We start from the raw sequence: 114062 nt of genomic DNA on the forward strand, positions 1-114062 counted from the left end.
GCACTGGTGACGGTGTGGGAGAGTAGGACGCAGCCGGACACACATTGGTTGAGCGCCCCAGACGGAACTTCATTGATCCGACTGGGGCGCTCCCTTTTTTGTGCCCAGGAAGTGGCGCCGGCGCGGCCGGCGCGGAAGGATGACGACATGAGCGACCAGTACGGCGACGACGACCGACGACGCTCCCACGACCGCGGTTCCGACGACCGCCGGGGCGACCGCCGTGACGGCCCGCGACGCTCCGACGGCGACCGAGGCGGTCGAACCGGTGGAGACCGTCGCGACGACCGACGCAGCGACCGACCCTCCCACGGCGGTGACCGCCGCCGTGACGGCGACCGGCCCTCCTACGGCGGAAACCGTGGCGACGACCGCCGCAGCGACCGCCCCGCCTCCGGCGGCGACCGCCGCCGTGATGGCGACCGGCCCTCCTACGGCGCAAACCGTGGCGACGACCGCCGCAGCGACCGCCCCGCCTCCGGCGGCGACCGCCGCCGTGATGGCGACCGGCCCTCCTACGGCGCAAACCGTGGCGACGACCGCCGCAGCGACCGCCCCGCCTCCGGCGGCGACCGCCGCCGTGATGGCGACCGGCCCTCCTACGGCGCAAACCGTGGCGACGACCGCCGCAGCGACCGCCCCTCCTACGGCGGCGACCGCCGCCGGGATGGTGACCGTCCCTCCTACGGCGGAAACCGTGGCGACGACCGCCGCAGCGACCGCCCCTCCTACGGCGGNCGACGGAGACCGCCCCTCCTACGGTGGCGACCGCCGCCGCGACGGAGACCGCCCCTCCTACGGCGGTGACCGCCGCCGCGACGGAGACCGCCCCTCCTACGGTGGCGACCGCCGCCGCGACGGAGACCGCCCCTCCTACGGCGGTGACCGCCGCCGCGACGGAGACCGCCCCTCCTACGGTGGCGACCGCCGCCGCGACGGAGACCGCCCCTCCTACGGCGGTGACCGCCGCCGCGACGGAGACCGCCCCTCCTACGGTGGCGACCGCCGCCGCGACGGAGACCGCCCCTCCTACGGCGGTGACCGCCGCCGCGACGGAGACCGCCCCTCCTACGGTGGCGACCGCCGCCGCGACGGAGACCGCCCCTCCTACGGCGGCGACCGCCGCCGCGATGGCGACCGTCCTCCCTACGGCGGAAACCGTGGCGACGACCGCCGCAGCGACCGCCCGTCCTCGTACGGCAAGGATCGCGACCGGGACCGCTCGGGTGGCCGGCCGCGTCGTGACGACCGTGACCGCGCTCCGGAGCAGCGCGGTGGTTCGCGCCTGACGCCGAAGTCCCCGCGCNGTCCTCGTACGGCAAGGATCGCGACCGGGACCGCTCGGGTGGCCGGCCGCGTCGTGACGACCGTGACCGCGCTCCGGAGCAGCGCGGTGGTTCGCGCCTGACGCCGAAGTCCCCGCGCAGGCCGGAGCCGGCCATCCCCGAGGGCGTGACGGGCTTCGAGCTCGACCGCGGCGTCAAGAACCAGCTGCGCACCCTGTCCAAGGAGAACGCCGAGGGCGTGGCACAGCACCTCGTCATGGTGGCTGAGCTGCTCGACGTCGACGTCGAGGCTGCCCTCGCCCACGCGGAGACGGCCGTGCGCCGCGCCGGTCGCGTGCCGGCCGCCCGCGAGGCGCTCGGCCTCGTCGCCTACCGCATGGGTGACTGGGCCCGGGCGCTCGGTGAGTTCCGCACGGTCCGCCGCCTGTCCGGTTCGAGCCACCTGCTGCCGCTCATGGTCGACTGCGAGCGTGGCCTGGGCCGACTCTCCAAGGCCCTCGAGCTCGCCCAGACCCCGGAGGCCCAGAACCTCGCTGTCGACGACCGCGTCGAGCTCGCGATCGTCGTCTCCGGCATCCGCCGCGACCTTGGCCAGCTCGACGCCGCGGCCGCGGGCCTGTCCGACCTGGTCAAGCGGGTCAACCCCAACCGGCCGCTCGCAGCACGCCTCTACTACGCGTACGCCGACGCCCTCCTCGGCGCCGGCAACGCCGACGGTGCGCGCGAGTGGTTCGCCCGCGCCGCCGACGCCGACCACGACCTGACGACCGACGCGGCCGAGCGCCTCGAGGAGCTCGACGGGATCGACCTCACCGACCTGCTCGAGGGTGAGGACGACGAGGACGAGTCCGGCTCCGACGCCGAGACGGACGACCCGCGCGAGCGTGACTGACCGGGCCTTCGTCGACGGCTACACGGGAGTCGTCTGCGACCTCGACGGCGTCGTCTACCGCGGTGACGATGCCGTCGACGGTGCGCCGAAAGCCTTGCAGGACATCGTCGCCCGCGGCATCGCCGTCGTCTACGCGACGAACAACGCCTCACGCGTACCCTCGGATGTCGCCGACCAGCTGGCTGGTCTCGGCGCCCCCGGGGGCGCGGACGACGTCGTCACCAGTGCCCAGGCCGGGGCCGAACGGCTCGCGTCCACGCTCGACCCCGGCTCGCGGGTGCTCGCCCTCGGCGGCCCCGGCGTCGCCGAGGCGCTGGAGCGTGCCGGCCTGTGCCCCGTCACTCCGCAGGAGCTCGGCGAGGCGCCGGACGTCCCATGCACGGCTGTCCTGCAAGGCTTCGGCCGCGGCCTGACCGTGCTCGACTTCGAGCGGGCTGCGCGGCTGCTCGGCTCGGGCATCCCGTGGGTGGCGACGAACGACGACGCGACCCTGCCCCTCCCGTGGGGTGACGCGCCCGGCAACGGCGCCTACGTCGACCTGCTCGCATCCGCCGTCGGCCGCCGGCCGGACGTCGTCGGCAAGCCGCACGCGCCGCTCTACCAGCTGGCGACCGCCCGGCTCGGGGCCGAACCCTCGCAGGTGCTCGCCGTGGGCGACCGGCTCGACACCGACATCGCCGGCGCTCGTGCCGCCGGCACCGACTCGGCGTGGGTGCTCACGGGCGTCGGTCGCCCCAGCGACTTGCTCGACACCGACCTGCGCCCGACGGTCGTCGTGCGCTGCCTCTCCGACCTCCTAGCGCCCCTCGAGCTGCCGAGCCGGCAGCAAGACGGCTGGTCATGTGGTGCCAGCCGGGTCCGCGTGCGCGACGACGACTTCGAGGTGGTGGAGGCCGGTGCCGACAGCGGCGACCTGCTACGCGCCGGGCTGGCGGCGCTCGTGGAGCGTCGCGACGCCGGACCGGCCGGCGCGCGGCTCGCCGCCGCGGGCAGCCGCCTCGACCGACTCGCGGCCGGGCACCCGCTAGCCTGACCCGAGCGGAACCCACGACGACGGAGGACGACATGTTCGGCGACGAACCCCGACAGGCCGACGCGGACGCAGCCACGCCCGAGCTCGACCACGACGGGAGCGACGATGCGTCCTTCGAGCTGGCGAACGAGGTCGACCCGGTGGACGCCGACGACGCCGACGACACTGGGGACATCGGGGCCGACAACACCGGCGACGTCTGGGACGACACCTACGACTCCGGCACTGACGACCCCGGCGACGCGGACGACGACACCGAAGCCGACACCGATGACGACGCCGAGGTGCCCTTCGAGCCGGCCTTCGACGACCGCCCGGTGCCCGAGGCTCCGGCCACCGGCGACACCGCCATCGACGAGGCGATGACCGAGCTCGCTGTGGCACAGGCGGGTTCGTTCGAGGCGCGCATCGAGGCGGGGGAGCGCGCCCACCGGCTCCTGCAGGGCCGGCTGGGCGGCCTCGGCGAGGCGTGAGCGCCCGCAGGCTCGACGCCGAGCTCGTGCGTCGAGGGCTGGCCCGGTCCCGGGCCCAGGCCCGTGAGCTCGTCGACGCCGCGAGCGTCCTCGTCGACGGCCGCCCGGCCGCCAAGGCGTCCGCTCCGGTCGACGACGACACGACGATCACCCTGACGCGCGAGCCCGACCACTGGGTCGGCCGGGCCGCGCTCAAGCTGCTCCACGCGCTCGACACCTGGCCGGTGCGGGTCGAGGGCCGCCGCTGCCTCGACGTCGGCGCGAGCACAGGAGGCTTCACCCAGGTGCTCCTCGAGCACGGCGCCGCGCACGTGACGGCCCTCGACGTCGGGCACGGCCAGCTCGTCGCGTCCCTGGCGGAGGACCCGCGCGTGCGCGACCTGCCCGGCACCAACATCCGCGACGTCGACGTGGCCGGCCTCGGCGGGGCGTTCGACCTCGTCGTCTCCGACCTGTCCTTCATCTCGCTGGCCATCGCGCTGCCGGCCATGCGCCCGCTCGTCACCGACGACGGCGACCTCGTCGTCCTCGTCAAGCCGCAGTTCGAGGTCGGGCGGGAGCGGCTCGGCCGCAAGGGCGTCGTGACCTCGGTGCACGAGCACCGACGCGTGCTTCGCGAGGTCGCGGCCGTGGCCGCGCAGCTCGGGCTGCACCTGCACGGTGCCGCGGCGAGCCCCATCACCGGCACCGACGGCAACCGCGAGTTCCTCTTCTGGCTCGCACCGAGGCCCGTACCCGGCACCGACCCCGGGGCCGGAACGGACGGCGTCGATGACATGCTGGAGGCCCTCGACCCGGAAGGAGCGCCGTGACGCGTCGGATCCTGCTCGTGGCCCATCCGCGCCGACCCGAGGCGCTGGCGGTCGCCAAGGGGGTTGTCGAACGCCTGACCCACCTCGGCATCGACGTGTCGCTGCAGACCGAGGAGGCGCAGGCCCTCGACCTCAAGGACAGCGCCCGCGTCCACGTCGCCTCCAGGGAGGAGCAGGTCGCCGAGGGGTGCGACCTCGTCGTCGTCCTCGGCGGCGACGGCACGATCCTGCGCGGGGCCGAGTTCGCCCGGCGCGTCGACGTGCCGCTGCTCGGCGTCAACCTCGGGCACGTCGGCTTCCTCGCCGAGGCCGAGCGCGACGACCTCGACGCCACCGTCGAGCACATCGCCACGAACAACTACGCCGTCGAGGAGCGCATGACGCTGCACGTCGACGCCAAGCTGCACGGCGAGCTCATCGCCAGCAGCTGGGCGCTCAACGAGGTCAGTGTCGAGAAGGCCGCCCGCGAGCGGATGCTCGAGGCGACGATCGAGGTCGACGGCCGACCGCTGCAGAGCTGGGGGTGCGACGGCGTCATCGTCTCCACGCCGACCGGCTCGACCGCGTACGCCTTCTCCGCCGGGGGCCCGGTCATCTGGCCCCAGGTCGAGGCGATGCTGCTCGTGCCGAGCGCCGCGCACGCGCTCTTCGCCCGTCCGCTCGTGCTCGGCCCCGACTCCCACCTCGCGATCGAGATCAAGGCGGCCACCGAGGGCTCCGGGGTCATGTGGTGCGACGGCCGCCGCCACGTCGCCCTGCCCCCGGGGGCCCGGATCGAGGTGCGCAAGGGCATCCGCCCGGTCCGCCTCGCCCGGCTGAGCAGGGCCCCGTTCACCGACCGGCTCGTGGCCAAGTTCGACCTCTCCGTCGAGGGCTGGCGGGGCAACGGCGACGCCGTGCAGCCCGGTCAGATCGACGCGTCGGGCCTGTCGGGGGACAAGCCCCCGGCCGTTGGGGGTGCCCGGCCCTAAGGTGGGTCCCGTGTTCAGCCAGATGCGGATCCGCGGCGTCGGGGTCATCGACGAGGCCGTCCTCGACCTCAGTCCCGGTCTCAACGTGCTCACCGGTGAGACCGGTGCCGGCAAGACGATGGTGGTGTCCGGCCTCGGGCTCCTGCTCGGCGAGCGCGCCGACTCCGGGCTCGTGCGCGCCGGCGCCGACTCCGCCTTCGTCGAGGGCGTCGTCCAGCTGCCGCCCGACCACCCGGCCCTCGCGCGCGCCGACGACGCCGGCGCCGAGCACGACGACGGCGAGCTCGTCATCGCCCGCACCATCGCGGCCACCGGTCGCAGCCGCGCCCACGTCGGGGGCCGCACCGCCCCGGTCGGGGTGCTCGCCGAGCTCGGCGAGCTGCTCGTGGCCGTGCACGGCCAGGCCGACCAGTGGCGGCTCAAGCAGGGCGACGCGCACCGTGAGGTCCTCGACGACTTCGGTGGCCCGCCCCTGCACGAGCTGCGCGAGCGCGTCGGCGCCCTGCACGACCGCTGGCGCGACACGCGTCGGGAGCACGAGCGGCTCGTGGGCGAGGCGCGTGAGCGGGCCCGCGAGATCGACGGGTTGACCGCCTCCCTCGAGGAGATCGAGGCCGTCGACCCCCAGCCGGGGGAGGACCTCACGCTGCGTGCCGAGGACGAGCGGCTGGCCCACGCCGACACGCTGCGCCTCGCGGCCGGGCAGGCCCTCGCCGACCTCAGCGGCGACGAGATCGCCGCCGAGTCGGCGCCCAACGTCCGCGAGCTGCTCTCCGGCGCCCGTTCGGCACTGGCTCCGGCCACCGACCACGACGAGGCCCTGCGCGGCCTCGACGAGCGGCTCCACGAGGTCGGCACGCTCGTCACCGAGCTCTCGGCCGACCTCGCCGCCTACCTCGACGACGTCGAGCTCGACCCCGAGCGGCTCTCCTTCGTCCAGCAGCGACGCGCGTCGCTCGGCGCGCTGACCCGCAAGTACGGCGAGACCGTCGACGAAGTGCTCGCCTGGGGGCAGCGCTCGGCCGCGCGCCTCGACGAGCTCGTCCGCGCCGACGACCGGGTCGCCGGCCTGGCCACCGAGCTCGACGCGCTCGAGGCCGAGCTGGTCGCGGCGTCGGTCGCGCTGTCCGACGCCCGTCGCGCCGCCGCGCAGGAGTTCGCGACCCGTGTGTCCGACGAGCTCGCGCACCTGTCCATGGGCAAGGCGGTGCTGGCCGTCGACGTCCGCCACCGCATCGACCCCGAGGGCACGGCGTTGCCGGGTGGAGACCGGGTGCGCCTGTCCCGCACGGGGATCGACGACATCGAGATCCTCCTCGCCGCCAACGCCGGCGCCCAGCCGAGGAGCGTCGCCCGAGCCGCCAGCGGTGGAGAGCTGTCCCGCGTCATGCTCGCGCTCGAGGTGGTCGGCGCGCACACGGCGACGTCCGGACCGCCGACCTTCGTCTTTGACGAGGTCGACGCCGGCGTCGGTGGTCGTGCGGCCCTCGACGTCGGCGCCCGGCTGGCGGCCCTGGCCGAGCAGGCGCAGGTCATCGTCGTCACCCACCTGGCCCAGGTCGCGGCCTTCGCCGACCGGCACCTCGTCGTGCACAAGGCGGACGACGGACGCGTCACCACGAGCAGCGTCAGCACCGTCGAGGGCCCGGACCGGCTCCGTGAGCTCTCGCGGATGATGGGCGGCGACCCCGACTCCGAGGCGGGCCTGGCCCACGCCGAGGACCTCCTCGAGCAGACGGCGTCGGCCCGCGCCGAGGCCACCCGGAAGCCGGCACGCGGCCGTGCGGCGTCGACCACCGGCAAGCGGCGCGCGGCGGGCCGGTCGAAGGAGCGGAGCAAGGCGTCCTGACGCGCCCCGTCCCACCGCCGACGAGCCGTGACGGCGGGTTCGGGCCGACGTGGAAGGATTGGCCTGCCATGTCGATCTCCATCCGCCGCCGCGGCCACGTCCCCGACTCCGGTCCGGGCGTGGTCGGTCCTGCGCGCGTCGACCGCCGCACCAAGAACCTCACGAAGCGGCTGCAGCCCGGCGACATCGCCGTCATCGACCACACCGACCTCGACAAGGTCAGCGCCGACGCGCTCGTGACGGCCCGCCCGGCCGCGGTCGTCAACGCCGCGGCGTCGATCAGCGGGCGCTACCCCAACCTGGGCCCGCAGATCCTCGTCGAGGCCGGCATCCCGCTGCTCGACGCGGCGGGCCATGACGTCATGGACCTCGAGGACGGTGCGTCGCTGCGCCTCGACGGCGACGACCTGTGGGCCGGGGAGCGCAGGGTCGCGACCGGACGGCTCCTCGACGCCGAGGCCGTGGCGGCCGACATGCACGAGGCGCGAGCCGGTCTCGCGGTGCAGATCGAGGCCTTCGCGACGAACACCATGGAGTTCATCCGCAAGGAGCGCGACCTGCTCCTCGACGGCATCGGCATCCCGCCGATCACCACCGAGATCGACGGCCGGCACTGCCTCATCGTCGTCCGCGGCTACCACTACCGCGAGGACCTCGAGACGCTGCGGCCCTACATCCGCGAGTACCGCCCCGTCCTCATCGGCGTCGACGGCGGCGCCGACGCGATCCTCGAGGCGGGGCACAAGCCCGACCTCATCGTCGGCGACATGGACTCGGTGTCCGACCAGGCGCTGACCTGCGGCGCCGAGGTCGTCGTGCACGCCTACCGCGACGGTCGCGCCCCCGGCCTGGCCCGGGTGCAGGCCCTCGGCATCGAGCCGGTCGTCTTCCCGGCCGCAGGCACGAGCGAGGACGTCGCCATGCTGCTCGCCGACGACGCCGGCGCCGAGCTCATCGTCGCCGTGGGCACGCACGTCACCCTCGTCGAGTTCCTCGACAAGGGCCGCGACGGGCAGGCCTCGACCTTCCTGACCCGCCTGCGCGTCGGCGGCAAGCTCGTCGACGCCAAGGGGGTCAGCCGCCTCTACCGGGCCCGCATCCCCGGACGGCTGCTCGTCGCCATGTGCATCGCCGGCCTGCTCGCCCTGTTCGCCGCCCTCGCGGCGACGCCCGGCGGGGAGGCGTGGCTGCAGGTCGTCGCCGCACGCTGGGACGACCTCTGGAACGCCATCGTTGGGATCTTCACGTGATCGACTTCCGCTACCACCTCGTCTCCATCATCTCGATCTTCCTCGCGCTCGCCGTCGGCATCGTCCTCGGCGCCGGGCCGCTGCAGTCGACGATCGGGGACACCCTCGGCGACCAGGTCATCGCGCTCCGCTCGGAGAAGCAGACCCTCAACGACAAGCTGACGACGAGCGAGAAGCTCGTCGAGGCCTCCGACGAGTACGAGACAGCCGTCCAGCCGCGCGTCGTGCAGGGGCGTCTGACCGGCCACCGGGTCGTCACCGTCGTGCTCCCGTCGGCCGACGGGTCACTCGCCGACAGCCTCGAGAACGTCGTCCCCCAGAGCGGGGCGACGAGCACCGGGACCGTCACCGTGAGCCAGGACTGGTTCGACCCGTCCCAGGCCGCCGACCGCGAGCAGGCGGCCAAGGCGTCGGCGGCCGCCCTCGGGCTGCACACCAACGCGTCGGGGGACGCCCTGCTCGACGAGGTGTTGACGCACCTGCTCGTGTCCCGCAGCGAGACGACGTCCTCGGCCCAGCGCACGGCCGCGCTCAAGGTGCTCACCGACGCCGGCCTCGTCGACAGCAGCGCCGACGACCTCGCGCCCGCCGACCTCGCGGTCGTGGTCTCGGGCGACTTCGCGGGCACGCAGGCCGCCGTCGACACCCGCAGCGACAACATCCGATCCATCGTCTCCGGGCTCGCGTCGGGCTCCAACGGCACCGTCGTCGCGGGCGGCGAGCCGGTGGCGGCCGCCGGTCAGCCGGCGTCGTCGGACGCCGTGGCGGCCGTCCGCTCCAAGTCGGAGACCGCCGACGTCGTCGCCACGGTCGACCACGCCCGCGCGGGCAACGGCCCCGCCGTCGTCGTGCTCGCCGTCGAGGGCCTGCTCGACGACCGGGTGGGCCACTACGGCATCTCGTCCGGAGCGACGGCGACCGTGCCGAGGGTCCTGCCGTGACGGTCCGGCGACGTGGCGGGCCCCTCCTCGCCGTCGCCGCCTCCGCTGCCGCCGCGTGGGCCACGAGCCGGTCGGCTCGCCGCCTCTCGCGGCCGCTCGCGCAGCCCTGGGAACGGACCAACCACGCCGGCCGCAGCGTCACCCTCCTCGAGGGTCCGGCGTTCGTCGTGGGCGCGCTCGCCGGCGCGGCGCTGGCCCCGGCGGTGCGGCCGATGCGCCCGGCGCACCGCGCCGCCGTCGCCGTCGCGGCCGCCGCGGCGGGTGCCCTCGGCGCCCTCGACGACCTCGCCGGCGGGACGGCCGACAAGGGGCTGCGCGGCCACCTCGGCGCCCTGCGCCGCGGCGAGGTGACGACCGGCGCCGTCAAGGTCGTCGGCCTCGCCGCCACCGGCCTCGTCGCGGCCGCCCTGTCCGACCTGTCAGAACCTGACCGCCGTCCGCGCGGGGGAGCCCTCGCGACGCTCGTCGGGGGCGCGGTCGTGGCGGGGGCTGCCAACGCCGTCAACCTCTTCGACCTGCGCCCGGGCCGGGCCCTCAAGGTCACCGTCGTCGCCGCGGCGCCGCTCGTCGGCACGACCTCCGGCGCAGCCGCCCTCGGCGCGTCCCTCGGAGTCGTCGGTGACGACCTCGCCGCGCGTTCGATGCTCGGCGACACCGGCGCGAACGCCGCGGGAGCCCTCGTCGGGCTCGCGGTCGTCGAACGCTTCGGGCTCGCCGGTCGGGTGGTCGCCCTGGCCGGGCTCACCGCCCTGACGCTCGCCTCCGAACGCGTCAGCTTCACCCGCGTCATCGAGGGCAACCGGGTGCTGCGCGCCGTCGACGAGTGGGGCAGGAGCCCGCGGTGAGCGCACCGGCCACGGGCGGACCCGCCGGGCGGCGCCTCCCCGGCGCCGGCATGTTCGCCGCAGCCGGAACCATCGCCGTCATCACCTTGGTGGCCCGCGTCGTCGGCTTCGGCCGGTGGTTCGTCTTCTCGCACTCGGTGGGTGCGACGTGCGTCGGCAGCGTCTACCAGTCGGTCAACGCGGTGCCCAACGTCCTGTTCGAGATCGCCGCGGGAGGCGTGCTCGCCGCCGTCGCCGTACCGCTCGTCGCCGGGGCGCTGGCCCGCGGTGCCCGGCACGATGCCGACACCACGGCGTCGGCGCTGCTCACCTGGGTCGTGCTCGTCCTCGTGCCCCTCGGGCTGCTCGTCGCGCTCGCGGCCCGCCCGATCGCGTCGGCGCTGCTCGGCACCGGCTGCGCGGCCGAGGTCGACCTCGGCGCCGAGCTGCTCGTCGTCTTCGCCGCCCAGGTGCCCCTCTACGGCCTCGCCATCGTCCTGGCCGGCGTGCTCCAGGCCCATCGGCGCTTCGTCGGCCCGGCGCTCGCCCCGCTGCTGTCGAGCCTCGTCGTCATCGCCACCTACCTGCTCTACCGGGCGCTCGTGGCCGACCCGGCGGCCGAGATCCCCGCCGTGCCCGGCGGCGCGATCGCGGTGCTGGCCGGTGGCACGACGCTCGGCGTGCTGGCCCTCGGCGTGCCGCTGCTGGTGCCGGTGCGCCGTGCGGGCATCCGGCTGCGGCCCCGGCTCCGGTTCCCGTCCGGGGTCGGCGCTCGGGTGCGGACCCTCGCCGTCGCCGGCCTGCTCGCCGTCGCCGGCCAGCAGGTGGCCACCCTCGTCGTGATCCGGCTGGCCAACGACCGCGGCGGCGCCGGAACGCTCAACGTCTACACGTACGCGCAGGCCGTGATGCTCCTGCCGTACGCCGTGCTCGCCGTCCCGCTCGCCACCGCGGCGTTCCCGTCGCTCGCCGGGGCCGCCGGCGCGGCGAGGCCTGCCGCCGGTGCCGAGGCCGTCGCGACGCTGCGCCGGGCCTGGCTCGCGACCCTCGTCGTCGGGGTCGCCGGCGTCGCCGGGCTCGTGGCCGTGGCCCGTCCCGTCGGCTGGTTCTTCGCGAACCTCGACGCCGGAGCCCAGGACGACTCGACGATCGACACCCTGGTCTCCATGGGGGACGCCGTGACCCTGTTCGCTCCGTCGGTCCTCGGCCTCGCGGTCATCGGCCTGCTGACCCGCGCGTCCTACGTGCGCGGCTCGGCCGTGCTCGCCGGCGCCCTCGCGGCCGGCGGCTGGCTCGCCTCCGCGGTGATCGCCCTGCTGGTGCTCGACCCCGCCGGCGCGGGCGGCCCGACCACGCTGCGGGTGCTCGCGGCGTCGACGAGCGCCGGACTGCTCCTCGGAGCGGTCGCCCTCGCCGTCCTCGTCGCCGCCTCGTGGGGAGGGCGGGCGCTGGCCGTGCCGTTCCGGCCGCTGCTCGCCACGACCGTCGGCGCAGTCGTGGCCGGCCTCGCGGGTCGTGGCGTCTCGGGGCTGCTCGAGATCCACGGCTTCGGCCGGTCGCTCGGCGGCAGCCTCGTCCTCGGGCTCGCCGTCGGCGCGCTCGCCATCGTCCTCATGGCGGGTCTGGCTCTTGCCGTGGATCCGTCGCTCCTGCGCCGGCTGCGCCGGGACCGGGTCGGCTCCGGCGCCGGGACAGCGGACCCTGCCCCCGCGAGCGCCGGCTCCACGGTCGTCGACGGTCAGGACGCCCCGTGAGGGTCCTCATGGTGCTGGGCCACTCCACCGGCGGCATCGGCGCCCACGTCGGCGACCTCGTCGCCGGGCTCCGCGACACCGGCCACGAGGTCGTGGTCGTCACGGCGGCCTCGACCGCCGAGGCGCTCGGCTGGACCGACGCGCGGCGGCTGTGGCCGGTCCACCGCGGGCTGCGTGCCCCGCGTGGCCTGTTCGACTGGCACCGGATCATGCGGCTGGCCTCCGGGGCCGACGTCGTCCACGCCCACGGCCACCAGGCCGCGGTCGTCGCGGCCGTCGCGGTCGCCAGGGCCCGTCCCCGCCCGCGTCTCGTCGTCTCGCTGCACAACGACCTGCCGCCCGGCGCACGGCGACGGGCTCGCGACCTCGTGGGGTGGGCCCTGCGACGGGCCGACCTCGTCACGGGAGCCAGCCCCGATCTCGTCGACCTCGCCCGCGCCCTCGGCGCCCGACGCGTGGAGGCGGCCGACGTCCCCTCGCCGCGCACCGCGTCGCTGCTCACGGCCGACGCCCTCGGTGACCGCGAGCGGACCGAGCTGCTGGCGTCGGCCGGCGTCCCGCCCGATCGGCCGGTCGTGCTCACCGTGTCCCGCATCGCGCCCCAGAAGCAGCTCGACACCCTCGTCGAGGCCGCCGCAGTGTCCGCGGAGCCGGCCACGTGGGTCGTCGTCGGCGACGGCGACGCCGGTCTGCGCGCCGGGCTCGCAGCCCGCGCAGCCAGTGCCGCCGCCCCCGTGCACCTCGTCGGCGCCCGCAGCGACGTCGAGCTCTGGCTGCGAGCCGCCGACGTGTTCGTCCTCGCGAGCCGCTGGGAGGCCCGCGCGCTCGTCGTCCAGGAGGCGATGGCGGCCGCGCTGCCGGTCGTCGTGCCCCGCACCGGGGGGCTGCCCGGTCTGGTCCGCGACGCCGGCGTTCTCGTGCCCGTCGGTGACGCCGACGCCCTCGCGGAGCAGGTGGACCGCCTGCTCGCCGACCCCGGGTCACGCCACGCGCTGGGCCTCGCGGCACGCGTCGAGGCGGGCGGCTGGGCCACTCCGGAGGACGAGGCGCGCCGGTGGGGCGAGCGCTACACCGAGCTGCTCCGCGGATGACGTAGACTTAAAGCCCGTGGTGGAAACGACGAAGCACATCTTTGTGACCGGGGGCGTGGCCTCTTCGCTCGGCAAGGGCCTCACGGCATCCAGCCTCGGACGACTTCTCCGTTCGCGCGGTCTGCGCGTGACGATGCAGAAGCTCGATCCCTATCTCAACGTCGACCCAGGGACGATGAACCCGTTCCAGCACGGCGAGGTCTTCGTGACCGACGACGGCGCGGAGACCGACCTCGACATCGGTCACTACGAGCGCTTCCTCGACGTCAACCTCGTCGGCAGCGCGAACGTCACGACCGGACAGGTCTACAACAACGTCATCGCCAAGGAACGCCGCGGCGAGTACCTCGGCGACACCGTCCAGGTCATCCCGCACATCACGAACGAGATCGTGTCGCGGATGCGGGCGCTCGCGACCGGCGGCCCCGACGCCCCGGACGTCATCATCACCGAGATCGGCGGCACGGTCGGCGACATCGAGTCGCTGCCCTTCCTCGAGGCCGCCCGCCAGGTGCGCCACCTCATCGGCCGCGACAACAGCTTCTTCCTCCACGTCTCGCTCGTGCCGTACCTGGCCCCGAGCGGCGAGCTGAAGACGAAGCCGACGCAGCACTCGGTGGCGGCGCTGCGCCAGGTCGGTATCCAGCCCGACGGCCTCGTGCTGCGTGCCGACCGCGAGATCCCGGAGCCGATCAAGCGCAAGATCTCGCTCATGTGCGACGTCGACGTCGACGCGGTCGCCGCGGCCGTCGACGCCCCGAGCATCTACGACATCCCGAAGGTCCTGCACCGCGAGCGCCTCGACGCCTACGTCATCCGCCGCCTGGGCCTCAACTTCCGCGACGTCGACTGGACCGAGTGGGACCAGCTGCTCCAGCGCGTCCACGACCCCGAGCACGAGGTCGAGGTCGCGCTCGTCGGCAAGTACATCGACCTGCCCGACGCGTACCTGTCGGTCACCGAGGCCCTGCGCGCCGGCGGCTTCCACCACGACGCCAAGGTCAACATCCGCTGGGTCGCGAGCGACGAGTGCCAGACGCCGGCCGGTGCCCAGCGCGCCCTCGGCGGCGTCGACGCGATCCTCGTGCCCGGCGGCTTCGGGGTGCGCGGCATCGAGGGCAAGCTCGGCGCGCTGTCGTGGGCCCGCGAGAAGCAGGTGCCGACCCTCGGCATCTGCCTCGGCCTCCAGTGCATGGTCATCGAGTTCGCCCGCACCGAGCTCGGCGTCGCCGACGCGAGCTCGACGGAGTTCGACCCGCAGACCCAGCACCCGGTCATCGCGACGATGGAGGAGCAGAAGGCGTTCGTCGAGGGCGCCGGCGACCTCGGCGGCACGATGCGCCTCGGCCTCTACCCGGCGGCCCTCAAGGAGGGCAGCGTCGTGCGCGAGGCCTACGGCCAGGCCGAGGTCAAGGAGCGCCACCGGCACCGCTACGAGGTCAACAACGCCTACCGCGCTGACCTCGAGAAGGCCGGCCTCGTGTTCTCGGGCACCTCGCCCGACGGCACGCTCGTCGAGTTCGTCGAGCTGCCCCGAGACGTGCACCCGTACTACGTGTCGACGCAGGCCCACCCGGAGTTCCTGTCGCGCCCGAACCGCGCCCACCCGCTCTTCGCCGGCCTCATCGGCGCGGCGCTCGAGCGCCAGCGCGGTGAGCGGCTCGTCGAGGTGGAGCGTCGTCGCTCGGAGGCCGCTACGGAGGCCACGGACGCCGCGCATGACCTCGAGCCGGCCGTCGAGCCCGACGCGTCGCCCGTACCGGTCGCCGTCTCCGCCGACCACGACTGACGCGTGAGCCCCTCCGACATGGCGGGCCGCTCCGGCCTGTCCGCGCCGATCGGCTCGGGCGAGGACGTCGTCGAGGAGTGGCGCAGCCACCCGGTCCTCGACTCCCGGCTCGTCTTCGAGGGGCTCATCTTCGACGTCCGACGTGACCGGGTCGACCTCGGCGACGGCGGCGTCGTGACCCGCGACTACATCGAGCACCCGGGCGCCGTCGCCGTCCTCGCCCTGCGCGAGGTCGGCGGCGCCCCGCACGTGCTGCTCATCCAGCAGTACCGGCACGCCTCGACCGGCTTCGTCTGGGAGCTGCCGGCCGGGCTGCTCGACGTCGCGGGGGAGCCGCCGTGGCAGGCCGCCTCCCGCGAGCTCGCCGAGGAGGTCGACCTGCTCGCCGACGACTGGCACGTCCTCGCCGACGACGTCACCTCGCCCGGCGCGTTCGGCGAGACGGTCCGGGTGTTCCTGGCTCGTGGGCTGCACGACGTGCCCGACGCCGACCGCCACGAGCGCACCGCCGAGGAGATGACCCTGCGCCCGCTGTGGGTGCCCCTCGACGACGCCGTCGAGGCGGCGCTCGCGGGGCGCATCAGCAACTCGGCGACGCTCGTCGGGCTGCTCGCCGCGCACGCCTCCCGAAGCGGCGGCTGGGCCTCGCTGCGTCCGCGCGACGCCGCCTGGCCGGCGCGCGAGGCCCAGGCCGCGCGACGTTGAGAGCGAGCGGTCGGTGCACGAGGTGACGGGTTCGACCGGGGCACAGGCGTGCCCGTGCGGCAACGGCCTCGACCTCGCGCGGTGCTGCGGCCCCGTCGTCGACGGTGGACGTCTCGCCGAGACGGCCGAGGAGCTGATGCGATCGCGCTACACCGCCTTCGCCACCGGCGCGGCCGACCACCTCTTCCGCACGTGGCACCCGCGGACGCGTCCGGGCACCGTAGACCTCGACCCGTCGACGCGGTGGACCGGCCTCACGGTCCTGCGCACCGTGGACGGTGGGCCCGAGGACGACCACGGCGTCGTCGAGTTCGTCGCGTCGTGGGACGGCCGCGGGGTCCGGTCAGCCGGCCCCGGCGGCGCGGGTCGGGGCGAGCTGCACGAGGTCAGCCGGTTCTCCCGCAGGGGCGGGCGCTGGCTCTACGTCGACGGCGACCACGACTGAGGCGTCCGCGGTGGTCGCGCGCCGGGCGCTTGTCCGACGCCGCAGCACCGCCACGCCGACGCCGCCGAGGAGCAGGACGCCCCCTGTCAGCTCGAGCGGGTGCGGGCGCTCGGCGTAGACGAGCCCGGCGGCCGCCATCCCGAAGACCGGCACGAGCATCGCGAACGGCGTGACGCGCGCGACGGGGTAGCGCGCGAGCAGCGTGCTCCAGATGCCGTAGCCGACGAGCGAGGACAGGTAGGCGGTGTACGCCGTCGAGACCAGCGCCGGCCACTGGACGTGCGTCAGGGCGTGGCCGATGGAGTCCGGGCCCTCGAGCAGCAGCGACAGCGTGAGGGCCGGCAGCGGCACGACGAGCCCGGACCAGACGACGACGCCCAGCCCGGAGCCCGGTCCGAGCGCGCCGGCGCGCCGGGTCAGGACGTTGCCGACGGCCCATGAAACGGCGGCGAGGACGAGGACGACGAGCGGCAGCAGGGGAGCGGAGAGGCCGCGGCCGGCGGCGATGGTGAGCAGGCCGGCACCGCCGAGGGCGACGCCGATGCGCTGGGCCGTGGACGGGCGCTCGCGCAGCCACACCGCGGCGATCACGACGGTGAGCAGCACCTGCGCCTGCAGCACGAGCGAGGCCAGGCCGGGCGGCATGCCGAGGTGCAGCGAGACGTACATCAGGGCGAACTGCCCCAGGCTGGTGAAGATGCCGATGAGGGCGAGGTCGCGCCACGGCAGCGCCGGTCGCCGCACCAGGAACACCGCCGGGACGCAGACGACGACGAACCGGACCGCGAGGAACAGCAGGGGCGGGACCGAGTCGAGGCCGGTGCGGATCGCGACGAAGTTCGTGCCCCAGAGCAGGGCGACGAGGACGGCGAGGGCGGTGTCACGGCGGCGCATGGCCCCATCGTGGGGGAGCGCAACCGTTCACGTCCATCAAACTGTCATGCCATCCACTGTGTAGCATTGCTGCATGATCGACCCGGTCGCCCTGCGTTCGCTCGTCGCCGTCGAGACCCACGGCTCGGTCGGCGCGGCCGCCACCGCCCTCGACTACACCCCCAGCGCCGTGTCGCAGCAGATCAAGCGGCTCGAGAGCCAGACCGGCGTGCAACTGCTCGAGCGCCAGGGCCGTGGCGTGCTGCTCACCGAGGCCGGGCGCACCCTGTGCGAGTCCGCGCGCGACCTGCTCTCGCACATGGAGCGGCTCGAGTCGCGCCTGCACGGTGTCAGCGGCGCTGCGGTCGGCACGGTCCGTCTCGCGACCTTCGCCACCGCCTACCGGGGGATCGTCGTCGGGGCCCTCGGCCGGCTGCGCGCGGCGGCCCCCGGCGTCGAGCTGCGCCCCGACGAGATCGACCCGTGGGACGCCGTCGACGCCGTCGCGTCGGGGGCGCACGACCTCGCGCTCGTGCACAACTGGGAGCCGCTCCCGCTCGCCATCCCCGACCACCTCGAGGTGCGCCACCTCGGCCGCGACCGCGCCGACGTGCTCGTCCACGTCGACCACCCGCTCGCGGGGCGAACGAGCATCGGCGTCGGCGACGTCCTCGACGAGGAGTGGGCCAGCGTCGCGCCGGGGTCGATCTGCCACCAGTGGCTGCAGAAGATGTACTTCGACGTCGGCCGGGCGCCACGCATCGGGCACGTCGCCCTCGAGTTCGCGACGCACGTGGCGCTCGTCGCGCACGGCGAGGCGATCGCGCTCGTGCCACGGCTCGGTCGCGGGCCGCTGCCCTCGACCGTCGTCGCCGTCCCCATCGTCGACCCCGTGTCCGAGCGCACCGTGAGCCTCGTGTGGCGCCGCACCATGACGGCCAGCCCGGCGCTCGCCGCTGCCGTGGAAGCCCTTGCGGCAGAAGCGTCGCGGGACCTCAGCCCGGCGTAGGTGCCGAGGCCGAGGTCCGCGACGAGCCTCAGCCCTCGAGCACCACGAGCTGCTGGGTGGCCCGCGTCATGGCGACGTACCGGTCGACCGCTCCTTCGATGCCGGTGCCGAACCGCTCGGGCTCGACGAGGACGACGAGGTCGAACTCGAGGCCCTTGGCCAGCTCCGGCGCGAGCGACCGCACCCGCGGGCGCTCGGCGAACGACGCGTCGCCGATGACGCACGCGACGCCCTCGGCGTGGTCGTCCAGCCACTGGGCGAGCAGTCGCTCGAGGTCGGAGCGGGTGCCGTGCACGACAGGCCGTCCGCTCTCGCGGATCGAGGTCGGCACGTTGGCGTCGGGCAGGGCCGCGCGGATCACCGGCTCGGCCTGCGCCATGACCTCGCGCGGTGTGCGGTAGTTGACGGTCAGCGAGGCGAGGGTGACCCGGTCGAGCCCGATGCGGGAGAGCCGCTCCTGCCACGTCTCGGTGAACCCGTGCCGGGCCTGGGCGCGGTCGCCGACGACCGTCAGGCTGCGTGAGGGGCAGCGGGCCAGCAGCATCTGCCACTCGGCGTCGGTCAGCTCCTGCGCCTCGTCGACGACGACGTGCGCGAACGGCCCCGCGAGCAGGTCGGCGTCGACGCCCGGCACGACGTCCCCGTCGTCGAGGGCACCGGCCAGGTCCTCGCCGCGCAGCATCGACATGACGTGCATCTCGGAGTCGTCCGAGGCGATGAGGTGCTCGACGACCTTGGCGCGCTCCTCGCGTTCGGCCGCGAGCGCCGCCTCCTTGTGCCGGCGGCGCGCGGACGCGCCCGGGTCGCCGAGCCGCTGCCGGGCGAGGTCGAGGATCGGCAGGTCCGAGACCGTCCATGCCTGCCCGTCGGGACGCTGCAGGGCGCGGATCTCCTCCCGGGTGAGCCACGGCGCCGCGAGGTGCAGGTAGGCCGGCACCGACCAGAGGTCGCCGACGAGGTCGGTCGCATCGATGCTCGGCCAGGCCCGGCCGAGCGCCGCGAGCAGGTCCTCGTCGCGCAGCACGGCCCGGCGCAGCTGGTCGGGCGACGCGGTGCCCTCGTCGGCGCTGTCGGTGTCGTCGGTGTCGTCGGGGTCGTGGTCGGCCTCGTACTTCGCGACGAGGATCTCGGCGACCTCGTCGAGCACCTGGTCGCGCGCCTCGTGGTGCGGCGTGCCCGGCTCGACGGCCGCGACGGCTGTGGCCCAGTCGCCCGTCGAGAGCCACAGGTCGGCCCACGGCGTCGACACCTCGAGCCCGGAGTCCGGTGTCTCCTCATAGAAGCGAACGGCTCGGTCGATCGCGCCGACCCAGTCGGCGGACGCCTTGAGCCGGGCCACCTCGGCGTCGGTCTCGGACCGTGCCGTCGCGCCCTCCGGCAGCAGGTCGCGCAGCGTGCACGTCTGCACGCCCTCCTCGCCGAGGCTCGGCAGGACGTCCGAGACGTAGGCGAGGTACGGCTCGTGCGGGCCGACGAAGAGGACGCCTCCGCGTCGGTGACCGAGGCGCGGGTCGGAGTAGAGCAGGTAGGCGGTCCGGTGCAGGGCGACGACGGTCTTGCCCGTGCCGGGGCCGCCGTCGACGACGAGCGCGCCTCGAGAGCCGGCCCGGATGATGGCGTCCTGGTCGGCCTGAATGGTGCCGAGCACGTCGCGCATCCGCTCCGAACGCTCCGCGCCGAGGCTGGCGACGAAGGCCGACTGGTCGTCGAGCGAGGCGTGCGAGGCGAACGTCTCTGGCGTGAAGACCTCGTCCCAGTAGTCGCTGACGCGTCCGCGGGTCCAGCGGTAGCGGCGGCGGCTCTCCAGGCCCATCGGGTTGGCGTGCGTCGCGCCGAAGAACGGTTCGGCCGCGGGGGAGCGCCAGTCGACGAGCAGGCGCCGGCCGGAGGCGTCGGTCAGCCCGAGACGGCCGACGTACACCGGTTCGGCGCCCCGCGGCGCGTCGGCGGAGGGCACCATGTGCCCGAGGCAGAGGTCGAGCCCGAAGCGGCGCAGCGTGCGCAGCCGGGCGGTGAGCCGGTGCACCTCCTGGTCGCGCTCGAGCGCGGTCTGCCCGTGGCCCGCCGGGGCCTTCCGGGCGGCGTCGAGCCGGTCGTTGAGGTCGGCCACGGTCTGCTCGAGGGTCTCGGCGATCGCGGCGAAGTGGGCCTCGTCGTCGGCGACGAGGTCCGGGTCGGCCTTGTGGGCCAGGCGGGTGGGAAGGTCGAAGGCGTGGGTGGTCAGCGGGCTCAACGCATCAGCTCCGATCAGGGCCGGGCCGCCCCCTCGACGGCCTCGGCCCGTGATTCTGCGCCACGACCGGGGCCTTGCCGCAAGACCCCCTGTGCGCTATACGTTGGAGGTGGAGAGGGAGTCGTCCCTCTCCTTCTCGCGTTCGGCGAAGGTGCGCTGGCGCCGGGACGGCTGGTCGAGGCGCAGCGGCTCGCGCAGGCGCCCGAGGGGGCGCTCGAGCAGCACCCACGACAGCCAGGAGACGAGCACCGCCGCGGCGATGAGCGCGAGGTTGCGCGGCACCGAGTGCTCGCCGAGAAGCAGGCTGTTGATGAGGGTCTGGTGCCACAGGTACAGCGCGTAGCTTATGGTGCCGAAGAAGACCATGAGCCGGGACCCGACGACCCGTGAGTGCCCGGCCGTCGCGGCGTAGACGAGCCAGACGCCCATGAGCGCGAACACGGCACCGAGCGGCCGGAACAGCGGGTGGTCGACCTCGATGCCGTGGCCCGGGAACGCCGACACCGCGACGAGCACGACGAACGGCACGAGCGGGTTGGCCCGGGGGAGCGTGATGCCGCGCGAGGCGAGCTCGGCCAGGCCGAACGCGAGGGCGACGCCGAGGAGCAGCGCGAAGACGTTGGTCTCGGTGGAGATGTCGAGGCGGATGAACGTGCCCTGGGTCCAGACGCTGTAGAACGTGGCGACGGCGGCGAGGGTCAGCACCACCCCGAAGGCCCGGGCCCGCTGCCACGTCATGAGCGCGATGAAGACGAGCGGCCAGACGACGTAGAACTGCTCCTCGACCGACAGCGACCACAGGTGGTTGAGCACCCCGAGGTCGGTTCCGGCGATCCGCACCCAGTTGCCGACGTAGAGCACCGACGCCAGGGCCGCGACGGGGTGCCCGGCGAGGCGGGGGTCGCCGGTGGCCCAGAGCAGCAGGGGAACGAGCGCGAGGAGCAGCAGCAGCGCGGGCAGCAGTCGCACGGCGCGCCGACCCCAGAACCGCCACAGGCTGACCGAACCCCACCGGCCCCACTCCCGCAGGAGCAGGCTGGTGATGAGGTAGCCGGACAGGACGAAGAAGAGCGTGACGCCGGACAGTCCGCCCCAGCGCACCGGCAGCCCCGAGTGCGAGGCCATGACGAGGAGGATCGCGAGGCCACGGACGCCGTCGAGGTCACGGTTTCGGGTGTGCTGCACGCGGACAAGGCTAGGGGCGGACCCGGTCTAGGATGAAACCTCGGTGCCGTACGCCGACCGCGTACCGGGCCACCCGAATCCCAGCGGCCCCACGCGTCGCAACCCCCCACCCGTCCTCGGAAGGATCCTCCGTGCTCCGCACTCACGAGGCCGGCACGCTCCGTGCCGACCACGCAGGCCAGACCGTTACCCTCACCGGTTGGGTGGCGCGGCGTCGAGACCACGGCGGGGTCGCCTTCCTCGACCTGCGCGACGCGTCCGGCGTCGCCCAGGTCGTCGCCCGCGACGAGGTGCTCGCCGAGGGCGGCGCCCACGACGTCCGCAACGAGTTCTGCGTCCGCGTCACCGGCGAGGTGCGCGTGCGCCCGGAGGGCAACGCCAACCCCGACCTGCCCACGGGCGACATCGAGGTCATCGTCGAGCAGCTCGAGGTGCTCAACCCGAGTGCCGCTCTGCCCTTCCAGATCGACGAGCGGGTCACCGTCGGCGAGGAGGCGCGCCTCAAGCACCGTTACCTCGACCTGCGCCGCCCCGGCGCCAGCTCGGCCGGCGCGGCGATCCGGCTGCGCTCGAAGGTCAACGCCGCCGCCCGCAAGGTGCTCGGCGCCCGCGACTTCGTCGAGATCGAGACCCCGACGCTGACCCGCTCGACGCCGGAGGGGGCCCGCGACTTCCTCGTGCCGGCCCGTCTCGCCCCGGGCTCCTGGTACGCCCTGCCGCAGAGCCCGCAGCTGTTCAAGCAGCTGCTCATGGTCGCCGGCATGGAGCGCTACTACCAGATCGCGCGCTGCTACCGCGACGAGGACTTCCGCGCCGACCGCCAGCCGGAATTCACCCAGCTCGACATCGAGATGAGCTTCGTCGAGCAGGCCGACGTCATCGAGCTCGCCGAGGAGGTCGTCCGCGAGATCTGGTCCCTCATCGACGTCGACCTCACCACGCCGTTCCTGCAGATGACCTACGCCGAGGCGATGGCCCGCTACGGCTCGGACAAGCCCGACCTGCGTTTCGGCAACGAGCTCGTCGAGTGCACCGACTACTTCGCCGACACGACGTTCCGCGTCTTCCAGGCCGAGTACGTCGGCGCCGTCGTCATGCCCGGCGGCGCGAGCCAGCCGCGCAAGCAGCTCGACGCGTGGCAGGAGTGGGCCAAGCAGCGCGGCGCCAAGGGCCTGGCCTACGTCCTCGTCCAGGAGGACGGCGAGCTCGGCGGCCCGGTCGCCAAGAACCTCACCGACGCCGAGCGGGCCGGCCTCGCCGCGCACGTCGGCGCCCAGCCGGGCGACTGCATCTTCTTCGCCGCCGGCGCGACCAAGGCGAGCCGGGCGCTGCTCGGTGCGGCCCGCCTCGAGATCGGCCGACGCTGCGACCTCATCGACGAGGACGCCTGGAGCTTCCTCTGGGTGCTCGACGCGCCGCTCTTCGAGCCGGCCGCCGACGCCACGGCCTCCGGCGACGTCGCCCTCGGCTACAGCGCCTGGACCGCGGTGCACCACGCGTTCACCTCGCCGAAGAAGGAGTTCGAGGACACCTTCGACACCGACCCCGGCTCGGCGCTCGCCTACGCCTACGACATGGTCTGCAACGGCAACGAGATCGGCGGCGGCTCGATCCGTATCCACAGTCGTGACGTGCAGGAGCGCGTCTTCCAGGTCATGGGCATCTCGCAGGAGGAGGCGCAGGAGAAGTTCGGCTTCCTCCTCGAGGCGTTCCTGTACGGCGCCCCGCCGCACGGCGGCATCGCCTTCGGCTGGGACCGCATCGTGTCGCTGCTCGCCGGCACGGAGTCGATCCGCGACGTCATCGCCTTCCCGAAGTCCGGTGGCGGCTACGACCCGCTGACCGCGGCCCCGGCACCGATCACCCCCCAGCAGCGCAAGGAGGCCGGTGTCGACGCCAAGCCGGCCGCGTCGGCCCCCGCTCCGCAGGGTGCGCCCGGGGTCAGCCCGGCGCGCAGCTGACGCGGCGGGGTGGCTGTCCGGTGACCTGTCCGGTCCGCTTTACCCCACCTTGACCCGGGCGGTCCTAGCGTCGGCAGACATGCGCACCCCCCGCCTGCGACACCTCACCGCCACGGCCCTCGGCGCCGTCCTCGCCCTCACGGGCGTGGGCGGCGCCGCTGCCGCCTCACCCTCGGGCGCCCCGCCGAGCACCGCAGCCGCGAGCCCACCGGCGGAGTTCGGCACTGACTGGGACGACCCGCGCACCCCGGAGCCGCCGGTGGACGTGCCCTCGACGCGGCACTGCACGGTGCGCGTCGTCGACGAGGCGTTCGACGACTTCGACGTGCACAGCCGGGCCTACTCGCCCCCGGCTGCCTGCGCGGGGTCGTGGTCGAAGGTCGTCATGCGCCTCGACGGGTCGGTGGCCGGGCGGCAGTTCGACCGCATCGGCTACGTCGACGTCGGGGGAGTGCGGATGCTGACGCTCTCGACGCCCGAGCCGAGCCCCGAGGGGATCGGCTGGCACGTCGAGAAGGACGTCACCGAGCTGGCGCCGCTGCTGCGCGACCCGCAGCAGGTGCAGGCCTTCATCGGCAACGTCGTCGACTCCACGTACACCGGCGTCATCCACGTGACCGTCGACCTCGACTTCTACACGACGGACCCCTCGGCACCCGCCGCCCAGACCTCCGACGCCGTCCTGCCGCTGACGGACACCTCGCGCGACGGCACCGACCTCGTCGGTTCGCTCACCGTGCCGCGCAACTCGACGCGGCTGCTCGCCGACGTCTTCGCGACCGGCTCCGGTGGCGGCTGCGAGGAGTTCTGGGACACGAGCGCCCCTGCGAGCACTGGCTACTCGTGCCCGGACGGCCTGCCCTACCGCGAGGTCGACGTGCGCATCGACGGCCGGCTGGCCGGGATCGCGGCGCCCTACCCGGTCGTCTACACGGGCGGATGGAGCAACCCCTTCCTCTGGTACACGATCCCCTCGCCGAAGGCCTTCGACATCCCGCCGCTCGGGTACGACCTCACGCCGTTCCTCGGTCGGCTCAACGACGGTCGAGCCCACGACGTACGCCTCTCGGTCGTCGGGCTCCCGGCGGGCCAGGGCGGGTGGACGCTGTCGCCGCGCTTCCGCGTGTGGCGCGACGCCGGCCGGGGCGTCGTCACCGGCAGCACCGGTACCGCGTCGGGAGGCGACCCCGTCCTGGAGAGCACGGTGAGCGGTTCCGGCGACAAGGCGGGCCACGTCGACCTCGACGCGACGCGCGAATTCCATGTCACGGGAACGCTGTCGACCTCGCGTGGCCCGGTGACGACCAGCGTCACGCGAAGCCTGTCGAACACCTCGCGCCACTCGTGGACCGACGACGAGGCCGACGACACGCTCAAGGCGACGTGGACCGACACCCAGTCGGTCGCGACGAGTCACGGCAACGGCACCCCGACCGTCGAGCGGACGACGCACCGGTGGGACAAGGACGGCGTCCTCGGCTTCCACCCGCACAGCGGCATCGCCGGCGCGTACGACGTCACCGGCGACCTCGCCATCTCGTGGCAGCGCGCGACATCGCTGACCCGGGGCGGGGCGCAGCTGTCGAGCAGCGCCGAGACGTCCTCGTACGACGGGCGTGCGGCCTGGATCTACGGCGTGCCGCGCGACCAGCGCCACGCGACGGCCGACACGAGCGCCCGCGCCACCGTCATCGAGAGCACCCTCGGGCGGCCCAGGACGTCGTGGGAGCGCCGGCTCCGCGCGGTCAACGGCACGTTCGTCACCGATGCCGTCGGCTGAGGTGGGCCGCCGGTGTCGGTGCGGGCGGCGACAATGGGGCCATGACCACGGTGGAGCGGCGCGCGCCCGACGACGTCCTGGTCCACCTCCGGCGCGCCCGTGACCATGCCGACCGGCACTACGCGGAGCCGGTCGACCTCGAGGTGCTCGCCGCCGTCGCGTGCCTGTCGAAGTTCCACTTCCTGCGGCTCTTCCGCGCCACGTACGGCACGACGCCGGCCGAGTACGTCTCGCGCCGGCGCATCGAGCGGGCGCAGGACCTGCTGCGCAGCACCAACCTCACCGTCACCGAGGTCTGCCACACCGTCGGCTTCACGAGCCTCGGCTCGTTCAGCAGCCGGTTCAGGGCGGTCGTGGGGGAGAGCCCCAGCGACTTCCAGCGCCGCTGGCTCGAGACCGGCGCGCCGCGCATCCCCGGGTGCTGGGTGTTCATGTGGGGCCTGGCCGAGCGCGCGACGCCCGAGCCGGGCTCCGACGGGAGCGCAACCGAGGAGAAGCATCCGGGCACCGCGCGGCCGTAGCGTCGTCGACATGATCACCAACGTCTCCATCATCAGCGTCTTCGTCCGCGACATCGACGAGGCCAAGACCTTCTACACCGACGTCCTGGGCTTCGTCGCCAAGGACGACATCACCCTCGGCGACGGCTACCGCTGGTGCACCGTGACCCAGCCCAGCCAGCCCGAGCTCAACCTGCACCTGACCCAGCCCGGACCGCCCCTGTCGCCCGAGCTCGTCGACGCCGTGCGCCGCGCCCAGGACAGCGGCGCCATGCCGGGCATCGGCCTCGACGTCGACGACTGCCAGCAGACCTACGAGGACCTCGTGGCGCGCGGCGTCGAGTTCATCCAGCCGCCCTCGGCGCGGCCGTACGGCACCGAGGCGGTCTGCCGCGACATCTCGGGCAACTGGCTCGTGCTCGTCGAGCACGGCACGCCGCAGGCCTGACGCGCGCCTACCGTCAGGGCAGCCGCACCGAGCGGCTCGCCCAGGACACCTCGCTCGTGTAGCCGAGCGAGGCGTAGAGGCCACGGGCCACGCTGTTGTGCGCGTACATGCCGAGCGTGCACACGCCGTGGTCGGCCACGGCCCGGCGCGTCACCGCCCCGACGACGGCCCGGCCGAGACCGCGGCCGCGCACCGACGCGTCGACGGCGACCGACGACACCGACGGCGCCCCGCTCGGCAGCAGCCCGACGGCGGCCGTGGCGACGAGACGCCCGTCGAGGTCGACGCCCCACCACGACTCGCCCTCGCCCGGTGCGGTGTCGGCGGTGGGGGAGTGCTCGGCGAGGAACGCCGCCACCTCCTCGCGGCGGGCGAGGTCGTCGAGCGGCCGCACCAGCGCCTCGGGGGCGAAGGCGGCGGGTTCGCTCGTCGTGACGTACCAGTCCCAGTCGCCACCGGGGTCGACCTCGAAGCGCTCGTGGACGAGCGGCTCGAGGTGGCGCGGCACGCTGAGGCCGAGCGGCCACGACGCACCCAGCCCCTCGGCGAGCGCGGGCAGGGCGTCGAGCAGCGCGGCGACACCCGACGCGTCGCCGAGCGCCGCGAAGGCCACGCCACGGCGCCGCAGCCGGCGGAAGAGCACCGCGTCGCCGGCCCGCCACCACGTGTCGGCGAGCTCGGGCGGCACGTCCCAGCGCACGAAGCCGTGCCCGCCCGACGCGTCCACCAGGGCCGGGTGGCGATGACCCTCCACGACGCCGTGCACGACCCCGGGGCCGACGGCACCGGGCCGGCAGCGCCCGCTCACTCGGAGATCCCGAAGCGGGCGTGGAGGCGTCGCAGTGGGGCGGGCGCCCACCAGTTGGCGCGGCCGAGCAGGGTCATCGTCGCCGGCACGAGGAGCATGCGCACCAGCGTCGCGTCGATGGCGACCGCGGCGACGAGGGCCACCCCCATCTCCTTGATGATGAGGATGTCGCCGGCGACGAAACCGGCGAAGACGATGACGATGAGCAGCGCTGCGCTCGTGATGATCCGGCCGGTGCGCTGCAACCCGAGCGACACGGCGCGGTCGGTGTCGTGCCCGGCGCGGTGGAACTCGACGATGCGCGACAGCAGGAACACCTCGTAGTCCATCGACAGGCCGAAACCGAACGCGAGGACGAGGAAGGGGACCATCGACTCGACGGCGCCCACCGAGCTGAAGTGGAGCAGCCGGTCGAGGTGGGCGTCCTGGAAGATCCACACGACGACGCCGAGCGCCGCACCCAGCGACACGACGTTCATGAGGAGCGCCTTGGCGGGGATGATGACCGAGCCCGTCATGAGGAAGAGCAGCAGGAGCGTGCCGAGCACGACGAACGTCACGGCGTACGGGGCGCGCGCCGCCATCGAGTCGAGGAAGTCGATCTGCCCGGCCGCCTGCCCGGTCGTCATGGTCTCGAAAGGCGCTGGGGTGGAACGGATCTCGGTGACGAGGTCCTGAGCGGCGTCGGACGTCGGGGGCCCGGCCACGCGGATGTCGACGCGCTGGTGGTCGGTCCCGAGGGGCGTCACGGTCACGCCCTCGACGCCGGGTGCGGAGGAGAACGCCTGCGCCCACGACGTGACGGCCGCCCGGTCGGGGGACGCGGCGACGACGGTGACCTCAGGCGCGGACAACGTCGGGTAGTCGCGGGCCAGGGCCTCGAAGAAGACGCGCTGCTCGGCGCCCGTGGGCAGCAGCTCGGTGCCGGACGCCGTCAGCTTCATCGACAGCGTGGGCAGCGCCAGGGTGACGAGGACGGCGACGACACCGAGGATCACCAGACCCGGTCGACGCTGCACGCCGGAGGCCAGGCGGGAGAACGCGCCGACGTCGCTCGGTCGCTCGACGGCCTTGCGCGCCAGTCGCTTCGCGCCGAGCACGGCGAGTGCGGGGATCAGCGTGACGGCCACGACCATGGCGACGAGGACGACGCTCACGCCGGCGACGCCGATGGCGCGCATGATCGAGGCCTCGAAGACGAGCAGGCCGGCGAGCGCGATGGCCACGGTGAGGCCGGAGAACAGCACGGTGCGCCCCGCGGTGGCCACGGTGCGCTCGGCGGCGCGGGTGACGTCCTCGCGGGTCGGCACGTCGTGCTCGCGGTGGGAGAGCTCCTCGCGGAACCGGCTCACCGTGAGCAGGCCGTAGTCGATCGAGAGGCCGAGGCCGAGCAGGGTGACGATGTTGACCACGGTGGCGTCGAGCTCGACGGCGTGGGAGAAGCCGAAGAGCGACAGCAGGGCCCCGCCGATCGACACCACGGCGCCGACGATCGGCATGCCCGCGGCGACGAACCCGCCGAACACGAAGAGCATGACGAGGAACGTCAGGGGCAGGGCGATGCCCTCGCCGCGGACGAGGTCGCGCTCGACGGTGCCGGTGATCGCCTTGATGATCTTGTTCGCGCTGCCCACCGAACCCGTGGCGTCCATCGCCGTGGCGACGTGCAGCAGCGAGGTCTCGGCGGCCGCCTCGGCGTCGTCCTGAGCCTGCTTGGACAGGCCCGGCTCGAAGTCGACGACGGTGACGAACCCACCGGCCGACGGCGTCCCGCCCTTGAGCAGCGGAGCGACCGCCGGGTCGTGAAGTCCCTTGGGGGACAGCAGCGGAGAGCGCACGGCCTTGACGCCGTCGAGCTGCGCCACCTTCGCCGTGGCGTCGGCCCCGGCGCGCACGACCGCGGCGTCCGTGAGGTCGGCGCCGCTCACCTGGAGGGTCAGGGTGTCGAGCGCCGGTTGGTTCGCCTCGATGACGTCACGGGCCCGGGAGGACTCCGAGTCGACGGTCGGGGCGCCGGAGTGCAGGCGCTCGAACAGGGACTCGCCGGTCACCCCGCCAACGGCCACCGCGAAGCAGGCGAGGGCGATGACGGCCCAGGCGGCGACCCACCTGCGCGGGTGGTGGGCGATGGCCCGGCCCAGCCGGGCGAGGCGCGAGGGCGGACGGCCGCCCGCGATCGAGGGTCCGGACACACGGATAGGGTTCCACAGTGACCTCCGACGACCTCTTCGGGTCCGCCGCGGCGGCCGAGCGCGCCGACCTCCCCGCCTCGGCGGGGACGGCCCCGCTCGCGGTCCGGATGCGCCCGCGGACCATCGAGGAGGTGCGCGGGCAGGGCGAGTCGCTGCGCCCGGGCAGCCCGCTGCGCCGGCTCATCGAGGGATCGGGAGGTGCGGCCGGGCCGCTCTCGGCGATCATCTGGGGGCCGCCCGGCACGGGCAAGACGACCCTGGCCCATCTCGTGGCCACGGCCGCCGACCGGCGCTTCGTCGAGCTCTCCGCCGTCACCGCCGGCGTCAAGGACGTCCGCTCGGTCATGGACTCCGCCGCCCGCGAGCGCGACCTCTACGCCCGCCAGACAGTGCTGTTCCTCGACGAGATCCACCGCTTCACCAAGGCCCAGCAGGACGCCCTGCTGCCCGGCGTCGAGAACCGCACCGTCATCCTCGTGGCCGCCACCACCGAGAACCCCTCGTTCAGCATCATCTCGCCACTGCTGTCGCGCTCGGTGCTCGTGACGCTCGGGTCTCTGCCCGACGACGACGTCGCCGACCTGCTCCGCGCGGCGCTCGACGACGAGCGTGGCTTCGACGGCGCCCACACCCTCGACGACGACGCCCTCGACCACCTCGTGCGGATCGCCGGGGGAGACGCGCGCCGGGCCCTGACCTCGCTCGAGGCCGCGGCCGGCGTCGCGCTCGACGCCCAGCCGGCGGGGCGCACCGACGACGACCCCGTGGCGATCACGCTGCCCCACGTCGAGCAGGCGGTGGCCCACGCGGCCGTGCGCTACGACCGCGCCGGCGACCAGCACTACGACGTCGCCAGCGCCCTCATCAAGTCGATGCGCGGCAGCGACGTCGATGCGGCCCTGCACTACCTGGCCCGGATGCTCGAGGCCGGCGAGGATCCCCGGTTCATCGCCCGGCGCATCGTCATATCGGCGAGCGAGGACGTCGGCATGGCCGACCCCACCGCGCTGCAGACCGCCGTCGCCGCGATGCACGCGGTTGCCCAGATCGGCATGCCGGAGGCGCGGATCATCCTCGGTCAGGCCGTCGTGCACAACGCCCTCGCGCCCAAGTCGAACGCCGCCTACGCCGGCATCAACGCGGCGATCGCCGACGTCCGGGCCGGCCGCGGGGGAGCCGTGCCGCCGCACCTGCGCGGCAGCGGGTACGCAGGCGCCGAGCGTCTGGGCCACGGCGCCGGCTACGTGTACGCCCACGACGAACCTGACGCCGTCGCGCGACAGCAGTACCTGCCCGACGACCTGCACGACGCGGTCAGCTACTACCAGCCGACCGACCGCGGGTTCGAGGAGCGGCTGCGCCAGCGCTGGGAGTGGCTCGCGGGCCGGTTGGGCCGGACCCGTCGCCCCTGAGGACCGTGCCGGGTAGCGTCGAAGGTGCGACACGCCATGGTCCCACGGTGTCGCGCAGGCGTGTTGCAGGCGTGACGCCTGTGGCGTCCGACCCGCTCGACGGGCCGAATGTCCAGTCCTCCACGCCCCCACCCGGAACATGTTGTGCCTAATCGGCGGCTGGTAACGATTTGTCAACCATGACCGTCTCGACGCTTGGACACCGGGTTCGCGTGTGGCAGGGTGACGTCGTCCCGCAGGGGGTGGAACGGCCCCGTCCGTGTGCCCGTGCCGGGACCGGTGAGTTCTCTCGCCGGTGAAGGGAATCCCACAAGGATGGAGACATCGCGTTGAACGCCATGCCGGGCTCTGCAGCTGCGACGCTGACCGAGACGCCCGACGAGACGACCCCTCAGGAGCCGACCAGGAAGCAGGTGAGGACGGGTCGCTCTCCCGGCCAGGTCGCCTGGGACCGGCTCAAGAAGGACAAGGTCGCGATCGTCTGCGCAGTCATCATCATCTTCTTCGTCCTCGTGGCGATCTTCGCGCCGCTGCTGACCTCCCTCGAGGCGATCGACCCGATCACCAAGGCCCCGGCCGACCCGTACACGACGCACACCGAGCTCGTCGACCTCAACGGCCTGCCGACCGTCGGGATGAGCTCGGCCCACTTCCTCGGCGTCGAGCCGCGCGTCGGTCGTGACCTCTTCGCCCGCTGGGCCTACGGTGCGCGTCCGTCGCTCATCATCGGCTTCGTCGCTGCCGCTGTGTCGACCTTCATCGGCGTCGCGCTCGGCCTCCTCGCCGGCTACCTCGGCGGCAAGACCGACCGCGTCATCTCGTGGGTCATCGACTTCTTCCTGTCGCTGCCGATCCTGCTGCTCATCATCGCGATCGTCCCGCTGGTGCAGAAGAGCGTCGCCGCGGGCAACGACCTCACCAACGACCAGACCTCCCAGATCCGCTTCGTCGTGCTGATCTGCGTGCTGTTCGTCTTCGGCTGGATGGGCCTGGCGCGACTCGTGCGCGGTGAGGTGACGAGCCTGCGCGAGCGGGAGTTCGTCCAGGCGGCCCGCGCCATCGGCGTTCCGACCCGCCAGATCCTCTTCAAGGAGATCCTGCCGAACCTCGTGGGCCCGATCATCGTCTCGGCCTCGATCGCCGTCCCGGCCTACATCACCTACGAGGCGACGCTCAGCTACCTCGGTGTCGGGCTCGTCGAGCCCACCGCGTCGTGGGGCCGGACCATCTCCGATGCCCAGAACCTCTTCGCCACGTATCCGCTGTGGCTGTGGCCCTCGGTCATCGCGCTGTCGCTGCTCGTCCTCGCCCTGACGCTGCTCGGCGACTCGATCCGCGACGCCTTCGACCCCTCCAGTCGCCGATAACCCACCCGGTTTCGGTCCTCAGATGTCCCCGGCAAAGCGCCGGGACAAGCACAAAAGGGAGCAAACAACAATGCGCTGGACCAAAGTCCTGACCGTGGGAGCTGCGGCTTCCCTCGGCTTTGTCGCGGCCTGCGGCGCTCCGGCAGCCAACAATGGTGGCGCCGGTGGCACGAACGGTGCCGGCAACGGCGCCGTCGAGGGTGCGTCTGCTGCGCTCGACCCGAACGCCAAGGGCCCGGCCCCGGCCGTTCCCGGTGCGAAGAAGGGTGGCATCCTCACGGTTGCCTACTCCACGACGCCGGCCAACATGGACCCGAGCGACCAGTTCTACCAGGACACGGCCGTCATCTTCTCGCTGACGAACCGCAGCCTGACGACGTTCACGATGAAGAACGGCAAGATGGTCCTCGTCCCGGACCTCGCGACCGACCTCGGCAAGCAGTCGGAGGACGGCCTCACCTGGACGTTCACCCTCAAGGACGGCCTGAAGTACGAGGACGGCACCCCCGTCAAGGCCCAGGACATCGCCTTCGCGGCCAAGCGCTCGTTCGACCCCGACCTCGCGGCGAACGGCCCGACGTACCAGCGCGAGTTCTTCAAGGGTGGCGCGGACTACCAGGGCCCCTACAAGGGTGACAAGAACTGGAAGGGCGTCGAGGCCACCGACGACAAGACCGTCGTCTTCCACCTCGAGAAGCGCTTCGAGACGCTCCCGTACTTCGTCTCGTTCAACCAGTTCACGCCGATCCCCGAGGCCAAGGACACCAAGGCCGACTACCAGCTGCACCCGCTGGCCACCGGTCCGTACATGTTCGACAAGTACACCCCGGGCACCGAGCTGACGCTCAAGCGCAACCCCAACTGGGACGCCAACTCCGACCCGGCGCGCAACAACTACCCCGACGGCTTCCACTTCAAGTGGGGCGTCGACACCATCAAGACGCAGACGGCCATCCTCGCCTCCAACGGCGACGACGCCACGACGCTCAACTGGGACGCCATCGACTCCTCGCTCATCCCGCAGATCGAGGGTGACAAGAAGTCGCAGTTCGTCGAGGGCCCGTCCTCGTGCGTGCTCATGGTCAACATGGACGCCACGAAGATCCCGATGCCGGTGCGCAAGGCGATCGCCGCCGCGTGGCCGTTCGACTCGATCCACAAGGCCGGTGGCGAGACCTCGCACTCGTTCACCCCGGCCAGCACGATCATCCCGCCGCAGATCCCGGGCCACCTCAACTACGTCGTCGACGGCATGAACGGCCAGGGCGACGGAGACGCCGAGAAGGCCAAGAAGATGCTCGCCGACGCCGGCTACGGTCCGGACAAGCCGTTCGAGCTCATCTACTACTACACGAACGACGACGACATCGCCCAGAAGGTCAACCAGGTTCGCAAGCAGAAGCTCGAGGCTGCTGGCTTCAAGGTGACCGACATCGGCGTCCCCGGCAAGGAGCGTCGCGCGATCGTCGGCAAGCCGAACGGCAAGTACAACATGCTCCAGTCGCCGCGCGGCTGGTGCTTCGACTGGCCGTCCGCCGACTCCATCATCCCGCCCACCGTCGGCACCGGCGCCCTCTCGCAGGGTGGCACGACCTTCGGCAACTTCTCCGACGCCAAGATCGACGCCGAGATCAAGCGCATCCTGCAGCTCTCGATCTCCGAGCAGGGCCCGGAGTGGGGCAAGATGGACAAGTGGCTCACGGAGAACTACCTCCTGGCCATCCCGGACAACTACGACAAGGGCAACTACGTCTTCGGCACCAAGGTGAAGAACGTCGTGAACAACCCGAACAAGGGCATGCCGGAGATCACCCAGATCTGGCTCGACCAGTAAGTCGCTGACGACAGCGCCCTCCCGGGGGCGCATGATCTGAACCGACTGCCGTGGTGGGGGCCCGGGCTCGTCCCGGGTCCCCACCATCGGTGCCACCCGTGCTGGAAGGTATCCATCCGTGCTCACGTACATCCTCAGGCGAATCGCGCTCGCCGTGAGCGTCGTCCTGGCGACCCTGGTGTCGACGTTCCTCCTCTTCTTCGCCGCGCCGTCGGACCCGGCGCTGGCGCTGTGCCCCGACACCAAGTGCCCTCCGGCACGTCTCGAGGCCATCCGGGCCAACCTCGGTCTGAACAAGCCGCTCGCCCAGCAGTTCACCGACTACTTCTCGGGCCTCTTCGCCGGGCGTGACTTCGTCTACGCCGGCGACCAGGTGCACTGCAGCGCGCCCTGCCTCGGCTACTCGTTCGTGACGCGCCAGTCGGTCAACACCGAGCTGTTCTCGCGCTTCCCGAACACCGTGGTCCTCGCGATCATGGCCGCCGTCATCTTCCTGACGGTTGGCATCACCCTGGGCATCCTCGCCGCGGTGCGTCGCGGCACGTCGTCCGACCGCGGCATCGTCGGGGTCTCGCAGGTCATCGGCGCGATCCCGTACTACATCCTCGCGCTCCTCGTCGCCCTCTACCCGGTGACGCTCTGGCACGTCCTCCCGCAGTACACCTCGATCTCCTCGGGAGTCGGTCCCTACATCGCGGGCATGCTGGCGCCGGCCCTCATCCTCGGGCTCGTGACGTCGACGACCTACGTGCGCTACACCCGCAACTCCATGCTCGAGTCGCTGTCGATGGACTACATCCGCACGGCGCGCTCCAAGGGCATCGGTGAGCGACGCGTCCTCGTCCGGCACGGCTTCCGTGCGGCGATGAGCCCGATCCTGACGATCCTCGGCCTCGACATGGCGGCCCTGCTGACCGGAACCCTCATCACCGAGCAGATCTTCGGCGTCGACGGCATCGGCAAGCGCACCATCACCGCCTTCAAGGCCGACGACCTCCCCGTCATCATGGGTAGCGTCCTCATCTCGGCCGTCATCGTCGTCATGATGAACCTCATCGTCGACATCGGCTACTCGTTCATCGACCCGCGAGTGAGGCTCTCGTGACCGCGACCGCGTCCACCATCCAGACCCAGTCCGCCGAGGCCAAGAACGCCGGCGACGTCGTCCTCGACGTCAACGACCTCACGGTCCGGTTCCCGACCGAGGAGGGGGTCGTCAAGGCCGTCTCCAACCTGTCCTACCAGGCCCGTCTCGGCCGTACGCTCGCCATCGTCGGCGAGTCCGGCTCGGGCAAGTCGGTGTCGAGCATGGCCGTCCTCGGCCTGCACAACCCCAAGCGCACCGAGATCACGGGCAGCATCAAGCTCGACGGTCTCGAGCTCGTCGGGGCCTCGCGCCAGACCTTCCAGCAGATCCGCAGCACCAAGGCCGCGATGGTCTTCCAGGACCCGCAGTCCTCGCTGCACCCGTTCCACAAGGTCGGCAAGCAGATCGCCGAGGCCTACGCCGCCCACCACAGCGTGAGCAAGCAGGTCGCCGCCAAGCGCGCCGTGGAGATGCTCGACCTCGTCGGCATCCCCAACCCGCAGCGCCGCGCCAACTCCTACCCGCACGAGTTCTCCGGCGGCATGCGCCAGCGCGCCATGATCGCCCTCGGCCTCGTCAACAACCCGAAGCTGCTCATCGCCGACGAGCCGACGACCGCCCTCGACGTCACCGTCCAGGCGCAGATCCTCGACCTCGTCAACGACCTGCAGAAGGAGTTCGGCTCCGCGGTCATCCTCATCACCCACGACCTCGCCGTCGTGGCCGAGACCGCCGACGACATCCTCGTCATGTACGCCGGTCGCGGCGTCGAGAAGGGTGATGCCAAGGAGGTGCTGGCCCAGCCGTCGCACCCCTACACCTACGGCCTGCTCCAGTCGGTGCCCTCCCACTCGGAGGACCTCGAGGAGCTCTCGACGATCCCGGGCTCCCCGCCGAGCCTGCTCGCCCTGCCCTCCGGTTGCTCGTTCCACCCGCGCTGCGCGTTCAAGGACCAGGTCGACGGCGAAGCGTGCTTCACGCTGCTGCCCGAATGGCGTCCGACACCGGGCCTGTCCAACCGCCAGATCCGTTGCCACCTCGACGACCCGGTGGCCACCCTGCAGAGCGCCGAGGGAGCACGATGACCGACCAGCCGCTGCTGAAGGTCACCGACCTCCAGCGCCACTTCCCCTTCCGCGAGGTCCAGGGCCTGCGCATGGTCAAGGCGACGGTCAAGGCCGTCGACGGGATCAGCTTCTCCCTCAAGGAGGGCCAGACCCTCGGCCTCGTCGGCGAGTCCGGATGTGGCAAGTCGACGACCTCACGCCTCGTGACGCGCCTCGACGAGCCCACCAGTGGCAGCGTCGAGTTCGAGGGACGCGACATCACGCACCTCAAGGAGAAGGACCTCCGGTCCATCCGCCGCGACGTGCAGATGATCTTCCAGGACCCGTACTCCTCGCTGAACCCGAGGCACACGGTCGGCTCGATCCTCACGACGCCGCTCAAGGTGCACGGCCTGCACAAGGGCAAGGAGAAGGCCCGCGTCCAGGAGCTCCTCGAGCTCGTCGGCCTCAACCCCGAGCACATCAACCGCTACCCGTCGGAGTTCTCCGGCGGTCAGCGCCAGCGCATCGGCATCGCCCGAGCTCTGGCCGTCGAGCCGAAGCTCATCATCGCCGACGAGCCCGTCTCGGCCCTCGACGTGTCGATCCAGGCCCAGGTGATGAACCTGCTCGCGAAGCTGCGCGACGAGCTCGACCTCGCGTTCATCTTCGTGGCCCACGACCTCGGCGTCGTGCGCCACTTCTGCGACCAGGTCGCGGTCATGTACCTCGGCAAGATCGTCGAGTACGGCGACAAGAAGAAGATCTACGAGGCCCCGGAGCACCCGTACACGCAGGCGCTGCTGTCGGCCGCCCCCGACATCAACGTGGCCCGCGGCATCGCTCCCAAGGAGCGGATCCGCCTCGTCGGCGACGTGCCGAGCCCGATCGACCCGCCCAGCGGGTGCCGCTTCCGGACGCGCTGCTGGAAGGCCCAGGACATCTGCGCCACCCAGGAGCCGCCGCTGGTCGCCTCCGAGGCCGACCTCGCCGGTCGCACGAAGCGCGAAGGTGGCCTGCACCGACAGGCGTGCCACTTCCCCGAGGTCAAGACCGACCTCGTGGCCGAGGTGGAGCCCGTCTGACGCGTCACCGCAGTCGTTGCTGGGCCGGCCCCCACCCGGGGGCCGGCCCAGCGGCGTCTCCGGCCAGGTGCCGGCCGGCACCCACCGGGCGCCCGGGCGTCGGCGGGCGGGAACGTGGTGGGACCTGTGCCACACCGTCCGTTAGGGTTGTCGAGATGGCGCGATGTCCGCGCCGACGACCCGAAGGACGGATGGATCGTGGCCCGAGAGGCACGCACGGCGGTCCAGGCCCGGGTGAGCGCGCGTCAGCGTCGAGCTCCCCGGGGGCCAGTCGCGCCCTGGTGAGGCGCCGGGCTGGCCCCGCCCCGACCTGCCCCGACCCCGACCGTCGCCCGCCCCGTGAGGCCCGGCGACGACCCGGACCACTTTCGACCCAAGGACTGACGCATGGAAACCGCTGAGATCAGGCGTCGTTGGCTCTCGTACTTCGGCAGCCGCGGCCACACGGTCGTGCCGAGCGCGTCGCTCGTGCACCAGGACCCGAACCTGCTGTTCGTCAACGCCGGCATGGTGCCGTTCAAGCCGTACTTCCTCGGCCAGGAGACGCCGCAGTACACCCGCGCCACGAGCGTGCAGAAGTGCGTGCGCACCCTCGACATCGAGGAGGTGGGCAAGACCACCCGCCACGGCACGTTCTTCCAGATGAACGGCAACTTCAGCTTCGGCGACTACTTCAAGGAAGGCGCCATCGAGCTCGCGTGGGAGCTCATCACGACGAGCCAGTCCGACGGCGGCCTCGGCTTCGAGGAGAAGGACCTCTACGCCTCGGTCTACCACGAGGACACCGAGGCGATCGCCCTCTGGAAGAAGGTCGCGGGCCTGCCCGACGACCGCATCGTGCGCCTCGGCCGCAAGGACAACTACTGGAACATGGGGGTGGCCGGCCCCGGTGGCCCCTGCTCGGAGATCCTGCTCGACCGCGGCCCGGAGTACGGCGCCGACGGCGACTGGGAGGCGGGCGACCGCTACCTCGAGTTCTGGAACCTCGTCTTCATGCAGTACGAGCTGGAGAACGTGCGCTCCAAGGAGGACTTCGACATCGTCGGGGACCTGCCCAAGCGCAACATCGACACCGGCATGGGCCTCGAGCGCGCGGCGTTCCTGCTCCAGGGCGTCGACAACATCTACGAGACCGACGAGGTCTTCCCGGTCATCTCCGCGGCCGAGGACCTGACGGGCCGACGCTACGGCGCCCAGCACGACGACGACGTCCGGTTCCGGGTCGTGGCCGACCACGTGCGTTCCTCGCTCATGCTCATCGGCGACGGCGTCGTGCCGGGCAACGAGGGCCGCGGGTACGTGCTGCGCCGCCTGCTGCGCCGCGCCGTCCGCTCGATGCGCCTGCTCGGTGTCGACGCGCCGACGCTCGAGCACCTGCTGCCGGTCAGCATGGAGCGGATGAAGGCGTCCTACCCCGAGCTCGAGACCGACTTCCGTCGCATCAGCCAGGTGGCCTACGCGGAGGAGGACGCGTTCCGGCGCACCCTGAGCTCGGGCACGACGATCCTCGACACCGCGGTCGCCAAGGCGAAGTCGTCCGGCTCCTCGACGCTCGGCGGCTCGGAGGCGTTCGCGCTGCACGACACGTACGGCTTCCCGATCGACCTCACCCTCGAGATGGCGGCCGAGCAGGGCCTGCAGGTCGACGAGGCGGGCTTCCGTCGCCTCATGGGCGAGCAGCGCGACCGCGCCAAGGCCGACGCCCGGGCGAAGAAGAGCGCGCACGGTGACACCTCCGTGTACCGCCGGCTGGCCGACGCGCTGGGCCGCGACGTGGAGTTCACCGGCTACGACCAGGTGCTCACCGACACCACCCTGCGGGGGATGCTCCGCGACGGCGTCCCGGTCGAGCGCGCCGAGGCCGGTGACGACGTCGAGATCGTCCTGGACCGCACGCCCCTCTACGCCGAGTCCGGTGGCCAGCTGGCCGACCACGGCCGCATCCGCCTCGCGAACGGCGCGCTGCTCGAGGTCAAGGACGTCCAGCGCCCCATCACGGGCCTCGTCGTGCACCGCGCGACGGTCCTCGAGGGCGAGGCCGCCGTCGGGCAGGAGGCCGAGGCGGAGGTCGACGTGCTGCGCCGGCGCTCCATCTCGCGGGCGCACACGGCCACGCACATGGTGCACCAGGCGCTGCGCGACGAGCTCGGCGACACCGCGACCCAGGCCGGCTCGGAGAACTCGCCCGGCCGCCTGCGCTTCGACTTCCGCTCGCTGCAGGCCGTGCCGGCCGAGGGGCTGGCGCAGATCGAGGCGCGGATCAACGGCTTCCTGCTCGAGGACCTCCCCGTCACCGCGGACGTCATGAACCTCGACGCGGCCAAGAAGCTCGGTGCGATGGCGCTCTTCGGCGAGAAGTACGGCGAGCGCGTGCGCGTCGTGTCGATCGGCGAGTGGTCGCGTGAGCTGTGCGTCGGCACGCACACGCCGCGAATCGGCCAGATCGGTGTCGTCAAGCTGCTCGGCGAGGCGTCCATCGGTTCGGGCGTGCGCCGCGTCGAGGCCCTCGTGGGCGCCGACGCGTACACCCACCTCGCGCGCGAGGCGGCGATCGTCAGCCAGCTGACCGACACCCTCGGCGTCCGTCGCGACGAGCTGCCCGACCGCATCGGCGGCATCCTGTCGCGCCTGCGCGACGCCGAGAAGGAGATCGCTGCGGTCCGTCAGGCCCAGGTGCTCGGTGCGGCCGCGGGCCTCGTGGCCTCGGCGCGCGACATCGCCGGAGTGACGTTCGTCAGCCACGACGCCGGTGCCGGCGTCGGCGGCGACGACCTGCGGGCGCTCGTCACCGACGTCCGGTCGCGCCTCGGCAACGACCGCCCGGCGCTCGTGTCCATGGCGGCCGTCGCGAACGATCGACCCGTCGTCATCGTCGCGACGAACGAGCGGGCCCGCGAGGCCGGCCTCAAGGCAGGTGCCTTCGTCAAGCTGGCGGCCCAGACGCTCGGTGGTGGCGGCGGTGGCCGCGACGACCTCGCGCAGGGTGGCGGGACCGACGCGTCGAAGGTGTCGGCCGCGCTCGGTGTGGTCGAGGACGCGCTGCGGAACCGAGGCACCGGCCAGTGACGCACGCGGGCGCACGCCCCGGAGTTCGCGTCGGCGTCGACGTGGGCCAGGCCCGCGTCGGCGTCGCCGCATCCGACCCGTCGGGGACGTTCGCCCACCCGGTCGAGACGCTGCCACGCGACCTCGACGGGGACACCGACGTCGAGGCGCTGGCGGCGATCGTCGGCGACCTCGGCGCGATCGAGGTCGTCGTCGGGCTGCCCCGACTGCTCTCGGGCCAGGAGGGTGAGGCCGCACGCCTCGCACGCGCATACGCGTCCCTGCTGGCCGCACGGCTGGGTACGGTGTCGGTGCGTCTCGTCGACGAGCGCTTGACCACCGTCGACGCGCACCGGAGGCTCCGCGACAGCGGCGTCCCCGGTCGTGGTCAGCGGGCGGTGGTCGACCAGGCCGCCGCGGTGCTGATCCTCCAGTCGGCCCTCGACACCGAGTCGGCCCAGGGCCGACCACCGGGTGAGACCGTCTCGCCCGGCGGACGACGGAAGAAGGAACGCCGACGATGAAGGAGCACCTGGAGTCGTCCATCTTCGGCGACCACGACGAACCGTTCGCGCACGACGAGACGGCACCCGGCCAGCACGACGACCCCCAGGCGCTGGGAGCCGCCGGGCGACCGGGCCGGGCCGCTGCCCCGATGACCCGCCGCGAGATGCGCGAGGCCGAGGAGGCCGCCCGCCGGCGCGGTCGTCGCCGCAAGCGCGATACGACCCCGACTCCCGAGGCGCCCGTCGCGCCGGTCGAGCCGGTCGAGCCGGGTGGCAAGCGTCGGGGCAAGCCCTCGGTGCTGCGCCGCCTCGTCGTCATCGTCCTCGCCCTGGGGCTCATCGGCGGTGGTGTCGCCGTGGCCTACCGGGCCCTCAAGCCGGTCGTCGAGGACATCTTCGAGGCCAACGACTACCCGGGCCCGGGCTCGGGTGAGGTACAGGTGACCGTCGAGGACGGCCAGGGCGGCAGCGCCATCGCCAAGACGCTCGTCGAGGACGACGTCATCAAGTCGACCAAGGCGTTCATCGAGGCGGCCAACGCCAACCCGAAGAGCGCCGGCATCCAGCCGGGCATCTACACGCTGAAGAAGCAGATGACCGCAGCGCAGGCGCTCGCGGTCCTCGTCGACCCCAAGAACCGCAACATCACCCGCGTCACGATCCCCGAGGGGCTCTGGGCCGACGAGGTCTACGCGCGCCTGTCGAAGGGGTCCGGCATCCCGGTCGCGGACTACCAGGCGGCCGCCAAGAAGGTCGACGAGCTCGGCCTGCCGCCGTCGGCCAAGGGCAACATCGAGGGCTACCTCTTCCCGGCGAGCTACGAGTTCGGGTCCAAGTCGACGGCGCTCGACCAGCTCAAGGAGATGGTCGCGGAGTCGACCAAGCGCCTCGACACCCTCGGCATCGCGCCGGACCAGATGGAGCGCGTCGTCACCGTCGCGAGCCTCGTCGAGGGCGAGGCCCAGACCGAGGACGACCAGGCGAAGGTCGCGCGGGTCATCGAGAACCGCCTCGCGAAGAAGATGTCGCTCGGCCTCGACTCCACGGTCAACTACATCTTCAAGAAGCGCGGCGTGCCGACGCAGGACATGCTCGACAGCGGCAGCCCGTACAACACGCGTCGTTTCCCCGGCCTGCCGCCGGGCCCGATCGCGAGCCCGGGGGAGAAGGCGCTGCAGGCTGCGGCGTCCCCGGCCCAGGGCGACTGGCTGTACTTCGTCACCGTCAACCTCTCCACGGGCGAGACGAAGTTCGCGTCGACGTACGAGGAGCACCAGCGCAACGTCCAGGAGTTCCAGGACTGGTGCGCAGCCAACAAGGGCAAGTGCTGACGCCCTGGTGCGAGGTGTGGGGCAGCCCCATCGCGCACTCGCTCTCGCCGGTGCTGCACCGCGCCGCGTACGCGTCCCTCGGTCTCGACTGGGCCTACGGTCGCCGTGAGGTCGACGCGGTCGGGTTCGCCGACGCGCTCGCCGGCGTCGGCGAGGGCTGCCGGGGCCTGTCGCTGACGATGCCGCTCAAGGAGGTGGCGCTGGCCGCCGCGGACGTCGTCGACGACGCGGCCGGGGCCACGGGAGCAGCCAACACCCTGGTGCCCACCACCACCGGCTGGTCGGCCCACAACACCGACGTCGACGGCATCCGGCGGGCCCTCGCCGACGCGGGCGCGACCGAGCCCGACACGGTCCTCGTGATCGGGTCGGGGGCCACCGCCCGCTCGACCCTCGCGGCCGTGGGCGGCACGGCCCGACGCGTCGTGCTCATGGTGCGCGACCGCGCCCGACCCGAGACCCTCGAGCAGGCCCGCGCCGCAGGGCTGCCCGTCGAGGTCGTCGGCCCGGGGGCGTGGACGCCGGCCGACGTCGTCGTCAGCACGGTGCCCCCGGCGTCCGTGACCGGGCTCGACCGACTGGCTGCGTCGGGGGCGTCGGGTCGGTCGGGTGCGTCCGACGTGTCTGGGCGCACGGTGCTCCTCGACGTCGTCTACGGCGGAGGCACGACGCCGCTCGAGCGTGCCGCCGTGGCGGCGGGCTGGGAGGTGGCGCCGGGCACCGACATGCTCCTGCACCAGGCCACGCGCCAGGTCGAGCTCATGACGGGGCGGCCAGCACCTCTGGAGGCGATGCGAGCCGCGCTCGACGCCGCCCTCGCCGAGCGCGCGGACCGGGGAGCGGCGTCATGACGTGGGTCGTCGCACCGCCGACGCCGTGGTGGTTCGTCGTCGTCGTGGGGCTCGCAGGTCTGGGCGTCGGGGAGGTGCTGCGCCGTCGGCTCGCGACGTACGGCTACCGGCTCGACGACGAGATGGGGCGCGGGCCGCGGATCGGCTCCTGGGTCGTCACGGCGTCCACCGGGCTGCTCTGGGCGCTGATCGCCTGGCGTTTCGGCCCACTGTCGGAGTGGGCACTGGCACCGGCCTACCTCGGCTTCGCCTTCGTGGCCGTCGCGCTGTCGTGGATCGACGCCGACGTGCACCGCCTGCCGCGCGGCCTGACGCGTCCGGCCTACCTGGTCCTGGTCGCGCAGCTCGCCCTGGCCTCGCTCGCCTCCGGCGACTGGGCGGCACTGCGGCGGGCCGTCGTCGCGGGGCTCGTCCTCTGGGCGGTGTTCCTGCTCCTCGCCCTGGTCGCGGCGCTGCTCGGCAGTGGGTTCGGGTTCGGCGACGTCACCCTCGCCGGCCTCGTCGGGCTCGCGTCCGGCTACGTGTCGGCCACCGCGACGCTCGTGGCGGCCTGCTCGGCCTTCCTCCTCGCCGGCGCCTACGGCGTCGTGCGGCTCACGGCGCTGCGCGGCTCACGCAAGGACGACATCGCCTTCGGCCCGTGGATGCTCGTGGGTCTGCTCGTGTCCCTCGTCACCGAGGTGCCGCTCGTCCTCTGAGGCCACGTCGTCGGGCGACCCCGGGGGCCGCCCGACGACACAGCCTGCCGTCCTCAGAGGATGTAGCCGCTCGAGGCGCTCCAGATCGCGTGCGTGCGGCAGTTGGAGTCGGCGTACTCCTTCGAGGTCGACTCGAAGACTGAGTAGAGACGCTTGACCGACGACCCCGCGGAGGCCGGCGCCCAGACGATCCCCTCCATCATCGGCAGGGTGTTGTGGCTCGAGCGCGCACCCGTCGAACGCACCTGCGTCGTCACCCTGCTGAGGTTGTCGCGACCCCACGAGCGGCTGAAGACGAAGTGGCTGCTCGTCACCTGGACGCCCTGCACGATCGACGGGGTGCCGTAGGAGGCGCTCGGCGTCAGCGTCACGACACCGGTGCTGGACGTCGCGTAGCGGCGCATGACGTTGCCGTAGAAGTCCCCGACGTAGAGGCTGCCGTTGAAGTAGTCGACGTAGGAGGCGTGCGAGAGGTTCTTCAGGGGGTAGCGCGCCGCGTAGCTGACCGCACGACGCGCTCCTGCGGGAACGGCCCGGACCCGCTCGATCGGGATCCGGTAGACGTACGAGCCGCCCTCGCTGTCGGAGACGTAGAGGTTGCCGCGCCCGACCGTGAGGCCACCGGCGTGGCCCTTCTTGGGCACCCCGCTCAGCTCGATGGTCTTGACCCAGGCCGACGTCGACCGCTTGTAGACGACGACGCGCGGCACCTCGAGCGCGTCCCGGTGGTACATCGACACGTACAGGTAGTCGCCCGTCGCGTCGTAGGTCATGCCCTGGGGTACCCAGTTGGTGTCCTTGTAGGCGCCGAGCGTGTGGCCCGACCAGTTGTCGAACGCGTTCAGCTGCGGGTCGGCGCAGCTGCTGACCTTCGCGAAGCCGACCGGCTCGATCGCCGAGGCCGTGGTGGCGGCGGCGACACCGAGCGTCGACGCGAGGGCCAGTGCGATGCCGGCCGCCGCGGTGCGCAGGCGTGTGCTCATGAGGTTCCCCTGTCTCCACGGGGAGACCTCTTCCCCCCGGTGCCCGGAGCGTACCCGCGTGGCCGTGCCCGGGTGGGCCGGGAGAGCCCGCGAGTCCGCGAGTCTCGCGAGAGCGTTTGTGCCGGTTGGCCATGAGCCGCGTGGGTCGTCCCCCCGGGGTCGACGGTTTTGTCCGTCGACGCGTCGTCGCCGCGCGCGTAGCGTCGAAGAAGGCCCCGCCGAGACCTTCTCGGGTGGCCCTGTGGGCCGGGGCCGATCCGATGAAGGGAGTGCACCGGTATGAGCTATGGCGTCGTCCACCAGTTCAAGGGGGGTACCAAGGACCAGTACGAGGCGTCGATCGCGGCGGTCCATCCTCCTGACGGGCTACCGGCAGGACAGGTCTTCCACGCGGCCGGGCCGTCCGCCGACGGCTGGACCATCGTGGCCGTCCACGAGTCGAAGGAGAGCTGGGAGGCCTTCCGTGACGGGATCCTGATGCCCCGGATGCAGGCGGGCATCGACGGCGGGTTCACCGAACAGCCCCAGGAGACCGTGTTCGAGGTGGCGAACGAGGTCCGGGCCTCGACCACGGCCTGACCGAGCGTTGCCTGACGGGCGTTCCCGTGCTTGGGGGACGCCCGTCAGTGCGCTTCCAGCACGAAGAAGATGAAGCAGATGAAGGCGGTCCGGTCGCCGAGGCCCGGGGGGAGCAACTCCTTCGGGGTGTCGGGGGAGAAGGGCGGCTCGCTGATGACCGCGATGCGGAAGCCGGCCTCGGTGAACGCGTCGGACATGGCGTGCAACGGCCGGTGCCAGTAGGTCAGCACCGCCTGCTGGTCGCCGAACGTGTACTCCTCCGAGTACTCGGTGACGGAGAAGTAGTCGGCATCGGGGTCGCTCGACTCCAGGATGCGCGGGTGGTTGACCGACAGGAGGAGGCGGCCACCGGGCCTGAGGACGCGGCGCAGCTCGGCCAGCGGGGCGGTCCAGTCCTGCAGGTAGTGCAGCACGAGCGAGACGACGACGTCGTCGAACTCGCCGTCGGCGTAGGGCAGCGGCCGGCCGATGTCGGCCACCCGCAGGTCGACGCCCTCGCCCAGTCGTCCGCGCGCCAGCTCGAGCATCGCCCTGCTGGAGTCGAAGCCCGACACGACGGCGCCCCGTGCGAGAAGGTCCTCGGCCAACGGGCCTGAGCCACAGCCGGCGTCGAGCACCCTTCGGCCGCGCACGTCGCCGGCCAGTGCGACCATCGCCGGTCGCGCGTAGTGGGCGTTGAAGAGGCCGGAGTCGTTCGTCTGCGCGTAGCTCGCGGCGAAGCCGTCGTAGTGGTCTGGCCTCATCACGTCTCGCTCCCTCGCGGGCTCCCGGGTCGGGAGCGACCGTGCAAGGGTGCCACGGCCGAGCGACGCCGGGCGTCCCGCGTCGCGGGCGCGTCGGAGACGCATCTGGGCTGCGTGGGAGGATCGGGTCATGTTTCGTTGGTTGACCGCCGGTGAGTCCCACGGCCCGGCGCTCGTCGCCGTCGTCGAGGGGGTGCCGGCCGGTGTCGAGGTCGGGGCCAAGGACCTGCAGGCGGCGCTCGCGCGCCGGCGGCTCGGTTACGGCCGTGGCGCGCGGATGAAGTTCGAGCAGGACGAGGTCGAGTTCCTCGGCGGCCTGCGCCACGGCCTGACGATCGGCTCACCTCTCGCGGTGCGCATCGGCAACAGCGAGTGGCCGAAGTGGACGACCGTCATGAGCCCCGAGGCCGTCTCCGACGAGGCGTTCGCCGCCGCCGACGACGTCAACGCCGAGAAGGAGGTCGCGCGCAACAAGCCGCTGACGCGTCCTCGCCCCGGTCACGCCGACCTCGTGGGCATGCAGAAGTACGGGCACGAGGACGCCCGGCCGGTCCTCGAGCGCGCGAGCGCCCGCGAGACCGCGGCCCGCGTCGGGCTCGGCGAGATCGCCGCGCGCTTCCTCGAGCAGGCCTACGGCATCCGCCTCGTGTCGCACACCGTGTCCATCGGCACGGCCGGCGTCGAGGCCGACGCCCCGGTGCCGACGCCCGAGGACGTCGAGCGCCTCGACGCCGACCCGGTGCGCGCCTTCGACGCCGCCGGCTCGGCCGCGATGGTGGCCGAGGTCGACGCCGCCCGCAAGGACGGCGACACCCTGGGCGGGGTGGTCGAGGTGCTGGCCTACGGCCTGCCGCCGGGACTCGGCTCGCACGTGCACTGGGACCGCAAGCTCGACGGCCGCCTCGCGCAGGCCCTCATGAGCATCCAGGCGATCAAGGGCGTCGAGGTCGGGGACGGGTTCGAGACCGCGCGCCGTCGCGGGTCGCAGGCCCACGACGAGATGGACCTCGTCGAGGGCACCATCACCCGGCGCACCGCCCGCGCGGGCGGCGTCGAGGGCGGCATGTCCAACGGCCAGCCGCTGCGCGTGCGTGCCGCCATGAAGCCGATCAGCACCGTGCCGCGGGCGCTCGCCACCGTCGACGTCGCCACCGGCGAGGCGGCCACCGCGATCCACCAGCGGTCGGACGTCTGCGCCGTGCCGGCCGCCGGCGTCGTCGCCGAGGCAATGGTCGCGCTCGTGCTCGCCGAGGCGTGCCTCGAGAAGTTCGGTGGCGACTCGGTCGCCGAGACGTCCCGCAACCATGCCGCCTACCTGGCGGCGATCCCGGAGGGCCTGCGCACGTGGTGACCACAGACGCGAACGAGCCGAGCGAGTCCGGCTCTGCAACAACGACCTCCGGCGGCGAGCGCCCGGTCGCGGTCGTCGTGGGGCCGCCGGGCGCCGGCAAGACCACCGTCGGACAGGCCCTGGCCCAGCGGCTCGGGGTCGCCTTCCACGACGTCGACGCGGCCATCGAGGCCGCCGAGGGCCGCAGCATCTCCGACATCTTCGTCGACGACGGCGAGCCGGTCTTCCGCGACCTCGAGCGCACCGAGGTGGCGCGCGCGCTCGCCGAGGAGCCCGGCGTCGTCGCGCTCGGCGGTGGCGCGGTCATGGACCCCCTCACCGAGGACGCCCTGCGCGGACACGTCGTCGTCTTCCTCGACGTCGCCATCGCCGACGCGAGCCGGCGCATCGGCTTCGACAAGTCGCGGCCGCTGCTGGCCGTCAACCCGCGGGCGTCGTGGGTGACGATGATGAACCACCGCCGCCCCACCTACGAGCGCGTGGCGTCGGTCCGCGTCGACACCGCCGGCAAGGCGCCCGAGGCGATCGTCGACGAGCTCGTCGTGCTCCTCGAGGCGGACCGGGCGTGACCGGCGCGGGCGCGCCGACGACGATCAGCGTCGGCGGCCAGTACGACGTCGTCATCGGCTCCGGCGTGCTCGACCGGGTCGCCGACTTCGTGGGTTCAGGTCCCGGCGCGGGAGTCGAGCGCGTGCTCCTCGTGCACCCGCCGACGCTGCCCGACCTCGTCGCCCGGGTGACCGGGGCCCTCGAGGCGCGCGGGTACCGGGTGCACGCGGCCGAGGTGCCGGACGCCGAGTCGGCCAAGACCGCGGCCGTCGCCGCCGACCTCTGGTCGGTGCTCGGGCAGGCCGGGTTCACGCGCAGCGACGCCGTCGTCGGTCTCGGCGGCGGCACCGTCACCGACCTCGCCGGGTTCGTCGCCGCGTCGTGGCTGCGCGGGGTGCGCGTCGTCCAGGTGCCCACGACCCTGCTCGGGATGGTCGATGCCGCCGTGGGCGGCAAGACCGGCATCAACACGCCCGAGGGCAAGAACCTCGTCGGCGCCTTCCACCCGCCGGCCGGTGTCCTCTGTGACGTCGACGTGCTCGCGACGCTGCCCACCGCCGACCTCGTGGCCGGCCTGGCCGAGGTGGTCAAGTGCGGGTTCATCGCCGACCCGCGCATCCTCGAGCTCGTCGAGGCCGACCCTGCCGCGGCCTCCCGCGCCGACGGCCCGCACCTCGTCGAGCTCGTCGAGCGAGCGGTCCGCGTCAAGGCGGACGTCGTCGCGGCCGACCTCCGGGAGAGCTCGCTGCGCGAGATCCTCAACTACGGCCACACCTACGGGCACGCCATCGAGCAGGTCGAGGGCTATACGTGGCGCCACGGCGAGGCCGTCGGCGTCGGCATGGTCTACGTGGCCGAGCTCGCCCGCCTCACGGGCCACCTCTCAGGGCCCGAGGGCGACGCGCTGGTCGCGCGGCACCGCGCGGTGCTCGAGTCGCTCGGCCTGCCGACCCGCTACGACGCCGGGCGCTGGGACGACCTGCTCGCAGCGATGCGCCGCGACAAGAAGTCCCGCGGGTCGACGCTGCGGTTCGTCGTGCTCGACGCCCTCGCGGCACCGACGCGCCTCGTCGGGCCCGACGACGCCGTGCTCGAGCAGGCGCACCAGCTCGTGTCGCGCCAGCAGGCCGCCGACGCTCACTAGACTCCGGCCATGACGGCAACGGTCTTCGTCCTGTCCGGCCCCAACCTCAACCGGCTCGGAACGCGCGAGCCGGAGCTGTACGGCTCCGACACGCTCGAGGACGTCCACGCCGCCGTGCAGCGCGAGGCCCGTGACCTCGGGCTCGTCGCCGACTGCCGGCAGACCAACCACGAGGGCGAGCTCGTCGACTGGCTGCACGAGGCCGTCGACGCCGGCGCCGACGTCGTGCTGAACCCGGGTGCCTTCACGCACTACTCCTACGCGGTGCGCGACGCCTGTGCCATCGTCACGACGAGCGGGCGCAGCCTCGTCGAGGTGCACCTGTCCAACCCGGCGGCACGCGAGGAGTTCCGGCACACCTCGGTCGTCGCAGGCGTCGCCACCGGCACCATCGCCGGGTTCGGGCTGCAGAGCTACCTGCTGGCGCTGCGCGCCCTGGTGTGAGCCGGGGGTTCGCCGGCGCGCGCGGTCAGCCCTGGCGCTGCTCCTCGCGGCGCCGGTAGAGCTCCTCGACCGCGCTCGGCAGCGTCGTCTCGAAGTCGATGAGCTTGGCCCACGTGGGCGTCACGACGATCCGCACCATGCCCTCGTACAGCGAGTGCACCTCTGCCTCCCAGGCCGTGCGCTGCTCGGGCGTCATGGCGTACGTACCGTTCATCGTGAGGAACTCCTCGGGGATGCCGTCGACGTCGTCGAGCAGGACGGTCCCGCGCACGAGCAGGATGGTCGGCGGGTGCACCTCGGTGTCGATCGCCAGGGCGACGGTGGGGTTGCGGCGCAGGGCCGCCAGCTTGGGGGCGTTGCGCGGCGTGCACATGACGATCTCGGTGCCGTTCCAGGAGAAGCCGATCGGCACGGTGCGCGGGGTGCCGTCGAGAGCGACGTAGCCCAGCCGGACGATGTCTCTCGCGAGCATCTCGCGGCTCCTGGGCCGGTTCAGGATCTCGGTGATGCGGTGCTGCTCCATGGCGCGTCCTCCTCGGTGCGGGTGCCTCGAGGCCTCGTCGGTGGGCCCCGTCACCCCATGGACGGAGCCACCAACCCGTTCTCGACATCAGTGCTCGCCGTGTCGACGGCGTCGAGGGTGGCCAGGGCGTCGAGGTCGCGGACCGCGTAGCGGTGGTGCTCCCACTCCTCCTCGAGGATCGTGTGCAGGCATGACAGGACCGTCTCGGGGTGGTCGGGCGACCACGGGTTGGTCCGTGGCTGCGCCAGCTGCTCGGCGGTGACGTCGGCGATGAAGTCGCGGACCAGGGCGACACGCCCGGCCCGGGCCTCGAGCACCGCGGCGAACGTGGGGGTGTCGGTGGTGAAGACCGACATGTCGAGGCCCTCGTCGCCGGCTCGCGGGTTGGCCAGGCCGAGCGGGTGGAACGGTCGCTCGGTGCCGATCACGGTGTGCCCCAGCCACAGGTCGGTGGCGAGGACGAGGTGGCGAAGCGTCTGCGCGAAGGACCATTCGCCGGCGACGGACTGCTCGACGGCGCCCTCGGGCATCGCCGACGCCCGGGCGACCGTGGCCACCCACGTGCCCTGCAGCACCTCCCAGGCCTCACGCAGCCCCTGGGGGTCGGCGGCCCGACGAGTCTCACGGCCGGGGAAGCGCCGGTTCAGCTCGGCCTCGACGAGGGGCGCGACGTCGACGCCGTTGACGACGAGGGTCGCTCCTCCCTCGAGCAGCCACGGCGAGTCGACCTCCATGCCGTCGACGTCGACGCCGCGAAGGACGGCGCCCGTGAGGTCGGTGTCGACGAAGCGCGCTCCGCTCAGGTCGGCGTCGCGGAACTCCCTGGGTGCGTGGTCGGCTGGGGCCCGGCTGGTGTCCACTCGAGCGACGTTACCGGTCGGCGCCGACGGACGGGCCCGAGCGGTCGTGGGCATCGCCGCCGGGCCGGTGGAGCGGGTCGACGAGCGAGGTCGGTGACAGGTAGGGGCGCAGCAGCGGGTCGGCGAGCACGTCCGGCGACCTGCGGGCGACGCCGGCCAGCAGGTCGGCGACCTGCACCCGTGGGTCGTCGCGAGAGTCGACCGTGACGAGTCCGGTCAGGGGGGAGGGGGATTCGGGCATCGCGCGGGCGAGCGCGTCCTGCAGTCGTCGGAGCCGGTCGGCGGTCAGCGCACTCTGCTCGTCGTGCACGACCCTGACCCGGCGCGTGCCGGCGCTCCAGAAGAGCACGGTCTCGGCGAGGGCCGGCAGCAGCGGTTCGAGTGGTGGTGGCACCGAGCGGTCGCCGTCGGCGATCCGTGCCGCCACGTCGGCGACGCGCTCGCGCCGGAGGGCGGCCAGCAGCTCGACGGCGGTGGACGCGACGGTAGAGCCCGCCCTGAGTGCACCGAGGAGGTCGTCACGTGCGAGGAGGAACGCGTCGACGATGTCCGCGTCGGGCCGGTGGCGACGCTTGGTGCGCAGGAGCGCGCCGAGGGCGTCGAGGAAGGCGAGCCACGGCTCGGCGTGACGGCGTCCTGCGCGGAAGAGCGCCAGGCTCGCGGGCCGGTCGCCGGCCACGAGTCGCGTGCCGGCCAGGTAGGAGGGCTCGACGAGGAGAACGTCGACGACGCGGCTGGCGAGGAACAGCTCCTTGTCGACGACGTGCACGTGCGCCCGCCCACCGAGGCGCTCGAGGAGCCACGCGAGAGCGGCCCGCGCGTCGGGGCCGCGCAGGACCGGGCCCGACTTCACCTCGTGCAGCGACCACCGCACGCCGGACCGGAGCGTGTCGGTGAGGTCGGCGGCCTCGTCGATACGCAGGTCGAGGCTCGCGTGGGTGAACAGGGGCGTCGCGGCGTCGAGCAGGTTGGTGCCGGAGAACCCGGACTCGTCGCACGCGATCTCCACGACGGCGTCCGACGTCGACTCCTCCGGTTGCTGGGCCGGGGGCAGGCCGCCCTGGGGCGGGAGCCGCTGCTCGCTCACCACGCGACACATGCTCGCCCGCGGACCGCCACGACGCCAGCGAATTGACCGCGGCGCGGTGGGCGCCGGGGGCTGTCCGTCCACAGCCGACCCACAGCACGGACACCGCGCGAGCATGGTGGCACCGGGCACCCTCGGGACGAGGAGGGCCAGCACGCCGACTCGGCCCGGGACGGAAGGCACGACCATGACCCAGCGCGAACAGCCTACCCGGTCCGACGAGCACGAGTGGGTCGACGAGCAGGGCCGGTCCGTCGAGGACCACGACCGCGGCCTGCGCTACGACCTCGGCACGCTGCTCGACCGGCGGCGCGCCCTGACGCTGCTCGGCGGCCTCGGGGTGGCGGGTGCCGTGGCCGCGTGCAGCACCGGAGCCGCGTCGACGACGGGGTCCTCGTCGGCGGCCTCCACGAGCGCCGCTGCAAGCGCCTCCACGAGCGCTGCTGCGAGTGCCGCTGCGAGCTCCGACGCGACCCTCGTCGAAGCCCCGGACGAGACGGCCGGCCCCTACCCGGGCGACGGGTCGAACGGTCAGGACGTGCTCGACGACTCCGGGATCGTGCGCCGCGACATCCGCAGCAGCTTCGGGTCGTCGACGACGACGGCCGACGGCGTGCCCCTCACCATCAACCTGACCGTCAAGGACGCCGCGACGAGCTCGGCCCGCGTCGGCGCCGCCGTCTACGTCTGGCACTGCGACCGCGACGGCAACTACTCCATGTACTCGCAGGGCGCCGCCGACGAGAACTACCTGCGCGGCGTCCAGGTGACCGACGCGTCGGGCACGGCGACCTTCACCTCGATCTTCCCCGCCTGCTACTCCGGCCGGTGGCCGCACGTCCACTTCGAGGTCTATGCCTCCGTCGACGACGCGACGTCGAGCGGGCCGATCGTCAAGACGTCGCAGATCGCGCTGCCGCAGGCGGCGTGCGAGTCCGTCTACGCGACGAGCGGATACGAGCAGAGCGTCGCCAACCTCGCGCAGGTCAGCCTCGAGCGCGACAACGTCTTCGGCGACGACGGCGGCGTGCACCAGCTCGCGACGATGTCGGGCAACGCGACCGACGGCTACACGGCCGCCCTCACCGTCGGCGTCTGAAGGTCAGGCGAGCGTCTCGGGGAGCGGCTCGGCGTGGACGACGGTCAGGGCCGACACGGCTCGGGTCAGCACGACGTAGAGACGGCGCAGGCCGGTGCGCTCGTCGGGCTCGGCCGCCGCGATGGCCGCCGGCTCGACGACGACGGTGCGGTCGAACTCGAGACCCTTGGCGACGCTCGCCGGCACGACCTCCACCTGGTGGTCCTCGTCGTCGCCGTGGTCGAGGTCCAGGCGGCCGTGGCGGATTCCCGCCGCGGTCAGGCCCGCCGCGACGTCGGCGACCATCGCGTCGGGGGCGATGACGCCGACCGAGCCGGGCTCGACGGCCGACTCACGCACGACCCGGGCCACCGCGTCGACGAGTGCGCCCGACGCAGTAGGGACGACGTCGAGACGCCCGGGGTTGGAGCGCACCGACACCGGCGCGCCGAGCCCGGGCGCCATGGCTGGAAGCAGCCGGGCGGCGTAGTCGATGACGAGGGCCGGCACGCGGAAGCCGCGGTCGAGCACGACGAGGTCGTGCGCGTCCTTGCCGAGGTGGCGCATGGCGTCATCCCACGACGACGTCGCCCACGGCGTCGTGCCCTGTGCGATGTCACCGAGGACCGTCGCGGACCCGGTGGAGCAGCGGCGTCCGACGGCGCGCAGCTGCATGGGGGAGAGGTCCTGCGCCTCGTCGAGCACGACGTGTCCGAGGCTCGGCACGCGCGTCAGCAGGTCGGCCAGCTCGTCGAGCAGCGCCATGTCGGCTCGGCTCCAACGGGCCGCGCCCTTGGTGCGAGCAGGCTTGTCCCACAGCAGCATCCGCTGCTCCTCGGCATTAAGGTCGTCCTCCGCGGCGGCGGAGAGGGCGTCGGGGTCGGACCACAGCCGGTGCAGCACCGCCTGCGGGTCGAGCGCCGGCCACACCGACGCGACGTACTTCTTCACGGCGGGTGACTTCGCCACCGACTCCTGCACCCGGTCGTCGGGGGCGTCGCCGTCGCGCTCCATCCCGAGCAGCACGTGGTGCGCCAGGCGCATCGGCAGCAGGTCGCGCGCCGCGGTGTACCGGACGCCGCGGGCGGCCAGCTCGTCGAGGACGTCCTGCACCTCGTACGCGGGGACGCGCCACTTGCGGACACCGCGTGGCACGACGAGCGCCTCGCTGGCCCGGGTGACCGTCGACCACACGGCCCGGCGGAGCACCGCGGCCAGACGCGCATCGCCCTTGAGCGTGGCGACGTCGGCGGGCTCGTCGGCCCGGACGCGGCCGTGGTCGAGGAGCGTGTCGATCGTCGCGTGCCCGACGCGGACCTCGCCGAGCGAGGGGAGCACCGCGCCGATGTGGTCGAGGAAGGCGCGGTTGGGGCCGACGACGAGTACGCCGGAGCGGTCGAGGCGCTCGCGGAAGGAGTAGAGCAGCCACGCCGCACGGTGCAGGCCGACGGCGGTCTTGCCCGTGCCCGGGGCGCCCTGCACGCAGATCGTCGTCGTGACGTCGCTGCGGACGATCTCGTCCTGCTCCGGCTGGATCGTCGAGACGATGTCGCGCATCGGGCCGGTGCGCGGGCGCTCGATCTCGGCCGCGAGCAGCGAGCCACCGTCGACGTCGTCGGCGGTGGTCGCCGCCTCGAGGTGCTCGTCCTCGATCGCGGTCAGCCGGCCGTGGTCGACCCCGAAGCGGCGCCGCAGCACGACATCCATGGGCTCGAGGCGCGACGCGCGGTAGAAGGCGGTCGACACCGGCGCCCGCCAGTCGACGACGACCGGGTCGCCGGCCTCGTCGCTGACGTGCCGGCGCCCGACGTGGAACGACTCGGCAGGGCGACCGTCCGCGTCGATGTCGATGCGGCCGAAGAAGAGGGTGGTGCGCGGGTCGTCCTGCAACGAGGCGATGCGGCGGGCGAGGACCCTGGAGAGCACCTCGCCGCTGATGGCGTCGCTGGCGCGCGACGCATCGAGCGCCTCGGCGGCCTCGCGCATCCGGTTCAGCTCGGCCCGCGCCCGGTCGAGGAAGGCCTGCTCGCGGACCAGCTCGGCGTGCATCGGTTCGGTCGTCGCAGCGTCGGGCGCGGGCATGACGAAGCCGCCTCTCTCAGGCCGGGGAACGATGGGGGACGGGCGAGCCTACACCCCCGGGCACGTGGCGCGGCACCGGCGATTCCGCGTTCGGGCGGGCCCACGGCTAGACTTGCGCGGCAACTTCCAGGACATGACAGCGACCGGGTCCCGGCGCGCCCGCGGGGCGTCCACCGGCCGGCACACGAAAGCGGTTTCCAGCAGATGGCATCTACGAACGACCTGAAGAACGGCCTGGTTCTCAACCTCGAGGGCCAGCTCTGGTCCGTCGTCGAGTTCCAGCACGTCAAGCCGGGCAAGGGCCCCGCGTTCGTGCGCACCAAGCTCAAGAACGTCCTGTCGGGCAAGGTAGTCGACAAGACCTTCAACGCCGGCGTCAAGGTCGAGACGAGCAACGTCGACAAGCGGACGATGCAGTACCTGTACAAGGACGGCTCGGACTTCGTCTTCATGGACACCGACACCTACGACCAGCTCAACGTGTCGGAGACCACCGTCGGCGACGCCGCGAACTACCTCCTCGAGAACCAGAACGCCATCGTCGCCACGCACGAGGGTGCGCCGCTCTACGTCGAGCTGCCGGCGTCGGTCGTCCTCGAGATCACCCACACCGAGCCGGGCCTGCAGGGCGACCGCTCGACGGGTGGCACCAAGCCGGCCACGCTCGAGACCGGCGCCCAGATCAACGTGCCGCTCTTCCTCGAGACCGGCACCAAGGTCAAGGTCGACACCCGCGACGGGTCGTACCTCGGCCGCGTCAACGACTGATCGGACTCGGAAACCACGTGGCTGCACGCACCAAGGCCCGGGCCCGGGCCCTCGACATCCTCTTCGAGGCCGACCAGCGCGGCATCAACGCCGTGACCCTCCTCGAGGAGCGCCTCGCCGACCGCGAGTCCCGGGCGGCCAACAACCCGTACACGGCCGACCTCGTGCGCGGCGTCGTCGGGCACTGGAACGACATCAACGCCGCGCTCACCGACTACAGCCAGGGGTGGACGATCGAGCGGATGCCGGCGGTCGACCGGACCCTGCTGCGCCTCGGTGCGTGGGAGGTGCTCTGGAACGACGAGATCCCCGACGGTGTCGCGATCTCCGAGGCCGTCGCGCTCGCGACCGAGCTGTCGACCGACGAGTCCCCGTCGTTCGTCAACGGCCTGCTCAGCCGACTGGCCGAGGTCAAGGCGACGATTGTCTGACCGACGCCGTCACGCTCCGACGAAAGGGCACCCACCAAGGCTGGTGGGTGCCCTTTCGTCGTACCAGTGAGGCCGAGACAAGGCCAGCGCAGCCGTGTGTGAAAGAGCGTCCCCTCATGCCGATGATGGGACGTTGCGATCGTGCCGATGAGGGCGCGCGACAGTAGCCTCGTTCTCGTGCGCGCCGACGAAGCACTCCCTCGAGCGGGGTCCTCAGCCACCGGCGCGTATCACTACCGCCCACCACCCGGCTTCTGTCGCTTGAACACCGATCTCCCGCCCCGCGAGCACCAAGGAGACCTGGTCATGGGCCGCTGCACGGCCATAGGCGTACCGGTACGCTCCGCCGGGCGGCATTTCGCCCTGGGCTTGAAATCCCTCGTAGCTCGGCTCCGGTCCGGAGGAGGGGCCCTCCTGCCAGCGGCCGGCGTCGTCACACCAATACTGTGTGAACTCGATCAACCGACCATCGCCGTTGGTGTCAACCAGTGCTAGCCCCCTGTCGTTACACGCCGCCGTAACCAGTATCTTGGCGCAGCGCACATCCCAGCCGCCCAGAGACAGCAGATCCTCACCCCGCATCATCTCCACGGTCGCTTGATATCACGATCAGACCGTCGGCATCTGCCGCCAACACCGATGCCCCGGAAGCACCGCAGGTGAAGCGTCTCACTGGTTTCCCGTCTGCATCTAGCCTCCGGCCATACTGACTGCCAGGCGGACCCTCTACGCGCTCCTACCCGCGGCGGTGTTCGGGGCTGCTGCGGGCGGCGCAAGACGCACCAGGTCGACCGAGTCGCCAGCCAGCCAAACCTGATGCACTGACATGCCGCGAGTCGCTGGGACTGCGCGAACCGTTCAGCCACTCTCGCCAAGGGCCGCAGCGAGGGCGCGCGCATCGTGGGCTGCCTCGCCGAGCAGGGCAAGCACGGCGGGATTGGCAAGGTGATCGCTGACGGCGTTGTGCCAATGGTTGTCGTCCTGCTCCGTCTGGCCTTCGCCTGCGCGGCTGACCAAACCAGCCAAGATCGCCTGCAGGTCCTGAAGGTCCCCCCACGCGTCCCATTCGGCATCGGACGCGTCTTGGGGAGGCATCGGCGGTGACACGGACTGAACTCGACGATGGCGTTCCAGCAACTCCTGGTTCACTCGCTTACGCACAATCGCAGTCTCACACGGGCGCTGCGTGGCAGCCCCTCATGCCGCAACCTGACTGAACCGTCAACCTATGGGCCGCCCGTCGACCGGAATGTGCGCTACTGGTCCGTCCGCTGGCTGTCCGCGAAAAGGTCATGGGGCTGGCTCGCCGGAACCACCGTGTCGAAGATTGGCGCGCCAATACGGCCCCACGGGCCCGCTTTGAGGCCGACGGCCTCACCGGTGTCCTCCATGGTTGCGGCGGCGCCGCCCACCCTCCATTGGCGAAAGCGGATTCGGCGGGCCAGCTGGCGCTCGATCCACCGAATGGCCCACTGTGCGAGATCGTCGGCACTCGCCTCCACTCCGACGACCTGCAGGCGTCCGCCGTCGATGAACCAGACGTCGTCGAGCGGCGTGCTGTCGTTACCCCAGTCGCCGTCGAGGCGGAGACCCTGGTGCGAATCGGTTGGCCACAGCGCGAGTTCAAGCTGTCGAGCGGCTCGGTTGCCGGGAAACGTGGTCATGGCGGGGAGATCCACCGAGAGGTAGAGAGGCGCTCCGAAGGCCATGCAACTCGTCTCCTCTGGAGAAATGCTCCAGGAAGAAGCTCCGGCGGCGGCTCGGAGGGCGGCGAGGAAGGACTGCTCTCCGGCGTCGCGTCCGTCAGCGCCGTCGAACCATTCCGCTACGTCACCCATACTCACGCCGCAGAGTCTGGCAGGGACGGAGGAGCGGACGACGTACGGAAATGCCGCGAGTCGGGCACGACCGACGCGGGTGGTCCTGTCGCTGCGCGTATGAATATCGCGCCCGTCAAGCCAGAGCACGCGCCCGCCTAGTAATGACCCTTCCCGCCGATGCCGAACGGTGGCTCCATGTCCTTCTCAACGATGTCGACCTCGCCGCACCGCTTGCAGGTGCGTCTAACCGTGCGATTGGGCATCCGTTCACGCGACCACCTGTGTCCTATGACCGTGCAAAGTAGGCGGGCCATTTGCCCATCGTCCTCGCGCAAGACGGAGATCGTCGTGCTTTCGCTATACCCGGGCGTGAAGCCGCTCAGCGTGGTCACGCTGGATGAACTGCACTCTCGCCTCGCGTAGACGTCCGCTCATGCCGCTACTGGTGCGACGCGTCGAGAGCCCCACGCACCGTGCCCGTGACTAGCAACTGCTGGCCGCCGCCTGACCGACGGACGCCAGCATCACCAGGCCCGTGCCAACAAGAGCCATCGTGGCCACGGCGGTTCCCAGGCCAGCGATACGTTGCCGGGCGCGTCCCGCTGGTGGGCCTAGGGCAGTCCAACGACGATGAGGAGCAAGAACCAAGCCGGCGGGATCAGTGCCCAAACCCAGAAGGTCCTCGAGCAGGGAGCCGGCCCCGCGGCGGTGAGGAAGTAGGTGATGTAGACGGCGGCGCCAAGTAGCTCAACGCCCGCACAAGCGACCCGGATACGCGACTTCGCCAAGGTTTTCGTCTGCGGGAGCGGCGAGTGGGTGCCATGGGAATCATGCGTCTGTGAATGAGCAGGTGTGAGATGGAGACTGGCCCGGGACTCGTCAGTCATGCGCAGAGACTAAGGGTCGATCGTCCCGCCACACGCCCCTTTGTACGAACGTCCGCTCATGCCGCGCATGGGACGGCAGTCCGACCGGTTCCGAATCGGCGGCGCGTCGGCGAAAGCTTTTGCGCGCCCGGGCTCGCTCCAAACCTTCCGGAACTAGCATTCGGCGGGGGCATCCGGCCCGTGAATGGAGGCGACAGTTGAGCCACTCGCAATTGACTACGCCTCACCCCCAGGCTGTAGTGGCCAGTCTCGCGGTGATCGTCGCCATGCTGATGGGCGGATGCACGCCACGGCCTCCAGGCTTCGTCGTGGTCGGCCGTGACAGCCACGGCGTCCTCGTTGGAGGGATGGTGGTGTGCGCTGATGCCCCGGACACCGCCCTGCTGACGCCCACTGATCAAATCGAAAAGACTTCGCCCAAGACTCAGGCGCAATGGCGACTCAGACGTGAGGATCTGCACGAAGGGCATCTCGTCACGTGGCCCCTATTCGGCAGCACCACCGGCGAGACCATCCGCTCCCTCAACACGCTCACGAAAGCCCCAGTGGAGGCAATGTCTCTTTACGTTCAACGGCAACCCTCCGCGGGCGCCTCGGGGATCGACTTCGACATGGCTCAGCTCAACGCACTCTCGAACGCGCAGTTCTTGTACCGCGGCTCAGGTGACCATATTCAGGCCGGCACCGAGGCCGACATACAGGGAGCCGTCTACTGCTAGCGCCACCGCGAGTTCCTCGCCGTCACCGCCGATGCGCGCGCAGCGTTCGGACATGCCGCGGTCAGCGCGGTCGTGCCGATGAGCACTGGTTCGCCTTGCCGGGTCCCGCCACCGCGTCCGCTTCTGTCGGCCCCATACGACAAGGTCACGGTTTCTGATCGCTGCTCGGTCTCCGGCCATGCGCCACGACGTCGCGGTCTAGCGTGACCGTCACCGACAGGGGGCACCAATGGGGACGAGACGGTCAGGCCGTGGGAAGCGGTGGTGGCTTGCCATGGCGCTGCTGCCAGCACTGGCAGGCTGCGCCAACAGTCGGGTCGCTCCACCGCCAGATGCCACGAGAATCGACGCGCGACACGATCCCGAACTGCTTGTCGCGGCGTGTACATCGAGTGGGCTCACACTGTCATCCCAGATTGTCTCCGCGAGCGCGGCGGGCCTCCGCATCTCGGTGAGCAGTACGGGCCCGGCCGGGACCTACATGAACCTCAGCTGGGACGGCGGCGGTGAGGGAAACCTCGCGCCGCGAACCCCTACGGTCTGGACTCTGCCGGCACCCCCAGGGTTCGTGCAGATCACGTGTTCGACGCCAATCCACGAATGGCCGGCACAGACCGTCACGGTTACCGATCCCCAGCACCAGTGGAGCCAAACCACGATGTCTGATCTCGCCTGCCCACCCGGCATTTCACCCGGGTGGACAACCACAGAGTCGGGACACGGGGCCACGGCCGAGGACGCCGTCAGGGACATGCTTCGCATCATGAAGCGGACCGACTGGTCGCACGCTACGCAGACGAGGGCGCCGGTCGGCTACCCCGAGTCTCCCGTGCAGACATGGATCGTCGCCGTATCAGACCGGCCGGAGCTCTCAGCCACGGTCACCAAGGCTGGGGCTTCCTTCGAGGCGAGCCCAGGCACCATCTGCCACACCTGACGCCGGCGGCGACATCCTCATATACCCCAGGGAGTCAGCGTCCGGCCGTCGGGGCGTCGCTCAAGACATCGACGAGGTGCCGCGCCAAACGAGGAGCGACGACATCGGCGGGACGCCCAAGCAGGGAGTCGACCTCCTCGGCCTCGGCGGGTCTCTGCATCACTCGGAACGTGTCCGAAAGCGATCGCCCTTCGAAGTTCACTTCGCTCAGGGCGGCGTCTCGGTCGATGTGGACCCAGAGGTCTACGCACCCACCGGTTTGGTTGCCATGGGACTGAGGCAAGTTGGGGTAGCGACGGCGGATAGCGTCGTAAGAACCGCACCACACCAGCCGGTGCTCTCGGGACGGCCAGTCGTCGGCATCGTCCTCGGTCTGTGCGCGCGCCGCCGGCTCACGTTCCCAAGGAGTGTCGGCGAGAGCCGCGCATACAGCCGCATCCACGGCCTCCACGGTCGCACGCATCCTCATGTCTCTGAGTCTGCCTGACAGGACGTCCGCATTTGCCGCGAGCAGCCCACCGCCAGGAGCAGACGCCGCCGAGACCGGCGGTACCCCGGCGCAGCGGCTGCCGTCTGAATGTCCCGCCGACTCCAACCCAGGATGAGTAGGGCTACAGATGCTCACCCCGTGCCGACCGGCGACCCTGTAGCGATGAGAGCGATCAGGGGCTACGGCGACTACCTGCTCGCCCTGGCCATCCTTTGGGTGGCGCCAGCCGTGCTGGTCACCGTCCTGCACCACACGCTGCCGACGGAGAACCCGAACGGGCAGTGTTCCGGGATCGGCTTCGGCTGCACGCTGACCCCGGCCGACGGCGTCCTGTTCCTCGGCATGCTTGCCGCGCCGGTCCTCTTCCTGCTCGGGCTCGCCGCCATCGCGCTCATCGCACGGTCGCGCCGCCGCCGGCAGAGGCTGCGCTCTGAGGACGTCCGTCCGGCCGCACCGCCGATGCGGACGGGCGACTGACCGCCGCTCCCGGTGGAAGACAGCAAGCCCGTGACCCAGAGCCGTTTACCGCTCATGCCGCGGGTGGTTGTGTTCGCTGGTGGCTCATGCCGAAGGTTGGAGCTCCTTCACCGCCGTCCTAGGCGGTTGAACCAACGCACGAGCGCCGGCGCGGCGGTGGATTCCTTCCATTTGGCGATGAAGTTGTCCGCCTCCGATGCCGAGACCACATCACCGGGGGCCGTCGGGTCCAGGCATGGAACGATTCGTTTCGGGTCAACGGGTCGCCCGGGAAGGACTAGGTAGCAGCTGAGGCCGTTGCTCATCTGACGGGACAGCGAGGAGATGAAAGCGTCGCGGCGGAACCGGTTGCACAACAGCCGCAGGCCCTGGGACTCCAGCCGAACGCGCAGACCTTGGAGCGCCTCTTCGAAGTCGTAGCCTGCCGCGCTCACTGGGCCGCGGCCCGCGACAGACACGACGATCTCGCATGCGTCAGGCGCTTCGCGCGTGTCCACAACGCACGACAAGTGCGCACCGGAGGAAACCTCGACCGCTGCGAGGTTGACCGTCACCACCAGCAACCACCCCTTGGCATCACGCCCCGATCCTGCCAGTCCCGCGTGCTCCGCAGCGTCCGCGTGGGAACGTCCGGATCTGCCGCAGAGAGGTCGGGCCGCCGCGGCCGCCGGTAGGTTCACCATGGACGATGACCGCCAACGGATCCTTGGAACGCTCTGGGCCGACATTCGAGGGCTGACCGTCGAGAACGTGCAGAACTACCCCGCCGCGGCCCGAGCAATCAGCGCCGGCGCGGATCCAACCGATGTCGCACGGGCCATGACCGCGGCCGCGTACGAGGCCACCTTCAACGCGCTATCCCTCCTGACTGGAGAAGAGGACCTCCAGGAGTTAGCCGCGTCTGGCGCAGCACTCGGCCTCCACGAGGACCTACTGTCCGCAGACCCGAACGGGGATGAGGGGCGAGACCTCTTCACCTGACGCACTCATCTCCTGCATTTCGGTGCAGACTCGCTCGGACAGGCCAGCCCGCCGCCTAGTGTTTGGCCGTGGACAGGAGCCAGAGCGAACTGCGACGCGAGTCGGAGTTCTTCTCGCGCCAGATCGCCCCCATCGCGCAGCAGATCCTCGAGGCCACGGATGCTTGGGCGGCCTACCGGGCTGGCAACAAAATCTCAGACGCACTCGTTGACGACTTGTCCTGGCTGCCGCACGGCGGGGACGTCTATCGCGGCTGGGCTGAACTCACCGACCTCTACGAGACCGGAAAGACGCCGATCATCGACGCGCACGCCGCCCTACGGAAAGCCGCCGTCGACTGGCTCGACATGTCATATGCCCGGGATGCGACCATCGACGAATGGATCGGAAACACCGCAACCACGGTCAACGAGCTCGCTGGAAGGGACGGCGACTTCTGGCGCTCACCCTCGTAGAAACGCCCGGTCATGCCGCCGATCGGTCGCGCCGATGACAGGACCTTCCCGCCGTGCCCCTGGAAGACTGCGCCCATGTTCCACGAGCGGTTCGCGGCGGCTGCCCAGCGCCTGCTGGCGGGCGATGACTCCGTCGCAGCCGCGCACCAGTTGGAACGCATCGTTCTCGAGGACTACCCGGGAGACGAACGGCTAGATGACCTGCATGAGGCCCTCGCCCTCTACGCGCCCGGACAGGGGTCGCCCTACGTGGACGCCGAGTCTCTGCGGGAGGTCATCCGGCGCGCCCTTGCGAGATTGACGGCCGCTGAGGCGTGAACGTCCGCAGATGCCGCCGATCGGCCGTGCCGATCGTCCCGCGTTCCGGGTGCTCTTCTTGGCACGCTGAGCACATGGCTCGACCACCCGTCACGCACGCGTTCACCATGAACGGCCGCATCCACGGTGAACTCAAGGACGCGCTTGATCCGGATGACGTGTTGCTCCGTCGGCGTCTGGCACTGCTCGACGGCATCGATCGGTACTCGCTGAGTCTCTGGGAGCTTCCACCAGGAACGCCGTTCGACCGAGTCAACCTCGGCCGATGGCCCAAGGAGTACGTGCAGGCTGCCGGCTCGCGGGACCGGCTCACGGTGGAGCTCCGCCGCACAGAGGACTCCGGCCCGTGTCAGTACGTCGTAGGGCGCGCAATGTCCGGTCCGGAACCGCGGCCCGCCGTCTCGCTGACATGGGATGGCATGACGACGACCGTCTTGGCCAACGAGGTGTTGGATGCGGAGGAGGCAACAGCCGTATTCATTCGCTACCTTTGCGACAACGGCATCCCGGAAGGTTTCGAGCTTCGTCGGCTCGATCTTTGAGGCTGCGCGACGCTGCTTCTCGACATCCGATCATGCCGCTCTCTGCGCGGTGGTCCTGCTCGGAGGCTGGGTCTCCAAGTCCGCTCCCTCGCGACAACAGGGCCATACCGTGTGGCCATGACCTTCTTCGCCGCGAGATCGGAACGGGCAGAACGCAAGAAGCTTCTGGGCGGTCGACCCAACTTTGTGGTGCGTACATCCAAGAGCCTTGTGGCCGCCGCGCTTTGGGACTACGGCGAGGATGCTCTTGCTGAACGAGCCATCGACATGACCGACGAAGAGTTGATGAGCGTCGAGAACATCTCGGCGTGGTACGAAGACCCGGCCTATCCTCTCCCCGTCAGCGGGCAGAGGGTCACTCACAGCCACGTCAGCGCATTCGCAGCGATCACCCTGTTCGAGGGCCGGCTACGACCCCTAGCCCGCGCCCGCCGGCGTCCAGCGCGAGACCGTCCAGCAGCCTATGGCGCGCAACCGCCTGCACACTAGGAGCGACGCGCAGGCTCGATCGCTCATGCCGCTCGTCGGACGACGTCAGACCATGCCCCGCATCGCAAGACAAGAGGCGCCGACCTCAGGTCTCGTCCACCAGTTCGTCCGCGCTCGGGACCCGACGGGACTCGTAGCCCCACCGCTCCAGAACCTGCATGATCGTCGCCGCTCCCACGGGGTTGGACGTGTGGACGACTACGAGGTCGAACGGGTACGGATCTCCGTCGCTGGCTGCCCGGGCCAACTCGTCCAGAACAGGCAGCGTGCTGTCGACCGACCCGTCCACGATGCCCAAGTCATGATCAAGCCACAGTTGCCCATGTCCGTAGTCACGAACCAGTCCCAGAGCGGCCAAGGCTTCCCCGCTCGTCCGCGCTCGGAAGTGCTCTCGGCCGTCGCGGAAGGTGCGGGTGTCGTCGACCAGCAAGACAAAGGACATGACCGTGATGATGCACGGCAGCGTCCACCCAGTCGACACATATCCAATCCGCGCCTTCGAAGCACGTCCGATCATGCCGCTGGCCGGTCGTGCTGACGGTCGGTCGTGGCGAGGGATGAGAGGGTCCACCTCCTCGCGTGTCATCATCACCGCGTGCGAGCCAGCAAACCCTCCGCCGGGGCGACATCCCCAGGAGAGGTAACGCCGTGGAGGGACGGGCTCATGGGGCGGCGCCTTTTTGTCTGGGCTTATCGCGCGGCCACCGTGGCCATGGCCATGCTGTTTCTGGGTGCGGCTGCCGCGTTCGCCTTCTTTGACGCGGGTGGGTCGAGGAGTACTGACGCGGTGCTCGCTGTGGGTTTCTCCGTTGGGGCGGCCTACGGGCTGTTTCTGAACCGAGCTGTGGGACGCAACTGGCGGGCGTACGTGGCAGCCCGGCGCGAGGGACGTCGCTGGGGGCACTTCGTCGAGGTCCTTTACCCGCCGCTCTGGGGGTTCTCCAAGCGGTAGCCAACGCCTCCATGGGCGGCTCCCGGCATGGGCATGAAGGAGGGCGGCCTTCCGGACATGCCGCAGGTCGGTCATAGGTGCGCGTTGCGATGAACGGCCCTCCGGCCTGCCAGGATCGCCTCGTGGACCTACTTGATCTACTCCTTCAAGACGAGCACGAGAAGGCGCGGCAGCGGCTGCTCGCCGCAATCGATCGAGGCGAGCCCACTTTCGAGGAGGTCACCTTCAACGTGTTTGAGGTGATCCTGGATCGCGAGGCCAGAGAGGCACGCGTCTTCGACGTGCTCGACGGCAACGCCGAGCCCACCGTCGTCACCCTGGATGAACTGCGTTCCCGTCTCGCGTAGACGTCCGGAAATGCCGCCGAGCGCAGGTGCCTCCGCCGCCCCGGGTCGCTGGCGTGCGACCGCTTGGCCGGGCCGGTGCTGAAGCGATCGACAGGTGTCGGCGCCCAGCGCTGGTTCAGGGTCGCTGCTGGTCGGCCGGTGCGCCGTGAGCGGGGAGCGTCTCGCTGGCGGCCCAGCTGGCGAGTAGGGCTAGCGCGTCGTGGGTTGGCGTGCCGGGCTCCGGGAGGTAGGTGACCAGGCTGGGGCTGGCGCCGGGCTCGAGTGGCAGTGACTCGAAGGGCAGGTCGAGGTCGCCAACGATGGCGTGGTGCAGCTTCTTGACGCCCGTGGTGTGGATGCGGACGTCGTGGGCTGCCCAGCGGAGACGGAAGTCCTCGCTGCGGGTGGACAACTCACCGATCAGGTCGGAGAGCCCTCGGTCGTATGGGCTGCGGCCGGCTTCGGCCCGCAGGAGGGCGACGGTGTCATTCGCGACGGTCTTCCAGTCGCGGAACAGGGAGGTTGCCCGCGGGTCGAGGAAGACGAGGCGGGCGTTGTTCACGGGCTGGTCGGTGTCGTACCAAGGCGAGAAGAGGGCGCGGCCGAGGGCGTTGGCGGCGAGCACGTCGAGGCGTCCGTTTAGGACGACGGCTGGCACGGTCGGCATCGCCTCGAGGAGGCGTTGGATGGTGGGGCGAACGCGGGTGGCCGCGGGCGAACGCCGTTTCATGGCGCGTGGTGGTGTGCCCGCGGTGCGGAGGAGATCAAGCAGGTGCGCCCGTTCGGCGACGTCGAGGCGCAGCGCGTGGGCGATCCCGTCGATGACGCTCTCGGACACACCGGTGGCGTCGCCTCGTTCGAGGCGGATGTAGTACTGCGGCGAGACTCCGACAAGCAGGGCGGCCTCCTCTCGTCGAAGCCCAGGCACCCGGCGGCGGCCGTCGCCGTAGGTCGGCAGGCCAGCCTGCTCGGGCGTGATTCTGGCTCGACGGGTGCTGAGGAACTCCCGGATCTCAGCCCTGACGGCGTCTCGGGGGCGCGGGTCCGGTGCGGTCACGTCATCAACTGTAGGAGAGCCCAAGCCGAGGTTGGGGGTCCCTCTCAGTGGCCCCCACGACAGGGACTGCCACGGCTTCTTGTCTGCTGCTTCTCTGGCTGGGGGGGACCACATCCGCGTCGCCCACCCGATCCACCCACAGGAGACTCATGCAGACCGCACACCTCGGAGGCCTCGTGGTCTCCCGCATCGGCCTCGGTGCCATGACCATGGCCGGCACGTACACGTCGGAGGGCGGACTCGACCACGACGAGTCGACCCGCACCATCCACCGAGCCCTCGATCTCGGCGTCACGCACATCGACTCCGCCGAAATCTACGGACCCTTCCTCAGCGAAGAGCTCGTCGGACGCGCCGTCCCCGGCCGCCGCGACCAGGTCGTGCTCGCCACGAAGTTCGGCCTCGTGTCCCACCACCCTGGCACCGACCCCCAGCCCGGCAAGGTCGACAGCAGTGCCGCGAGCGTCAAGGCCGCCGTCGAGGGCTCGCTGCGACGCCTCGGCACCGACCACATCGACCTGTACTACCAGCACCGGGTGGACCAGTCGACGCCGATCGAGGAGACCGCGCAGGCCGTCGCCGACCTGATCGCCGAGGGCAAGGTGCTGCACTTCGGCCTGTCGGAGGCGTCGCCCGAGACCATCCGACGCGCCCACGCCGTGCAGCCTGTGTCGGCGCTGCAGACCGAGTACTCGCTCTGGACCCGCGACGTCGAAGCGGAGATCCTGCCGCTGCTGCGCGAGCTGGGCATCGGCTTCGTGCCCTACTCGCCGCTCGGCCACGGCCTCCTCACCGGCCAGATCCGCACCGTGGACGACTTCGCCGACGATGACTGGCGTAAGACCAACCCGCGGTTCGTCGGCGAGAACTTCCGGCGCAACGTCGCGCTAGTCGACGAGGTCACCGCCATTGGCGCCGAGATCGGCGCGACCCCGGCGCAGACCGCGCTCGCGTGGATCCTCACGCGCGGCACCGACATCGCGCCCATCCCCGGCACCCGCCGCGTCGCCCGTGTGGAGGAGAACACGGCCGCCGACGCGATCGAGCTCACCACCGACCAGATCGCGCGCCTCGAAGCGCTGGAGCCCGCGGCGGGAGCACGGCATGACGACGTCAACATGGCGTCGATCGACCGCTGAGGCCCACTCGCTCCACCACATGCGCGGAGTTTCCCACCGGTACCCCTACCAGTGGGATGGTGCTCAAGGCGGTTCTGGCCGGCCCGATCAACCCCGGAAACGTATTTGACCTGAGCACCAGCCGGGCGAGCAGCCGTGGGCGGACATCTGCGCCGAGGGCATGATGAGCGCTGGCTGCCGACACCCAGTTCATCGAGGCCAATCACGCCAGTGGGAGCCGCCCTGCAGCGGCCCCTGGGCATGAACTCGGGCCGGCGGAGACGTCCGCTATTGCCGCTTCGCGCGCATGGCGACGGCCGGGTTAGCTGGGCCCGGCATGAGAGCATCTCGCCGTGACGCAGGAGCTGAGCCGGCCACGGCGATCGCTACCCCGACGGTTCGGCTCGAAGATTGCCGAGCTGGTGGGTGAGGCCGCTGTGGAGGGCCTCTTCGCGGTTGTCGCGTGTTCAATCGCTGGGGTCGTGATCGCGGGCTTCATCTGGGGATGGAATCGCCACCCGGGTGCGACGGTCACCGCTACTGCAGCGATGGCCTGCTTGTTGGGCTACGGCGCCTGGAGCCTCCGCCCCAAAGCACGACGAGCGCGTGAGGATGGGCAGGGTCGGCGGATTGCCGCCATCGCTTCCGGCGCCTTGGTTGTGACAGCCATATGGCTGCTCTACGTCTTCACCTACTGCAGCTGCGCCTGAGGGCATTGCGGGCCCATCCGCCCCCTCGCCGACATCCCGTCGGGCGAACGTCCTCTTCTGCCGCTCCTCGGAGTGCCGCGCTCGCGTCCGGTGGAGCCGTAAAGTGTGCACCGGGTTGAGGACAGGGGTCGTTGTGGCAGGAGGCGCCTTCAGCGAGGGGACGGTGTTTACCGTCCCACTCCGCACCGACGGACTTGCTATCGGAGTCGTGGGCAGAGCCAGCACGTCCAGCATCCTCTTCGGCTTCTTCTTCGGGCCGCGACGCAACGAAACCCCGCCTCTGGATTCGCTGGGGGAGCTGACTCCGGCGGGCGCAGCGCTCATCGGACGCTTTGGACACCTCGGGCTGCGAGACGGCAGATGGCCTGTTCTTGGAACCCTGCCCGACTGGGACAGGTCACGTTGGGCCATGCCGACGTTCGCGCGGCGGGAACCCATCACGGGCGCGACCTTCAGCACCAGGTACGACGACCAGGACCCAGCTCGCTTGGTCGGTGAAGAACGTGTACGTGAGGAGTTGGTCGCCTGCAGCCCTGACGATGGCCTGATGGGAGCGGGCTTCGTCGAGATACGCCTGACCCGGCTGCTCGACTGAACGTCCGGATTTGCCGCTGGTGGTTCAGAGCACGCGTACGTCGTTGACGACTGCCATTCCTGTCGCCCTGACCTCGCATTCTGCGCTGAGGTCACTCGGCCCCTCATCGGTGGTCCACAGCGGCAGCGTCACCCAAACGGCGCCATCGCCCCTCTGTCCGAAGTCCGAGCGCGGATGTTCCCAGATGTCGTCTGGTTGCCGGATGAGGGCGGCCCCGGACGCCCTATACGCCCGGACCCATGTCAGCTGTTCAGGCCGGTTGCCCGCAGTGAGGTCATCAAGCGCTGTGCGAAGCGCGGCACGGTACTCGGTTGGGATCGACGCCACACAGGGACCGTAACTGTTCCGGAGTAGAACGACGGCGCTCCTCGAACGTTCGGTCATGCCCTTGTGCGCATCCGCCTGTGATCAGTCCCCTGCAGTCTTCATGTCCGCGTACTCGTCCTGGATGACGCCCCTGTTCACCCATCGATCGAGAAGGGCGCCGTGCGCGCCGGCGCCATCCAGCACCTCGCGGGGTCCTGCGAAGTGGCCCACGAGGACTCCTTCGCCGGCGTACTCGTCCCCGTCCATGGGCGTGAACTGGTAGACGTCGAGAAAGTCTTCGTTCCCGTCGTCAAATGCTTCAAAGCGGCGAAGCTCGATTCCGCCGGCGGTCGGGACCGCAGACAACCACTCGACCGTGCCGGCGCGGAGGCTGGCAGTCAGCATCTGTTCGATGCCCAGGCCTCGAGCTAGGGCAGCCTCGGCCTGTGGTTCGGTGAGGTGTCGCACCGCGCAATCATGCCCCGGCCAAGAGCGCTCCGCGGAGTCTCGACAGCTTGTGCCCGACATCCGGTCATGCCGCGCTGAGGGCGGCTCCGCTCGTCCGACTTTGCCGCTCCTCGGAAGACGTTCGAGCATGCTGGGCTTAGGGACGCCGTCGAGACTCATCGGCCAGCAATGCCGCCTACACGACGCCCCGCTGCACTATCGTCAGTCCCCGTCAGGTCCGGTCCGACGGAGAACGCCTTCGTCCTAGCACGGAGGCCTCATGGACGACGCCCTGCTGGCGAGCCTGGAAGAGGCTGTACGCAACGCGCCAGACCAGACCGCTCTGCGACTGCACGTGGCCGGGCTCCTTCTCGATCGCGGCCAGGTCGACCGTGCCATGCCTCACATCGCGCACGTCCTCGCCGCAGACCCCACCTCGGCGCCAGGGCGAGCCCTCATGGCTCGAGCCCTCACGTCGACTGACGATGTCCCCTTTCCAGTTGAGAAAGCGGCGCCGCGACAAGCCCCAGAGGACCAGCGGAGCGGGCCAGCCGCTCCGGACCGCGCGCGGGAAGTCGCGGACTTCGACTGGAGTCAGGCGGAGCGGCAGGTCGAAGGGCTCGTGCCGCCCATGTTCGCAGAGGCTGGTGAGACGCCGGCCACTGCTGGGCTGAACGCGGACGGCTCCCGGCTTCGCCTGGACGACGTGGCCGGCATGTCCGATGTGAAGGCCCGCCTCGAGGCGAGCTTCCTTGCGCCGCTGCGCAACCCAGAACTGCGCGCCCTCTACCGCAAGTCGCTGCGCGGGGGTTTGCTTCTCTACGGGCCGCCCGGCTGTGGCAAGACGTTCATCGCCCGGGCGGTGGCAGGTGAGCTCGGTGCGGCATTCATCACCGTCTCCCTGGCTGACATCCTCGATATGTGGGTCGGCAACAGCGAGAAGAACGTGCGCGACCTGTTCGAGCGGGCGCGTGCGGCCGCGCCATGTGTTGTCTTTCTGGACGAGCTGGACGCCATTGGGCAGAAGCGCGCCTTGTCGCGCAACACCGGTGCGCGCACGACCGTGAACCAGCTGCTGATGGAGCTGGACGGCGTGGCGAGTTCCAACGAAGGCGTGTTCGTCCTGGGCGCGAGCAACCATCCCTGGGATGTCGACCCTGCGCTGCTGCGGCCGGGACGTTTCGACCGCAAGCTGCTCGTTCTTCCGCCCGACGAGGCGGCACGCGCCGCCATCATCCGGTTCCATCTGCGCGACCGTCCCGTCGACTCGATTGACCCCGCGGACATCGCGCGACGAACGGCGGGCTTCTCAGGCGCCGACCTGGCACACGTGTGCGAGTCCGCGGCCGAGGAGGCCCTGCTGTCCTCGGTGTCGGCCGGGGCGCCGAGGCTTATTGGCATGGCTGATCTGCGGGCTGCGGCCGCGTCGGTTCGCCCGTCGACGACCGCGTGGCTGGACATGGCACGCAACGTGGTGACGTACGCCAACCCGGACGGTGAGTACGACGACCTGGCCCGGTACATCCGACGCGGGCGGTCGTGACGTGCCCGAGGCGGAGCTCACCCGTATCCGGGCTCTTCTGGACCTCAAGCGCCCCGCGGAGGCCGAGGAACGTGCGCGCGTCCTTCTGACCAAGAACCCGGACAGCGACGCGGTCCTGCGCGTCCTGGCTGTCGCGCTGAACAAGCAAGGACGATGCAGCGAGGCCCGGCAGACCGCGGCGCGCGCTGTCAGGGCGCAGCCGGACGAGCCGATGAACCACATCCTGATGTCGGGACTGCACGCCTCAGCCGGCGACATGGCGTCGGCGCTGCAGGCAGCGGACGAAGCGGTTCGCCTGGCCCCGCAGCACTGGCAGTCCTACTTTGCCCGCGCCGATGTCCTGCGCCACGGCACCACATCGGAGTGCCAGCGGGCACTCTCGGACGCTGTGCAGGCAGTCAAGCTCGCCCCGCAGTCGGCGGACATGCACAACCTTGTGGGGTTGTGCCTGGGACGGCTGGGCCGGCCCGAGCAGCAGCGAAAGGCATACCTGCAAGCATTGCGACTGGACCCGAACCACGCGCCTGCCCAGAACAACCTCGCCGCGCTCGACATGGAGCAAGGCCGCCTCGGAGCGGCACGAAGAGAGTTGCTGTCCGCGTTGGCCGGCAGTCCGAACTCGGATGTGCTTCTGCGCAACCACGCCCTTCTCGTCGCGCGTGTCCTCACGGGGGCCTGGGTGGCCGTCGCCATGGTCGCTGGAATCGAGGCCATCCTGCTATTGGCGGGCGCAGGCGTTGCCCTCCGGAGTGCCATCGCGGTGGCGCTGGTCACCACCGTGTTGACGGTTGCCAGTCGGGTCCTCGGCGGACCCTCACGGGCGATGCGGACGCTTCCCGCGATGCTTGGGCGATCCGTTCGGCGTCGTCTGGTGTTGGCCCTTGGCTGGGTGGCAGTACTCGCCGCGGTCCTCGTCCTGGCCGTACGGGTCGGGGGTGGCTCCGCTGACGGTCGGATCGTTGCCTGGGTGTCCGTTGGCCTCGTGAGTACTTTGACTGTCCTCGTCATGACCGTTCAACCACGTGAACCCTGAGTGGGTGTTGAACGTGGACGAGGGAGGATCCGTATTTGTTCGCCACCTCACTGACCATGGCGTCCCGGAAGGTTTCTCGCTGCGGCTGCTCGACGTCTGAGGCTGGGTGCCGCTGCTACTCGACGTCCGCTCATGCCGCGATGTGCGCGTGAACGAACTCGCCATGGTCGCCACCGCTAATCGCCAGCGCCGGTACCGACGCTGACATCATGCCCCTGTGAGAGCTGCTCGCCTGGCGGTGACAATCGCCTTACTCCCGCTCCTCGGCGCTTGCGCCATAACAACCTCGGGAGAGAACGCGTCCTGCGTTGCGCCGTACATCGACGACCAACGCCCGAACGGCACCCACGGGGCGCCGGCAGCAAAGGTCAGCCCAGGAGACTCACTCACGTTCTTCGGGCACTGGTACACCAACACCTGCAACGACACGAACCACGCGACCGCACAGGTAAGCCCTCTGCCGCCAGTCCATCTCACCCTCACACTGCCCGACGGCGCCACGCACAATCTGGGGACAGTGACGCCCGCCGGAGCCGACCTCGGCTTCAAGGTAACGGTCCAGGTACCGCCGTCAGCAAAGGCCGGAACAGCCAGCGTCTCCGACAATCGGACGCCGCCCGCGACCTACCACTTCACCGTGACGCCCGCATAGCCGCCAGCGCACTCTCCTGCCCGGTTCCGGGATCTTCAAACGCACTCATCTGCCGCGACGTGAAGGTACAAGTCCCGGCTCCCTCTACCGTGCGCTCGAGCATGATGAGCAAGTGGACTTCTCCCCTGCTCCGGCCGTGGCCAAGGCGTATGTCACCTGGGTCGGTGACGGCGAGCGCTGGAGCGCTCACCTCGAACTCAGCGAAGACGACCCAACCGGTGAGTCCAGCGAGCACGACACCGCAGCCGACGCGGTGGCCTGGGCACGCGAGCGCACAGACTGGGTTCTGGTCATCACCGAGCCATTGCTATGGGCTGGCGCACCAGAGAAGAGACCATCCGACGTCCCTCAGATCTGGCGACAGGAAACCTGATCAACGAGGGTGGGCCGCCGCGACGAGACCTTGCTGGCGGGCGCACTCTCATGCCGCCGATCGGTCGTGCCGATGAGCGACCATCAGCGTTCTGGCGCTACGACCTCGATCAACACGGCCTCGCCGACCTTGCGTAACCCCTCGAACATGCCCAACGGCAGGCCATCGGAGACCTCTGGCCAGAGGTCCGGCACCAAAGGATGAAGCCGAACAATGGCTACCTCTCCGGGACTCAGGACGTTCTGCCCCTCGATCAGGAGCGGGCCGTCATGCATGTCCGCATGCACCTCGGGCGGAAAGCCCCAGCACGATCTGTAGCCGGAGTAGATCGGTCCCTGGCGCCCGCCCTGCTCGGTGGTCACAAGCCGCAGCCTCGCACGGATGTAGCCGCGCTCCCGCTCCTGCTCTTGCCAGTGCGCCAGGTCGCGATCGTCCACTCCGCGACTCTGTCACGGAACGCACGCATCTGCCGCACGGCGAGTAGACGCGCTTCCCGCCGTCGTGGGTGACGCCTGTCAGCGCGTGTCGTCTCCGCCGTACAGCCGACTCCTCCATTTGGTTCCGAACCGGATGTTCTGCCAAAGCATGAGCCGCCCCACCAACACGATCGCGACGGCAACCATGACAGGGTCCCACCTGGACCCCTCGCCCATGCCGAAGATGGCAGACAAGGCGCACAGTGCAAGAAGGCATTGAAGAAACACCCAACTCGCCTTGTCGCGCGGTCTGACGGCACGATCACGGAGGTCCAGCATCACAATCCATGCGCCGACACGGCGCAGGCGCGATGCAAAGGTCGACATGCGCCCAGACTCTCACGTCGCTGCAGATGGCCGTCCTGTCATGCCGCGCAGCGAACGTTCGTACGACTATGCGAGGCCGGTCAAGGCTCGGCTCCTCTTGCGCGCAACAGTCGGCCAGTTGCCGTGCTTCACTGCGGACGTGGACACCCCGGAACTCACCGCCCTGGTCCCCGGCCTCATGGCCCGGCATCCGAACTGCGCGTGGACGATCGTGCCAGCTCGGGTGCCCGGAGACGTTCTTGAAATCCAACTGCACGACAAGGCTTGGCCCGACCGCGTGGCCGAGATAAAGGTCGGTTCCGGTGGAGAGACGTACCTCCTCCACTTCGCCGGGCAGCTGCTCGGCCCCGAGTTCGGCTACGACGATGTCGAGAAGGTCGAGGCCCTGGAAGAGGTTATCGAGACGGCGGTCGCACTGACCACCGGACCTACCCGCATCACACGAGATGTGGCTGATGGCGTCGTTCTCACCACCAGGCTCGAGATCGATCCCGACGGACCCAATCGAGAGTCCCTCGGCGTGAACTTGGATGCACCTGTCGCTTTCATCAAGGCACGGTTGCGGGGAAGGGAGATCACTCGTGAAGTAACCGACCTGCCCGGGGCAGGTGAAATCTGAGGCAAACCCTGCGTCCGCTCTTGCCGTTTGCAGTTCGCCCGGAATGACCGTCTGACCCGCTACGGTCGGCGGATGGACGTGTTCCTCGTGTGGCACGTGCGGCACGCTCGAAACCTCGACGGCTCGCCGACTGAACACCGTGATGAGGCCGGCGAGCTGGCGTACGACGAAGAGTTCGACGACCTCAAGATCATCGGTGTCTACGAGGACGAAGCAGCCGCGGAAGCCGCGATTGCCAGGACCAGACAACTGCCAGGCTTCAAAGACGAGCCGGACTGCTTCATGGTCGACGGGTACGCGCTAGGGGAAGACCACTGGACCGAAGGCTTCGTGAGCGGGCCACGCGACCCTTACTGACCCTTCCAGTGCCGTCAAAACGTCCGCCATTGCCGCTCCTCGCGCGGTTCTAGGGACGGAAGGCGTGGGCAAACGTGCGACTCTGCGCCCATGACATTGTCCGATTCCCAGGAGCCGTGGCTTCGAGTGGACGGCGACCCCGCTCGAGCCTTCGAAGATGAAGCAGCGACGGAGATCGCTCCCGGCCACGAACTGCATGGGCTCACGCTGACCGCCATCGCGAGATGCGAACGCTGTGACTCGGTGGTCTATCGAGCCTCGGACGGCACATTCGCGATCGTTCATCTCAGCTGGACCCGGAAGTCCGAGACGCCCCCGTGGCCGCGCACGACCAGACTCGGAGGTTTCATCGCGGTAGAGACGGCGATGGATCAGCACGAGCACTGACCGCTCAGCCCGCGACGACCTGGACATCCGGATTCACCGCTCGTCGGACGAGCGGTGAGCGCGCGTCCCAGACGACGTACTTCAGGCACGATGGGGGCGTGACCCATCAGCTGGAGCACCTCGCCAAGGCGTACTTCCATCAGGACTACGACCTGGACTCGGGATCAGTGAGCTTGGTCATCGACTCGTTCCGGGAAGGCGAGGGCGAAGCCTCGGCGGCCGAGTTGGTCTCGGAGATCGATCGCCTACTCGCCTCACACCAGTCCGACCGCGACCTGCGCGACCTATGGTCGTCGACTGGGGCCGCCTACGATCCTCACGACGACGGCCACAACATGCGCGAATGGTTGACCCGAGTCCGAGATCGGCTTTCGCAGGGGCCACTTTGACCAAGCGAAGCGGACGTCCGGACATGCCGCGTTGAGGGCGGCTACGCTCGCCCGGTCATGCCGCGACCGGCGCGGTTGGGGATGTTGTCCCGGACTTGAACTCGCGCGACGCTCGTAGATGAGCACCCACGAAAACGTCCTGGTTCCGACGCCGCTGCCACCTGAGCCCGACACACTCCGACGGGCGGTAGCGGCATACCTGGCCCGGTTCAAAGGGCAATCACGTCTGCACACCGAATGCGACCTGCGCGTCTACCTGACCTGGTGCCGCAGCCATAACCTTGAGCCGCTCGCCGCGCAACGGCCCCACCTCGAGCTGTACATCCGCTGGATGCAGGAAGCCCGCCGCTACAAGCCCTCCACCGTCAGCCGACGCATCGCCGTCGTGGCCGGGTTCTACCGGACGTGCGTCATCGACGCCGTCCTGACCCGCTCGCCCGCCGAACACGTCCGCCGCCCAAACGTGCCCACCGAGTCACCCACCCTCGGCCTGACCCATCTGCAGTTCGAAGCCATGCTCGCCACCGCCCGCACGTCGGCCAACGCGAACGACTTCGCCCTCGTGACGATGCTGGGCCTGCTCGGACTGCGCATCTTCGAAGCCTGCGGCGCCGACATCGAAGACCTCGGCGAAGAACACGGCCACCGCGTCCTACGCGTCCACGGCAAAGGCGACAAAGTCGTCCTCACCCCGCTGCCGCCAGCCGTGGCTCGCGCGATCGACCGCGCCATCGACGGCCGGAACTCCGGCCCCATCCTGCGCACCAGCCGCGGCACCCGAATGGACCGACACTGCGCCACCCGACGCCTGCGCCGCCTCGCCCAAGCAGGCGGCGTTCACACGGAACGCATGCACCCCCACATGCTGCGACACACGTTCGTAACGACCATGCTCGACGCCGGCGTCGACCTACGCGACGTACAGATCGCCGCCCGACATGCCGACCCGCGCACCACCATGCGCTACGACCGCGCCCGCAACAACCTGGACCGCCACCCCAACTACATCCTCGCCGCCTACATGGCCTCCGGCACCTGAGCGACCGGTCCTGCCGATGAGCGCGCACAGAACCGGACGCGGTCGTTGCGGAATGACGACGCCGATGGTGCGCGCGGTGGTGAGGGCGTTCTGCAGGTTTACGATCTTGGCCTCGGCCGCTTCGAGTGCCTGTACGGTCGAACCCGATCTTCCCCCTCCAACGCTCCGGGACGCTCAACGCTAAACAGGACGGTGAACGGCGAGCCGGGAGGCTCACCCGGAGGGTGTGAAATGCGCGCGCTCCACGGACGCCCGACCCCGAGGCGGTTACCGTGAGGACGCGCCACGGTGCTGTTGGAGCCCGTGGCAGGTCTGCGGGAGCCGATGATGCGGACGTTCGAGGAGATCGTGAGCCAGGCCGTCACGGAGACGGGCTGGTCACAACCACTGGCGACCGCGGCCCAGACCGGCCTTGTCATGGCGAGCGCGTCGTGGCCTGGCACGTTCGAGCCCTCGCTCGTGCCCCGGTCGACGAAGGACCAGGCCATCATCACCGGCCTGACGACGACCCTGAACTACGGCCTCTCGACGACGACGCAGGACGCCATCGCCGCGGTGGCAGCCCTCGTCGCGCCGCTGCTGCCCGGTCGCGACCTGGGCCGGAAGCAGGCCCTGGCCATTCTGGCCCTCGACCTGCTCGCTGTCCCTGTGGGGTACGGCCTCTTCCGGTTCGTGTCGCGGCGTCCGAACGAGGCCATCCTCCGGGGCGGCATCCGGCAGGTGGGCTGGCGGCTCATGGCCACCGGGATCAGCGGAGCCGTGCTGGGCACCGCCCGGGCAGGTCTCATCGCCGTCGACGACGCCGTCGATGCGAACGGCCGCCTCGCGCGGGTCCCGGTGGCGATCCCCGTCGGATTGGCTGTGGGTGGAGCGATCCTTCGCCGCCAGCGTCGCGACGTCCGGGACCTGCCGTACACCGGGCAGGACGAGGAGGGGCTGGAGCGGCTCCGCTCGGCCGCCCTGGGTGTGGTACTCGCCGGGGGTCTCACGGGTGCGGCATACGGGGAGATGTGGCTTGCCGAGCAGGCGGGTGAGGCTCTGTCAGAACGGCTTCCGGGCCCGCCGGCTTTGTACCGCCTCTCCGGTCACGCCCTCTGCCTCACTGGCGTCGTGGCCGGCGTCAACGTGCTATGGCAGCGCGCTATGACAAAGGTGGAGGCGGGCGCCTCCGGGATCGACCCCTTCTTCGATGACCCTGAAGGGGGCCGGCGCTGGGTGGAGCCGACCGTGAGCGGTTCGTCCGAGAGCCTCGTGCCGTGGTCGAGCCTGGGCCGGGAGGGGCGACGCCACACGCTGCTGTCCGTGCGGACCCGGCCGCCGGCCGACCGCCCGGCCGACGTCGGCGACTTCACCATCCCCGCCGTCATGGGCGAGCCGGCGGTGGCGGAGCCGGTGCAGGTGTACGTGGGCCTGGACACCGCACCGACGGCGGCGGAACGGGTCGAGCTCGCGCTCGCCGAGCTGGACCGAACCGGGGCGTGGGACCGGTCCGTGCTCATGCTCATCTCGCCGACCGGCAGCGGCTACGTCAACTACTGCGCCAGCGCCGCCGCCACCTACCTCACCCGCGGCGACATCGCCATGGTGACCATGCAGTACTCGAAGCGGCCCTCGCCCCTGTCGCTCATGAAGGTCAAGCAGGCCCGCGAGCAGAACCGGTTGTTGTGGCTGCGGCTGAGCGCCCGCCTTCGTGAGCTCAACGGCGGCGGTCCGCGGGTCGTCCTCTTCGGCGAGAGCCTCGGCGCCCACACGAGCCAGGACGTGCTCCTGCACTGGGGCACCCTCGGCCCGCAGGCCCTCGGCCTCGAGCGGGCCCTGTGGATCGGGACGCCGTACGGGTCCGGTTGGATGCACCAGGTCACCGGCGAGCCGCGGCCCGACGTGGACCCCTCACTCGTGACGGTCGTCAACGACTTCAAGCAGTTCACTGCCATGCCGGCCGAGCAGCGGTCGAAGCTGCGCTACGTCTTGTTGACGCACGACAACGACGGGGTCGCCCGCTTCGGGCTGGACCTATTGACCAGCCGGCCCGCCTGGCTCGCACCCGGCCGGCCGCTGCCGCAGGCGGTCCCGGGAGCCAGCCCCCGCGGGATCCCGCCACGGCTGCGCTGGAGACCGGTCACGACGTTCTTCCAGACGCTCGTAGACATGAAGAACGCACAGATCCCCGGCGCGTATAAGCCGTGGGCCCACGATTACCGGCCAGAGCTGACCCGGTTCGTCTCCGCGGTCTTCGACCTGCCGGCGACCGACGAGCAGCTCGACCGGATCGAGCAGGCGCTGGAGCAGCGCGAGTCACTTCGCGAACAGATCTTCAAGGGCTGATCGGCCTCACTCACGCTGCACCGGTCGGATCGCATCGAGTGAGGAGCCAGATACCCGCGCATGCCCAGTTCGGGGGGACCCTGGGCTCAGGGCAGGGCGACCAAGGCCGGCGGGCAGACGATGTCGACGCCCAAGGCGCGCAGGCCGGCAAGCTTGGGGTCGTCCTGAAGCGGGCTGTCGGGTTTGCGTTTACCGGCCATCCCTGCCGGAACAACCGCTAGACGATCTCGTGGCTACCGAGCCGCACGCTCAGCCGGCGTAATGCAGGTCGTCATCGGTGGCCTCGCCGCAGAAAGCGCACACATACCGAACGAACTCGCCGGCCCTCGGGACCTCTTCCACGTCAACGACCCTCCCACAGGCCCTTCCGCTCATCCTGCTCATTGCGTGTAGCGGCCCAACGCTGCTGCCCCGTGGGAGCGGCTTTACCCGCGAAGATGCGACGATCTCTCGCGTGCATTTCACCGAATACGACACCCGGCTGGCTGCCTACGCGGCGCTGGTCGACGACGAGCAGCGCATCCTGCTGACCTGGTGGAACGGTGAGGGGCGAGGAACTCCCTGTTGGACCATGCCAGGCGGCGGCGTCGAGTACGAGGAGTCGATGGTCGAGGCGGTCGAGCGCGAGGTCCTCGAAGAGACGGGATACCTGGTCCGGGTTGGCTCCCCGATATCGGCGCACTCCTTCACAGCTGCCGGCTCGGGACCAGGCGGGCGCCCGTACAAGTCCGTTCGCATCGTGTTCTCGGCGACGATCGTCGGAGGCAGTCTCGGCACCATCGAGGTCGGCGGCTCCACGGACTTCGCCGAGTGGGTCCCGCTCGACCGGATTGAGGGGCTCGAGGACAAAGCTGACATTGTCGATGTCGCCTACGCTGCGGTGGCTGCTGACTAGAAGCACTCATTTGCCGCTCTCCGTCCGAGCTGGCCCGCGTCCTTCGGCCCTCAGCCGGCGTTCGTCAGCAGGCGCCTCATCACGACGGCCGGCTCGAGGTCATAGCCCGTCGCACGCTCGCCTGCCCAGTTCAGCCCAACACGCAGACAGTCTCGCTCTAGGCCTGGCAGCCAACGGTCGCGCCACTCGTGGAGGGGGATGGCCACAATCTCGAAGGCGGCGTAAGCGGCGACGCGATCAACGATGCGGGCAGCCCGGCTCTCCTTTGACCAGAACGGCATCACTCGCACACCGTCAGCCTCAGGAGCCGGGTGTCCCCCTGAGTCTCGCAGCGTCCACACCTGCCCGGACTCAGCTACCTCAGCGAAGAAGGCCGCGGCCTGCGCGGCGGAGGTGGTCATGAGGTGAGTGTGCCGCCGGGGCCTCGGAGACGCACGCACATGCCGCCGACCGAGCATGGCGCGATCAGCCGGCCGCGTTCCCCCATGCCGGCGCGAGGGCGAGTGCCTGAAGTGAAGCGAACTCCCACGGGTCGACGGGCTCTGCCGGTCCAGCATTGGCATACCTGTTCAGCGTGACGACGAGGCCATCGGGCCGGAAAGCGACGAGGATGCGGACGCGCTCGTACGGTTCGTCGTTCTCGTCGGCTCGCACTTCCTCGTACCACGCGATGATGCTGCCGTCAGGTGCGCGGACGCACTGTGCGACGGCGGCAAACCCGTCGTCGTCACACGACTTCGGCAGGCCTTCGCCGTACCAGAGCGCGAACATCGAGGTCGACTCGGCGGTCTGGATCAGGACATCCAGGATGTCTGACTCGTCGCCGCCGGGAAGTGTCGTCTCTGCGTACCTGGAGTGCTCATCACCGGTGTACCTCGTGAGCCTTTCCAGCAACCGGGCGACCGCACCCGCTGACCCTGGCGAGATCTCGCTGCTCACGGCGCTGATCTTGTCAGCCACGGCTGTCTGCGGCCAGTAGGCGCACGCTCTCACACATCCGCTCATGCCGCGGTCAGGCGGCCACGCTCGCCCCCTGATGCCGCTCGCCGCACTGACGTCCGACCCGCCCCGATGGGCACGTCGCGCGGATGGCCTCGATCGAGCGCCGCGCGACCCAACTCTTGCGTTTCCGCTTGGAACGGGCGGCCGAAGGCTCGGTCGACACTATAAGGAGGGTCCGCCATCTATGAAGGGTCCGCTATCGCCCGGCGAGTAGCGGCCGCCGGTGTTGCCGCCGTTACGGGCTCGCGCCGCACGGGCGCGGCGCTCGTCGACTTCAGAGGCGGGCCTCCGGTGGCGTTGGCGCCGGTCGTAGGCCATTGCCAGGGCGAGGAGCACGACCAGGCATAGAGCGGCGAACACGAGTCCAGGCATGAGACCCTCCCTCGGCCGGCGGGCCCGACGTGATGCCCACCTTCCAACAAGGCATCGTCCCACCGGTGCCGCCGGACCGTCCACTCATGCCGCCCGTCGAACGACGCCAATCAGCCGCCGGGCGCGAGTTCAGCCGTGGTGCGGGAGCGTGGTCTCGCCCCATACCGCACCTTGAGCGAGTGGACGCCGGACGCCTGCCGCCGCTGATCGCCGACCTCGATGAGGCCTTCGACTTGCTGCAACCCGCCGGCGAGACGCACTGGCAAGAGTGGCTTCAGGACAGCAGGGACCGGATTGCGCGCGGCGACCCCTACGGGCTGAACCACACGGTGGGCCGGTGCCGGTTGTGCTGCTGGGACTACTGGTGCTGTGTTGCCGTCTGCCCGGACGTGAGTCCAAGCTGAGCCATCAGCGATCCGGTGTCGAAGTACGTCTTCTGACTCTGGACCTTGCCATCCTTGAACTCCATGACATCGCACAGTTGCAAGGTCAGGGACCGCCCGGTTGCTGGGATCTCACCCATGCTGGTCGCCAGAGTTCCCGTGTGGGTGCCCCGGCCGGTGAACTCCACGACTACGTAGTTGCCTGACTCGATCACCCGGTCGACGGTTACCTTGCCGTCCGGGAACCCATCTGCCCACATCGTGTTGTACGCGCGAGAACCTTCGGCGCCCTAGAAGGTGTCACCGGACCCGACGATCGTGATCGTCGCGCCGGGCGCGGTCGCCTCGGCGATCTCGTCAAAATTTCGCTCGTTCCATGCCTCGTGAATCCTGCGCGCGAGGGTTGCGTTGTCTGCCATCTGAGCCTCCGCTCTGGCACCTGCCCACCCCGTCGAAGGTAGTCCTGGGCCCGCCGGGCGGCAACGGGCCGAGACTGGTGCAACTCGGCTTGAAGTACGGGTATGTGCTCATAGAGACGAGGTGGTGTGCGATGTTCGGTTCCCGGTTCATGCCCTGTCAGGAGTGCGGCGCTTCCGTGGATCGAACCGCTACTGGGGGGCACGAGTGCGCGCCCGAGCGCCGGGCCGAATACCAGATGTTCGGGCTGCGCGAGGAGGTCGCGCAGTTGGAGGCCGCGGTCCACCGCTACCTGACGACAGCAACTGGGCGCTTCGAGTCCTGGCTCGCTGCCAGGGAGGTTCGCGGCCGAACCTGAGCCAACCCGCAGGCCTCCGGTCCCGACGTCAGACCATGCCGCGCCGAGGACGGCTGGCCTCGGACGGCTTTGTGCGTGAGGGTTCTTACACACTGCACTCCGGCGCCGTTGGCCGACTCGTCGTTTACGGATGGTGCTCGCAAGCGTCAAGGGAGCGATCGAAAGACCTCTCGCACGCCCTCGTTCGTCTCGGCGTGCGGTTCCTGGGCAGCAAGACGGAGAGAGGCGGCCGCCAGGTCAAGAGGGTCCACGCCGCCGTATCCGAGGCTGAGTAGCTCACCGACCGTCATGATCAGGCTGAATCGCCGCAGATTGGCCCCGACGGGTCAGCCTCTGCGGACACAACATTCGGTCATGCCACCGAGAGCCCCTGCCCAAGAGCGCTGTTCACGGCTCAGAGCACGTGAATGACCCCGTGCGGCTCGCAGGCTCTAGCCTCGTGGTTGGCTGGTCATGTGCCTTCGGGAGGGGGAGGATGGTGGGTCGTTTGTCGCTCGAGCAGCGACTCCTGATCGTTGGCTCGATCGTGGTGTCCATCACCTACGTGTTGCCGATGACGTTTCTCCTTGGTGCCGCCGCCGTCACGTCCATCTGGGATCCCGTCATGTCGGTGAGAACGAAACAGCGCGGATGGTTCATCGCGTGGGTCACGGGCTTGGCGTTGGCCGTACTGGGCGCGGCGATAACGTTCCTCGTCCTGCCCCGACTTCCTTCCATCTGACTCCAGAGCGCTGCGCCCATCCGGGCGCTCTGCCCGTCCGGCAGAGGCCCTCATGAGAGACTGCCGGCTCTTCGGCTGTTGAAAGGTGTTCATGCCCGACGTGTCGGTTGTCAGCCCGAGGATCGTGTGTCTGTGTGGTTCCCTGCGCTTCGGCAGGGAGTTCGCGGCTGAGCGCACGCGCCTGACGCTCGATCTGGCGATCGTCCTGGCTCCGGAGGCCACCGAGGTGGCCGTGCCCGACCCTGCCCTCGCCCGCGCGTTGGGAGAGCTGCACCTCCGCCGGATCGACCTCGCAGACGAGGTGCGGATCGTGAACCCCGGTGGCTACATCGGAGAGGCCACCCGGCGCGAGATCGCGTACGCCGACTCGTTGGGCAAGCGCGTGTCGTACGTCCATGAACCGGCCACCAAGCACAGCTAGTCGGCGTCTCCGCTTGCCCGATCATGCCGCGCACATACGACGTGCAACGCCGGCGGCAAATAGACGCGGGCGTCGTGACTCCATCTCGGCTGCGGTCAAGCAAGAGATGCAACAGGGCGTGTAGCTAGCCCAACCAGCCGCGACGAAGGGGCAGCGAACCGTCGTCGCGGCGCCCCCGAGCGGTCCCCACCCAGTCGCGCACCTTGCTCGCTGTGGCATCGACCGGATCCTCCGAGGAGTCGATGGTCGTGACCTTCCACCGCGGGTCCGTCCGCGTCCACGAGCGCCAGCGTTCCCAACGCATGTCGGGTGCTGACGGTTCGGTGATGACCTCCGGCTGGTGCGCCGGATCGCTCGCGTGGCGGCGGTGCCAGCGCGCCCAGCCGTTGAACGTCTCCTTGGCCTCTGCTTGACCACCTGCCGGGATCGCGTGCTTCGAGCCGCTCCGAGCGGACCGATCGTCGACATCGAGAAGGCACACGGCCAGGTCGAGCTGACTGGCCCCCGGAACGGCCACCAGCTCGCCGATGGGTGACTGGCCGGTGCGCCACCGGTCGTGCGACACATTTCCTGACTGGTGCCACGGAGTCAGGGGGCCTCCGAGCTCGCGTCGCTGGACAGAGCGCATGGACGCTTCGACGGCAACGAGCACGTGGACGACCGCCGCGCCTGCCGGCTCGGAGCGCCTTGGGTCCCGCGCGCTGTGCCCGGCTCACCGTGCTGAGGACGCTGCGCGCGTCCGCCGGCTCGGCGTATCAGCCGATCGGATGTGCTGCTCTGATCCTGGGGGAATACTGGTCGTGAGGAACGCACCATGGCTGGACGAGAAGTTCTGGTGGGAGTCGTCGCACTGCTGGTCGGCGTCGCGACGCTGACGGCCTGCGAACGGTCTCCCGCGCCCTTGCGCCCCCCGGACTCGTCCGTGGCCTCCGCCGACACGACGCCGGAGTCCTCGTCCGAGGTGATCACGGACACCGCGCCGACGCCTGCGACGTCTACCGATCAGGCCACGGGGAAGACGAGCTCGGCGGGCGGCGGTGGCAGCGACCGTACCGATGGGGCGGACGGCACCAGCGACGGCACCAGCGATGGCAGCAGCGGCGGGGGCGCTGTCGGTTCGCCGATCGACGTGCCGACGATCCCGGATCCGCACACCTCGATGGACGGGCTGCGCTCGGCCATCGAGGGCGCCTTCGTCGCCGCCTGCGGCGGTGACGTCCTCTGCGTGCACCTCGAATACTCCGACGGCGCCTGCCTCCTCGGGTACTCGCCGAGCACGACGGCGGCCCGAGGGTCGACCGTGAAGGTGCTGACCGAGTCCCAGGACGAGTGTGACGCCGCGAACAACGGGACGCCCGAGCCGACCGACGGGCCGACAGACACTCCCTCCGGTGGCGCGTCGACGGGCGACTCGTCGGGTGCCTCTTCGGGTGGGGCGACGGATGGGTCGACGAGTACGTCGGCGAGCGGGCTGGGCTCCGGGCCGTGACCGAGCCCCACCCCGCCGAACCGCCCACGCCGCCCAAGCCGCCCACGTCACCGACGTCGCCCACGGCGAGGGAGGCCGGGCCACGGTCCGTTGACGCGGCCGGGGAGGCCGTGGAGGCCGTGGAAGGCCCGTCGAGCATGCTGCGCGAGCTGCCCGGGGTCACGAAGGTCATCGGCGCGGTCGTGGCACCCGTCACCTTCGTCACCGCCCTGCTGGTCTACTTCGGCTGGTCGCGCACCACGGCCATGTTCGGATGGTTCGGGATCGACCCGACGTCCCTCGGGTTCAGCAACACCGACTACCTCCTGGTGAGCCAGGACGGTCTCTTCGTGCCCGGCGTCGTGATGGCGATGCTGGCACTGGCCGTGCTCTGGTTGGCACCGGCCGTCCGGCGCAGCGGCCGGTTCGGTCCGGAGACTCGTCGTCGGCTCGCTCCGGCCGTGGCCGTCGTCGGGCTCCTGCTCGCGGCCGCCGGGCTGCTCGCCGTTCTCGGCGTGCGGCTGCTCCCGGACCGGGTCGGGGTCGCACCCGCGTGCCTCGTCGTCGGCGTGACGCTGCTCAGCTACGCCGCCCACGCCGTCCGTCCACGACGCCCCTCGTACTCGCGCACCTCCGGTATCGCGGAGGTCACCGGCCTCACCGTCGTCGTCGCCCTGGCGGCGTTCTGGGCCGCAGGTGACTACTCGTCTGCTGTCGGTCGCGAACGCGCTGCTCAGCTCGCGGCCGGTCTCGACCGCAGTGCTCGGGTCGTGGTGTACAGCGAGAAGTCGCTCGGCATCCCGGCCGAGCACGGCGTGCAGGTCGTGCGCTGCGCCGGTGGCGGGCAGTCGGCCTACGCGTTCCGCTACTCGGGGCTGGTGCTGCTGCTCAACACCGACGGCCAGTACGTCTTCCTGCCCGTCGGATGGACGCGCACCGACGGGAGTGCCGTCGCGGTACCGCGCGGCGAGGGGATCCGGCTGGACTACCGCAGTCCGGGATCGAGCGACGCCCTCCCGACCACGTGCTGACGTCCCTCGGCGCAGGGGAGCGGGTCAGGCCTCGCGAGTGGCAGCGGCGATGGCGAGCAGCTCGGCGGCCGCCTCGCTCGGGCGCTGGCTCGGGTTCCACACGGCACGGATCGAGCGTGGCATCGTCAGGTCGACGACGGGCACGGCGACGAGCCGACCCGAGCGCAGGTCACCACGCACGGCGAGCGCCGACAGCACGGCCGGGGTGCCGGTCGTGACGACGGCGTCGCGGACCGCGCCGGTGGAGGACAGCTCGAGCGCCGGCGCGGCGTGACCGGGCACGGCACGCTCCCACGTGCGCCGCGTGCCCGAGCCCGCCTCTCGCACGACGAGCGGCGTCGCGGCGAGCTCGACGGCGGTGATGCCGCGTCGTCGCCGAGCCCACGGGTGGTCGCGCGGCACGACGACGACGAGGGCGTCGGAGGCGACGGTGCGCCGGGCCAGGCCTCGCGGCACGGTCGGTCCCTCGACGAACCCGAGGTCGACCTCGCCGGCCGTCACCGCCGCGACGACGTGCTCGGAGTTTCCCGGGAGCACCTGGACGCGCACGCCGGTGGTCGAGGCGCGCAGCGCGCTTGCCCAACCGGGCAGGAGGCACTCGGACACCGTGTTGCTCGCGGCGACGCGCAGGACGCTCTCGCCGGCGTTGCGCAGGCCGGTGACGCCGTGCTCGAGGGCGCGGGCAGCGTCGACGACGTCGCCGGCCCACGTCACGACGAGCTGCCCCGGGGCCGTGAGCTCCACGCCGCGCGAGGTGCGGGTGAAGACGGCGACGCCGAGCACCCGCTCGGCAGCGCGGACGCGCGTGCTCATCGCCTGCTGGCTGACGCCGAGCTCGTCGGCCGCGGCGGAGATGCTGCCGCAGCGCGCGACGGCGAGCAGGGCGAGCAGCTGGCCGGTCTCGGGCACGTGGGTCAGGTCGGAAGGCACGCCACCAGACTACGCGGCCACAACGTCAACGTTGTGGCCCCACGCGTCGAGGACGCTTCCGCCCGACGCCTCGCGCCGGCGAGGGTGGACCCGTGACGACACCCCTGCTCACGCCCAGCCCCCCGACACCCAGCGCCACCTCGACCGTCCGACGCGTCCGACGCGTCGGACGTCCGGCGCTGCCACCGGCGGGCCCCGCGTGGTTCCCGTCGGTCATGGGTACCGCCATCCTCGCGACACTCCTGCAGACCTACGGTGGGACCGGTCCGCTCCGGACGCCGGCCACGGTCCTGCTCGCTCTCGCGTGGCTGCTCCTGCTGGGCCTCGCCGGCGGATTCGCGGTCCGGCGCCCCGCAAACCTGCGCGCCTCGGTGGCGACCCCGTCCGACCGCGCCCAGTGGGGGACCGTCGCGATGGGGGTCCTCGCCGTCGGGTCGGCGACGCTCGCCGTGCTACCGGGGCAGCTCTTCGTCGGCGTGGCGCTCGCGTTCTGGGTGATCGGCACCGTGCTCGGCCTCGTCACTGCGGTCGCTTTCACGGCCGAACTCGTCCGGGGCGCCGCGGGGGAGCCCGCGTTCGTGTGGGGTCTGCCGGTCGTGCCACCGATGGTTTCGGCGACGGTCGGTGCCGCTCTCGTGCCGCACCTGGCGGACCACCCGGGTGCCGCCGTCGCGCTGCTCACCGCGTCGGCGGCCTGCTTCCCCGTGGCGCTCGTGCTCGGGCTCGTCGTGTTCGCGGTCGGCTACCACCACCACTGGCGCGTCGCCCCGGTGCCGCTCGCGGCCTCGGCATCGGCCTGGATCCCGCTCGGCATCGTCGGGCAGTCGGTCGCCGCGGCGCAGGCGCTCGCGGCCTCATCCGCACCCTGGCTCACGCCCGGAGCGGCGTCGGACGTGCGCACTCTGGCCGTGGTCTACGGGGTCGTCGTGCTCGCCGGTGGCGTGCCGCTGGCCGCGTGGGCGTCCGTCGTGACGGTCCGCGGGTTCGCCCGCCGGATGCCGTTCGCTCCTGGCTGGTGGGCCCTGACCTTCCCGGTCGGCACCGTGGCGCTCGGGCTGCACCACCTCGGCGGCACGAGCGGGCACGCGTCGCTCGTCGTCGCGGGTGGCGTCGTGCTCGCCGTGCTCTGCGGCACGTGGACGCTGTGCGCCGCCGCGTCGGTCCGTGCCGTGGCCGCCCCTGTTGTCCGGGTTCTCACGGAGTGGCGCGATGTCGGGACCGGTGTCGGGGCGCGTTAGACTCCGTGGCCGAAGACATCCTTTAACCACCGTCCTGTGAGGCGGGGAAGGAGGTCCAGCGGCTGTGACCTGCCCTGACCTGAGCGCGCCTGCAACCAGTCCGAGCACCCCTCCTGACGCCAGAGACGTCATGAGCGAGGGCGACATCTCCCGGGCGCTGCGGCGCATCGGTCACGAGATCCTCGAACGCAACCGCGGCGCCGACCGCCTGGTCCTGCTGGGGATCCCCTCTCGCGGAGTGCCGCTCGCGCGCCGCCTCGCCGCCTGCATCGAGCAGGTCGAGGGCACGCCGGTGCCCGTCGGCGAGCTCGACATCACGCTGCACCGCGACGACCTGCGCCGCAACCCGGTGCGCACCGCGCACCGCTCGCGCATCCCCGACGGCGGCATCGACGACCGCGTCGTCGTCCTCGTCGACGACGTTCTCTACTCGGGTCGCACCATCCGCGCAGCCCTGGACGCCCTCTCCGAGCTCGGTCGCCCGAGCGCCGTGCGCCTCGCCGTCCTCGTCGACCGCGGACACCGCGAGCTGCCGATCCGCGCCGACCACGTCGGCAAGAACCTGCCGACCTCCCGCGAGGAGCGAGTGCACGTGCGCGTCGCCGAGGTCGACGGCGTGGACACCGTCAAGATCAGCGGGGGAGAGGCCCGATGACCCGCCACCTCATCTCCTCGGCCGACCTGAGCCGCCGCGACATCGAGGACATCCTCGAGACCGCCGCCTCGATGCACGACCTGCAGCGCCGCGAGGTCAAGAAGGTCCCGACCCTGCGCGGCCGCACCGTCATCAACTTCTTCTTCGAGGACTCGACCCGCACCCGCAGCTCGTTCGAGATCGCCGGTAAGTGGATGTCGGCCGACACGATCAACCTGTCGGCCAAGGGCTCCTCGACCTCCAAGGGCGAGAGCCTGCGCGACACCGCGATGACCGTCGACGCCATGGCCGTCGACGCGCTCGTCATCCGGCACAACGCGTCCGGCGCCTGCCACCAGGTGGCCCAGTGGGTGCGGTGCAGCGTCATCAACGCGGGCGACGGCACCCACGAGCACCCGACGCAGGCGCTCCTCGACGCGTACACGCTGCGCCACCGGATGGGCGAGCTCGACGGCAAGCACGTCGCGATCGTCGGCGACCTCACCCACTCGCGCGTCTTCCGCAGCAACGTCATCACGCTCAAGACGCTCGGGGCGAAGGTCACCGTCGTGGCACCCCCGACGCTCATGCCGAGCGGCATCGGTGCCTGGAGCGCCGCCGACGGCTTCGCCACGAGCTGGGACCTCGACGAGGTCCTCGACGGTCGCGGCGAGCACGGCCCGGTCGACGCCGTCATGATGCTCCGCGTCCAGCGCGAGCGGATGAGCGGCGGGTACTTCCCGACGCCGCGCGAGTACACCGTCGGCTACGGCCTGACCCGCGACCGCCTCGAGACCCTCGTGGCGCGCAACCCCGACGTCCTCGTGCTGCACCCGGGCCCGATGAACCGCGGCCTCGAGATCGCGCCCGAGGCCGCCGACGCGCGGCAGTCGGTCGTCCTCGACCAGGTGTCGGCCGGCGTCGCAGTGCGGATGGCCGTCCTATACCACCTGCTTGCCGGCGACGACACACCCGCGCCCGCCGCCTCCGTCACCGTCACCGAAGGAGCCGCCCGATGACCCGCCTCGTGATCCGCGGCGCCCGCCTCCTCGGGGCCGAGGCCGCCGACCTGCTCGTCGTCGACGGCGTCGTCCGCGAGGTCGGCACCGTCGACACCCCGGCCGGCACCGAGGTGCTCGACGCCGACGGCCTCGTCGCCCTGCCCGGCCTCGTCGACCTCCACGTGCACCTGCGCGAGCCGGGCCGCGAGGACGCCGAGACCATCGCCACCGGCTCGGCCGCGGCTGCCGCCGGCGGCTACACCGCGGTCTTCGCCATGGCGAACACCAGCCCGGTCACCGACACCGCGGAGGCCGCCGAGCGCGTCCACGACCTCGGCCGCGCCTGCGGGCTCACCGAGGTCGTGCCGGTCGGCGCGGTGACCAAGGGCCTGGCCGGTGCCGAGCTCGCCGAGCTCGGCCTCATGGCCCGCTCCCGAGCCAAGGTCCGCGTCTTCAGCGACGACGGCCACTGCGTCAGCGACGCCCGCGTCATGCGTCGGGCGCTGGAGTACGTCAAGCCGTTCGGCGGCGTCGTGAGCCAGCACGCCCAGGACCCGCGCCTCGCCGGCCCCGACGCGTGCTGCCACGAGGGCGAGGTGTCCGGGCGGCTCGGCCTGCCCGGCTGGCCCGGCATCGCCGAGGAGTCGATCGTCGCGCGCGACGTCATGCTGGCCCGGCACACCGGCTCGCGGGTCCACGTGGCCCACGTGTCGACCGCCGGCACCGTCGAGGTCATCCGGTGGGCCAAGGCGCAGGGCATCGACGTCACCGCCGAGGTCACCCCGCACCACCTGTTCCTGACCACCGACCTGCTCGCCGGCTACGACCCCGTCTACAAGGTCAACCCGCCGCTGCGCCCCACCGAGGACGTCGAGGCGCTGCGAGCGGCCCTCGCCGACGGCACCATCGACGCCGTCGCCACCGACCACGCGCCGCACGCCCGCCACGACAAGGAGCACGCCTTCGTCGACGCGGCGTTCGGGATGCTCGGCCTCGAGACGGCGCTCCCGGTCGTCAGCGAGGTCATGGTGCGCTCGGGCCTGCTCGACTGGGCCGGCGTCGCCCGCGTCATGTCGGCGAACCCGGCCCGCATCGGCGGCCTGGCCCACCAGGGGCAGACCATCGCCGCCGGTGCCCCCGCCCACCTGACCCTCGTCGACCCCGACCGCGAGGTCACCGTCGACGCCGCCGCGAGCCGCAGCCGCTCGCGCAACAACCCGTGGCACGGACGCACGTTCCGCGGGGCCGTCGTCACGACGGTCCACGCCGGACGCGTCACCCACGACGTCCGCAACGGCGCGGGCACCGACCGAGACACGCAACGACACCTGACGACCGCGACTGGAGCCCACCTGTGACCACCTCGACCCCGCTCACCGTGCCGGCTCGGCAGGGACGCACCCGGCGCCTGCGCGAGCCCGCCGTGCTCGTGCTCGAGGACGGCCGCACCTTCCGCGGCGCCTCCTACGGCGCCGTCGGCGAGACGGTCGGCGAGGCGGTCTTCTCCACCGGCATGACCGGCTACCAGGAGACCCTCACCGACCCGAGCTACCACCGCCAGGTCATCGTCATGACCGCACCGCACGTCGGCAACACCGGCGTCAACACCGAGGACGACGAGAGCACCCGCATCTGGGTCGCCGGCTACGTCGTGCGTGACCCCGCGATCCGCGCGTCGAACTGGCGCTCCACCCGCGACCTCGAGGACGAGCTCGCCGACCAGGGCGTCGTCGGCATCTGCGAGATCGACACCCGCGCCCTGACCCGCCACCTGCGCGAGCGCGGCGCGATGCGCGTCGGCATCTTCAGCGGCACGGCGGCCGACGCGTCCGACACCGACCTGCTCGACGCGGTGCGCCGTAGCCCCGAGATGACGGGCGCGGCGCTCGCGGCCGAGGTGACCACCGCCGAGCCGTACATCGTTCCCGCGCAGGGGGAGAGGCGCTTCACCGTCGCCGCGGTCGACCTCGGCATCAAGGCCATGACGCCGCAGCTCATGGCGCAGCGCGGCATCGAGGTGCACGTGCTGCCCGCCACGGCGACCATCGACGACGTGCGCGCGGTGGGGGAGAGCGGTCCCGACGGCGTCTTCTTCTCCAACGGCCCCGGCGACCCCTCGACGGCCGACCGTGAGGTCGAGCTGCTCAAGCAGGTGCTCGGCGCGGGGATCCCGTTCTTCGGCATCTGCTTCGGCAACCAGCTGCTCGGAAGGGCCCTCGGGTTCGGCACGTACAAGCTGAAGTACGGCCACCGCGGCATCAACCAGCCGGTCATGGACCGCACGACCGGCAAGGTCGAGGTCACCGCGCACAACCACGGCTTCGCCGTCGACGCGCCGCTCGACCGTGACAGCGACACCCCGTTCGGCGCCGCCCGCGTCTCACACGTGTGCCTCAACGACGACGTCGTCGAGGGCCTCGAGCTGCTCGACGCGCCGGCCTACTCCGTCCAGTACCACCCGGAGGCCGCCGCCGGCCCCCACGACGCCGCCTACCTCTTCGACCGTTTCGTGGAGCTGATGGAGCAGCGTCCGGCGCGCGTCACGCCTGGACTGACGAGCGATGCGAGCGAAGCGAGCGAGTCGAGGAGGGAAGGCGTGACGACACGAAGCGCCGGACTCGCGACCGAAGGGAGCAATTGAACATGCCCAAGCGCGACGACATCAAGAGCGTCCTCGTCATCGGGTCCGGCCCGATCGTCATCGGCCAGGCCTGCGAGTTCGACTACTCCGGCACCCAGGCCTGCCGCGTCCTGCGCGAGGAGGGCATCCGCGTCATCCTCGTCAACAGCAACCCGGCGACGATCATGACCGACCCGGAGTTCGCCGACGCGACGTACGTCGAGCCGATCACCCCCGAGGTCGTCGAGGCGATCATCGCCAAGGAGCGCCCCGACGCGGTGCTCGCGACGCTCGGTGGCCAGACGGCCCTCAACTGCGCGATCTCCTTGCACGACAACGGGGTTCTCGAGAAGTACGGCTGCCCGCTCATCGGCGCCAACGTCGAGGCGATCAACCTCGGTGAGGACCGCGAGGCGTTCAAGGGCGTCGTCGAGCGCTGCGGCGCCGAGTCCGCGCGCTCGATCATCTGCCACACCATGGACGAGCTGCTCGCCGGCGCCGAGGACCTCGGCTACCCCGTCGTCGTGCGCCCGTCGTTCACCATGGGCGGCCTCGGCTCGGGCTTCGCCTACGACGAGGCCGACCTGCGCCGCATCGGCGGCCAGGGCCTGCACTACAGCCCGACCACCGAGGTGCTCCTCGAGGAGTCGATCCTCGGCTGGAAGGAGTACGAGCTCGAGGTCATGCGCGACCACGCCGACAACGTCGTGGTCGTCTGCTCCATCGAGAACCTCGACCCGATGGGCGTGCACACCGGTGACTCCATCACCGTCGCGCCGGCGCTGACGCTCACCGACCGCGAGTACCAGCGGCTGCGCGACATCGGCATCGCCGTGATCCGCGAGGTCGGCGTCGACACCGGTGGCTGCAACATCCAGTTCGCCGTCAACCCGGTCGACGGCCGCATCATCGTCATCGAGATGAACCCGCGCGTCTCGCGCTCGAGCGCCCTGGCCTCCAAGGCCACCGGCTTCCCGATCGCCAAGATCGCCGCGAAGATGGCCATCGGCTACACGCTCGACGAGGTGCCCAACGACATCACCCGCGAGACGCCGGCGAGCTTCGAGCCGACGCTCGACTACGTCGTCGTCAAGGTGCCGCGGTTCGCCTTCGAGAAGTTCCCGGCCGCCGACCCGACGCTGACGACGACGATGAAGTCGGTCGGCGAGGCGATGGCGATCGGCCGCAACTTCACCGAGGCCCTGCAGAAGGCGCTGCGCTCGCTGGAGAAGAAGGGCGCCTCCTTCCACTGGGACGGCGAGCTGACCGACGTCGCCGCCGAGCGCCTGCTCGAGGAGGCGAAGGTCCCGACCGACGGCCGCATCGTCGCCGTGCAGCAGGCGCTGCGCGGTGGCATCAGCGTCGAGCGGGTGCACGAGGAGACGGGCATCGACCCGTGGTTCCTCGACCAGATCGCCCTGCTCAACGACGTGGCGGCCATGGTCGCCGACGCCGACGAGCTGACGCCCGACCTGCTCCGGCTCGCCAAGCGGCACGGCTTCAGCGACGCCCAGGTCGCCGGCCTGCGGCGGATGCCCGAGGCCGTCGTCCGCGGCGTCCGCCACGCCCTCGGCGTCCGGCCGGTCTACAAGACCGTCGACACCTGCGCCGCGGAGTTCGCCGCGACGACGCCGTACCACTACTCCTCCTACGACGAGGAGACCGAGGTCGAGCCGCGCGAGCGCCCGGCCGTCATCATCCTCGGCTCGGGCCCCAACCGCATCGGGCAGGGCGTCGAGTTCGACTACTCGTGCGTCCACGCGTCGTTCTCCTTGCGCGACAAGGGTTTCGACACGGTCATGGTCAACTGCAACCCCGAGACGGTCTCGACCGACTACGACACGAGCAGCCGCCTCTACTTCGAGCCGCTGACCCTCGAGGACGTCCTCGAGGTCATCCACGCCGAGACCAAGGCCGGCCCGGTGGCCGGTGTCATCGTCCAGCTCGGCGGCCAGACCCCGCTCGGCCTGGCCAAGGCGCTGGCCGACGAGGGCGTGCCGATCGTCGGCACCTCGCCCGACGCCATCCACCTCGCCGAGGACCGTGGCGCCTTCGGGCAGGTGCTGGCCAAGGCCGGGCTCATCGCGCCGAAGCACGGCACAGCCCTCAGCGCCGACGAGGCCCTGACGATCGCCCGCGAGATCGGCTACCCGGTGCTCGTGCGCCCGTCGTACGTCCTCGGCGGTCGCGGCATGGTCATCGTCTACGACGACGACTCGCTCGTCACCTACGTGGAGAAGGCCACCGAGGCCAGCCCCGAGCACCCGGTGCTCATCGACCGCTTCCTCGACGACGCCATCGAGATCGACGTCGACGCGCTCTTCGACGGCGAGGACATGTACCTCGGCGGGATCATGGAGCACGTCGAGGAGGCCGGCATCCACTCCGGCGACAGCTCGTGCACGCTGCCGCCGGCGACGCTCGGCGAGGCCGAGCTGGTCCGGGTCCGCGAGGCGACGCGCCAGCTCGCCGAGGGCATCGGCGTCCGCGGGCTCATGAACGTCCAGTTCGCCCTGGCCCAGGACATCCTCTACGTCATCGAGGCCAACCCGCGCGCCTCGCGCACCGTGCCCTTCGTGGCCAAGGCCACCGGCGTCCCGCTCGCGAGCGCCGCGGCCCGGGTCATGCTCGGCTCGACGGTCGCCGAGCTGCGCGAGGAGGGCATGCTGCCCCCGACCGGCGACGGCGGCTCGATGCCGGCGCACGCCCCGGTCTCGTGCAAGGAGGCCGTCCTGCCGTTCAAGCGGTTCCGCACCAAGGAGGGCATCGCCGTCGACTCCCTCCTCGGCCCGGAGATGCGCTCCACCGGCGAGGTCATGGGCATCGACGTCGACTTCGGCTCGGCGTTCTCCAAGGCCCAGCAGGGTGGCGGCTCGGCGCTGCCGCGCTCCGGCGCGATCTTCGTGTCGGTCGCCAACCGCGACAAGCGCGCCATGCTCTTCCCGGTCAAGCGCCTCGTCGACCTCGGCTTCACGATCCTCGCGACGACCGGCACGGCGGCGGTGCTCAAGCGCAACGGGATCGAGGCGACGCTCGTGCGCAAGATCACCGAGCGCGGCGACGGCGACCCGAACGAGCCCTCGATCGTCGACCTCATCCAGGCCGGCGAGGTGCAGATGGTCGTCAACACGCCCTCGGGCCAGGACGCCCGCGCCGACGGCTACGCGATCCGGGCGGCCACGACGAGCGCCGACAAGCCGATCATCACGACGATCGCGACCCTCGCAGCCGCGGTCCTCGGCATCGAGGCGGGGCTGACCGAGGAGGTGCGGGTCAAGTCGCTCCAGGACCACGCCCGCGACCTCGACCTCTACGGCCGCGGCACCCGAATCGTCGACGGTGTGGACGGCCTTGCGGCACAGGCGAGCCCGCAGGACGCCGTAGCCACGACCACCGCCGACCTGCCGACCACCGTGGGGGCCGACGCGTGAGCGCCGCCGCCACCGAGCGCGCCCAGCGCGCCAAGGTCACCCAAGAGGTCGCCGAGGTCATCGCGACCCGACGCGTCGGGGCCTACCAGCACCTGACGCTCGTGGCGCCCGGCGTGGCCGAGATGGCCCGTCCGGGGCAGTTCGTCGCCCTCGCCGTCGGTGGGGAGTCCTCGGGCGCCCTGCTGCGGCGGTCGTTCTCGATCCACAAGGTCAGCCCGAGCGGTACCTACGGCGGCACCGTCGAGATCGTCGTGTCCGCCGTCGGCGCCGGCACGCGGTGGATCGTCGAGCGCCAGCCACACGACACGGTCGACGTCGTCGGCCCGCTCGGCAAGGCCTTCCCCCTGCCCACCGACCCGGTGCCGTGCGTTCTCGTCGGCGGCGGCTACGGCAGCGCGCCGCTGTTCTGGCTGGCCCGCGACCTGCGCGAACGCGGCTGCCACGTCGAGATGGTGCTCGGCGCGGCCAGCGAGGACCGCCTCTTCGGGGTCGTCGAGGCCCGACGCTCCTGCGACGGCGTCAGCGTCACCACCGACGACGGCTCGGCCGGCAGGAAGGGCTGGGTCAGCGACGTGCTGCCCGAGGTCATCGAGCGCACCGGGGCCGGCGTCGTCTACGCGTGCGGCCCGATGGGCATGCTCCGGTCGGTCACCGACGTCGCGGCGGCGCACGGCGCCGTCGCGCAGGTGGCCGTCGAGGAGGCCATGGCCTGCGGCGTCGGCGTGTGCATGACGTGCGTCATGCCCGTCGTCGGCGCCGACGGCCGCACCCGGATGTCGCGGTCCTGCGTCGAGGGCCCGGTGTTCCGCGGGGACCGCATCCGCTGGGACGCCTTCGAGGGCAACCACGCCCACGTCCCCGACGACTGCGTCGGCGCACCCAAGGTCGGAGGTCACTGATGGTCGAGGTCACCGTGGACGCGTCGGAGCAGACGCGGGGGAGCGAGGTCGCCGGTCCGAGGGTCGACCTGTCCGTCGACCTCGCGGGCCGCCGCCTGCCCAACCCGCTCATGACGGCGTCGGGCTGCGCGGCCAACGGCCGTGAGCTGCACCGCTTCTTCGACGTCGCCGACCTCGGCGCCTTCGTGACGAAGTCGGTCATGGCCGAGCCGCGCTCCGGCCGAGGCACGCCGCGCATGGCCGAGACGCCGTCGGGCATGCTCAACTCGATCGGCCTGCAGGGCCCCGGCATCGAGGCGTTCGTCGACGACGACCTCCCGTGGCTGCACTCGGTCGGGGCCCGCGTGCTGCCCTCGATCGCCGGCAGCTCGAGCACCGAGTTCGCGCACGTCGCCGCGACGCTCCGCGCGAGCCGCGCCTTCGAGGCGGTCGTCGGCGTCGAGGTGAACATCTCCTGCCCGAACGTCGCCAACCGCGGCCTCGTCTTCGCCTGCGACCCGCTCGCGTCGGCGAAGGTCATCGCGCTCGTGCGCGAGCAGCTGCCCCGTGACATCCCGGTCTTCGCCAAGCTGAGTCCCGACGTCACCGACATCACGGCGATCGCCGCGGCGTGCGTCAAGGCCGGCGCCGACGGCCTGACGATGATCAACACCCTGCTCGGCATGGCCATCGACACCGACCGGATGCGCCCGCACCTCGGCGGCGTCACCGGCGGCCTGTCCGGCCCCGGCATCCGGCCCGTCGCCGTGCGGGCCGTCTGGCAGGTGCGCCAGGCGATGCTCGAGGGGCGCATGCCGACGGTGCCGATCATCGGCGTCGGCGGCGTGCGCACCGGTCGCGACGCCCTCGAGCTCGTCGCCGCCGGCGCGAGCGCGATCCAGGTGGGCACCGTGACCTTCAACGACCCCAAGGCGCCGGTGCGGGTGCTCCACGAGCTCGCCGAGCTGCTCGGCGGCTTGGGCTTCGACCGGTTCGAGGACGCCGTCGGCGCCGCCCACGGCCGCTGACGATCCCGACAGCACCGAGCCCACCCACGAAACGGAGACCGACGATGACCACCGGCTTCGGCGCCCGCCTGCGCGCCGCAATGGACGAGCGCGGGCCGCTCTGCGCGGGCATCGACCCGCACCGCGCCCTCGTCGAGGCGTGGGGCCTGACCTACGACCTCGCGGGGCTCGAACGCTTCGCCCTGACGTGCGTCGAGGCCTTCGCCGGTCGCGTCGCCGCGGTCAAGCCGCAGTCGGCCTTCTTCGAGGTGTTCGGCAGCCGCGGCATCGCGGTCCTCGAGCGCGTCCTCACCGAGCTGCGCGAGGCCGAGACGCTCACCGTCCTCGACGCCAAGCGCGGCGACATCGGCTCGACGATGGCCGCCTACGCCGAGGCCTACCTCGGCAGGGACGCCGTCGCCCCGCCCGACGCGCTCACCGTCAGCCCGTACCTCGGCTACGAGTCGCTGCGCCCGGCCATCGACCTCGCCGAGCAGACCGGCCGAGGCCTGTTCGTCCTGGCGCTCACCTCCAACCCCGAGGGCGCGAGCGTCCAGCACGCGGTCCGTGACGACCGGTCCGTCGCGGCGTCCGTCGTCGCGGGGGCGGCAGCCGACAACGCGTCCGCCGCCGCCCGGGGTGAGCTCGGCCACGTCGGGCTCGTCGTCGGCGCCACCGTGGGCTCGGCGGTCGCCGACCTCGGCCTCGACCTCGTGGGGGCCGCGACGCCCGTGCTCGCACCGGGCGTCGGCGCCCAGGGCGGCAGCGTGGAGAGCCTCGCCCGCACCTTCGGTCCGGCCCGCGGACAGGTACTCGCCGCGTCCAGCCGTGAGGTGCTGTCCGCGGGTCCCGAGCCGAGCCGTCTGGCGGCCCGGGCCCGCGAGGTCGCGGCCTCGCTCGTCCCCTGACCGGCGGCACCGTCGTGGCGTTGCGCCAGGCGCGGGACGCCGGGACGGTCAGCACCTACGGTGGGGCCATGCGTCGCGTCCGCCCCTCCACCCCGGCCGTTGCGGCGGTGTGCCTGCTCCTCGGGGCGCTCCCGCTCGCAGGGTGCGGTGGTGGGTCCGACACGACCGCGTACTGCGACGCGCTGCGCGCCGCCCAGTCGCAGTGGACGTCGGCCGGGGCCTCCCTGGCCGACCGTGGCGCCGCGACGCGCTTCGTGGCCAGCGTGCGCACCATCGAGGTCGCCGCCCCCGACGACGTCCGCGGCGAGTGGACGACGCTGCGGACCTTCTTCCAGAAGTTCGCCGCCGACGACCCCGATCTCAAGGGCCTGACGCAGCAGATGGCCGGCTACCAGGCCACCGCCAAGAAGGTCGAGACGCACGCGCGCGCGACGTGCGGCGTCGACCTGTCGCGGTGACGCTCCCGGCGCCGCCGCCCGGCGTCGTCGGGCAGGGCCCCGCGTTGCGGCGCGCCCCGGCGGATCGCTAGGTTCGGGCGGAGACACGAGAACGACGGGGGCGCAGGATGCGTCACCCGCGCGCAGGCAGGAGACCGGACACCGTGGCGCTTCCACCGCTCACCCCCGAGCAACGGGCTGCAGCCCTCGAGAAGGCCGCGGCCGCGCGACGGGAACGGGCTGCGGTCAAGAACCGCCTCAAGTACTCCAGCGGCTCGCTCGCCGAGGTGCTCGAGGACGGCAAGGCCGACGCGGTCATCGGCAAGATGAAGGTCACCGAGCTGCTCGAGTCGATGCCGGGCGTCGGCCGGGTCCGCGCCAAGGCGATCATGGCCGAGGTCGGCATCGCCGAGTCGCGACGCGTCCGTGGCCTCGGCGCCAACCAGGTCGCGGCGCTGCTCAAGCGCTTCGAGAAGCAGTGATGGACGGAGTCACTGCCGACGCCGACCTCGCCGCCTCGGCAGCCACGCGTCGGATCGGTCGCCTGACCGTCCTCGCCGGGCCCACGGCCGTCGGCAAGGGCACCATCGCGGCGTACGTGCGCACGTACTTCCCCGGCGTCTGGTTCTCGGTCTCGATGACCACCCGCAAGCCGCGACCCGGCGAGGTCGACGGCGTGCACTACCACTTCGTCGACGACACCGAGTTCGACCGGCTCGTCGCGGCGGGGGAGTTCCTCGAGTACGCGGTCGTGCACGGCGTCGCCAAGTACGGCACGCCGCGCGGACCCGTCGAGCGGGCCATCCGCGAGGGCCGCGACGCCCTCCTGGAGATCGACCTGCAGGGCGCGCGCCAGGTGCGCGAGACCTGGCCCGACGCGCTCTTCGTCTTCCTCGCACCCCCGAGCTGGGACGAGCTGGTGCGCCGGCTCGTCGGCCGCGGCACCGAGGACGAGGCCGAACGCGAGCGGCGCCTCACCACCGCGCGGGCCGAGCTGGCCGCCCAGTCCGAGTTCGACGAGGTCATCGTCAACGACGACGTTCGTCGTGCGAGCGAGGAACTCGTATCATTGATGAGATCGGGGCCCGCCGAACGGTGAGCCCCGACCCTCGCGTGCCCGGTCAGGCAGGTACGCGCCGACCCCCGAACGAAACGAGATCACCGTGTCCGGTACCCAGGCTGCTCCCATCGGCATCACCAACCCGCCGATCGACGACCTGCTGACCGCCGCCGACTCCAAGTACGCGCTCGTCATCTACTCGGCCAAGCGCGCCCGCCAGATCAACGCGTACTACTCGCAGCTGCAGGAGGGCCTGCTCGACTACGTCGGCCCGCTCGTCGAGACCGAGGTCCACGAGAAGCCGCTGTCGATCGCACTGCGTGAGATCAACGAGGGCCTGCTCACGTCCGAGCCCACCGAGGGCTGAGCGCTCCCCTTGAGCGTCGCGAGCCACGGCGGTCCGATGCGCGTCGTCCTCGGCGTCAGCGGCGGCATCGCCGCCTACAAGGCGTGCACGCTGCTGCGCCTGTTCACCGAGGCCGGCCACGACGTCACCGTCGTGCCCACCGCGGCGGCGCTCCGCTTCGTCGGGGCGCCGACGTGGTCGGCGCTGTCGGGCAAGCCGGTCTCGACCGAGGTGTGGACCTCCGTCCACGAGGTGCCGCACGTGCGGATCGGCCAGAACGCCGACCTCGTCGTCGTGGCCCCGGCCACGGCCGACGTGCTCGCCAAGGCCGCGCACGGCCTGGCCGACGACCTGCTCACGAACACGCTCCTCACGGCGCGCTGCCCGGTGGTCTTCGCCCCGGCGATGCACACCGAGATGTGGGAACACGCCGCCACGCGGGCCAACGTCGCCACGCTGCGCTCGCGCGGCGTCCACGTCGTCGAGCCCGCCGTGGGCCGCCTCACCGGCGCCGACTCCGGCGCGGGGCGGCTGCCCGAGCCCGAGGACATCTACGCCGCGTGCCTCGAGGTGCTCGACCGCGTGCCGAACGCGTCGGACGCGTCGAACGCGTCGGACGCCCCTGACGCGTCGGGGCAGGGCCCGCTCGCCGGGCGCCGCGTCGTCGTGTCCGCCGGGGGCACCCGCGAGCCGCTCGACCCGGTCCGCTTCCTCGGCAACCGCAGCTCGGGCAAGCAGGGCCTGGCCATCGCCGCGTCCGCCGCCGCCCGCGGCGCCGAGGTGACGCTCGTGGCCGCCAACGTCGACCTCCCGGCGCCCGACGGCATCCGCGTCGTCCGCGTCGGCACCACCCTCGAGCTGCGCGACGCCGTCACCGCCGCCGCGCAGGGGGCCGACGTCGTCGTCATGGCCGCGGCCCCCGCCGACTTCCGTCCGGCGACGGTCAGCGACAGCAAGATCAAGAAGGACCCCACCGCAGCTCCGGGCGAGGGCGGTCTGACCGTCGAGCTCGTCGAGAACCCCGACATCGTCCGCGGCCTCGTCGCCGACCGCGATGCCCTCGGCGCCCAGCGGCCGCTCGTCGTCAGCTTCGCCGCCGAGACGGGCGACGTGAACGGGTCGGTCATGGACCACGCGCGCGCCAAGTTCGCCCGCAAGGGCAGCGACGTGCAGGTCGTCAACGAGGTCGGCACCGACCTCACGTTCGGCAAGGACGACACCACCGTCCACGTGCTCCGACGCGGCACCGACGAGGTCGTCACGGTCGGGCCCGCGAGCAAGGCCAGCGTCGCCGACGCCCTCTGGGACACCCTGACCCCGCTCATCGGGTGACGGTTACACTCACGCAACACGCCCGCGCCACGAGCGCCGCCGACCGGGCCACACCACCCGCACCCGATCCAGGGAGAGCCAGTGTCCGCACGTCTGTTCACGTCCGAGTCCGTCACCGAGGGACACCCGGACAAGATCTGCGACCAGATCAGCGACTCCGTCCTCGATGCCCTCCTGCGGGTCGACCCGCAGGCCCGCGTCGCCGTCGAGACCATGGTCACGACCGGCCTCGTCCACGTCGCCGGTGAGGTCTCGACGACCGGCTACGTCGAGATCCCGCAGCTGGTCCGCGACACGATCCTCGAGGTCGGCTACGACGGTTCCCAGAAGGGTTTCGACGGCCGCACCTGCGGCGTCTCGATCTCGATCGGCGCCCAGTCGCCCGACATCGCCCAGGGTGTCGACACCGCCCACGAGAACCGCCACGGCGGCGTCGACCCGCTCGACAAGCAGGGCGCCGGCGACCAGGGCCTCATGTTCGGCTACGCGTGCGACGAGACGCCCGAGCTGATGCCGCTGCCGATCTTCGTGGCCCACCGCCTCGCCGAGCGCCTGACCCAGGTGCGCAAGAGCGAGGAGCTGGCCTACCTGCGCCCCGACGGCAAGACCCAGGTCACCATCGCCTACGAGGGCGACCGGGCCGTCAAGCTCGACACCGTCGTGCTGTCCACCCAGCACGCGCCGGACGTCTCCCTCGAGGGCATGCTCGAGCCCGACATCCGCGAGCACGTCTTCGCCCCGGTCCTCGAGGAGCTCGCGGCGAGCGGCACCGACCTCGACACCTCGAGCTTCCGCGCCCTCATCAACCCCACCGGCCGTTTCGAGATCGGCGGCCCGATGGGCGACGCCGGCCTCACCGGCCGCAAGATCATCGTCGACACCTACGGCGGCATGGCCCGCCACGGCGGCGGCGCCTTCAGCGGCAAGGACCCGAGCAAGGTCGACCGCTCGGGCGCCTACGCGATGCGCTGGGTGGCCAAGAACATCGTGGCGGCCGGCCTCGCCCGCCGCTGCGAGGTCCAGGTGGCCTACGCCATCGGCAAGGCGCAGCCGGTCGGCCTCTACGTCGAGACCTTCGGCACCGAGACCGTGTCGGTCGACGCCATCCAGCAGGCCATCGGCGACGTCTTCGACCTGCGTCCGGCGGCGATCGTCGACGCGCTCGACCTGCTCCGCCCGATCTACAAGCCGACGTCCGCCTACGGCCACTTCGGCCGCACCAAGGCCGACGGCATCGACAACGCCTTCACGTGGGAGCGCACCGACCGTGTGGATGCCCTGAGGGCCGCCGTCTCCGCCTGAGGCTAGATTCGCCCCCGTGGGCGACGAGACGAGCAACGACCAGTCGCAGCGACCGGCCTCCGGGCCGGTCGCTGCGGTCGTCGTGGAGACGCCGCTGGCGCACCTCGACCGGCTCTTCGAGTACGCGGTCCCCGAGGAGATGGACGCCGACGCCGTGCCGGGTGCCCGCGTGCGCGTCCGCTTCGCCGGGCGCGACCTCGACGGCTTCGTCGTCGAACGACGCGCCATGCCCGAGCACGACGGGCGCCTCGCGCCGCTGCGCCGGGTCGTCAGCGCCGAGCCGGTGCTGACGCCGGAGGTCCTCGCGCTGTGCCGGGCCGTCGCCGACCGGTACGCCGGCACCCTGAGCGACGTGCTGCGCCTGGCGGTGCCCAAGCGGCACGCGACCGCCGAGCGGGCGCTGGCCCTCGAGGCGCCCGACGCCGAGCCCGTCGAGGTGCCCGAGCCCGGCCCGTGGACGGCCTACCCGGCCGGGCCGGCCTGGCTGCGCCGGGTGACCGCGGGCGAGGGCCCGGCCGCGGCCTGGACCGCCCTGCCGGGTCGCACCCCCGACCACGACTGGCCGGCGGCGCTGGCCGTCGCCGCCGCCACGGCCCTCGCCGCCGGGCGCGGCTCGCTGCTCGTCGTCCCCGACCACCGCGACGTCGACCGCCTCGACGCGGCGTTGACGGCGGCCCTGGGGCCCGGCCGGCACGTGCGGCTCACCGCCGACCAGGGGCCGCAGGCGCGGTACACGGCCTGGCTCAAGGTGCTGCGCGGGCACGTCCGGGTCGTCATCGGCACCCGCGCGGCCGCCTTCGCCCCGGTGCGCGACCTCGGCCTCGTCGCGTGGTGGGACGACGGCGACGACCTGCTGTCCGAGCCCCGCGCGCCCTACCACCACACCGGTGTCGTCCTCGGCCTGCGGGCCGCCGCCACCGGCGCCGCCCTGCTCGCCGGCGGCTTCGCCCGCAGCCTGCGCGTGGAGGCCGAGGTCGAGTCGGGCGCGCTGGTGCCCGTCGAGCCGGGCCCGGGCCTGCGGGGCGCGGTGCCCCGCGTGGGCGTCGCTGGGGAGGGCGCCGACGAGGAGCGCGACGGGCCCGCCGCCCGCGCCCACATCCCGGCGCGGGCGCACCGCGTCGCCAAGGACGCGCTCGTCGACGGGCCCGTCCTCGTCCAGGTTCCGCGTCGCGGCTACCTGCCCTCGCTCAGCTGCGCCGAGTGCCGCACGCCCGTGCGCTGCCAGCGCTGCCGCGGGCCCGTGTCGGTCGGCGCGTCGGGCGCGGCGCCGGCGTGCCGCTGGTGTGGCCTGGACGTCACGCCGGGGTCGTTCCGGTGCCTCGAGTGCGGCTCGCCCCGGCTGCGCTCGTCGATCACCGGCGTGCGGCGCACCGCGGAGGAGATCGGCCGGGCCTTTCCCGGTGTCGCGGTGCACACGTCCGGTTCGGGCGAGGTGCTGCGGTCCGTCGGCCGCGAGCCTGCGCTCGTCATCGCCACGCCCGGGGCCGAACCCGTGGCCGACGCCGGGTACACCGCCGTGCTCCTGCTCGACGCGTGGGCCAGCCTCGACCTGCCCGTGCACGACGCGCCCCTCGAGGCGCTGCGCCGGTGGACCACGGCCGCAGCCCTGGCGAGGGAGGGGCGGGCGGTCGTGCTCTGCGGCGTGCCCGACGGCGTCGCCCTGCCCGCCGTCGAGGCCCTGGTGCGCTGGGACCCGGCCTGGCTGGCCGAGCGCGAGCTCGCCGACCGGCGCGAGCTGGGGCTGCCGCCGGCTGCCCGCGTGGCCCAGCTGACCGGCACCCGTCGGGCGCTCGAGGAGGCCCTCGAGCAGGCCGACCTGCCGGCGTCGGCGCAGGTGCTCGGGCCCGTGCCCCTCGCCGGCGGCGTGGCGTCACGACGCGGCCCCGCCGGCAGCTCGGGCGACGCCGATGGGGAGCGGCGCCCGAGCGACCACCACGTGCTCGTCCGGGTGCCCGCGACCGACACCGCCGAGCTGACGCGGGCGCTCTTGGCGCTCAAGGCGTTCCGGTCCGCGCGCAAGGAGACCGACATCGTCACGGTGCGCGTCGACCCCGTCGACGGGTGGTGAGCACCACTCCCGTCGAGCGACCCTGCCGGCGGGTCCGGCTGGCACAGTGGACCCCATGCCGTCCTTGCCTGCGCGCGACCTCGACATCGTCCTCTACGGCGCCACCGGCTTCGTCGGCGCGCTGACTGCCGCCCACCTGGCCCGGCGCGCTGGGGACGAACCCGACGCTCCCGTCCGTGTCGCCCTCGCCGGGCGGTCCCGCGAGAAGCTCGAGGCCCTGCGGGTCGAGCTGTCCGGCGCCGACCCCGTGGCGTCGCGCTGGGAGGTGGTGGCCGTCGACGCCGCCGACGCGGCCGGGCTGCGCGCCCTCGCCGCGCGCACCCGGGTGCTCGCCACGACCGTCGGGCCCTACGACGCGCACGGGCGAGAGGTGGCCCGGGCCTGTGCCGAGGAGGGCACCCACTACGCCGACCTGACCGGAGAGGTGCTCTTCGTGCGCTGGTCGCTCGACGAGCTCGACGCCCGCGCCCGTGAGACCGGTGCGGCGATCGTGCACGCCTGCGGTTTCGACTCGATCCCCTCGGACCTCGGCGTGCTCCTCGCAGCGCGCCGGGCCGCTGCCGACGACGAGGGCACGCTGACCGACGTGACGCTGCGGGTGCGGTCGATGAAGGGCGGGTTCTCCGGCGGCACCGTCGACTCCGCCCGCCGCCAGGCGATCGCCGCGCGCTCCGACGCCGGGGTGCGCCGGGTGCTCGCCGACCCGTACGCTCTGAGCCCGCGCCGCGCGGACGAGCCGAGCAACGGCAGCGGACGGCGACGGGGACTCGTGGGGCGGCTGCGCGGGCTCGTGCCGGTCGACCGCGACCCCCGCAGCGGCCGGTGGAGCGGACCGTTCGTCATGGCGGGGTTCAACACCCGCGTCGTACGCCTGTCGAACACGCTGACGGACTGGTCCTACGGGCGCGGGCTGCGCTACCGGGAGGTCGTCGACTTCGGGCGCGGTCCGCTGTCACCGGTACTCGCGGCCGGGATGGGGGTCGGTCTCGTCGGCGGCCTGGCCGGGCTGTCGTTCGCGCCGACGCGGGCGGTGCTCGACCGCTTCCTGCCGGCACCGGGAGAGGGGCCCAGTGCCGAGCAGCGCGCCGCCGGCCGGTTCCGGATGGACGTCGAGGCGACGACGACGACCGGCGCCCGCTACGTGGCACGCGTCGCGGCCCCGTTCGACCCCGGCTACGGCGGGACCGCCGTGATGCTCGGGGAGTCGGTGCTCGCCCTCGCAAGGGACGCCGGCCTGCCGCTGCGCACCGGCGTCGGCACGCCCTCGACGGCGTTGGGGGAGCGCCTCGCCGACCGCCTCCGCGCGCAGGGCTTCACCCTCGAGGTGGAACGGCAGGCCACCGCCTGACACCAACCCCCAAAGAGATGCTTGACGGTCGGGTGTCGCGCGCACCATACTCCCAAACATGTCTTTGGAGGAAGAGCGGATCAGCGAGCTCCGCGCCACGGCCCACCCGCTGCGGCTGCAGATGCTCTCGCTGCTCACCGGTGCCGAGCTGAGCGCCGCCGAGGTGGCCCGCGAGCTCAGCGTCACCCAGGCCAACGCCAGCTACCACCTGCGGCTGCTCGAGTCGGCCGGGCTGCTCGAGATCGCCGGCGAGGAGAGCGTGCGAGGTGGGCGCGCGAAGAAGTACCGGCACCCGTGGGACGCGCCCGCGCAGCGGCCACGGGCGACCAAGGAGGAGGACCGGCTCGCCTACGTGCGGGTCCTCGCCGACATGATCCCCCGTCGCTTCCTCGAGCGGCAGCAGGGCACCCCGAGCCGCTTCACCGATGCCGACCTCTGGGTCGAGCCCGAGGCGTGGGAGCGCGTCTGTGCCCTCGTCGACGAGGCGAGCACGCTGCTGCACGCGTCGGCCCGACCCCCGCGGACCGAGGGCACGGTGCGGGCGGCGCTGTCCGTGGCCGCCTTCCGTCTGCGCCCGGGGGATGACGCAGGGCAGGAGAGGTCATGAAGCTGCGCCAGTCCTTCGGGGCGCTCGGGGACCGGCGGTTCGCCTGGTACTTCGCCGCGCGCACGGTCTCGACGGTGGGCTCGGTCATGGCGCCCGTCGCGCTGGCCTTCGCCGTCCTGCACGTCGACGAGTCGGCCGGGGCACTGGCCCAGGTGCTCGGGGCGCGCACGCTGGCGATGGTCGTGTTCCTGCTCGTCGGCGGCGTCATCGCCGACCGGTTCTCGCGGATCACCGTCATGCAGGTGTCGCACGCCCTCACGCTGCTCACGCAGGGCGCGGCCGCCGCGCTCGTCATCAGCGGGCACGCGACCCTCACCCAGCTGACCGTCATCGAGGCCCTCAACGGCGCCGTGTCGGCCTTCACGATGCCGGCGATGATGGGCATCGTGCCGCTCGTCGTCGAGCGGTCGCGGCTCCAGCAGGCCAATGCCCTGCTGTCGTTCAGTCGCAGCGGGCTGGCCGTCGTCGGACCTGCCGTCGCCGGCGGGCTCGTCGTGTCGGTCGGACCCGGCTGGGCCCTGGCCGTCGACGCCCTGACGTACGTCGTCGCGATCGTGTGCCTCTCGCGGGTCCGCCTGCCACGGAGCGACGTGGCCGCGCCGTCGGGCGCGACGCCCCCGCGGTCCTCGATGGTGCGCGACATCAAGGAGGGGTGGGGCGAGTTCACCCGGCGCGAGTGGCTGTGGGTCGTCGTGCTCGTCTTCGGTGTCCTCAACGCCATCCACATCGGCGTCCTCGGGGTGCTCGGTCCGCTCGTGGCAACCTCGAACCCCTCGATCGGAGAGGCGGGTTGGGGGATCATCCTGTCAGCGGAGGCGGTCGGCACGGTGCTCATGACGCTCGTCATGCTGCGCCTGCGCCTGCCCCACCCGCTGCGCGCCGGCATGCTCGCGATGACGCTGCTCGCCGTGCCGATGGCGATACTCGGCCTCGACCCGTCGCTGGTGCCGGTCGCCCTCGGCTTCCTCGTCGCAGGCGCTGCCGTCGAGGTGTTCGGGGTCGGGTGGTCGACGGCGCTGCACGAGCACGTCCCGCTCGCGGTGCTCTCGCGGGTGTCGAGCTACGACGCGCTGGGGTCGTTCGTCGCGATGCCGGTCGGCACCTTCCTCTACGGCTGGCTCGCCGCGGTCGTCGACCTCGAGTCGCTCCTCGTCGGCAGTGCCGCCGTCTACCTCGTCGTCGCCCTGTCGGCGCTGCTGTCGCGCTCCGTGCGCGACCTGTCGCACGACGACGTGCCCGACGCCGTGCCCGACGCCACGACGGCGTCCGACACGGCCCACGACGCCACCCCGGCCGACGGCCAGGCTCTCGAGTCGAGGTCCTGACCGCCCGGCCGTGGCGTACCGGGCGTACCGGGCGTACCAAGCGTGCCGGTCAGTGGGCCGTCACCCGTTGTGGGTGGCCATGACGCGCTGCAGGCCGCTCGAGTCGACGAGCGTCGGGTTGGACGAGCTCTGGTGGCCCCAGCCGTAGGAGTAGTCCATCACCGGCGTCGGCACGAGGCGGTGCCACTCCGAGAGCATCGACTGCATCTGCGCGGCAGAGGGCAGCCGGTAGTAGCCGCCCGAGATGCTCTGCTGGCCGAAGGTCTGGAACACCGGGACGATCGCGGCGAGCGGGATGCCGGCCTTGCGCGCCGCCGCGACCTTGTCGCTGATCTTCGTCAGCGGGCACGTGGGGGAGGCCGTCGAGCACGGGTACGGGTCGAGGCCGACGAGGTCGACGTGGCTGGCCGCGGGGCGGAACGGGCCGTAGTCGGCGATCTTCGACAGGACGATGAACGACTTCTGGGTGCCGTGGCTACGGGCCCGGATGTAGTCGGCGCGGCTGGCCAGCGCTGCCGGGCCGCGCGGGCAGTCGCCGATGTGCGGCTCGTCGGACAGGTAGTAGCCGAACACCCTGGGGTTGGCGGCGAGCTTGTCGACGGTCGCTCGGAACGTCGCGTCGGCGGGCGTCGGGCACTTCTGGCCCAGCCACACGAGGCCCTGGACGCCGGTCGGCAGCCCGGCGACGCCGGAGGCGCCGGTGTCGAAGACGTCGTAGCCGAGGCCCTTGGGGGCCGTGGAGCCGTGGAGGTTGGTGATGAAGTGCTTCGTCGCTGGCGCCGCAGCGACGGCCTCGGTCGTGGGGGAGGCAGCGACCTGGGTCGCGGCAGTCGCGAAAGGGACCAGGAGCGCAGCGGCCGAGGCGGCGAGAAGGACGCCGCGCAGGCGCCGGAAGCGCGTGCGGCTGGGGGAGGGGTGGTGCATGCGGGCTTCCTCGGGATCGGGCCCTCCGGCTGGGTGCCGGAACGCGTGAAGTGGCAGACCATACACTCCACCTCTTCGCCCGATTTCGTGCTCATTTCGGTCTTTTTGCACCAGTTCCAGGGGCCCCGGCGCCGCGGGCCTAGAATCGGGCCTGCCCGCCCGGACCCGACCGAAGGACCCGCATCCGTGTCGATCAAGGACATCCGCCTCTTCGGCGATCCCGTGCTGCGCAGCCGCGCGGCCGAGGTCGTCGACTTCGACAAGGAGCTGCGGGTCCTCGTCAAGGACCTCGAGGACACGATGATGGACGCGCCCGGTGCCGGCCTCGCCGCCCCGCAGCTGGGCGTCGGGCTGCGGGTCTTCACCTACTACGTCGACGGCGTCCTCGGGCACCTCGTCAACCCGGACCTCCAGCTGTCCGACGAGGAGCAGGACGGCCCGGAGGGGTGCCTGTCGATCCCGGGCCTCGCGTTCGACACGAAGCGTGCCCTGTCCGTCGTCGCCAAGGGCCAGAACATGTGGGGCGAGCCCGTCGTCCTCGAGGGCACCGAGCTGCTCGCCCGGGCCGTCCAGCACGAGACCGACCATCTCGACGGCATCCTCTTCGTCGACCGGCTCGATCCCGAGGCGCGCAAGGCCGCGATGCGCGCGATCCGCGAGGCGGAGTGGTTCGCCGACAACCCGCCGGAGGTCCGCATCAGCCCGCACTCGACGTTCGGCCGGGCACTGTGAGGGCGCTGTGAGGGTCGTCTTCGCCGGCACGCCCGACGTGGCGCTGCCCAGTCTCGACGCGGTCGCGGCCTCCGGGCACGACCTCGTCGGTGTCGTCACGCGTCCCGACGCCCCGGCGGGCCGGGGTCGCCGCCTCGAGGCCTCGCCCGTGCGTCGCCGCGCCGAGGAGCTCGGCGTTCCCGTGCTGACGCCGTCGCGGGCCGGGGACCCCGACTTCCTCGAGGCGCTGCGCGCCCTGGAGCCCGACGCGTGCCCGGTCGTGGCGTACGGCAACCTCCTGCCGCAGGCCGCCCTCGACGTGCCGACGCACGGGTGGGTCAACCTGCACTTCTCCCTCCTGCCGGCCTGGCGCGGTGCGGCCCCGGTGCAGCACGCGATCATGGCCGGCGACGAGGTCACCGGCGCCTCGACGTTCCTCATCGAGAAGGGGCTCGACACCGGACCCGTCTACGGCGTCATGACCGAGACGATCCGCCCCACCGACACCGCCGGCGACCTCCTCGACCGGCTCGCGTCGGCCGGCGCCGGGCTGCTCGTCGCCACGCTCGACGGCATCGCGAGCGGCGAGCTCGTCGCGGTTCCCCAAGCAGCAGAAGGGGTTTCGCTCGCACCGAAGATCGAGGTCGACGACGCGCGCATCACGTGGTCGAACCCGGCCATCGCCGTCGACCGTCTCGTCCGTGGCTGCACCCCGGCTCCGGGCGCCTGGACGACCTTCCGCGGCGAGCGGTTCAAGGTCGCGCCGGTGAGCCTCGCCGCACCCGACGAGGTCGCCGGGCACGACACCCTGGCGTCCGGGCAGCTGCTCGTCACCAAGCGGGCCGTCTTCGTCGGCACCCGCACGGTGCCCGTCCAGCTCGGGACCGTCCAGGCCCACGGCAAGAAGCCGATGCCCGCCGCCGACTGGGCCCGCGGCACCCGCGTCGAGGCAGGGGAGGTGCTCGGTGGTGAGTGACCAGTCCTCCGGTCAGGGCGACTCCGACCGGTCCCGCTCCGGGCGCCAGCGGCCACCGGCGCGCAACCGCTCGGCCCAGCACCGCTCCTCCCAGCGTCCGTCGGAGAGGGCGCGGCGCACCGACCCGGCACGGCTCGCCGCGTACACCGTGATGCGCGACGTCGCCGAGGGCGCCTACGCCAACCTCGCGCTGCCGAAGCTCCTGCGCGAGAAGCGGATCAGCGGCCGCGACGCCGGGTTCGCCACCGAGCTCGTCTACGGGGCGACGCGCCTGCGCGGCCTCTACGACGCCATCGCGTCCGTGGCGGCCGACCGCCCCGTCGACCGGATCGACCCCAAGGTGCTCGACACGCTGCGCCTCGGCGCGCACCAGCTGCTCGGCATGCGGGTGCCCACCCACGCCGCCGTCGACGAGACCGTCGCCCTCGCGCGCCAGGTCAACGGCGCCGGCGCGGCGGGCTTCGTCAACGCCGTCATGCGCCGCATCAGCGAGCGCGACCTCGACGCCTGGGTGCAGGCCGTCACGGAGCGCGCCGATGACCCGCTCGAGGCCCTGGCGGTCCGCACGTCGCACCCGGTGTGGGTCGTCAAGGCGCTGCGCGCCGCCCTCATCGGACACGGGGCGGCCACCGCCTCGAGCGTCGACCAGCCGCTCGCCGCGCTGCTCGCCGCCGACAACGCCCCGCCGCGGGTCTCGCTCGTCGCCCGGCCGGGCCTGGCCACCCTCGACGAGCTGCTCGACGCGGGGGCCGATGCCTCGGTGACGAGCCCGGTCGGGGCCGTCCTGCCCGAGGGCGACCCGGGGGCCATCCGCGCGGTGCGCGAGGGCCGTGCCGCCGTGCAGGACGAGGGGTCGCAGCTGCTCGCGCTCGCCCTGGCCGCCGCCGACGTCACGGGCGAGGCCGCTGGGCGCGAGCGCTGGCTCGACCTCTGCGCCGGGCCGGGTGGCAAGGCGGGCCTGCTGGCAGCGCTCGCCGTGCAGCGTCGGATCCCCTTCGTGGCCAACGAGATCAGTGAGCACCGTGCCGACCTCGTGCGCCAGACGCTGGGCGCTGCGCGCGCCGCGGCCGACGAGGCAGGCACGCGCATCGAGGTGCGCGACGGCGACGGCCGCGAGGTGGGCACCGACGAACCGGGCCGCTACAGCCGCGTCCTCGTCGACGCCCCGTGCACCGGCCTCGGCGCCCTGCGCCGGCGACCCGAGGCTCGCTGGCGGCGCACCCCCGGCGACGTCGCGGCCCTGGCCGGGCTTCAGCGTGAGCTGCTCGCGTCCGCGATCGAGGCCACCGCACCCGGCGGGCTCGTCGCCTACGCCACGTGCAGCCCCCACCTCAACGAGACCCGCTTCGTCGTCACGGACGTCCTGAAGAAGCGCGACGACGTGGAGCTCGTCGACGCCCGCGCGCTCTTCCGGGATGCGTCGGGCCACGAGCTGGCGGGCCTCGGCGACGGGCCGTACGTGCAGCTGTGGCCCCACGTCCACGGCACCGACGCGATGTTCCTGGCGCTCCTGCGCCGCCGCTGAGCCTTCCGGACGCCGAACGTCCGGAAGGGTCGTTAGGGTCCGGCCCATGGCCATCGCCCAGTACCCCAGCTTCGTCATCGACTGCCCCGACGCCGCGGCCCTCGCCACGTTCTACGGCACGCTCCTCGACTGGAAGGTCGACGTTTCGGACGGGTGGGCCGAGATCCGCGCCGAGAACGGCAACTGCATCTGCTTCCAGCAGGTCGCCGACTTCCGGGCGCCGGAGTGGCCGGGTCAGCAGGGGCCCCAGCAGATGCACCTCGACGTCGTCGTCGAGGACCTCGACGCGGCCGAACCCGAGGTCCTCGCGCTCGGGGCGACCCGGCACGAGCACCAGCCGGGGACGAGCTTCCGCGTCTTCCTCGACCCGGCCGGGCACCCGTTCTGCCTCTGCGTCGGCTGAGGGTGGGTTGACGGCCGGCCGACGGTCGGCCGACGGTCGGGTGACGGCGGGCCGGGGCGCGCCCACCCCTAGGCTGTGCGCGTGCAGATCTCCCCGAGCATCCTCTCCGCGGACTTCGCCAACCTCGAGTCCGAGCTGCGCCGCATCAGCGACGCCGACTGGGCCCACGTCGACGTCATGGACGCGCACTTCGTGCCGAACCTGACGCTCGGGCTGCCCGTCGTCGAGGCGCTGCTCACGGTGAGCCCGATCCCGATCGACGCTCACCTCATGATCGAGGACCCTGACCGCTGGGCCCCGGCGTACGCCGAGGCGGGCTGCCAGTCGGTGACGTTCCATGTCGAGGCGGCGCGCGACCCCCGCACCCTCGCCCGCACGCTCCGGGCGGCGGGCGCCCGCGCGTCGATGGCGATCAAGCCGGGTACGCCGTTCGCGCCGTACGAGGACCTGCTGCCCGACCTCGACATGGTCCTCGTCATGACCGTCGAGCCCGGGTTCGGCGGACAGTCCTTCATGGCCGACCAGATGCCGAAGGTCGCGCAGGTGCGCGAGGCCGTGCGGCGCCACGGCGGCGAGATCTGGGTCCAGGTCGACGGCGGCGTCAGCGCCGACACCATCGAGCAGTGCGCGGAGGCGGGCGCCGACGTCTTCGTCGCCGGGTCGGCCGTGTACGGGGCCGAGGATGCCGCCGCCGCGATAGGGCAGCTGCGCGAGCTCGCCGAGCGTCACCGCCACTGAGCCGGGGCGTGGCAGGCGTCACCCGGACGCCGGGTGCGACGCCTCAGCGGGCGGGTGCATACTGGGAGGCACGTGCTCCGGGGTCGGTGTAATTCCGAGCCGGCGGTTACA

116 protein-coding genes, 1 pseudogene and 1 riboswitch (1 of these 118 running past the window's edge) are annotated in these 114062 nt (G+C 71.6%); of the genes and pseudogenes, 87 read left to right on the forward strand and 30 right to left on the reverse strand.

The window, feature by feature from the left end:
* Window positions 1-1452: 1452 nt before the first annotated feature.
* From RY076_RS21660 to RY076_RS21725, 14 genes are all read left to right on the forward strand, one after another.
* Entirely contained in the window at window positions 1453-2178 is a 726-nt protein-coding gene (locus RY076_RS21660) for a tetratricopeptide repeat protein (RefSeq protein ID WP_323101685.1), read from the forward strand.
* The gene (locus tag RY076_RS21665; protein WP_323101686.1) at window positions 2171-3211 is read left to right on the forward strand and encodes an HAD-IIA family hydrolase; all 1041 of its coding nucleotides are present in this window, start codon (window positions 2171-2173) and stop codon (window positions 3209-3211) included. Before RY076_RS21660 ends, RY076_RS21665 begins: the two co-directional genes overlap by 8 nt.
* A gap of 32 nt (window positions 3212-3243) precedes the next feature.
* Window positions 3244-3684: a hypothetical protein gene (locus RY076_RS21670; protein ID WP_323101687.1), complete on the forward strand. Its 441-nt coding sequence runs from the start codon at window positions 3244-3246 to the stop codon at window positions 3682-3684.
* The gene (locus RY076_RS21675; RefSeq protein WP_323101689.1) at window positions 3681-4496 is read left to right on the forward strand and encodes a TlyA family RNA methyltransferase; all 816 of its coding nucleotides are present in this window, start codon (window positions 3681-3683) and stop codon (window positions 4494-4496) included. The genes RY076_RS21670 and RY076_RS21675 overlap by 4 nt, the downstream gene beginning before the upstream one ends.
* Window positions 4493-5467 (forward strand): NAD kinase, encoded by a 975-nt coding sequence (locus tag RY076_RS21680; RefSeq protein ID WP_323101691.1) that lies wholly within the window; start codon window positions 4493-4495, stop codon window positions 5465-5467. Before RY076_RS21675 ends, RY076_RS21680 begins: the two co-directional genes overlap by 4 nt.
* A gap of 10 nt (window positions 5468-5477) precedes the next feature.
* Entirely contained in the window at window positions 5478-7316 is a 1839-nt protein-coding gene (gene recN / locus RY076_RS21685; protein ID WP_323101694.1) for a DNA repair protein RecN, read from the forward strand.
* A 68-nt stretch (window positions 7317-7384) separates the two neighbouring features.
* Entirely contained in the window at window positions 7385-8566 is a 1182-nt protein-coding gene (steA, locus tag RY076_RS21690; RefSeq protein WP_323101696.1) for a putative cytokinetic ring protein SteA, read from the forward strand.
* Window positions 8563-9507: a copper transporter gene (locus RY076_RS21695; protein WP_323101698.1), complete on the forward strand. Its 945-nt coding sequence runs from the start codon at window positions 8563-8565 to the stop codon at window positions 9505-9507. The genes steA and RY076_RS21695 overlap by 4 nt, the downstream gene beginning before the upstream one ends.
* Window positions 9504-10352: a hypothetical protein gene (locus RY076_RS21700; RefSeq protein WP_323101699.1), complete on the forward strand. Its 849-nt coding sequence runs from the start codon at window positions 9504-9506 to the stop codon at window positions 10350-10352. Before RY076_RS21695 ends, RY076_RS21700 begins: the two co-directional genes overlap by 4 nt.
* Window positions 10349-12085: a murein biosynthesis integral membrane protein MurJ gene (murJ, locus tag RY076_RS21705; RefSeq protein WP_323101703.1), complete on the forward strand. Its 1737-nt coding sequence runs from the start codon at window positions 10349-10351 to the stop codon at window positions 12083-12085. Before RY076_RS21700 ends, murJ begins: the two co-directional genes overlap by 4 nt.
* Window positions 12082-13176 carry a glycosyltransferase family 4 protein gene (locus tag RY076_RS21710; RefSeq protein ID WP_323101704.1) on the forward strand — a complete coding sequence of 365 codons (1095 nt, stop codon included), beginning with the start codon at window positions 12082-12084 and terminating at the stop codon, window positions 13174-13176. The genes murJ and RY076_RS21710 overlap by 4 nt, the downstream gene beginning before the upstream one ends.
* Window positions 13177-13192: 16 nt before the next feature.
* Complete coding sequence (locus tag RY076_RS21715) at window positions 13193-14965, forward strand: CTP synthase (RefSeq protein WP_323101707.1); 1773 nt, start codon at window positions 13193-13195, stop codon at window positions 14963-14965.
* Between the two features lie 3 nt (window positions 14966-14968).
* Entirely contained in the window at window positions 14969-15670 is a 702-nt protein-coding gene (locus RY076_RS21720; protein WP_323101710.1) for an NUDIX hydrolase, read from the forward strand.
* 22 nt (window positions 15671-15692) lie between these two features.
* The gene (locus RY076_RS21725; protein ID WP_323101712.1) at window positions 15693-16115 is read left to right on the forward strand and encodes a YchJ family protein; all 423 of its coding nucleotides are present in this window, start codon (window positions 15693-15695) and stop codon (window positions 16113-16115) included.
* Here the strand turns inward: RY076_RS21725 and RY076_RS21730 are convergent.
* Window positions 16014-17009 carry an EamA family transporter gene (locus RY076_RS21730; protein ID WP_323101713.1) on the reverse strand — a complete coding sequence of 332 codons (996 nt, stop codon included), beginning with the start codon at window positions 17007-17009 and terminating at the stop codon, window positions 16014-16016. The two genes, RY076_RS21725 and RY076_RS21730, sit on opposite strands and share 102 nt — an antisense overlap.
* A gap of 73 nt (window positions 17010-17082) precedes the next feature.
* Here RY076_RS21730 and RY076_RS21735 point away from each other — a divergent pair, with 73 nt between their 5' ends.
* Complete coding sequence (locus tag RY076_RS21735; protein WP_323101714.1) at window positions 17083-17997, forward strand: LysR family transcriptional regulator; 915 nt, start codon at window positions 17083-17085, stop codon at window positions 17995-17997.
* A 28-nt stretch (window positions 17998-18025) separates the two neighbouring features.
* On the opposite strand, the gene helR is transcribed toward RY076_RS21735, so the two are convergent.
* Window positions 18026-20230, reverse strand: a complete 2205-nt coding sequence (helR, locus tag RY076_RS21740; RefSeq protein ID WP_323101716.1) for an RNA polymerase recycling motor ATPase HelR — start codon at window positions 20228-20230, stop codon at window positions 18026-18028.
* Between the two features lie 96 nt (window positions 20231-20326).
* A complete protein-coding gene (locus tag RY076_RS21745) occupies window positions 20327-21415 on the reverse strand; it encodes an acyltransferase family protein (RefSeq protein ID WP_323101718.1) in 1089 nt (362 codons plus the stop codon).
* A 131-nt stretch (window positions 21416-21546) separates the two neighbouring features.
* Here RY076_RS21745 and aspS point away from each other — a divergent pair, with 131 nt between their 5' ends.
* The 4 genes from aspS to RY076_RS21765 all read left to right on the forward strand — a co-directional run bounded on the left by aspS (window position 21547) and on the right by RY076_RS21765 (window position 26104).
* A complete protein-coding gene (gene aspS, locus RY076_RS21750) occupies window positions 21547-23376 on the forward strand; it encodes an aspartate--tRNA ligase (protein ID WP_323101719.1) in 1830 nt (609 codons plus the stop codon).
* 79 nt (window positions 23377-23455) lie between these two features.
* Window positions 23456-25156, forward strand: coding sequence for a peptide-N4-asparagine amidase (locus RY076_RS21755; protein ID WP_323101722.1), 1701 nt, complete (start codon window positions 23456-23458; stop codon window positions 25154-25156).
* A 41-nt stretch (window positions 25157-25197) separates the two neighbouring features.
* Window positions 25198-25677 (forward strand): AraC family transcriptional regulator, encoded by a 480-nt coding sequence (locus tag RY076_RS21760; RefSeq protein ID WP_323101723.1) that lies wholly within the window; start codon window positions 25198-25200, stop codon window positions 25675-25677.
* A 10-nt stretch (window positions 25678-25687) separates the two neighbouring features.
* The gene (locus RY076_RS21765; protein WP_323101724.1) at window positions 25688-26104 is read left to right on the forward strand and encodes a VOC family protein; all 417 of its coding nucleotides are present in this window, start codon (window positions 25688-25690) and stop codon (window positions 26102-26104) included.
* Window positions 26105-26117: 13 nt separating this feature from the next.
* Here the strand turns inward: RY076_RS21765 and RY076_RS21770 are convergent, their stop codons facing one another.
* Both RY076_RS21770 and RY076_RS21775 read right to left on the reverse strand, forming a co-directional pair.
* Window positions 26118-26912 (reverse strand): GNAT family N-acetyltransferase, encoded by a 795-nt coding sequence (locus RY076_RS21770; RefSeq protein WP_323101725.1) that lies wholly within the window; start codon window positions 26910-26912, stop codon window positions 26118-26120.
* On the reverse strand, window positions 26909-29104 hold the full coding sequence (locus RY076_RS21775; protein WP_323101727.1) for an MMPL family transporter: 2196 nt from the start codon (window positions 29102-29104) through the stop codon (window positions 26909-26911). The genes RY076_RS21770 and RY076_RS21775 overlap by 4 nt, the downstream gene beginning before the upstream one ends.
* Window positions 29105-29121: 17 nt before the next feature.
* Here RY076_RS21775 and RY076_RS21780 point away from each other — a divergent pair, with 17 nt between their 5' ends.
* The 11 genes from RY076_RS21780 (at window position 29122) to RY076_RS21830 (ending at window position 43366) form a co-directional block, all read left to right on the forward strand.
* Entirely contained in the window at window positions 29122-30516 is a 1395-nt protein-coding gene (locus RY076_RS21780) for a replication-associated recombination protein A (RefSeq protein WP_323101729.1), read from the forward strand.
* A gap of 338 nt (window positions 30517-30854) precedes the next feature.
* Window positions 30855-31883, forward strand: a complete 1029-nt coding sequence (locus tag RY076_RS21785; RefSeq protein ID WP_323101902.1) for an ABC transporter permease — start codon at window positions 30855-30857, stop codon at window positions 31881-31883.
* A gap of 94 nt (window positions 31884-31977) precedes the next feature.
* Window positions 31978-33717, forward strand: a complete 1740-nt coding sequence (locus RY076_RS21790; RefSeq protein ID WP_323101731.1) for an ABC transporter substrate-binding protein — start codon at window positions 31978-31980, stop codon at window positions 33715-33717.
* Between the two features lie 118 nt (window positions 33718-33835).
* Window positions 33836-34822, forward strand: coding sequence for an ABC transporter permease (locus RY076_RS21795; RefSeq protein WP_323101733.1), 987 nt, complete (start codon window positions 33836-33838; stop codon window positions 34820-34822).
* Entirely contained in the window at window positions 34819-35889 is a 1071-nt protein-coding gene (locus RY076_RS21800; RefSeq protein ID WP_323101734.1) for an ABC transporter ATP-binding protein, read from the forward strand. Before RY076_RS21795 ends, RY076_RS21800 begins: the two co-directional genes overlap by 4 nt.
* Entirely contained in the window at window positions 35886-36935 is a 1050-nt protein-coding gene (locus tag RY076_RS21805) for an ABC transporter ATP-binding protein (RefSeq protein ID WP_323101735.1), read from the forward strand. The genes RY076_RS21800 and RY076_RS21805 overlap by 4 nt, the downstream gene beginning before the upstream one ends.
* A 387-nt stretch (window positions 36936-37322) precedes the next feature.
* Complete coding sequence (gene alaS, locus RY076_RS21810) at window positions 37323-40001, forward strand: alanine--tRNA ligase (RefSeq protein ID WP_323101736.1); 2679 nt, start codon at window positions 37323-37325, stop codon at window positions 39999-40001.
* Window positions 39998-40504, forward strand: a complete 507-nt coding sequence (ruvX, locus tag RY076_RS21815; protein ID WP_323101738.1) for a Holliday junction resolvase RuvX — start codon at window positions 39998-40000, stop codon at window positions 40502-40504. Before alaS ends, ruvX begins: the two co-directional genes overlap by 4 nt.
* Window positions 40501-41817, forward strand: coding sequence for an endolytic transglycosylase MltG (mltG, locus tag RY076_RS21820; RefSeq protein WP_323101739.1), 1317 nt, complete (start codon window positions 40501-40503; stop codon window positions 41815-41817). The genes ruvX and mltG overlap by 4 nt, the downstream gene beginning before the upstream one ends.
* Window positions 41811-42668 carry a shikimate dehydrogenase gene (locus RY076_RS21825; protein WP_323101741.1) on the forward strand — a complete coding sequence of 286 codons (858 nt, stop codon included), beginning with the start codon at window positions 41811-41813 and terminating at the stop codon, window positions 42666-42668. Before mltG ends, RY076_RS21825 begins: the two co-directional genes overlap by 7 nt.
* A complete protein-coding gene (locus tag RY076_RS21830) occupies window positions 42665-43366 on the forward strand; it encodes a prepilin peptidase (protein ID WP_323101742.1) in 702 nt (233 codons plus the stop codon). Before RY076_RS21825 ends, RY076_RS21830 begins: the two co-directional genes overlap by 4 nt.
* A 53-nt stretch (window positions 43367-43419) precedes the next feature.
* Here the strand turns inward: RY076_RS21830 and RY076_RS21835 are convergent, their stop codons facing one another.
* Window positions 43420-44349, reverse strand: coding sequence for an NHL repeat-containing protein (locus tag RY076_RS21835; RefSeq protein WP_323101744.1), 930 nt, complete (start codon window positions 44347-44349; stop codon window positions 43420-43422).
* Between the two features lie 279 nt (window positions 44350-44628).
* Between RY076_RS21835 and RY076_RS21840 the strand changes: the two genes are divergently transcribed.
* On the forward strand, window positions 44629-44928 hold the full coding sequence (locus RY076_RS21840) for a hypothetical protein (RefSeq protein WP_323101745.1): 300 nt from the start codon (window positions 44629-44631) through the stop codon (window positions 44926-44928).
* A 44-nt stretch (window positions 44929-44972) separates the two neighbouring features.
* Here the strand turns inward: RY076_RS21840 and RY076_RS21845 are convergent, their stop codons facing one another.
* Window positions 44973-45671 (reverse strand): class I SAM-dependent methyltransferase, encoded by a 699-nt coding sequence (locus tag RY076_RS21845; protein ID WP_323101903.1) that lies wholly within the window; start codon window positions 45669-45671, stop codon window positions 44973-44975.
* 130 nt (window positions 45672-45801) lie between these two features.
* On the opposite strand from RY076_RS21845, the gene aroC reads away from it, so the two are divergent.
* The 4 genes from aroC (at window position 45802) to aroQ (ending at window position 49159) form a co-directional block, all read left to right on the forward strand.
* The gene (gene aroC, locus RY076_RS21850; protein ID WP_323101746.1) at window positions 45802-47022 is read left to right on the forward strand and encodes a chorismate synthase; all 1221 of its coding nucleotides are present in this window, start codon (window positions 45802-45804) and stop codon (window positions 47020-47022) included.
* 77 nt (window positions 47023-47099) lie between these two features.
* Window positions 47100-47591 carry a shikimate kinase gene (locus RY076_RS21855; protein ID WP_323101906.1) on the forward strand — a complete coding sequence of 164 codons (492 nt, stop codon included), beginning with the start codon at window positions 47100-47102 and terminating at the stop codon, window positions 47589-47591.
* Window positions 47588-48715, forward strand: a complete 1128-nt coding sequence (gene aroB / locus RY076_RS21860; protein WP_323101748.1) for a 3-dehydroquinate synthase — start codon at window positions 47588-47590, stop codon at window positions 48713-48715. The genes RY076_RS21855 and aroB overlap by 4 nt, the downstream gene beginning before the upstream one ends.
* Window positions 48716-48724: 9 nt before the next feature.
* Window positions 48725-49159, forward strand: coding sequence for a type II 3-dehydroquinate dehydratase (aroQ, locus tag RY076_RS21865; RefSeq protein ID WP_323101749.1), 435 nt, complete (start codon window positions 48725-48727; stop codon window positions 49157-49159).
* Between the two features lie 25 nt (window positions 49160-49184).
* On the opposite strand, the gene RY076_RS21870 is transcribed toward aroQ, so the two are convergent.
* From RY076_RS21870 to RY076_RS21880, 3 genes are read right to left on the reverse strand one after another with little or no spacing between them, the layout of a single operon-like run.
* The gene (locus tag RY076_RS21870) at window positions 49185-49682 is read right to left on the reverse strand and encodes a pyridoxamine 5'-phosphate oxidase family protein (protein WP_323101750.1); all 498 of its coding nucleotides are present in this window, start codon (window positions 49680-49682) and stop codon (window positions 49185-49187) included.
* 50 nt (window positions 49683-49732) lie between these two features.
* On the reverse strand, window positions 49733-50542 hold the full coding sequence (locus tag RY076_RS21875) for a DinB family protein (RefSeq protein WP_323101751.1): 810 nt from the start codon (window positions 50540-50542) through the stop codon (window positions 49733-49735).
* A gap of 10 nt (window positions 50543-50552) precedes the next feature.
* The gene (locus RY076_RS21880) at window positions 50553-51641 is read right to left on the reverse strand and encodes a hypothetical protein (protein ID WP_323101753.1); all 1089 of its coding nucleotides are present in this window, start codon (window positions 51639-51641) and stop codon (window positions 50553-50555) included.
* 175 nt (window positions 51642-51816) lie between these two features.
* Between RY076_RS21880 and RY076_RS21885 the strand changes: the two genes are divergently transcribed.
* Window positions 51817-52728 carry an intradiol ring-cleavage dioxygenase gene (locus RY076_RS21885; protein WP_323101754.1) on the forward strand — a complete coding sequence of 304 codons (912 nt, stop codon included), beginning with the start codon at window positions 51817-51819 and terminating at the stop codon, window positions 52726-52728.
* A gap of 3 nt (window positions 52729-52731) precedes the next feature.
* Here the strand turns inward: RY076_RS21885 and RY076_RS21890 are convergent, their stop codons facing one another.
* A complete protein-coding gene (locus RY076_RS21890) occupies window positions 52732-54789 on the reverse strand; it encodes a HelD family protein (protein ID WP_323101755.1) in 2058 nt (685 codons plus the stop codon).
* Window positions 54790-54993: 204 nt separating this feature from the next.
* Between RY076_RS21890 and efp the strand changes: the two genes are divergently transcribed.
* Both efp and nusB read left to right on the forward strand, forming a co-directional pair.
* A complete protein-coding gene (gene efp, locus RY076_RS21895) occupies window positions 54994-55557 on the forward strand; it encodes an elongation factor P (protein WP_323101757.1) in 564 nt (187 codons plus the stop codon).
* Between the two features lie 17 nt (window positions 55558-55574).
* Complete coding sequence (gene nusB / locus RY076_RS21900) at window positions 55575-55988, forward strand: transcription antitermination factor NusB (RefSeq protein ID WP_323101760.1); 414 nt, start codon at window positions 55575-55577, stop codon at window positions 55986-55988.
* A 213-nt stretch (window positions 55989-56201) separates the two neighbouring features.
* Here nusB and RY076_RS21905 read toward each other — a convergent pair whose 3' ends face one another.
* The 4 genes from RY076_RS21905 to RY076_RS23700 form a co-directional block, all read right to left on the reverse strand.
* On the reverse strand, window positions 56202-56579 hold the full coding sequence (locus RY076_RS21905) for a hypothetical protein (protein ID WP_323101763.1): 378 nt from the start codon (window positions 56577-56579) through the stop codon (window positions 56202-56204).
* Between the two features lie 267 nt (window positions 56580-56846).
* Entirely contained in the window at window positions 56847-57149 is a 303-nt protein-coding gene (locus RY076_RS21910; protein ID WP_323101765.1) for a hypothetical protein, read from the reverse strand.
* 95 nt (window positions 57150-57244) lie between these two features.
* The gene (locus tag RY076_RS21915; protein ID WP_323101767.1) at window positions 57245-57832 is read right to left on the reverse strand and encodes a hypothetical protein; all 588 of its coding nucleotides are present in this window, start codon (window positions 57830-57832) and stop codon (window positions 57245-57247) included.
* A 131-nt stretch (window positions 57833-57963) separates the two neighbouring features.
* On the reverse strand, window positions 57964-58122 hold the full coding sequence (locus RY076_RS23700; RefSeq protein WP_413785817.1) for a DUF1660 family phage protein: 159 nt from the start codon (window positions 58120-58122) through the stop codon (window positions 57964-57966).
* A gap of 827 nt (window positions 58123-58949) precedes the next feature.
* Here RY076_RS23700 and RY076_RS21920 point away from each other — a divergent pair.
* Window positions 58950-59414, forward strand: a complete 465-nt coding sequence (locus RY076_RS21920; RefSeq protein WP_323101769.1) for a hypothetical protein — start codon at window positions 58950-58952, stop codon at window positions 59412-59414.
* A 971-nt stretch (window positions 59415-60385) separates the two neighbouring features.
* Here the strand turns inward: RY076_RS21920 and RY076_RS21925 are convergent.
* The gene (locus RY076_RS21925) at window positions 60386-60820 is read right to left on the reverse strand and encodes a hypothetical protein (RefSeq protein WP_323101770.1); all 435 of its coding nucleotides are present in this window, start codon (window positions 60818-60820) and stop codon (window positions 60386-60388) included.
* Between the two features lie 183 nt (window positions 60821-61003).
* Here RY076_RS21925 and RY076_RS21930 point away from each other — a divergent pair, with 183 nt between their 5' ends.
* Window positions 61004-61318: a hypothetical protein gene (locus tag RY076_RS21930; protein WP_323101772.1), complete on the forward strand. Its 315-nt coding sequence runs from the start codon at window positions 61004-61006 to the stop codon at window positions 61316-61318.
* Between the two features lie 107 nt (window positions 61319-61425).
* Here the strand turns inward: RY076_RS21930 and RY076_RS21935 are convergent, their stop codons facing one another.
* A complete protein-coding gene (locus RY076_RS21935; RefSeq protein WP_323101774.1) occupies window positions 61426-61872 on the reverse strand; it encodes a hypothetical protein in 447 nt (148 codons plus the stop codon).
* Window positions 61873-61999: 127 nt separating this feature from the next.
* Between RY076_RS21935 and RY076_RS21940 the strand changes: the two genes are divergently transcribed.
* The 5 genes from RY076_RS21940 (at window position 62000) to RY076_RS21960 (ending at window position 64103) form a co-directional block, all read left to right on the forward strand.
* Entirely contained in the window at window positions 62000-62299 is a 300-nt protein-coding gene (locus RY076_RS21940) for a hypothetical protein (protein ID WP_323101775.1), read from the forward strand.
* A 68-nt stretch (window positions 62300-62367) separates the two neighbouring features.
* A complete protein-coding gene (locus RY076_RS21945) occupies window positions 62368-62754 on the forward strand; it encodes a hypothetical protein (RefSeq protein ID WP_323101777.1) in 387 nt (128 codons plus the stop codon).
* Window positions 62755-62829: 75 nt separating this feature from the next.
* Complete coding sequence (locus tag RY076_RS21950; RefSeq protein WP_323101779.1) at window positions 62830-63072, forward strand: hypothetical protein; 243 nt, start codon at window positions 62830-62832, stop codon at window positions 63070-63072.
* A 74-nt stretch (window positions 63073-63146) separates the two neighbouring features.
* Window positions 63147-63614: a hypothetical protein gene (locus RY076_RS21955; protein ID WP_323101780.1), complete on the forward strand. Its 468-nt coding sequence runs from the start codon at window positions 63147-63149 to the stop codon at window positions 63612-63614.
* A 117-nt stretch (window positions 63615-63731) separates the two neighbouring features.
* Window positions 63732-64103, forward strand: a complete 372-nt coding sequence (locus RY076_RS21960; RefSeq protein WP_323101781.1) for a hypothetical protein — start codon at window positions 63732-63734, stop codon at window positions 64101-64103.
* An 85-nt stretch (window positions 64104-64188) separates the two neighbouring features.
* On the opposite strand, the gene RY076_RS21965 is transcribed toward RY076_RS21960, so the two are convergent.
* Window positions 64189-64545, reverse strand: coding sequence for a cyclic-phosphate processing receiver domain-containing protein (locus RY076_RS21965; protein WP_323101782.1), 357 nt, complete (start codon window positions 64543-64545; stop codon window positions 64189-64191).
* 632 nt (window positions 64546-65177) lie between these two features.
* On the opposite strand from RY076_RS21965, the gene RY076_RS21970 reads away from it, so the two are divergent.
* Window positions 65178-65402 carry a hypothetical protein gene (locus tag RY076_RS21970; protein WP_323101783.1) on the forward strand — a complete coding sequence of 75 codons (225 nt, stop codon included), beginning with the start codon at window positions 65178-65180 and terminating at the stop codon, window positions 65400-65402.
* Window positions 65403-65517: 115 nt separating this feature from the next.
* On the opposite strand, the gene RY076_RS21975 is transcribed toward RY076_RS21970, so the two are convergent.
* Window positions 65518-66438 (reverse strand): helix-turn-helix domain-containing protein, encoded by a 921-nt coding sequence (locus RY076_RS21975; protein WP_323101784.1) that lies wholly within the window; start codon window positions 66436-66438, stop codon window positions 65518-65520.
* Between the two features lie 149 nt (window positions 66439-66587).
* Here RY076_RS21975 and RY076_RS21980 point away from each other — a divergent pair, with 149 nt between their 5' ends.
* The 3 genes from RY076_RS21980 to RY076_RS21990 all read left to right on the forward strand — a co-directional run bounded on the left by RY076_RS21980 (window position 66588) and on the right by RY076_RS21990 (window position 68861).
* Window positions 66588-67577, forward strand: coding sequence for an aldo/keto reductase (locus tag RY076_RS21980; protein WP_323101785.1), 990 nt, complete (start codon window positions 66588-66590; stop codon window positions 67575-67577).
* A gap of 332 nt (window positions 67578-67909) precedes the next feature.
* Complete coding sequence (locus RY076_RS21985) at window positions 67910-68266, forward strand: hypothetical protein (protein WP_323101788.1); 357 nt, start codon at window positions 67910-67912, stop codon at window positions 68264-68266.
* A 163-nt stretch (window positions 68267-68429) separates the two neighbouring features.
* Entirely contained in the window at window positions 68430-68861 is a 432-nt protein-coding gene (locus tag RY076_RS21990; RefSeq protein WP_323101790.1) for an Imm26 family immunity protein, read from the forward strand.
* A 24-nt stretch (window positions 68862-68885) separates the two neighbouring features.
* Here RY076_RS21990 and RY076_RS23710 read toward each other — a convergent pair whose 3' ends face one another.
* Together RY076_RS23710 and RY076_RS21995 are read right to left on the reverse strand one after the other, a co-directional pair.
* Window positions 68886-69245 carry a DUF7668 domain-containing protein gene (locus RY076_RS23710; protein ID WP_461782311.1) on the reverse strand — a complete coding sequence of 120 codons (360 nt, stop codon included), beginning with the start codon at window positions 69243-69245 and terminating at the stop codon, window positions 68886-68888.
* Window positions 69246-69269: 24 nt separating this feature from the next.
* Window positions 69270-69635, reverse strand: a complete 366-nt coding sequence (locus RY076_RS21995) for a hypothetical protein (protein WP_323101792.1) — start codon at window positions 69633-69635, stop codon at window positions 69270-69272.
* A gap of 259 nt (window positions 69636-69894) precedes the next feature.
* Between RY076_RS21995 and RY076_RS22000 the strand changes: the two genes are divergently transcribed.
* The 3 genes from RY076_RS22000 (at window position 69895) to RY076_RS22010 (ending at window position 73215) form a co-directional block, all read left to right on the forward strand.
* Window positions 69895-71157, forward strand: a complete 1263-nt coding sequence (locus RY076_RS22000; RefSeq protein ID WP_323101794.1) for an ATP-binding protein — start codon at window positions 69895-69897, stop codon at window positions 71155-71157.
* Between the two features lies 1 nt (window position 71158).
* A complete protein-coding gene (locus RY076_RS22005) occupies window positions 71159-72190 on the forward strand; it encodes a tetratricopeptide repeat protein (RefSeq protein ID WP_323101797.1) in 1032 nt (343 codons plus the stop codon).
* A gap of 764 nt (window positions 72191-72954) precedes the next feature.
* On the forward strand, window positions 72955-73215 hold the full coding sequence (locus RY076_RS22010; RefSeq protein WP_323101799.1) for a hypothetical protein: 261 nt from the start codon (window positions 72955-72957) through the stop codon (window positions 73213-73215).
* Between the two features lie 83 nt (window positions 73216-73298).
* Here the strand turns inward: RY076_RS22010 and RY076_RS22015 are convergent, their stop codons facing one another.
* Together RY076_RS22015 and RY076_RS22020 are read right to left on the reverse strand one after the other, a co-directional pair.
* Window positions 73299-73652, reverse strand: a complete 354-nt coding sequence (locus RY076_RS22015; protein ID WP_323101802.1) for a hypothetical protein — start codon at window positions 73650-73652, stop codon at window positions 73299-73301.
* 78 nt (window positions 73653-73730) lie between these two features.
* The gene (locus RY076_RS22020; RefSeq protein WP_323101805.1) at window positions 73731-74018 is read right to left on the reverse strand and encodes a hypothetical protein; all 288 of its coding nucleotides are present in this window, start codon (window positions 74016-74018) and stop codon (window positions 73731-73733) included.
* Window positions 74019-74157: 139 nt separating this feature from the next.
* On the opposite strand from RY076_RS22020, the gene RY076_RS22025 reads away from it, so the two are divergent.
* The 6 genes from RY076_RS22025 (at window position 74158) to RY076_RS22050 (ending at window position 80029) form a co-directional block, all read left to right on the forward strand.
* Entirely contained in the window at window positions 74158-74637 is a 480-nt protein-coding gene (locus RY076_RS22025; RefSeq protein ID WP_323101807.1) for a hypothetical protein, read from the forward strand.
* Between the two features lie 72 nt (window positions 74638-74709).
* Window positions 74710-74994 (forward strand): DUF7336 domain-containing protein, encoded by a 285-nt coding sequence (locus tag RY076_RS22030; RefSeq protein ID WP_323101809.1) that lies wholly within the window; start codon window positions 74710-74712, stop codon window positions 74992-74994.
* A gap of 485 nt (window positions 74995-75479) precedes the next feature.
* A complete protein-coding gene (locus tag RY076_RS22035) occupies window positions 75480-75770 on the forward strand; it encodes a contact-dependent growth inhibition system immunity protein (RefSeq protein ID WP_323101810.1) in 291 nt (96 codons plus the stop codon).
* A 118-nt stretch (window positions 75771-75888) separates the two neighbouring features.
* On the forward strand, window positions 75889-76809 hold the full coding sequence (locus RY076_RS22040; protein WP_323101811.1) for a tyrosine-type recombinase/integrase: 921 nt from the start codon (window positions 75889-75891) through the stop codon (window positions 76807-76809).
* A 303-nt stretch (window positions 76810-77112) separates the two neighbouring features.
* The gene (locus RY076_RS22045) at window positions 77113-79134 is read left to right on the forward strand and encodes an alpha/beta-hydrolase family protein (RefSeq protein WP_323101813.1); all 2022 of its coding nucleotides are present in this window, start codon (window positions 77113-77115) and stop codon (window positions 79132-79134) included.
* 454 nt (window positions 79135-79588) lie between these two features.
* Window positions 79589-80029, forward strand: coding sequence for an NUDIX hydrolase (locus RY076_RS22050; protein WP_323101816.1), 441 nt, complete (start codon window positions 79589-79591; stop codon window positions 80027-80029).
* Window positions 80030-80079: 50 nt separating this feature from the next.
* Here the strand turns inward: RY076_RS22050 and RY076_RS22055 are convergent, their stop codons facing one another.
* Both RY076_RS22055 and RY076_RS22060 read right to left on the reverse strand, forming a co-directional pair.
* Window positions 80080-80430: a DUF2750 domain-containing protein gene (locus RY076_RS22055; protein WP_323101818.1), complete on the reverse strand. Its 351-nt coding sequence runs from the start codon at window positions 80428-80430 to the stop codon at window positions 80080-80082.
* A gap of 64 nt (window positions 80431-80494) precedes the next feature.
* Window positions 80495-80968: a hypothetical protein gene (locus tag RY076_RS22060; protein WP_323101821.1), complete on the reverse strand. Its 474-nt coding sequence runs from the start codon at window positions 80966-80968 to the stop codon at window positions 80495-80497.
* 614 nt (window positions 80969-81582) lie between these two features.
* Here RY076_RS22060 and RY076_RS22065 point away from each other — a divergent pair.
* Window positions 81583-81807: a hypothetical protein gene (locus RY076_RS22065; RefSeq protein WP_323101823.1), complete on the forward strand. Its 225-nt coding sequence runs from the start codon at window positions 81583-81585 to the stop codon at window positions 81805-81807.
* Here the strand turns inward: RY076_RS22065 and RY076_RS23705 are convergent.
* Together RY076_RS23705 and RY076_RS22070 are read right to left on the reverse strand one after the other, a co-directional pair.
* Window positions 81762-82064, reverse strand: a pseudogene (locus RY076_RS23705) (ester cyclase); the annotation flags it as partial. The gene RY076_RS22065 and the pseudogene RY076_RS23705 sit on opposite strands and share 46 nt — an antisense overlap.
* Window positions 82065-82076: 12 nt before the next feature.
* Window positions 82077-82205, reverse strand: a complete 129-nt coding sequence (locus RY076_RS22070; protein WP_323101825.1) for a hypothetical protein — start codon at window positions 82203-82205, stop codon at window positions 82077-82079.
* Between the two features lie 843 nt (window positions 82206-83048).
* Between RY076_RS22070 and RY076_RS22075 the strand changes: the two genes are divergently transcribed.
* Window positions 83049-83282, forward strand: a complete 234-nt coding sequence (locus RY076_RS22075; RefSeq protein ID WP_323101827.1) for a hypothetical protein — start codon at window positions 83049-83051, stop codon at window positions 83280-83282.
* 91 nt (window positions 83283-83373) lie between these two features.
* Window positions 83374-83703, forward strand: coding sequence for a hypothetical protein (locus RY076_RS22080; RefSeq protein ID WP_323101829.1), 330 nt, complete (start codon window positions 83374-83376; stop codon window positions 83701-83703).
* Between the two features lie 124 nt (window positions 83704-83827).
* On the opposite strand, the gene RY076_RS22085 is transcribed toward RY076_RS22080, so the two are convergent.
* Window positions 83828-84355 carry a hypothetical protein gene (locus tag RY076_RS22085; RefSeq protein ID WP_323101830.1) on the reverse strand — a complete coding sequence of 176 codons (528 nt, stop codon included), beginning with the start codon at window positions 84353-84355 and terminating at the stop codon, window positions 83828-83830.
* A gap of 162 nt (window positions 84356-84517) precedes the next feature.
* Between RY076_RS22085 and RY076_RS22090 the strand changes: the two genes are divergently transcribed.
* Both RY076_RS22090 and RY076_RS22095 read left to right on the forward strand, forming a co-directional pair.
* Entirely contained in the window at window positions 84518-85192 is a 675-nt protein-coding gene (locus tag RY076_RS22090; RefSeq protein ID WP_323101832.1) for a hypothetical protein, read from the forward strand.
* Window positions 85193-85302: 110 nt separating this feature from the next.
* Window positions 85303-86202, forward strand: a complete 900-nt coding sequence (locus tag RY076_RS22095; protein WP_323101834.1) for a hypothetical protein — start codon at window positions 85303-85305, stop codon at window positions 86200-86202.
* A 24-nt stretch (window positions 86203-86226) separates the two neighbouring features.
* On the opposite strand, the gene RY076_RS22100 is transcribed toward RY076_RS22095, so the two are convergent.
* The gene (locus RY076_RS22100; RefSeq protein ID WP_323101835.1) at window positions 86227-87132 is read right to left on the reverse strand and encodes a LysR family transcriptional regulator; all 906 of its coding nucleotides are present in this window, start codon (window positions 87130-87132) and stop codon (window positions 86227-86229) included.
* A 92-nt stretch (window positions 87133-87224) separates the two neighbouring features.
* Between RY076_RS22100 and RY076_RS22105 the strand changes: the two genes are divergently transcribed.
* The 19 genes from RY076_RS22105 (at window position 87225) to RY076_RS22195 (ending at window position 108674) form a co-directional block, all read left to right on the forward strand.
* Complete coding sequence (locus RY076_RS22105; RefSeq protein WP_323101836.1) at window positions 87225-88370, forward strand: SLAC1 family transporter; 1146 nt, start codon at window positions 87225-87227, stop codon at window positions 88368-88370.
* Window positions 88371-88434: 64 nt separating this feature from the next.
* On the forward strand, window positions 88435-89025 hold the full coding sequence (gene pyrR / locus RY076_RS22110) for a bifunctional pyr operon transcriptional regulator/uracil phosphoribosyltransferase PyrR (RefSeq protein WP_413785816.1): 591 nt from the start codon (window positions 88435-88437) through the stop codon (window positions 89023-89025).
* A complete protein-coding gene (locus RY076_RS22115) occupies window positions 89022-90023 on the forward strand; it encodes an aspartate carbamoyltransferase catalytic subunit (protein WP_323101839.1) in 1002 nt (333 codons plus the stop codon). Before pyrR ends, RY076_RS22115 begins: the two co-directional genes overlap by 4 nt.
* A complete protein-coding gene (locus tag RY076_RS22120; RefSeq protein WP_323101840.1) occupies window positions 90020-91363 on the forward strand; it encodes a dihydroorotase in 1344 nt (447 codons plus the stop codon). The genes RY076_RS22115 and RY076_RS22120 overlap by 4 nt, the downstream gene beginning before the upstream one ends.
* Window positions 91364-91383: 20 nt before the next feature.
* Window positions 91384-92646, forward strand: a complete 1263-nt coding sequence (carA, locus tag RY076_RS22125) for a glutamine-hydrolyzing carbamoyl-phosphate synthase small subunit (RefSeq protein ID WP_323101911.1) — start codon at window positions 91384-91386, stop codon at window positions 92644-92646.
* Window positions 92647-92648: 2 nt separating this feature from the next.
* On the forward strand, window positions 92649-96056 hold the full coding sequence (carB, locus tag RY076_RS22130) for a carbamoyl-phosphate synthase large subunit (protein ID WP_323101841.1): 3408 nt from the start codon (window positions 92649-92651) through the stop codon (window positions 96054-96056).
* A complete protein-coding gene (locus RY076_RS22135) occupies window positions 96053-96955 on the forward strand; it encodes a dihydroorotate dehydrogenase electron transfer subunit (protein WP_323101843.1) in 903 nt (300 codons plus the stop codon). The genes carB and RY076_RS22135 overlap by 4 nt, the downstream gene beginning before the upstream one ends.
* Window positions 96956-97065: 110 nt before the next feature.
* Window positions 97066-97962, forward strand: a complete 897-nt coding sequence (locus tag RY076_RS22140) for a dihydroorotate dehydrogenase (RefSeq protein WP_413785818.1) — start codon at window positions 97066-97068, stop codon at window positions 97960-97962.
* Window positions 97963-98006: 44 nt separating this feature from the next.
* Window positions 98007-98849: an orotidine-5'-phosphate decarboxylase gene (gene pyrF / locus RY076_RS22145; RefSeq protein ID WP_323101845.1), complete on the forward strand. Its 843-nt coding sequence runs from the start codon at window positions 98007-98009 to the stop codon at window positions 98847-98849.
* Between the two features lie 68 nt (window positions 98850-98917).
* Complete coding sequence (locus tag RY076_RS22150; RefSeq protein ID WP_323101848.1) at window positions 98918-99307, forward strand: hypothetical protein; 390 nt, start codon at window positions 98918-98920, stop codon at window positions 99305-99307.
* A gap of 143 nt (window positions 99308-99450) precedes the next feature.
* A complete protein-coding gene (mihF, locus tag RY076_RS22155; RefSeq protein WP_323101849.1) occupies window positions 99451-99768 on the forward strand; it encodes an integration host factor, actinobacterial type in 318 nt (105 codons plus the stop codon).
* A complete protein-coding gene (gene gmk / locus RY076_RS22160; protein ID WP_323101852.1) occupies window positions 99768-100385 on the forward strand; it encodes a guanylate kinase in 618 nt (205 codons plus the stop codon). The genes mihF and gmk overlap by 1 nt, the downstream gene beginning before the upstream one ends.
* A gap of 64 nt (window positions 100386-100449) precedes the next feature.
* On the forward strand, window positions 100450-100713 hold the full coding sequence (rpoZ, locus tag RY076_RS22165; RefSeq protein WP_323101854.1) for a DNA-directed RNA polymerase subunit omega: 264 nt from the start codon (window positions 100450-100452) through the stop codon (window positions 100711-100713).
* A gap of 36 nt (window positions 100714-100749) precedes the next feature.
* Entirely contained in the window at window positions 100750-102024 is a 1275-nt protein-coding gene (gene coaBC, locus RY076_RS22170; RefSeq protein ID WP_323101913.1) for a bifunctional phosphopantothenoylcysteine decarboxylase/phosphopantothenate--cysteine ligase CoaBC, read from the forward strand.
* 81 nt (window positions 102025-102105) lie between these two features.
* Window positions 102106-103326 (forward strand): methionine adenosyltransferase, encoded by a 1221-nt coding sequence (metK, locus tag RY076_RS22175; RefSeq protein WP_323101856.1) that lies wholly within the window; start codon window positions 102106-102108, stop codon window positions 103324-103326.
* Between the two features lie 16 nt (window positions 103327-103342).
* Window positions 103343-105394 carry a primosomal protein N' gene (locus RY076_RS22180; RefSeq protein ID WP_323101859.1) on the forward strand — a complete coding sequence of 684 codons (2052 nt, stop codon included), beginning with the start codon at window positions 103343-103345 and terminating at the stop codon, window positions 105392-105394.
* Window positions 105395-105449: 55 nt separating this feature from the next.
* Window positions 105450-106742 carry a saccharopine dehydrogenase family protein gene (locus tag RY076_RS22185; protein ID WP_323101860.1) on the forward strand — a complete coding sequence of 431 codons (1293 nt, stop codon included), beginning with the start codon at window positions 105450-105452 and terminating at the stop codon, window positions 106740-106742.
* 58 nt (window positions 106743-106800) lie between these two features.
* Window positions 106801-107349, forward strand: coding sequence for an ArsR/SmtB family transcription factor (locus tag RY076_RS22190; RefSeq protein WP_323101861.1), 549 nt, complete (start codon window positions 106801-106803; stop codon window positions 107347-107349).
* Window positions 107346-108674, forward strand: a complete 1329-nt coding sequence (locus RY076_RS22195) for an MFS transporter (protein WP_323101863.1) — start codon at window positions 107346-107348, stop codon at window positions 108672-108674. Before RY076_RS22190 ends, RY076_RS22195 begins: the two co-directional genes overlap by 4 nt.
* A 60-nt stretch (window positions 108675-108734) precedes the next feature.
* Here the strand turns inward: RY076_RS22195 and RY076_RS22200 are convergent, their stop codons facing one another.
* Entirely contained in the window at window positions 108735-109598 is an 864-nt protein-coding gene (locus tag RY076_RS22200) for a hypothetical protein (protein WP_323101865.1), read from the reverse strand.
* A gap of 186 nt (window positions 109599-109784) precedes the next feature.
* On the opposite strand from RY076_RS22200, the gene def reads away from it, so the two are divergent.
* The 5 genes from def to rpe all read left to right on the forward strand — a co-directional run bounded on the left by def (window position 109785) and on the right by rpe (window position 113951).
* Window positions 109785-110330, forward strand: a complete 546-nt coding sequence (gene def / locus RY076_RS22205; RefSeq protein ID WP_323101867.1) for a peptide deformylase — start codon at window positions 109785-109787, stop codon at window positions 110328-110330.
* Window positions 110331-110337: 7 nt separating this feature from the next.
* On the forward strand, window positions 110338-111285 hold the full coding sequence (gene fmt, locus RY076_RS22210; protein WP_323101869.1) for a methionyl-tRNA formyltransferase: 948 nt from the start codon (window positions 110338-110340) through the stop codon (window positions 111283-111285).
* Window positions 111278-112810 (forward strand): RsmB/NOP family class I SAM-dependent RNA methyltransferase, encoded by a 1533-nt coding sequence (locus RY076_RS22215; RefSeq protein WP_323101871.1) that lies wholly within the window; start codon window positions 111278-111280, stop codon window positions 112808-112810. The genes fmt and RY076_RS22215 overlap by 8 nt, the downstream gene beginning before the upstream one ends.
* 46 nt (window positions 112811-112856) lie before the next feature.
* Complete coding sequence (locus RY076_RS22220) at window positions 112857-113213, forward strand: VOC family protein (protein ID WP_323101875.1); 357 nt, start codon at window positions 112857-112859, stop codon at window positions 113211-113213.
* An 81-nt stretch (window positions 113214-113294) separates the two neighbouring features.
* The gene (rpe, locus tag RY076_RS22225; RefSeq protein ID WP_323101878.1) at window positions 113295-113951 is read left to right on the forward strand and encodes a ribulose-phosphate 3-epimerase; all 657 of its coding nucleotides are present in this window, start codon (window positions 113295-113297) and stop codon (window positions 113949-113951) included.
* A 69-nt stretch (window positions 113952-114020) separates the two neighbouring features.
* Window positions 114021-114062, forward strand: a riboswitch (FMN riboswitch); it runs 87 nt beyond the window's last position.

This window comes from Intrasporangium zincisolvens (genome assembly GCF_034724055.1).
Classification (GTDB): domain Bacteria; phylum Actinomycetota; class Actinomycetes; order Actinomycetales; family Dermatophilaceae; genus Monashia; species Monashia zincisolvens.

Excerpts from the sequence above, each read along its gene's own strand:
- RY076_RS22190 (WP_323101861.1), top strand. The coding sequence starts at position 106,801 with ATGTCTTTGGAGGAAGAGCGGATCAGCGAGCTCCGCGCCACGGCCCAC.
- RY076_RS21755 (WP_323101722.1), top strand. The coding sequence starts at position 23,456 with ATGCGCACCCCCCGCCTGCGACACCTCACCGCCACGGCCCTCGGCGCC.
- RY076_RS21840 (WP_323101745.1), top strand. The coding sequence starts at position 44,629 with ATGAGCTATGGCGTCGTCCACCAGTTCAAGGGGGGTACCAAGGACCAG.
- RY076_RS21760 (WP_323101723.1), top strand. The coding sequence starts at position 25,198 with ATGACCACGGTGGAGCGGCGCGCGCCCGACGACGTCCTGGTCCACCTC.
- RY076_RS21890 (WP_323101755.1), bottom strand. The coding sequence starts at position 54,789 with ATGCCCGCGCCCGACGCTGCGACGACCGAACCGATGCACGCCGAGCTG.
- RY076_RS23710 (WP_461782311.1), bottom strand. The coding sequence starts at position 69,245 with ATGACCGAACGTTCGAGGAGCGCCGTCGTTCTACTCCGGAACAGTTAC.
- RY076_RS22055 (WP_323101818.1), bottom strand. The coding sequence starts at position 80,430 with ATGACCACCTCCGCCGCGCAGGCCGCGGCCTTCTTCGCTGAGGTAGCT.
- steA (WP_323101696.1), top strand. The coding sequence starts at position 7,385 with ATGTCGATCTCCATCCGCCGCCGCGGCCACGTCCCCGACTCCGGTCCG.
- gmk (WP_323101852.1), top strand. The coding sequence starts at position 99,768 with ATGGACGGAGTCACTGCCGACGCCGACCTCGCCGCCTCGGCAGCCACG.
- RY076_RS22090 (WP_323101832.1), top strand. The coding sequence starts at position 84,518 with ATGGCTGGACGAGAAGTTCTGGTGGGAGTCGTCGCACTGCTGGTCGGC.
- RY076_RS22185 (WP_323101860.1), top strand. The coding sequence starts at position 105,450 with ATGCCGTCCTTGCCTGCGCGCGACCTCGACATCGTCCTCTACGGCGCC.
- RY076_RS21805 (WP_323101735.1), top strand. The coding sequence starts at position 35,886 with ATGACCGACCAGCCGCTGCTGAAGGTCACCGACCTCCAGCGCCACTTC.
- RY076_RS21950 (WP_323101779.1), top strand. The coding sequence starts at position 62,830 with ATGTTCCACGAGCGGTTCGCGGCGGCTGCCCAGCGCCTGCTGGCGGGC.
- pyrF (WP_323101845.1), top strand. The coding sequence starts at position 98,007 with ATGACCACCGGCTTCGGCGCCCGCCTGCGCGCCGCAATGGACGAGCGC.
- RY076_RS21735 (WP_323101714.1), top strand. The coding sequence starts at position 17,083 with ATGATCGACCCGGTCGCCCTGCGTTCGCTCGTCGCCGTCGAGACCCAC.
- RY076_RS22220 (WP_323101875.1), top strand. The coding sequence starts at position 112,857 with ATGGCCATCGCCCAGTACCCCAGCTTCGTCATCGACTGCCCCGACGCC.
- alaS (WP_323101736.1), top strand. The coding sequence starts at position 37,323 with ATGGAAACCGCTGAGATCAGGCGTCGTTGGCTCTCGTACTTCGGCAGC.
- RY076_RS22120 (WP_323101840.1), top strand. The coding sequence starts at position 90,020 with ATGACCCGCCTCGTGATCCGCGGCGCCCGCCTCCTCGGGGCCGAGGCC.
- RY076_RS22195 (WP_323101863.1), top strand. The coding sequence starts at position 107,346 with ATGAAGCTGCGCCAGTCCTTCGGGGCGCTCGGGGACCGGCGGTTCGCC.
- RY076_RS21980 (WP_323101785.1), top strand. The coding sequence starts at position 66,588 with ATGCAGACCGCACACCTCGGAGGCCTCGTGGTCTCCCGCATCGGCCTC.
- RY076_RS21785 (WP_323101902.1), top strand. The coding sequence starts at position 30,855 with ATGCCGGGCTCTGCAGCTGCGACGCTGACCGAGACGCCCGACGAGACG.
- RY076_RS21940 (WP_323101775.1), top strand. The coding sequence starts at position 62,000 with ATGGACGATGACCGCCAACGGATCCTTGGAACGCTCTGGGCCGACATT.
- RY076_RS21960 (WP_323101781.1), top strand. The coding sequence starts at position 63,732 with ATGACCTTCTTCGCCGCGAGATCGGAACGGGCAGAACGCAAGAAGCTT.
- RY076_RS21730 (WP_323101713.1), bottom strand. The coding sequence starts at position 17,009 with ATGCGCCGCCGTGACACCGCCCTCGCCGTCCTCGTCGCCCTGCTCTGG.
- efp (WP_323101757.1), top strand. The coding sequence starts at position 54,994 with ATGGCATCTACGAACGACCTGAAGAACGGCCTGGTTCTCAACCTCGAG.
- RY076_RS21670 (WP_323101687.1), top strand. The coding sequence starts at position 3,244 with ATGTTCGGCGACGAACCCCGACAGGCCGACGCGGACGCAGCCACGCCC.
- RY076_RS21830 (WP_323101742.1), top strand. The coding sequence starts at position 42,665 with ATGACGTGGGTCGTCGCACCGCCGACGCCGTGGTGGTTCGTCGTCGTC.
- RY076_RS22000 (WP_323101794.1), top strand. The coding sequence starts at position 69,895 with ATGGACGACGCCCTGCTGGCGAGCCTGGAAGAGGCTGTACGCAACGCG.
- RY076_RS21845 (WP_323101903.1), bottom strand. The coding sequence starts at position 45,671 with ATGAGGCCAGACCACTACGACGGCTTCGCCGCGAGCTACGCGCAGACG.
- RY076_RS21925 (WP_323101770.1), bottom strand. The coding sequence starts at position 60,820 with ATGAGGATGCGTGCGACCGTGGAGGCCGTGGATGCGGCTGTATGCGCG.
- coaBC (WP_323101913.1), top strand. The coding sequence starts at position 100,750 with ATGCGCGTCGTCCTCGGCGTCAGCGGCGGCATCGCCGCCTACAAGGCG.
- RY076_RS22020 (WP_323101805.1), bottom strand. The coding sequence starts at position 74,018 with ATGTCGACCTTTGCATCGCGCCTGCGCCGTGTCGGCGCATGGATTGTG.
- aroC (WP_323101746.1), top strand. The coding sequence starts at position 45,802 with ATGTTTCGTTGGTTGACCGCCGGTGAGTCCCACGGCCCGGCGCTCGTC.
- carB (WP_323101841.1), top strand. The coding sequence starts at position 92,649 with ATGCCCAAGCGCGACGACATCAAGAGCGTCCTCGTCATCGGGTCCGGC.
- RY076_RS21965 (WP_323101782.1), bottom strand. The coding sequence starts at position 64,545 with ATGTCCTTTGTCTTGCTGGTCGACGACACCCGCACCTTCCGCGACGGC.
- RY076_RS21880 (WP_323101753.1), bottom strand. The coding sequence starts at position 51,641 with ATGTGTCGCGTGGTGAGCGAGCAGCGGCTCCCGCCCCAGGGCGGCCTG.
- RY076_RS23700 (WP_413785817.1), bottom strand. The coding sequence starts at position 58,122 with ATGGCCCGCCTACTTTGCACGGTCATAGGACACAGGTGGTCGCGTGAA.
- RY076_RS22080 (WP_323101829.1), top strand. The coding sequence starts at position 83,374 with ATGCCCGACGTGTCGGTTGTCAGCCCGAGGATCGTGTGTCTGTGTGGT.
- RY076_RS22200 (WP_323101865.1), bottom strand. The coding sequence starts at position 109,598 with ATGCACCACCCCTCCCCCAGCCGCACGCGCTTCCGGCGCCTGCGCGGC.
- mltG (WP_323101739.1), top strand. The coding sequence starts at position 40,501 with ATGAAGGAGCACCTGGAGTCGTCCATCTTCGGCGACCACGACGAACCG.
- RY076_RS22070 (WP_323101825.1), bottom strand. The coding sequence starts at position 82,205 with ATGGCAGACAACGCAACCCTCGCGCGCAGGATTCACGAGGCATGGAAC.
- RY076_RS22140 (WP_413785818.1), top strand. The coding sequence starts at position 97,066 with ATGACGGCGTCGGGCTGCGCGGCCAACGGCCGTGAGCTGCACCGCTTC.
- RY076_RS21955 (WP_323101780.1), top strand. The coding sequence starts at position 63,147 with ATGGCTCGACCACCCGTCACGCACGCGTTCACCATGAACGGCCGCATC.
- RY076_RS21930 (WP_323101772.1), top strand. The coding sequence starts at position 61,004 with ATGAGAGCGATCAGGGGCTACGGCGACTACCTGCTCGCCCTGGCCATC.
- RY076_RS22040 (WP_323101811.1), top strand. The coding sequence starts at position 75,889 with ATGAGCACCCACGAAAACGTCCTGGTTCCGACGCCGCTGCCACCTGAG.
- RY076_RS21835 (WP_323101744.1), bottom strand. The coding sequence starts at position 44,349 with ATGAGCACACGCCTGCGCACCGCGGCGGCCGGCATCGCACTGGCCCTC.
- RY076_RS22115 (WP_323101839.1), top strand. The coding sequence starts at position 89,022 with ATGACCCGCCACCTCATCTCCTCGGCCGACCTGAGCCGCCGCGACATC.
- aroQ (WP_323101749.1), top strand. The coding sequence starts at position 48,725 with ATGACGGCAACGGTCTTCGTCCTGTCCGGCCCCAACCTCAACCGGCTC.
- RY076_RS22150 (WP_323101848.1), top strand. The coding sequence starts at position 98,918 with ATGCGTCGCGTCCGCCCCTCCACCCCGGCCGTTGCGGCGGTGTGCCTG.
- RY076_RS21885 (WP_323101754.1), top strand. The coding sequence starts at position 51,817 with ATGACCCAGCGCGAACAGCCTACCCGGTCCGACGAGCACGAGTGGGTC.
- RY076_RS22030 (WP_323101809.1), top strand. The coding sequence starts at position 74,710 with ATGGACGTGTTCCTCGTGTGGCACGTGCGGCACGCTCGAAACCTCGAC.
- RY076_RS21870 (WP_323101750.1), bottom strand. The coding sequence starts at position 49,682 with ATGGAGCAGCACCGCATCACCGAGATCCTGAACCGGCCCAGGAGCCGC.
- RY076_RS21765 (WP_323101724.1), top strand. The coding sequence starts at position 25,688 with ATGATCACCAACGTCTCCATCATCAGCGTCTTCGTCCGCGACATCGAC.